The sequence below is a fragment of the Pseudomonas sp. 21 genome (assembly GCF_000955805.1).
GTDB lineage: Bacteria > Pseudomonadota > Gammaproteobacteria > Pseudomonadales > Pseudomonadaceae > Pseudomonas.
In genome coordinates this window covers 518,978-630,344 of the sequence record NZ_JYOA01000004.1, presented here as the reverse complement: position 1 = coordinate 630,344, position 111,367 = coordinate 518,978, and the positions used below count along the sequence as shown (strand labels likewise).

Here is a 111,367-nt window from a genome sequence, read left to right as displayed (position 1 = left end):
GCGAGCAGCTGGCGCATGGCGGCGTCGATGATGGGGAAGCCGGTGCGGCCCTGCTGCCAGTTCTCCAGGTCCTTCTGGTCATGGCGCCACTTCAACTTCTCGGTGTCCTCGCGGAACGCCCGGTGCCGGCTCACGCGCGGGAAGCCGACCAGGATGTGCTTGTAGAACTCGCGCCAGAGCAGTTCGTTGATCCAACTGACCGCGCCGCTGTTGCCGGTCTCGAACTCGCCATGGTTGTTCGCCAGCGCTGCATGCAGGCACTGCCGGGGCGACAGCACCCCGGCGGCCAGGTACGGCGAGAGGCGGCTGGTGCCGTCGCGGGCGGGGAGGTCGCGGGTGTCCTGGTAGGTCTTGAGGATTTCCTCGGTGAACAGCTCCACGCGCTCGTGGGCGGCCTCCTCGCCGGCGGGCCATTCCTCGCTCAGTTCGGCGGGCGGCGGCTCGAAGCCGGCGACCTGCGAGGGCACCTCGTCGCTGGCGATATCCAGCTCCTGCTGCGCGCGGGGCGCCGGCACGAGGCTGGGCACGCCGAGGTTCAGGCGTTCGTAGCAGACCTTGCGAAACTGGCTGTAGACCTGGAAGTAGGTGCCGCCCTTGGTGAGGAGGGTGCCGGGGGTGAAGAACAGCTGGTCGAGGTGGCTGCGCAGGCGAATGCCGTCGTGCTCCAGCGCCTTCTCCACGGCGGCGTCGCGGGCGGCTTCGTTGACGCCGTATTCCTCGTTGACGTGGACTGTCTCGATGTTCAGCTCGCGGCAGAGCTGGGCGATGACTTTCGGCGCTTCGGCCCAGAGATTTGCCGTGCGGATCAGCAGCGGGATGCACAGCTTGTCGAGGCCGGCGCGCAGTTCGCGCAGGTTGCGCAGCCAGAAGTCGACCTTGCACGGCGCGTCGTCGTGGCGCTGCCACTGGCCGGGGCTGAGCAGGTAGACGGCGATCACCGGGCCGCGCTCGGCGGCGGCGTGCAGGGCGCTGTTGTCGCGCAGGCGCAGGTCGGTGCGCAGCCAGACGAGTTGGCGTTTCATGCGGTCTCCCCGTTGAGCAGGTGCAGTTCGCGCAGCAGTTCGAGCGCGGCCACCGGATCGCTGGCCAGGTGCAGCGGTGGTTCGGCGATGGCCAGTTCCTGCAGCGCATCGGGGTGGATGGCGGTGGCAGGGCCGGCCAGCAGGCGCGTGCAGTCGACGCCGGCCAGCAGCCGGGGCAGTTGCAAGAGGTTCAGCGTGCGGCTGGAGTAGAGCAGTACAGCGCGCGGCTGCAGGCGCTCCACCGCCAATGCCAGTTCGCCGGGCGGCAAGGGCCAGTCGAAGATTTCCAGCGGGCAACCCGCGCTGCTGGCCAGCCAGGCGGTGAGCCACAGGCCAGGCTCCAGCGGCAGGCCGGACTGGTTGACCAGCAGCAGCGGGGCGCCGCGTTGCTGGCGGTTGTGGTGATACAGGCGGGTGCCGAACTTGGTGCGCAGCCAGGTATGGAAGAACACCCGTTCCAGCTGCGCGCCGAACTGGCCCTGCCAGCGCCGCTCCAGCTCCTCCAGCAGCGGCAGCATCAACTGCTCGCAGAGGGTTTGTGCCGGATAGATCGCCAGCGAGCCGTTGAACAGTTCGTCCAGCTGGCGCTCGTTGATCCGGCCGATGGCGGCGATGCACTGCTGGCGCAGGTCGTCCCAGGGCGAGGACGTGGTTTCTGGTGGTGGCGGTGCGTCTTCGTCGAGCAGCGCGCGGATCTTGCTCACCGCCACTCCCCGGCCGAGCCAGGTGAGGATGGCCTGGATGCGCGCGATCTGCGTTTCGGAGTAGAGGCGGTGGCCCTTGGGCGTGCGCTGCGGCACGACCAGGCCGTAGCGGCGCTCCCAGGCGCGCAGGGTGACCGGATTGACGCCGGTGCGCCGGGAGACTTCGCGGATCGGCAGCCAGCCTTCGGCCAGGGCTCGACGGTAGTCGTCGTCCGATTCGCGGTGAGGGTGGTCGGGGTTCATGGGCATCCTGTCGGTACGTCAGATGGCATTGCGCAGGCTCAGGTCTTCAGGGTGCGGTTGCAGGTAGGCCTGGGCATCGATGTAGGGGTGCGGGTGCAGGCGGAAGTGGTGCTTGAGCAGCGTCAGCGGCACCACCAGCGGGATCACGCCTTCGCGGTACTGGTCGATCAGGCGCTGCATCTCGGCCTTGTCGGTGGAGGGCAGGTCGTGCTTGAGATAACCGGCCAGGTGTTGCAGTACGTTGCTGTGGGTCCCTCGGGTGGCGCAGGTGCCCAGCGCCTGCATGAAGTCGCGGAAGTAGTCCGGGGCGAAGCCTTCCAGCGGCTGATCGCCGATCTTCGCCAGGCGCTGGCCGAGGGCGCTGTACTGGCGCGGGTTGTGCGCCATCAGCTGGTACTTGTAGCGGGAGTGGAAGCCGATCACCGCGCGGCGCGTCAGGCCTTCCTCGCAAAGTCGCTGCCAGGCGGCGTAGGCGAACACGCGGGTGAGGAAGTTCTCGCGGATCACCGGGTCGTTGAGCCGGCCTTCTTCTTCCACCGGCAGATCAGGGCGGGCGGCGCAGAAGGCTTCCGCGTAGAGCCCGCGCGCACCCGGCGGGCGCAGCTGGCCGTCGAAGCGATAGAGCTTCACCCGCTGCAGGCCGCAGGAAGGCGATTGCTGCATGAAGATGTAGCCGCAGATGTCCTGCAGCAGCCCGGCTTGCTTGCGGCCGAAATCACCCAGGGCTTCGCTGACATCGCGGCCGCCTTCGCGCTGGATCAGGGCCCGCGGGTCATCGCGGTCGCCGACCAGGCGCAGGGTTGGCCGCGGCACGCCGAGGCCGATGGCGACTTCCGGGCACACCGGGATGAAGTCGAAGTGGCGGCTGAGGACGTCCAGGCACAGGCGCGAGGCCTTGTGTCCGCCGTTGTAGCGCACCGGCTCGCCCAGTAGGCAGGCGCTGATGGCGAGCTGGGGGCGTGGGGGGCTGGAGGGCTTGGCGGTGGACATGGCGGCAACCGATTTCTTGTACAGGCTGGTTTCTTTGTACAACTATCGGCAAGGATAGGCGCAGGCTTGTACAAGTGCAAAGACTTGTACAGGGAAGGGGGCGCGGGGATTCGACGACCATCTCCGCAGGGAGATGGCCGTGATCGGTCAGAGGTGTTCGAGCAGGCGGCGGGCGGCTTCCAGGCCGCTCAGCCAGGCGCCCTCGACGCGGCCGGAGAGGCACCAGTCGCCGCAGGCATAGATGCCCAGGTCGGCGTCGGCGAGCGCGCCGAACTGGTGCGCCTCCATGGGCCGGGCATACAGCCAGCGGTGGGCGAGGGCGAAGTCGGGGGCGTGGACGGCGCAGCCGATCAGCTCGGCGAAGGCGCCGCGCAGGTGTTCGATCACGCTTTCCTTGGGCAGGTCGATGTGCTGCTTGCTCCAGCCGCTGGCAGCGTGCAGTACCCAGGTGTCGAGCTGCTCGTCACGGCCCGGCTTGGAGTGGTTGCTGGCCAGCCAGGACAGCGGCCCCTCGTGTACGAAACAGCCTTGCACGGGCGTATCCAGCGGCTCGCGGAAGGCCAGGGCGACGGCCCAGGTCGGCTCCATGGGAATGCTCGCGGCGGCGGCCGCCAGCTTCGGCGCGCTGGCCAGCAATGCCGCGGCCTGTGGCGCCGGAGTGGCGACCAGCACGCGGCTGAAGGGGCCATGGGTCTGGCCCTCGGAGTCCTGCAGCTGCCAGTGCTCCTCGCCGCGGTACACCTCGGTGATGCGGCAGGTGAAGGTGACGACCTGGTCCTGCAGCAGCGCCCGGGTGATCGCGCTCATGCGCGGGGTGCCGACCCAGCGCGGCTGCTCGTCGGGGGAAGGGCTCAGTTCACCGTCGCGGTACTGGTAGAGGGCCGGGTCCCATTCGGCGACCCAGCCGTGCTCGCGCCACTTCTGCACGGCGTCGAGGAAGCGCCGGTCGCGGGCGGTGAAGTACTGCGCACCGAGGTCCAGGGCGCCGGCTTCGCTGCGCTTGCTGGCCATCCGGCCGCCGCTGCCGTGGCCCTTGTCGAACAGCTGGACGACCTGTCCGGCGCCCTGCAAGGCGTGGGCGGCCGAGAGTCCGGCGATACCGGTGCCAATGATGGCAATGGGGGCGCTCATGACATGCCTCGTAGTCTGTGTCTTTCAGCGTAACGAGCGAGATGTGCTTGTACAAATGAAACTATCTGTACAATTGCTTTTCAGCTGTCCACGCTCGTCAACGATAGGAGTCCGATCATCGGAACCTTCGGCGCCGCATCGGTTCATTCAGGAATGAGCCCGGCTTCGGTTCCGGCACTTACAGCGTAGACCTCGCCTTAGAGGGAGTGTCAATGCAATCGCCTCCCTCTCGTCCAGACTGATGGAAGGTGGAACAGCCCAACAAGGAGTTCGCCATGCATATTCTCTTGACCGGCGGCACCGGCCTGATCGGCCGCCGCCTTTGCCGCCGGTGGAGCGCCGAAGGGCACCAGCTCACCGTGCTGAGCCGCCAGCCGCAGCGTGTCGCCTCGCTCTGCGGCGAGACGGTGCGCGGCATCGCCGACTTCGAGGCCTATGGAGACGGGCCGCTGGATGCGGTGGTCAACCTGGCCGGCGAGCCCATCGCCGACAAGCCCTGGAGCGCCCGGCGCAAGGCCTTGCTGTGGGACAGCCGGGTGCGCCTGACCGAGCGCCTGGTGAGCTGGCTGGAGGGGCGCAGCCAGCGCCCGGCGGTACTGATCAACGGCTCGGCGGTCGGTTGGTATGGCGACGCCGGCGAGCGCCCGCTGGAAGAGAACAGCGCGGCGGCTGGCGAGGACTTCGCCAGCGAGCTGTGCCTGGCCTGGGAGCAGATCGCCCGCGAAGCCGAGGCGCTGGGCATCCGCGTGGTCCTGGTACGCACCGGCCTGGTGCTGGCGCCCGAAGGTGGTTTCCTCACGCGCCTGTTGCCGCCGTTCCGCCTGGGGGCCGGTGGGCGGCTGGGCGATGGTCGGCAGTGGATGTCCTGGGTCCATATCGAAGATCAGATCGCCCTGATCGATTTTCTTTTGCGCAAGGCGGACGCGGCCGGTCCTTATAATGCGTGCGCGCCGCAGCCGGTGCGCAACCGCGACTTCACCCAGGAGCTGGGCCACGCGCTGCACCGACCGACGCTGATGCCGGTGCCGGGCTTCGCCCTGCGTCTGCTGCTGGGCGAGATGTCGACCCTGCTGCTGGGTGGCCAGCGCATCGTGCCGCGCCGGCTGCTGGATGCCGGCTTCGAATTCCGCTTCCCGGCGTTCAAGGAGGCGCTGGCCGACGTGCTGCAGGAAAAACGCTGAGCCCCTGCGACATCGGCAACAGCCCTGGAACATCTGGATAGCGCGGGCGGCGTGTAAACTGCGCAGCCCGCACGACGACCTCCTACCGTACCGGTTTAAGGACACTGCATGACCCAAAACGCCCTCCTGCTGGTCAACCTGGGATCACCGGCCTCCACCCAGGTCGAGGACGTGCGCCGCTACCTCGATCAGTTCCTCATGGACCCTTACGTGATCGACCTGCCCTGGCCGATCCGCCGGCTGCTGGTGTCGCTGGTGCTGCGCAAGCGTCCGGAGGAATCCGCCCACGCCTACGCGTCGATCTGGTGGGACGAGGGCTCGCCGCTGATCGTGCTGAGCCGCCGTCTGCAGGAGGCCGTCCGGCCGTTCTGGCCGCACGGCCCGGTGGAACTGGGCATGCGCTATGGCGAGCCGTCGATCGAGAAGGCGCTGCTGCGCCTGAGCCAGCAGGGCATCACCCAGGTCACCTTCGCACCGCTCTACCCGCAGTTCGCCGACAGCACCACCACCACTGCCATCGAGGAAGCCCGCCGGGTGATGCGCGAGCACAACCTCAAGCTGGAGCTGAAGCTGCTGCCGCCGTTCTACGCCGAGCCCGAGTACCGCCAGGCACTGGTGGACAGCGTGAAGCCTTACCTGGAACAACCCTATGATCACCTGCTGCTGAGCTTCCACGGCCTGCCCGAGTCGCACATCCGCAAGCTGGTGAAGGACAAGCGCCACGACCTCACTGCCAGCTCCAGCCGGGGCGTGCACGAGGAGGTCATGGCTGTCTGTTACCGCAGCCAGTGCCTGCGTACGGCGGAGGATTTCGCCGCTGGCGCCGGCCTGCAGGACGGGCGCTGGTCGGTGTCCTTCCAGTCGCGCCTGGGCCGCAACAAGTGGATCGAGCCCTACACCGAAGCGCAACTGGACAAGCTCGGCAAGCAGGGCGTGAAGCGCCTGCTGGTGATGTGCCCGGCCTTCGTCGCCGACTGCATCGAGACCCTGGAAGAAATCGGCCAGCGCGGCCAGGAGCAGTTCCGCGCGGCGGGCGGCGAAGAACTGGTGCTGGTGCCTTGCCTGAACGACCAGGAACTGTGGGCGCGGGCGCTGGCGAAGCTTTGCGAGCGGATGCCGCAGGCGATCTGATCGAATTCGGCGCGCGAGTTTCCCCTCACCCTCCCCCAAAGGGAGAGGGGACCATTCGGTGCAGGATGAAACCTCAGCGACAGCCGGTTCGGACCGCCCCCTCTCCTTTGGGGAGAGGGCTGGGGTGAGGGTATCTCCGGCACTTGCCGGCTCTTCGTAGGAGCGAGNNTGCTCGCGAACCCGCTCAGCGCTGGAGCTGCCGGCAAGTTGCTCGCGAGCAAGCTCGCTCCTGCAGGACGTCCCCGCTGAAACCCGGCGGCCAGCCTCTGACCACCCATTCATCAGCCAACGGCCGACGCGCGCATTCAGAGACCTGATAGTGCGCGCGCGACGCGTTCGCAATGCCTACTCTGCGGGTCTCCCCTTCGCCTTCGCCGCGATTGGCGGCGTACAGGAGCCCGGCATGAACAACAACAATAACGGCTACCCCTCCAGTGCCGTGGCCTGGTCCACGGTTGCGATCCTCATGGTCGCCTACGTGCTGTCCTTCATCGACCGACAGATTCTCAACCTGCTGGTCGGCCCCATCCGTCGCGATCTGGAGATCAGCGACACGCAGATGAGCCTGCTGATGGGCCTGTCCTTCGCCCTGTTCTATACGCTGTGCGGCATCCCCCTCGGGCGCATGGCCGACAGTCGCAGCCGCCGCGGCCTGATCACCGTCGGCGTGCTGATCTGGAGCGCCATGACCGCCGCCTGCGGCCTGGCCCGTCAGTACTGGCACTTTCTGCTGTTCCGCGTCGGTGTCGGTGTGGGGGAGGCGGCACTGTCGCCGGCCGCCTACTCGCTGATTGCCGACAGCTTTCCGGCCAATCGCCGCGCCACCGCCATCAGCGTCTATTCCATGGGCATCTACCTCGGCTCGGGGCTGGCCTTCCTGCTCGGCGGGCTGGTGATCAAGTTCGCTTCCGCCCAGGGCGACGTGCACCTGCCGATCCTCGGTGAAGTGCGCCCCTGGCAGCTGATCTTCCTGATCCTCGGCGCCGCCGGCGTGCTCTTCACCCTGCTGATGCTCGCGGTGAAGGAGCCGACCCGCCGTGGCGTGGGCGCCGGCGTGGTGGTGCCGATGAGCGAGGTGGGCGCCTACCTGCGCGCCAACCGCAAGACGGTGCTCTGCCACAACTTCGGCTTCGCCTGCATCTCCTTCGCCAGCTACGGCAGCGGCGCCTGGGTGCCGACCTTCTTCGTCCGCACCTACGGCTGGGACGCCGGCCACGTAGGCGTGGTGTACGGCAGCATCGTTGCCGTGTTCGGCTGCCTGGGCATCGTCTGCGGCGGCCGCCTGGCCGACTACTGGGCCAAGCGCGGGCGCACCGATGCCAACATGCGCGTGGGCCTGCTGGCCGCCTGCCTGGCGATCCCGCTGAGCCTGGTCTATCCGCTGCTGGACAGCGGCAACGCGGCGGCGGCGATGATGGCACCCATCGTGTTCTTCCTCAGCATGCCCTTCGGCGTCGCCCCGGCGGCGATCCAGGAAATCATGCCCAACTCCATGCGCGGCCAGGCCTCGGCCATCTACCTGTTCGTGGTCACCCTGCTGGGCCTGGGCATCGGCCCGACTGCCATCGCCCTGGTGACCGACTATGTGTTCGCCGATGACATGGCGCTGCGCTACTCGCTGCTGATCGTCAGCGTCGTGGCCCTGGTCGCCGGTGCTTTGCTGCTGGCCAGCGGCCTGAAGCCGTACCGCGCGAGCCTGGAGCACCTGAAGAGCTGGAGCCTGAAAGGCGAGAGCGGGAGCGGTGCGCTGCAACGCCAACCGGCCTGACAGTTCTTTCGCAAGATCGAGCCCCCGCGCAGTGATGCGCGGGGGCTTTTCTTTGCCCGTGGCACAATGCGGCGGACGCGGATTCGAGGAGGGGTTTCCAGCATGGAAGGAAAGGGCATTGGTGCATGGCTGGCAGCCTTCGGAGCGCTGGCGCTGAGTGCTTCGGCGGCGGCGGACGAGCCCTGGGTGGCCTTCACGCAGAACGACCTCATCGGCTTCAAGGATGCACAGGGCGACGTGAAGGTCCCGCCGACGCTCAGCCCGATGTTCACCCTGGCCCGGCGCTTCGAGCACATCATCGCCACCGGTGAGGAAACCGCCGACGGTTACCGCCGCTATTACCTGCTGCGTGATGGCCGCCAGGTCGCACCGGACTCGGTGTATTTCTTCGACAATGCGCCGATCTGCGAGAGCGAGAACAGCATCCGCTTTCGCGACCGCGTGCGGGACAAGGTCGGCTTCCTCGATGGCAACGGCCAGGTGCTGATCCCGGCCGAGCTGAGCGATGCCACAGCCATGCGCAATGGTATGGTGGTGGCGCTGAAGGACGCTGTGCGCAGTTGCGCCGAACCGGGCGTGAGCCTGGAGCAGTGCGAGCACAAGGGCTGGAGCGGCGGCACGGAAGTGCTGCTCGACCGCCAGGGCAGGACGCTGGTGGCGAACTTCGACAGTTCCCGTGCCGGCGCGCTGGACTGGTTTTCGCGGCAGGTGAGCGAGCAACCTTCCAGCGATCCGCGCCGTGTTTCGTTCAAGGGCGTCGACGGTCGCTACATCAGCTTCGTCGACATCGAGAAGGACTTCGCCATCTGGTTCCGGGACGAGTTCCTCGCGCACCTCGATGACGCTTCGCTGAAGGCCCACAGCTATTCCCGGATCTGGAGCGGGCAGGGCGGCGAGCCGTTGGATGACTGGAAGTCCGTTTCGCTGGACGAAGCGCTGCGCCAATATGGTCCGGCACTGCGCAAACGGCTGGAAACGCTGCGAAGCTCAGCGGGCTACGGCGTGCGTCAGGACGACATGGGTTGGCCCTTTGACCCCGAGCGCGACCCGCAGTACTTCGACGGCTGCGGCGAGTTTGCCCAGTGGCGGACGCCCAAGGTCTCGGCCATGGAGCATTGGCAACAGGGCTCGTTCGAGCCGGCCAGGCACGCCAGCTTCGACTTCATCCGCACGGCCGAGGGCTATCGGCTGGTGGCGTTTTCCATCCCCACGCCGTAATCGCTTTTTGTAGGAGCGAGCTTGCTCGCGAACAGAGGTTTGCTTGGCACTACGGTGTCAGGCAGTTCGCGAGCAAGCTCGCTCCTACAGGGGGGCTGGCAGCGGAGTGAAACTCTGGGAGCGCCCGGCCGGGATTCAGCGCCAGCAATCACTCACGCTGCCCGTCCCGTTGCTGCCCTTCTGGCCCTGGGCGGTCAGGGTCAGCTGCGTGCACTTGCTGTCGGTGAAGGTCGGGTTGGCCGTCAGCGTATAGCCGCCGTCGCTGCTGCCGCCTCCTACCTTCAGGGTATACAGGCCGGTGGGGGAGGTGACGGTGCTGCCACTGGTACCGGCCAGCTTCAGGTTGGCCACCGAAGACTGCTCGGTGACGTAGCCGGACACCGAGTTGAGCGCATACCAGCGCTCTTCCTGCGACGCGGCCTGGTTGAGCAGGGCCTGGCCTTCCGCGCGTTTGCCGCGCAGCACGTATTCCTGGTAGCTGGGGTAGACGACGGCGGCGAGGATCGCCACGATCGCCACCACCACCATGAGCTCCATCAGGGTGAAGCCATCCTGCCGGTAGTGCCTGTTCATTCCTGTTCCTTGATGTTCAGCCAGTTCTGCCGTCCGGAGCTGGCGCCGCTGGTTGCCACGCTCACGCAGCCGTCGCTGCCGCAGGCGTTGACGTTGCTGCTGCTGGCGCTGGTGCTGCCGACGGTGAAACCGCCCTTCAGGCCTGACATCTGCAAGGCAGAGACGACGCTGCCGTTGTACAGATCGTTGTCGTCCACCACGCCGTCGTTGTTCAGGTCCAGGGTGGCGAAGTCGGTGGCGCCGCCGGTGTACGGGTCGAGCGACATCAGCCAGGTGGTGACGCCGTCGGCGCAGGGGTCTTCGTTGGGCGTCAGGGTGCTGGCGAGCAGCACGCCGGAAGTGGCGTAGGGGTTGTTGACCACCATTTCGCCGGTGGCGGGGAGGTCCAGGTACCAGCCGTACTGCGAGACGTTGCCGCTGCTGTCGTACCAGGTGACGGCGTTGTCGCTGACGGTGCGGATGGTCTGGCTCACCGCCGTGCCGCTGTTGTCGAACGAGGTGGTCACCTCGCTCTGGGTGATGGTCTGCTGCTGCAGTTTGCTGCGGCCGAGCGTGGGCGTGGTGCTGGCGGCCTCGCCCGCGGTCTGCCGGTCCCAGATGCCGTAGAGGCCCATCACCTGGGTGGTGTTCGGATCGGCATCGTCGGACTCGATGTACTTGCCGGTGCCGAAGATCACCAGGTAGCCGGTGCCGGAGCTGTGCTTGACCAGGTAGGGCGCGCTGGTGATGGGCTGCACTTGCCCGGCCGTCGTGGTCGCGCTGTACAGCGGCGAGCCGCCGAAGCCGACGCGGAAGCTGCTGGCGGTGGTGCTGGAGGTCAGGCTGCCGGAGCTGGTCAGGTCGAAGCGCCAGAGGTTGCCGTGCAGGTCGCCGGCGTAGACGTAGTCGGTGATCAGGTCGCCGTTGATATCGGCGGCGCGCGGGGTGGCCAGGCCATTGGCGGTGGTCTTGCCGTCGCTGACGGTCAAGGCCTTGATCAGGCTGCCGTCCTTCACGTCCATCAGGTAGAGCACGGCCTTGTCGCTGGCGCCGTTGTAGCCATTGCCCAGGATCACTGCCCAGGTGCCGTTGTGCAGCAGGCTGATGGTCGGCCGCGAGTAGGTGAAGCCCAGTTCGCTGTAGTCGCTGTCGCTGTAGCTCTTCTCCCAGAGCAGCTTGATGTTGGCCGGGTCGGTGATGTCCAGGGCGAACAGCGCGCGGCCGCCGCCGCGCAGGGTGCCGACCAGCACGGTGTGCCAGGCGCCGCCGTAGTAGACGTCGGCGGTGACCGGCGAGCCGTCCACGTAGTACTGGTGGGTGGCGCTGGTGTAGTCGCTGTCGCTCAGCTTGTAGAGGTTGCTGATCACGGCACTGGGGACGTAGGCGAAGACTTCCTTACCGTCGGCATCGAAGGCATGCAGCATGCCGTCGTTGGCGCCGACGTAGAGGCGCGTGGGGCGCGCGCTCCAGGTGCTCTTGAAGGTGGTGTAGGAGGTGTCGGTGCTGCTGACGGTGGCGTTCATCAGCGAGGCCAGGCGGTTGGGCGGACCGACCAGCACCGGCGAGGAGTCGATGATGTCGCCCAGCACGGTGCTGCGGGTACGCAGCAGCGTGCCTTCGTTGCTGCGGTCGCCGCGCAGGTAGGCCACGCGCTTCTCGCCATTGCTGTCGGTGACGTTGGCGAGGGTCTTGTTGAGGGTGCTCTGCTGGGCGCTGCTGAGGTTGCTCCAGGTGAAGTCCTTCAGCGTACCGGCGGTACTGCCGGCCATCTTCACCGTGCGCGTGGACCAGGCGCTGTTGCCGCTGCCGTAGGTGCTGTCCATCACGTCCTGGGCGCTCCACACCGAGGTCTGGCTGCCGTTGGCGGTGTTCTGCAGGTACTTGATCAGGTCACCGCTCCAGTCGGTGCTGGCGAACTTCGGGGTGTAGCTGTACAGCTCGCTGTCGGCAGTGCTGCTGTCGGCATTGAGCAGCGGCGAGCTGACCAGTGCCGGCGCGGCGCCGGAGTCCTCGCGCTGGGAGATGCGGTTGACCACGTTCTGCAGGGCGGAGACCAGGTCATCGGGCGAGTCGACGCTGAAGAATTCGCCACGGGAGTCGATTGCCGCGTGCCACAGGTCGTAGACGTTGTTGGCGCTGCCCGACGAAGCCGCGGGCCAGCTCAGGGTGCCGGCGGCCAGCTTGCTGTAGTCGCCGGAGTAGGTGTCGCCACCCCAGGCCGGGTTGGTCAGGCTGGTGGTCAGGCCCAGGCCGACGAAGTAGCTGACCATGTGCTGCCAGGTAGCCGGGTCGTTCTTCGGGTTCCAGTACTGGGTGGTGGCGTTGCTGTTGCTCTCGGCGATGTAGGTGCTGACGTTGTTGGCGATGTTCGGCTGGGCGTCGGTGGCCCAGTACTTGAACGCCAGGTCGGCGAGGGTGTTGGAGGCGCTGTCCTTGTAGGGCGCCCGTGCGCTGTAGGCCTGGCCGTCGGGCAGGGTGCGGCTGGTACTGTCCCAGTCGCCATGGCTGCCGGCGGTGTTCCAGATGCCGTCGGTGAGGGTGATGCTGTAGCTGGCCCGGCAGCTGTACAGCGGCGTTTCGCTGCTGCCGATGGAGTAGGCGTAGGGACTGTACTTGCCGGTGACGCTGAGCAGCGAGCCGACGCGGTCGACGGCGTCCAGCAGCGGGGTGCCCTGGTTGAAATAGATGTCCCCCAGCCATTCGAAGAACTTGGCCCGGTGCGCGCCGGAGAAGGTGCCGAGGCGGTTGTCGTAGTAGCTGGTGCTGGTGTTGCTCAGCCCGCGGCAGTTGTAGCTCGACAGGTACGAGCTGCTGGTGATGCAGGTATCGCTGGTGCCCAGGGCCTGCCAGCTGAGACGGGTGTTCTCCGGCAGCGTGACGAAGGCGAGGTTGGCGCCTGATTGTGTCGCCAGTTCGCGGTTGCGGTAGAAGCTGTACCAGTTGGCGAAGTTCTGTCGCTCGTCGCTGCCGTTGGTGCCGGAGGTGGAGGATACGGTCACCAGCTTGTAGCAGTTGTCATCGTTGACGCTGCTGGTGCAGCCGCTGAGCGCGGTGCTGTAGACGTAGTAGTACGCCGGCACTGCGGCCTTGGTGCGGTCCGGGTAGGTGGTGGTCGTTGTCAGGGTGGTGGTCGCGGTGGACGTCACCGTGTAGGTGGTGGTCTTGCCGCTGGTGGTGTAGGAGCAACTGGCGGTGGAGTAGCTGACGGCGGTGGTGGTGCTGGAGGTGCTGCCGTCGCTGTTGGTGGTGGTCGAGCCGGTGCTGGACTTCGGGTTGGTGATGGTCGCGGTGCAGCTGTTGCTCTTGGCGGTGACGGTGTAGGTGCCGCCGCCGGTGAGCGAGGCCGACTTGCCAGTGGACGTGGTGGAACCGCTCACACTGGCGGAGCTGCTGGTACTGGACGAGGTACTGCTCGAACTGAAGTCCGATGACGGGTTCGCCGCCAGGTAGTAGACCTTGTCGGGACTGCTGTAGGAGCTGTAGCCGGTGTAGGTCCAGTAGGTGCTGTCGGTGGTCGCCCGCGCGGTGTCGTATTCCCAGGAAACCTTGTACGCCGAGCTCAGGTCCAGGCTGCCCTTGGCGCTCTTGAAGCCGTTCACATAGGCCGCGGTGAAGCTGGTGGTCAGCGGCGTGTAGGTGGTGACGGCGTTGCTGTAGAGGACGTTGTAGGGCGCCTGGTAGGTGACGTTGGGGTTGTAGTACAGCGGGTTGAAGGTGGACGACTTGGCGCGCCGGCTGGTACGCACCTGGTCGGCGCTGTAGCCGTTGTAGGTGCTGCCGGTGGTGGGGTTCATGCCATCGGGGGCGAAGCTCCAGCGCATGCTGTTGGAGTTGTCGATGGTCACCATGATGTTCGGCGCCACGCCCTCGGTGAGGAACAGCGGCTGCTGGCTCAGGGTCAGCGTCGCGGCATCGGTGGGCAGCGCGGTGGCCAGCAGCAGGCCGCCGAACAGGAACAGCAGGAAGGGCTGGGCGGGACGTCGGCTCACGTCAGGCTCCTCAGTAGTAACGGCGGATGGTGACGGTCTGCAGCACGCTCATCAGGCGCTGCCCGTCGGCGCGGGCGGCAGCGCTCACCCGGTAGTAGTGCGGCCCGCGCCCCTGGGAGCGTTCGTCGGGGTCGGTGATCTGCACGTTGCCGTTGGAGTCGGCCGGGTCGAAGGCGATGTAGGCGGTGTTCCAGCGCGGCACCGGGTCGAAGGTGGAGCTGCCGTCCATGCCCAGGTAGGCGATGGAGGTGGCGTCGCTGCTCCACCAGTCGGCGCTGGCCTTGCCGTTGGAGGAGTATTTGTCGCTGACCAGAATGCACAGGTTGGCGTGCTGCGCGACGCTGGTGGTGCAGTTCGCCGAGCCCTGGTCCAGGCTGGTCTGCGCCGCCAGCCGGCGCTCGCCTTCGCGCAGCGCCGACTCGGCGGCGGCCCGCGAATGCTGCTGTTCGCTGAGGTTGCCGATGATCCGGGTCTCGGTGGTGGTGCTGCGCATGCTGCTCAGGGCAATCAGGGTGCCGAGCAGCAGCATCACCAGGGCAATGACCAGGGTGGCGCCGCGTTGCGCGCGCAGGTTGTGTCGTGGGCTCATGGCATCAGGTTCCGCAGCATCACGCTGCCTTGGGCGATCTGGTAGACGTAGGCGGTGTTCTCGCTGAGGGTTGCGCCGCTGAGGGTTTTCCAGCGGCTGGCGATGTCGCTGCCCATGCCGCCGCGGGTCGACGCGCCCGTGGCAAGCAAGGCCGCGTAGCTGATCGCCTGGCTGTCATCGGTGCTGGTGGGCAGGGCGAACAGCGCAAAGCCCGCCACGCCCTTGATCAGTGCCTGCTCGCTGGCCCCCTGGGCCGTGCAGGTGAGGGTGCCGTCGGCCGGCGTGCTGCCCGCAACGTAGCTGATGCGCGTGAGCACGCGCGTACCGCGCGGGACGAAGGCGCCCAGGCAGTCGTACTGGTTGCCATTGGAACCGGCGACTTCCGTGGTGCTGTCGCTGGCGCCCTGGTAGCGCAGGCAGATGCCCTTGCCGTCGCTGCTCGCCTGGTAGGTCTGGCCAGCCTTGAACGATGGGCAACCGTTGCTGCTGGCCAGCGCCGGGAAGGCCACTTCCTGGCTGTCCTGGGGCAGGTAGCGATAGCCGGTGCGGGCCAGTTGCTGGTCCAGCAGCAGGAGCGTGTAGCGGGCGTTTTCCTGGTTGCCCAGTTGCCCCTGCTGGAACTGGAAGTGCGCCTTGTTGTTGATGTACAGCTCGGTGGCGCCGAGGATCAGCAGGCTGCCGATGGCCAGGGCGACCATCAGCTCGACCAGGGACAGGCCGGCCTGGCGTGCGGGCTGTCTTTGCAGGGGACGTGTATGAGCAGGCATGCCGGACCTCAGAGTTCGCCGCGCAGGCGGTAGGTGCACAGGTTGTTGTCGCACTGGCCGCTGGGGTCGTTCCAGGCCAACTGGATCAGCACGGCGGAGCTGGCGTCGTTGCTGCACGCGCCATCGGACTGGCTGGGGCAGATGGTGAAGTTGGCGCTGAGGATCGAGCTGGTCACCGGCAGCGTCGCCTGCACCGCCTGCAGCCAGCAGGCGAGGTCGGCTTTCGCCACGTCGGAGCCGCCGTTGCCGCGCCCGCGGGTGGCGCAATCGCTGCGCGAAGAGGTACCGAAGGCGGTGCCGGCGACCTTGTAGTAGGCCGAGCTGCTACTGAATTTGTGGGTGGCGCTCAAGGCATCCTTGGGGTTGCTGCGCATCTGCTCCAGCAACTGCTGGGCGAGCATGATCGCCTCGTTGCGCTGCACCGCATCCTGGGTGTAGCGCAGGCTCTTGCCCTGCAGTGCCGCCATGCCTAGCGCGCCGACGCTGACCAGCAGCAGGCTGATCAGCACTTCCAGCAGGCTGAAACCTCGGTGGGCGCGTCTCATGATGAGCACTCCGTGGTGGTGCTGGTGATTTGCCCGCTGCTGGAGATGCTCAGCAGTCGGCCACTGCTGCCGCTGCTGGGGCACAGGCGGATGCTCTGTGCCGCGCCACTGAGCGTGCCGGCGGCGCGGAAGGTCAGGCTGCTGGCGCTGCCGGTCGCGGTCACCGCGCTGCCACCGTTGATTCCCTCGCTGCCGTACTGGCGCAGGGTTTCGCTGCTGGTGGCGACACTCAGCGCGCCGACCCAGTTGCCGCTCCCGGCGGTGACCGTCACCGCGCTGGCGCGGGTGATGGCTTCGCTGCGGGCGTACTGCAGCAGGTGGGTCAGTTCGCCGCTGGCGGCATCGACCTTGTTGCGCTGGATCAGGTCGCCGAACATCGGCGCGGCCAGTGTCGAGAGGATGGCCAGCACGGCCAGGGTGACCATCAGTTCGACCAGGGTGAAGCCTGGGCTTGGGGCGTTTGCCGGCATGGCGGGTTCCGACGTTGGGCCGGAGATTCCCGGCGAGTGGCGCGCAGGGATACGCGATGCGTGTATGGGGAATTTAGAGGTTGTGTATCAACGCTGAGATAAAGGAGCAGGCGGTCGAAAAGTGCGTATGAATGGTCTGTCAGATGACGGCAGGTGCTCCCCCCGCAATGGCGTCCGGCAACGGCCGTTTTTGTAGGAGCGAGCTTGCTCGCGAACACGGGTTTGCCTGATGCATGGGCATCAGGCGGTTCGCGAGCAAGCTCGCTCCTACAGGGATGCTCCGAGTTCAGAACTATCCGACACGCCAGAAAAAAGCCCCGCTGATGCGGGGCTTTTTGCTTCAGTGCGCCGTGGCTGGCACGGGGTCTTCAACCGGCTTCTTGTCCGGCTTGGCCAGCAGCGTGTACACGCAGGGCAGCACGAACAGGGTGAACAGCGTACCGACGCTCATGCCGGTGGCGATCACCACGCCGATGTCGAAGCGGCTCACCGCGCCGGCACCGCTGGCGAACAGCAGTGGCGTCACGCCCAGCACCATCGCTGCTGTGGTCATCAGCACCGGGCGCAGGCGGATCGCCGCAGCTTCCTCCACCGCCTCGCGCACCGACAGTCCGCGCTCGTGGCGCAGCTGATTGGCGAACTCGACGATGAGGATGCCGTGCTTGCTGATCAGCCCGATCAGCGTCACCAGCCCCACCTGGGTGTAGATGTTCAGGCTCGACAGGCCGAGGAACAGCGGGATCAGCGCACCGCAGATCGACAGCGGCACCGTGACCATGATCACCAGCGGATCGCGGAAGCTCTCGAATTGCGCCGCCAGCACCAGGAAGATCACCGCCAGTGCCAGGGCGAAGGTGATCATCAGCGCGCTGCCTTCCTGCACGAATTGCCGCGAGGCGCCGGCGTAGTCGAAGGAGAAGCCGCGCGGTGACTCCTGCTCGGCGATGCCGCGCACCGTGTCGATGGCTTCGCCCATGCTGACCATCGGCACGCCGGAGATGATCGCCGAGTTGAGTTGCTGGAACTGGTTGAGCTGGCGCGGGCGCGCGCGCTCGTGGAAGTTCACCAGCGTGGACAGCGAGATCAGCTGGCCGCTCTGGCTCTTCACGTAGTAGTTGTTCAGCCAGCCCGGGTTGTCGCGGTAGGCGCGCTCGACCTGGGCGATCACCTTGTAGCTGCGCCCGTCGATGGTGAAGCGGTTGATCTCGCCTTCACCGAGCAGCGCCCCCAGAGCGACGCCCAGGTCCTGCATGGTCACGCCCATCTGCGCGGCCTTTGCGCGGTCGATATCGACCACCAGCTCCGGCTTGTCGAAGGCCAGGTCGAGGTCGAGGAAGGCGAACTTGCCCGACTCTTCCGCGCGCTTCTTCACCCGCTCGGCCACCTGCAGCAGGGACTGGTAGTCGCTGGCGGTGTTGATCACGAACTGGAACGGCAGGCCCTCGCCGGTGCCCGGCAGCGATGGCAGGTTGAAGCCGAAGATCTGCAGGCCGGGGATCTTGTCCAGCTCGCCCTGCACCGCGTGCAGCAGTTCCATCTGGCTGCGCTGGCGCTCGTCCCAGGGCTTGAGCAGCATGCCGCCGATACCGGTCTGCACGCCGTTGTAGCCGTTGATCTGGAACGCCGAATAGTACTCGGGGAACTTGCGGAAGATGCCTTCGAACTCGGCGGTGTACTTCGACAGGTAATCCAGGTTCGCCGTCTGCGGTGCGTTGGCCATGATGAAGACGATGCCCTGGTCTTCCTCCGGCGCCAGTTCCTTGTGGGTGAACATCATCAGCAGCGGGATGATCGCCAGCACCAGCAGGGCGAAGACGATCACCACCGGGCGGCTGTTCAGGGTGCCGTGCAGGGCGCACTGGTAGCGCCGCTTGAGGCCTTCGAAGATCAGGTCCAGGCGATGGGCCAGGCCGCTGGGGTTCTCGTCGTGGCGCAGCAGGCGCGAGCACATCATCGGCGACAGGGTCAGGGCGACGATGCCGGAGATGATCACCGCGCCGGCCAGGGTGAAGGCGAACTCCTTGAACAGCGCGCCGGTGAGGCCGCTGAGGAAGCCGATGGGCGCGTACACGGCGGCCAGGGTGATGGTCATGGTCACCACCGGCACGGCGATTTCCCGCGCGCCCTCGATGGCACCCTGGAACGGCGACTTGCCCTCCTCGATGTGGCGGTGGATGTTCTCCACCACCACGATGGCGTCGTCCACCACCAGGCCGATGGCCAGCACCATCGCCAGCAGGGTCAGCAGGTTGATCGAGTAGCCCATCACCTGCATGAAGAACAGCACGCCGATCATCGACAGCGGGATGGTCACCACCGGGATGATCACCGAGCGGAAAGCGCCGAGGAACAGGAAGACCACCACGATGACGATCAGGATCGCCTCGCCCAGGGTCTTCACCACCTCGTCGATGGAGGCCTGGATGAAGCGCGTGGCGTCGTAGGCGATGGATACCTGCAGGCCCGGCGGCAGTTGCTCTTCCAGCTCCGGCATCTTGGCGCGGACTTCCTTGATCACGTCCAGCGGGTTGGAGCTGGGCGTGCCCTTGATACCGATGTACACCGACGGGATGCCGTTGAACGAGCTGACCGCGTCGTAGCTCGCCGCGCCCAGTTCGATGCGCGCCACGTCGCCCATCAGTACGCGGCGATCGCCCGCGGTCTTCAGCGGGATGGCGGCGAAGGCTTCCGGGGACTTCAGGTCGGTGGAGGCGTTCACCGAGGTGACCACCAGCTCGCCCTTCACCTCGCCGGCGGCGGAGAGGAAGTTGTACTCGCGCACCGCGCTGGCCACGTCGCCGGCGGTGATGCCGTAGGCGGCCATCTTCACCGGGTCCAGCCACAGGCGCATGGCGAAGACCTGGTTACCGAGGATCTCGGCTTCGGAGATACCCGGCAGGGTGGCGAGCTTGGGCTGGATCACCCGCGACAGGTAGTCGGTGATCTGCGGATTGTTCATCTGCTCGCTGAAGAAGCTGATGTACATCAGCGCCGAGGCGTCGGCCGCCTCCTTGTCCAGTACCGGGTCTTCCGCGTCGGGCGGCAGCTGGGTCTTCACCTCGCCGATCTTCGACAGCAGCTCGGTCACCAGGCGATCGGAGTTGGCGCCGATGTGCGCGTAGATCGAGATCACCGAGTAGTTCTGCCGGCTCACCGAGGTCATGTAGTCGATGCCTTCGGCGCTGGCGAGACTCTGCTGCAGCGGCTGGGTGATGTAGCCCTGGATGGTCTCGGCGTTGGCGCCGGCATAGAAGGTGGTGACGGTGATCAGCGCGTTTTCCATCTGCGGGTATTCGCGGATCACCAGCTTGCTGAAGGCCTGCATGCCGAGCAGGACGATCAGCAGGCTGACCACGGTCGCCAGCACGGGGCGACGGATAAAGGGATCGGTGAACATAGCTCAATCCTTTAATGCGGACCCTGCCGGATGACGGCGGGGGCTGTTGGCGCGCAGCATCGAGCGACGCGCCGGCTATGCGATTACTGCGGGTCCTTGACGATGGCGACGGCGGTGCCGTTGTCCAGCTTGAGCTGGCCGGAGGTCACCACTTCCTCGCCGGCCTTCAGGCCTTCGAGGATCACCACGCTGCCTTCGCGGCGCTCGCCGGTCTTCACGAAGCGGCGCTCGACGTCCAGCTTCGGCGTCTTGTCGTCGGCCTTGGCGTCCTCCGCGTTTTCGCCGTCCTTGGGCTTGTGCGGCACCACCACGTACACCGAGTTGCCGTACAGGGTGAAGGCGACGGCGGTCTCGGGGACCACGACGCGCGGGGCGCTGTCCGGCAACTGCACTTCCAGGTTGGCGAACATGCCCGGCAGCAGCTTGCCCTCGGGGTTGGCCATGCTGGCGCGGACCAGCAGGTTGCGCGTCTGGTTGTCCACGCGCGGGCTGATGGCGTCGATCTGCGCGTCGAAGCTCTGGCCCGGATAGGCGGCCACGCGCACCACGACTTTCTGCCCGCGCTTGAGCAGCGGGAAGTCCTGCTCGGGCAGGAAGAAGTCCACCTGCAGGGTCGAAAGATCCTGCAGGGTGACGATCTCGGTGCCGGGGGACACGTAGTCGCCGACGTCCACCTGGCGGATGCCGATGGTCCCGGAGAAGGGGGCGAGGATGCGCTTCTTCGCCAGCGCGGCGCGCAGTTGCGCGACGGTAGCGGTGGAACGGTTCAGCTGGGCAGCGAGGCGGTCGTATTCGCTCTTGGAAATGGCCTGGCGGCCCACCAGGCTCTTGCCGCGCTCGTACTCGACCTGGGCGAGCCCGAGGTCCGCCTCGGCGGTGCGCAGGGTGGCCTGCTCGACGTCGGATTCCAACTGCACGACCGGCTGGCCGACCTTGACCTTGTCGCCGGAGACGAACTGCACCGCGCTGACCGTGCCGGAAACCTCGGCGGTCAGGGTCACACCCTGGATGGCGCGCAGGGTACCGATGGCCTGCAGGCGGCTCTGCCAGTCGCGCTGTTCGGCTTGGGTGGCGTTCACGCTCACCGGCGGACGCGGTGCCGAGAACATGGCGATCTGTTTCTTGATGGAGAGGTATTTCGAGCCGGCGAGCACCGCAACGATGACGGCAACTACGCCCAGCATGATCAGCATGCGGCGCAACATCTTCCTGTTCCTTGGTACGTGCCTGGCAGCTATCGGGCGCGATCGCTCGCCCACTATTGGCCGGGCGGCCTTCCGTTCGCGCAGATGTCGATCAGGCTCTGAAGCCGATACGTGGGACGCCCCATTGCGGGGCGGAATTGCGCACCTTATGCCTGAATGCGCGGCGAGTCAAAGGGCTGCGATTACAAGAGGTTTCGCACGAAAAGTAAGGTTGTTTGCGGCAGATACGCGCTGAATCGGTGCAGCAGCGGAAGCAGGGAAGGGAGCCACATCCATGTGGCGCAAGCGGATCAGGCGCTGAGCTTGCGGGTGACGTCGGCGATCTCGCCGGAGAGGCCGTGCAGGTGGCGGCTGGCGCCCTGGGTGCGCACCACGTTTTCCTCGTTGGTGGCGCCGATGGCGGTGATCTCGGTGAGGTTGCGCGAGATGTCCTCGGCGACCGAGGTCTGTTCCTCGGCGGCGGTGGCGATCTGGCGGTTCATGTCGCGGATCGCCTCCACTGCGTGGGTGATGCTGCGCAGCACTTCGCCGGCCTGGGTGACGCGCTCCACACCCTGCTCGCTGCGGGTCTGGCCGTTCTCGATGGCGCGCAGGGCGTTCACCGAGCCGGTCTGCACGGTGTCGATGATCTGGTGGATCTCGGCGGTGGATTCGGCGGTGCGCTGGGCCAGGGTGCGCACCTCGTCGGCGACCACGGCGAAACCACGGCCGGCTTCACCGGCGCGCGCGGCCTCGATGGCGGCGTTGAGGGCCAGCAGGTTGGTCTGGTCGGCGATGCCGCGGATCACTTCCAGCACCTTGCCGATGCGCCCGCTGTCGCTTTCCAGGCGGCGGATGACTTCGGCGGTGTTGGCGATCTCGTTGCTCATCTCGGTGATGGTGACGATGGTGGTCTTCATCACCTCGCCGCCTTGCTGGGCGTGCTGGTCGGCGTCATCGGCAGCGCGCGCGGCGTCGGAGGCGTGGCGCGCGACTTCCTGCGCGGTGGCGGACATCTCGTGCATCGCCGTGGCCACCTGGTCGGTGCGCGAGAACTGCTCGCGGGTGCCTTCGGCCATCAGGGTGGCGATGGCGTTCAGTTCGCCGCTGGCGGTGTCCAGTTCGGTGGTGCTGTGCTTCAAGCGGGTGAAGGTCTCGGCCAGGAAGTCGCGCAGGGTGTTGGCGGCGCGGGCCAGGCGGCCCAGTTCGTCGCGACGGCTGGCATCGACGCGCTCGCCGAAGTTGCCCTCGCTGAGCTGGGCGATGTGCTCGATCAGGCGGGCGATCGGGCCGATCAGGTTGCGATTGACCAGCCACAGGCTGAGCAGGCCCAGGGCGAGGCCGGAGATCAGCAGGATCAGGCTGCCGCCGATGGCGGTGCTGTGGGCGCTGGCGGAGATGCTCCTGGCTTCTTCCTGGGCGTCGCGGTGCAGGCTGTCCACCAGGGCGGCCATCTGCTCGCTGGCGGCGCGGTCGATGCCTTTCACCGCGGCGTCACCGGCGCGCGGGTCGCTGCCGGCGGCGAGGTAGGCATCGCGGCCCTTGCGGTAGGCCTGGCCGAGCTGGCGGTGCTCGTCGCGCAGGCGGGTTACCTGGGCCTTGAGCGGCGGCTCGTCACTGGCGTTCTGTTCCAGGCGGCCGAGCACGTCCTGCACGGCGCGCTCCTGGTCCTCGAACTGGCCCCAGTACTTGTTCAGGTCGGCCGGTTGCTGGCCGCGCAGGAGGACGTTCTTCCATTCCTGCACCTGGACCTTGAAGGCCAGGTTGGCCTGGTCGACCAGTTGTGAGGATTGCAGCGGGCCGTCCAGCAGGCGCTGGTAGGCGCCCACGCTGCCGGAGAGGAAGTGGAAGCAGGCGAGGGCGATCAGCAGCACGAGCAGCAGGCTGCCGCCCAGCAGCGAAAGGATCTGGGTACGCAAGGAAGTGTTGGGGGACATCGTGGGTACGCCTCTAAGACGCAAGGTGGGAATCGGTCAGTCTTTGCATCGGCCGGGAGCGCGCGTTTGTGAGGCCGGGCAGATGAATGGTAGGGCTGCGGAGCGCTCTGGGACGGGCGTTCCGCTTGATGCCGCGGCCCCTTGTCGCGTGGGAGCGGACTTTGTCCGCGATCGGTTTCCGGCCACTCCGAGCAAGCCGGCTGTCCATCGCGGACGGAGTCCGCTCCTACGCTCGTCGGTTCTTTCGCAGACGCAGCTTCAGGCCAGGTGCAGGTGGTTGTCCCAGAAGGCCGGGGGCAGGTCCAGCGGGGTGCCGGCGATGCGCTCGATGCGGCAGTCATAGACGCGGCAGCGGCCCTGTCCGGAGGTGACGACGAAGCCGTCCTTCACCGCGCCGACGCCGGCGCAATCGGGCAGTGGCGCGTCCAGGCGCACGGCGCCGGTGTCCAGGTCCCAGATGAAGAAGCGGTTGCCGCGCGGCGCGGTCAGGGCGACCAGGCGCAGCTCGTCGTGGATGGCGACGCTGGCGGTGTACTGGGTCATCGCCAGGCGCTGCTCGTCCGCCAGCGGGAAGGCTTCGAAGGGCTGGCCGGGGCGCTTGATGGCGAGCAGGTCGGCGCGGTCGTGGGCATCGCCCATGTACTGCTGGCCGGCGACAATGGTGCCGTCCTTGGCGATGGCCAGGTGGCGCACGCTGTTCATCTGCTGCGGCAGGGTTTCCTTGGAGATCAGCGAGCCGTCGCGGCGCATCAGCACCAGGCTCGGCTCCATGGCGTCGAGGTTCATTTCCACGCGGCTTTCGGCTTCGGTGCGGATGCCGCCGTTGGCGACCACCAGGGTCTCGCCGTCGGGCATCCAGGACACCTGATGCGGGCCAAGGCCGTGGGTAGAAATCTCGCCGGTGTGGCTCAGGCGCTCGCCATCGAAGCGGTACACGCCGAGCATCCCGCGGCCCGGATCGGTGGTGTCGTTTTCGGTGGCGTAGAGCCACTCGCCGTCCTTGTGCCACACGCCGTGGCCGTAGAAGTGACGGTCGGCCTGCGAGTCGAGGGTCTGCAGCAGGCGGCCGTCGTTCAGGTCGATCAGGTAGCTCTGCCGCCCCGGCCGCCGGGCGACGAACAGCGCCAATGGCCGCTCGGGGTGCTGCACCACGTCGTGGCAGCGCAGGCCGACTTCGGTGGCGAAGGCACAGCTGCCATCCAGGCGATAGCCCACGGCGTAGTGCTTGCCATCCGCGTCGTCACGGGCGGACAGCACCAGGGGCTCCTTGCCCTTGCGTGACAGCGTCCAGCCGCCGAAGGTCAGGGCGCCGAGCAGCAGGCTGCCCAGGCCGATCACGTGACGTCGCAACATGGCGTTCACCTCGTTCGCTTTCGATCAGTCGCCGTCGTTGGCGTTGAAGCCGAGTTGTACTCCCAACGCCTTCGCCAGGTCGCCTTCGTGCAGGCGATGGACGACGTTGAGGCTGTCGTACAGGTCGTTCAGCTGCTTGAGGCCCGCTTCGTCCTTGAGCAGTTCGCTGAGCGGCTGGTTGATGGCTTTCAGCTTGCCGTGGACATCGGCGTAGGCCGCGTCGATCTTGCCGGCCAGCTCTTTCTGCTCGGCCGGCAGCAGGGCGCGCAGGCCCTTCTTGTCGGTGCCGTCCCACAGCGCCTGGGCGCCGGTCAGGCTGGAGTCCAGGCTCGCCAGCGACATGTCGCTGCGCCAGCCTTCGGCCTGGAACGGCTGCGGGATGCCCTTGCTCTGGCGGCCCAGCGGGGTGCCGAGTTTTTTCTTCAGCATGTCCAGCGCCGTGACCTGCACGCGCAGCAGCTCGGCGATGGCCTCGTGGGCATCGGCGTAGCGCTCGTTGGGGAACTTGGAGAGCTGGGCGAGCATGCCGCCGTCCTGCTTCCACTGCGCCAGGATGTTCTCTGCCAGCGCCTGCTGGTGGCTGCCGATGGCTTCCAGCAGCGGGCAGTAGCGCGCCTTGGTCTCGGCGTTGGCGAGGTCGATCTTGGCGTCGTAGAGGATGTATTCGTAGGCGGTCAGTCCCTGGACCACGACGCTGGACTTATCCAGGGTCGCCGGGGAAATCGCGTTGCCGCTGCCCAGCAGTTGCTCGACCTGGCGCGCCACGAGGTTCTTCTTGTCCGGCCAGAACTGCACCTGCCAGGAGCGGTTGCCTTCGGCCAGCGGGCCGACCAGCAGCGGCTGCAGTTCGGCCCAGGCCTTCTGTGCGGCCATGAAGTCGGCGCGCGCCTTGGTCAGGTCTTCCTTGCCCTGGCAGTAGGCCAGGGCGCTGGCGGCCAGCGCGCGGTCGGCGTCGACCCAGCGGCTGTAGGTCGGCAGGATCACCTGCTGGGCCAGCGTGGCGCTGGTGGTCGCCTGCGGGTCGGTGGGCGAGCAGGCGCCCAGGGCGATGGCGAGGCTGGTGATCAGAAGTCGGGGGCGGAACATGGTGGGCTCGGCTCCTTAGAGTGAGTTCAGGAACGCCAGCAGGGCATCGCGCTGCCCGGCGTCGAAATTCAGTACGCGCTGTTTGGCCGCTTCGGCTTCGCCGCCATGCCAGAGCACGGCTTCGAGCAGGTTGCGGGCGCGGCCGTCATGCAGGAACTGGGTGTGACCGTTGACCGTCTCGGTCAGGCCGATGCCCCACAGCGGCGCCGTGCGCCAATCGCGGCCGCTGGCGAGAAATTCCGGGCGATTGTCCGCTAGTCCCTCGCCCATGTCATGCAGCAGCAGGTCGCTGTAGGGGCGGATGAGCTGGTTGGCCAGCTCCGGTTCGGCGGCGTTGGCGCCGGTGGTGAATTTGGGCGTGTGGCAGCTGGCGCAACCGGAGTCGAAGAACAGCCCCTTGCCGGTCAGCACCTGCGGGTCGTCGACCTTGCGCCGCGCCGGCACCGCGAGGTTGCGGGCGTAGAAGGCGACCTGGTTGAAAATGTGCTGGCTGACTTCCGGCTTGCCGCCGTCGATGGCGTTCTTGCAGTCGGTCTGCGCTGCCGTGCAGTCGTCGCTGGGCAGCAGATCACTGGTCAGGCCCATGTCACCGGAGAAGGCGTGGGCATTCTGCTGGGCGACGTTGGGTTGCCCGGCCTTCCAGCCGAAGCGACCGAGGACGGTCTGTTGCGTGGCATCGTCCCAGACCCGGTTCGGTCGGCCGTGGATGCCGTCGCTGCCTTTGGCCTGCTGCTCGGCGTTGGCGAGGATGTCCGCCTCGCTGATGGACTCCAGCAGGCCCAGGCCGATCATCGGCGGGGCGATGCGCGCGGAGAACATCGTGTCCGCGTGCATCGGGCCGTAGCCCAGGTCGCTGATGCGCAGTTTCGGCTTGCGCAACTCGACCACGGTGCCGTCCTTGAAGGTCACAGGCATCGCGTCGTATTCCACGCGGACCTTGCCTTCGGGCGCCACGCCGGGGATCGCCGAGTCCTGGAACTGGCCGCCATACACCGGCTCGGGCACCACGCCCAGGCGCTTGATGGTCTCGACGTCGGCGGAGCCGGCGGGGATCGACAGGCGCACCAGCATCGACACGGCGTTGACGTCGTTCAACTCCGGCGGATGGCCGCGGCCGTCCTTGATGTGGCAGTTCTGGCAGGCGTTGGTGTTGAACAGCGGGCCGAGGCCGTCGCGCGCAGTGGTGGTGGTCGGCGCGATCACCCAGGGATTGCGGAAGAAGCTGTTGCCCACGGCGAAGTCCAGGCGGCGGCTCGGCGTGAGGTTGGCCGAGGGCATGGAATAGGCGTTGCGGTCGCTCTGCCTGACCGTGGTGGCGCCGCCGGAAAGCGCTTCGCCGGGCTCGGCCACGGCGTGCTGGGAGGTCTCCGGCTTGCACGCGGCAAGGGCGAGGGCAGACAGCAGCGGCACGAGGTGCAGGGCGGTACGGCGGTGGAGCATCGACGGGTTCCAGAGCGGTGACATGGCAGCGGGCCATGTTATCAGGGGCGTCAAATGCAAATATGAAAAATTTGTATTTGAGAACGACATCGTTTGCCGCCCGGAAACGACAAAGCCCCGCCGTGCGGGGCTTTGCCTTTGCCACGTCAGTAGCTGCGGCCTGGAGCCGCAGTCACTTCAGGACGCGCGGATCAGAACTGGTGATCGGCGTTGTCCGGCTTCAGGTCCTGCACGCCGACCGCAGTAGCGGCCTTCTCGATGGCGCCGGTCTGCTTGACCAGCGAGGCGATGGCGTCGCGGATCTTCTGCTGATCGTCCTTGTCTTCCGGAGCGATCATCTGGTCGAAGTGCACACCGTCCTTCTCGGCACGGTCGACGATGACCTGCATCTTGGCTTCGGTGTTGGCCAGGTCGTTCTTCAGGTCGGTGTCGGCGGCGGCGTCAGCCTTGGCGACCAGGTCGGACAGGCTCGGGCCCTTCACGACGCTGCCGTCGGTGCGCTTGTACTCACCCAGGTAGATGTTGCGGATGGACTTGGCGTTGAAGAACAGGGTGTTGTGGGTGTTGTCGCTGAAGCAGTCGTGCTCGTCTTCGGTGGAGTTGGCTTCCAGCGCGACCTTCATGCGCTCGCCGGCCAGCTCGCCGAGGGACAGGGAGCCCATGCCGAAGAACATCTTGCGCAGGTTGTTCTCGGCGGTGTCGGCCTCGACCTTGGCGCGGTAGTTGTCGGCGACGCCGGACTTGAAGTTGCCGACCATTTCTTCCAGGTCAGCCACCAGCAGGTCGGTGGCGGCTTTCAGGTAGGCGGCGCGACGGTCGCAGTGACCGTTGGTGCAGTCCTTGCCCTGGGCGTAGTCGGTGTATTTGCGATCGCCGGCGCCCGGCTTGGTGCCGTTCAGGTCCTGGCCCCACAGCAGGAATTCGATGGCGTGGTAGCCGGTGGCGACGTTGGCTTCGGAACCGCCCAGCTCGTTCAGGCCCTTGAGCTTCTCGCCGGTGATTTCCTTGACGTCGATCTTGTCTTCGCCGACCTGGATCTCGGTGTTGGCGATGATGTTGGCGGTGGCGCCGGCGTTGCCTTCGGCGTGCTGGTAGTCCTTGGCGACGTAGTCGATCAGGCCTTCGTCCAGCGGCCAGGCGTTAACCGCGCCTTCCCAGTCGTCGATGATCGAGTTGCCGAAGCGGAAGGCTTCGCTCTGCGAGTAGGACGGGCGGGAAGCGATCCAGGCTTCGCGGGCGGCCTTCAGGGTTTCTTCGCTGGGCTTGGCGATCAGTGCGTCGACGGCGGTCTGCAGCGCCTTGGCAGTGGTCAGGGCGTCGCCGTAGGTGGCTTCGGCGATGTCCAGGTAGTTCTTCACCACGGCCTTGACCGCGGCCTCGTCGACCTTGGCAGCCGCTGCCGGGGCAGTGCTCTGGGTGCTGGCTGCCGGAGCGGCGGGGGCTTCGGCTTTCTTGTCATCGCCGCAGCCGGCGAGGGAAATGGCGATGGCGAGCAGGCTGGCAGTGGCCCAGGGCATACGAGTCATGACGGGTTCCTTTGCATGGAGAAGAGGCGCACGAAAAAGGACTGCGCAAGAAAATCCGCAACATAATGCGAAAGATTTGCATTTTTGAAAAGAGAGATCGGTGGCGCTGTTCGATCACGGAGCCAGCAGGTGGCCAGTAGACGTAGGACGAGAGGCTTTTTGTGGGAGCGAGCTTGCTCGCGAACAGTCCGAGCACCAGTGCCATGCGGTTCGCGAGCAAGCTCGCTCCTGCAGGCAGATCTGGCGTTGGGGGAGGGCGCTATCCGCCCTGTGAGATCAATGCCGTTCGACGGACCCGCCCGGATTGCCGCCGGCCGCTTCGGCCAGGCGCCGCGCCTGCTTGAGGTAGAGCGTCAGCTCGCGCGCCGGCAGCGGCTTGCTGTAGAGGTAGCCCTGACCTTCGTGGCAGCCCTGGGCGATGATGTAGGCCTCCTGCTCGACGGTCTCCACGCCCTCGGCGATCACCTGCATGCCCAGGCTCTTGCCCAGCTGGATGATGGCGCGAACGATGGTGGCGTCGTCGTCGTCCAGCAGCAGGTCCTGGACGAAGCTCTTGTCGATCTTGATCTTGTCCAGCGGCAGGCTCTTCAGGTAGCTCAGCGACGAGTAGCCGGTGCCGAAGTCGTCGATGGCGATCAGCGCGCCGGCACGGCGCAGGCTGAGCAGGTGCTGGGCGGCGGTGGAGATGTCTTCCATCAGGCCGGTCTCGGTGACCTCCAGCTCCAGCGAGCGCGGCGGCAGGCGGTGCATCTGCAGCAGGTTGCTGACCACGCGCGGCAGGGCGTTGTGGCGCAACTGCACGGTGGAGAGGTTGACCGCCAGGCGCAGGTCGTCGAAGCCCTGGTCGTGCCATTCGCGCAGTTGGCGGCAGGACTGGTCGAGCACCCACTCGCCGATGCTGAAGATGCTGCCGTTCTGCTCCGCCAGCGGGATGAACAGGTCCGGCGCGACCCAGCCCTGGGTCGGGTGCTGCCAGCGCAGCAGCGCCTCGACGCCGACCACCCGGTGATCGCGGTAATCCACCTGCGGCTGGTACACGAGGTGCAGTTCGTTGCGTGCCAGGGCTTCGCGCAGGTCCTTCTCCAGCTCGCGGCGGCGACGCATCTCGCTGTCGACGCTGGCGATGTAGAACTGGTAGCGGTTGCGCGAGCGGCTCTTGGCCAGGGTCATGGTCTGTTCGGCTTTCTGCAGCAGCTTCTCGGTGGTCTCGCCGTCCTCGGGGAACAGGGTGATGCCGATGGTGGCGCGCAGGTGCACCAGGTGCTGGTCGAGCTCGAAGGGCGCTTCGAGGTCGTCGAGGATCTGCTGGGCCAGCTCCGCTGCTTCGTAAGGCTGCTCGATGTCGGCCTGGACCAGGGCGAACTGGTCGCCACCCAGCCGTGCCAGGGCGCCGAGGTGCGCGCTGCGGGTGCGCAGGCGGTCGGCGAGGGCGATCAGCAACTGGTCGCCGAACTGGTAGCTGTATTGCTCGTTGATGCCCTTGAAGTCATCCAGGCCCAGGCAGAGGACGGCGACGCGTCGCTGCAGGCGCGAGGCGCCTTCGAGGATCTGGTCCAGGCGCTGCTGCAGCAGCTTGCGGTTGGGCAGGCCGGTGAGGAAGTCGTACTGGGAGATGCGCAGCAGGCTGTCTTCGGCTTCCCGGCGCAAATGGCCGTTGCGCTCGATGGAGGCCAGCAACTGGTTGGCGGTATTCACCCACAGGCCCAGTTCGTCCTTCTCGTGGCCGTCGGGCATCGGCAGCTTGTGCTGGCTGGGGCGGTCCGGGTTGATCGAGGCCAGGTGCTCGATGATCTTCGACAGCGGCTTGGTCAGCAGCCAGTGGTAGACCATGAACAGCACCAGGCTCAGGGCCATGGCGCGGAGGATGCCGGAAATGAAGATGATCACCGAGGTGGCGACGAAGTCGTCGCCGTAGGGCGCGGTGTCGAGGGTGATCTTCAGGTCGCCGTAGTATTCGTTGGAGCCGCCACGGCCGGCGAGGCGGATGGAGTAGTTCTGCTCGGCACCGAGGATCGGGTCGGTCAGCCAGCGGGTGTTGGAGTCCAGCAGCGGGCGGGATTTCTCCGCCAGCATGGGTTCGTCGGGGTGGCCGATGGCGGCATAGCGCACGGCTTCGTGCTGGAACAGGCCTTCGAGGACCTGCATCGCCATGTCGCGGTCCAGGCTGTAGACGGCCTGGGTGGAAGGGTCGCGGACCATCGCCAGGATGCGCTGGGCGTCGTTGTGTACGTTCTGGCGCGCCTTGTGGGCGTCATAGACGATCTGGGCACAGCTGAGTACCACCCCGACCACGAGGGCCGCGAGCAATACCATTCGCAGCAGCTTGAGGGAGAGGCTGTGCCGGGGATCCAGTTTCAAGGTCTTTCCTTGTTTCTCGCCAGGGGCGAACGACTGGGGCTGAGTATTGGCAATTGGCGCAATGACGTCAAAGGGCCATCGTTGTGTTTCGTGACTGTACCGGCCTTTCAGGTTAGCCGACACGAAGGTGTTACGCGCCCCTTACGAAAAAACCCGGCACGGGGCCGGGTTTTTTCAGATCAAGCGGGGTGCGATCAAGCAGCGAACTGCTCGGCCACGAAGTCCCAGTTGACCAGGTTCCAGAACGCCTCGACGTACTTCGGACGCAGGTTGCGGTAGTCGATGTAGTAGGCGTGTTCCCAGACGTCGCAGGTCAGCAGCGGGGTGTCGCCGCTGGTCAGCGGGCAGCCGGCGCCGATGGTGCTGGCCAGGGCCAGGGAACCGTCGGCTTTCTTCACCAGCCAGCCCCAGCCGGAGCCGAAGGTGCCGATGGAGGTCTTGCTGAACTCTTCCTTGAACTTGTCGAAGGAACCGAAGGCAGCGTTGATGGCGTCAGCCAGGGCGCCGGTGGGCTGGCCACCGCCGTTGGGGCTCAGGCAGTTCCAGTAGAAGGTGTGGTTCCACACCTGGGCCGCGTTGTTGAAGATGCCGCCGGAAGAGGTCTTGACGATGTCTTCCAGGCTTTTGCCTTCGAACTCGGTACCCGGAACCAGGTTGTTCAGGTTCACGACGTAGGTGTTGTGGTGCTTGTCGTGGTGGAATTCCAGAGTCTCCGCGGAAATGTGCGGCTCAAGGGCATTCTTCGCGTAGGGCAGCGGAGGCAATTCGAAAGCCATGGTGTCTCTCCTATCTCACTCAGTCTGGGCTAGCGCGGCGAACGCGCGACCGGTACACGGGGCCGGTATCGTAGGTGTCGCGGCATCCGGGCGTAGCTGCAGGACGTCCCGCAAGGGGACAGGCAGCGCGCCAGTTGCGTCTGGCAGCCTTGGCCGCCAGCGCCGCGAAGGTCGGATCATAGCACCCGACCTGTGGCATATCCACGCAGCAACTGTAGGGGCAAAGGCCCTGGAAGGCGGGCTGCGCTGGTATCCGGCCCTCACCCTACACAGACCGTGATGACGGAACGTCGTTCGGACTGTTTCCGCGCCGCTGGCGGATCAGGCGGCGAACACCAGTTGCGCGGCCATGCCCAGCATCATCACCGCGACCATCAGGTCCACCAGGCGCCAGGTGGCCGGCCGCGCCAGCCAGGGGGCGAGCCAGGCGGCGCCGAAGGCCAGGGTGAAGAACCAGATCAGCGAGGCACTGGCCGCGCCCATGGCGTAGGCGCCGGGGGCGGCCTGCTGGGCGCCGAGGGAGCCGATCAGCAGCACGGTGTCGAGGTAGACGTGGGGGTTGAGCAGGGTGACCGCCAGCGCCGCCATCAGCACGGTGCGGCGCGAGCGCGGGCCGGTTTCCCCGGCGTTGGCCATGGCCTCGGGTGCGACTGCGCGCCGCAGCGCCTTGAGGCCGTACCAGACCAGGAAGGTCACGCCGCCCCAGCGGGCGATGGCCAGCAGCGTCGGGTTCTCGGCGAGGATTTTCGCCAGGCCGAACACCCCGGCGCTGACCAGGATGGCGTCACAGGCCACGCACAGCGCGGCGACCGACAGGTGATGTTCGCGGCGCAGGCTCTGGGCGAGGACGAAGGCGTTCTGCGCGCCGATTGCGATGATCAGCCCGGCGGCCACCAGGATACCGTTGAGATAGCTCTGCCACATGGTTCAGACCCCTTCCGGGCTGCGGGCGAGGGTGCGCAGCACGTCCAGCGCGCGCGGGCCGTCGGCGTGGGCGACGAACAGGTGGTCGTGGTACCAGGCGGCGACCACGTTGCAGCTGATCCCGGCCCTGGCCAGCGCCGTCGCCACGGCGGCGGTGAGGCCCACCGCCTGCAATGCCGAGTGCACTTCGAGGGTCAGCCAGGCGGCGACGTAGTCGAAGGCCAGCCCGGCCTGTTCGGCCTCGGCGCGGGGCAGGATCAGCGTCAGCCCTTCGCTTTCCCGGAAGCTGCCCAGTGGCTGCAGGCCGGCGGGCATTTGCCCGTCGGGCAAGGTGCAGTAGACGTATTCGCCGTCATTGAGCACCGGGGTCATGTCGCGCAACAGCGCGGCCAGGGAGGTTTCGCCAGCCATGGTGGGCAATCCATTTGATCGAGTGGGAATGCTGGCGATTGTCCGGCTTTGGCCTGTATAAGAAAAACCAATACTGCTGATATCTCATTAGGGAAACTGATCATGTTCGACTACAAGCTGCTTGCCGCCCTGGCCGCCGTGGTGGAGCAGGGCGGTTTCGAGCGTGGCGCCCAGGTGCTGGGGCTGTCGCAATCGGCGATTTCCCAGCGGATCAAGCTGCTCGAGGCGAGAGTCGGCCAGCCGGTGCTGGTGCGCGCGGCGCGACCGCAGCCGACCGATCTGGGGCAGCGCCTGCTCAACCATGTGCAGCAGGTGCGCCTGCTGGAGGGCGACCTGCAGCAATGGGTGCCCGCGCTGGACGATGGCGCCGCACCCGAGCGCCTGCGCCTGGCGCTGAACGCCGACAGCCTGGCGACCTGGTGGGCGCAGGCGGTCGGGGACTTCTGTGGCGAGCGCCATGTGTTGCTGGACCTTGTCGTCGAGGACCAGGAAGTCGGCCTCAAGCGCATGCGTGCCGGCGAGGTGGCCGGTTGCGTCTGCGCCAGCCCGCGCCCGGTGGCCGGCGGGCGCTGCGAGCCATTGGGCGCCATGCGCTATCGCGGGCTGGCGAGCCCGGAGTTCATTGCCCGGCATTTTCCCAAGGGAGTGAAGCCGGAAGGGCTGGTGCGCGCCCCGGCCATTGTCTACGGCCCCGACGATCAACTGCAGCACCGCTACCTGAAGGACCTGGGCGTCGACGGTCACTTCAGCTACCACCTGTGCCCGTCGTCCGAGGGCTTCGTGCGCATGACCAGCGGCGGCCTGGGTTGGGGCCTGGTGCCCGAGCAGCAGGTGCGCGGCGAGCTGGAGCGCGGTGAGTTGGTGGACATGCTGCCGGGACGGGTGATCGACGTGCCGCTCTACTGGCATCACTGGCGCAATGGCGGCGAATTGCTCGCCGCGCTGACCCGGCACCTGCTGGCGAAGGCGCCGGGGCTGATGGTGCCGATCAGCCGCGAATGACGATGCTGCCGCTGCCCGGCAACTGCTCGATGCAGCGTGCGCCGAAGAGTTTCGACGGGGTGAAGTAGCCGACACTGGCCGGATTGGCCAGCAGATGGCGCACCGCGAAGAGCACGCCGTGGAGGGTGACGTCGTAGCCGTTGGCGGTTTCCAGGCGCGCCGTGCGGCGTTCGCCACGGGCATTGCGCACTTCGCCCCAGACCCAGGTGCGCAGCTTGCCGCGCGCCACTTCGTCCGGGCCGTGGACGCGCTTGTCCACCTGCTGCTTGAGCCAGTCCTGTACGCGGTCGCGGCCCAGCAGGGGGCGGAAGCTGTCCATCACCCGCATGCCGATGGCGGCGGCGGGCGGCACCGGCAGGTACACCTCGATGTCGCCGATGCCGGTGGAGTAATAGGCGGTGGCCACGTCGCCCCAGGGAATGGTGACGGCATGCTTGAGGCCGCGGCCGAAGTCGATGTCGCGGCGCTTGTAGCCCAGCGGCACGTCGCGCAGGCGCCCGGCTTCGCGGACCTTGCCGCCCAGCTTGAGGCCTTCCACGGTGGTCTTGGCGGTACCCGGCGACAGGCCGCTGCCGCTGTCGAAGCCCAGCGCCAGGGTCGTGGCGTCGGGCATGGCTTCCTTCAGGCAGGCGGCGACGCAGTCGGTGGGAATCACGTCGAAGCCGACGCCGGGGCAGATCGCCACGCCTGCCGTGCGCGCCACTTCGTCGAGGCCGTGGGCGTATTCGAAGACGGATATCTCCCCGGTGATGTCGACGTAATGGGCGCCGCTGGCGATGCACGCCTCGATCATCGGCGCGGCGGTGGCGGAGAAGGGCCCCGCGCAGTTGGCGACCACGGCGATATCTTCCAGCGCGGCCAGGGCGGCGGCGCTGTCGTTCAGGTCGAACACCCGGCACTCCAGTCCCAGCGAACTGCCCAGCGCATGCAGGCTGGCCGGGTTGCGGCCGCCGAGGATCGGCGTCAGGCCTTCGCGTTGCGCCTGCTCGGCCACCAGCCGGCCGGTGTAGCCGTTGGCGCCGTAGATCATCCAGTGCGTCTTGCTCATGATGTGGCCTCGTGGGTACGCGTCAGTGCCTCAAGGGTAGTCGCAACCACCCCCGGCATGTCGCCGATCTCAAGTCGTGCAACCCTGCCGGCGCGCTGCGGTCTGCAAGGATTCGTTTCTGGCGTGCAAGGCCAGAGTGGTAGCGTGCGGCGGCTGATAGAGTCGCCGGAAATAAAAACAGGAGTGGCGTGCATGAAGATTCTGGTCACCGGAGCCAGCGGGTTCATTGGCGGGCGTTTCGCTCGCTTTGCCCTGGAGCAGGGCCTGGCGGTACGGGTGAACGGACGCCGCGAGGAAGCGCTGCAGCCGCTGGTGGCGCGTGGCGCGGAGTTCATGGCCGGCGACCTGTCGGACCCGGCCTTGGTCCGCGCGCTGTGCAGCGATGTCGACGCCGTGGTGCATTGCGCTGGCGCGGTCGGCGTGTGGGGCAGCCACGAGTACTTCCACCAGGCCAACGTGGTGATGACCGAGGCCATTGTCGAGGCGTGCCTGAAGCAGAAGGTTCGCCGGCTGGTGCACCTGTCGTCGCCGTCGATCTACTTCGATGGCCAGTCCCACGTCGGCATCACCGAGCAGCAGGTGCCCAAGCGCTTCGCCAACCACTACGGCTCGACCAAGTACCAGTCCGAGCTGGTCGCCCTCGGCGCCCAGGAGTTCGGCCTGGAAGTGCTGGCGCTGCGCCCGCGCTTCGTCACCGGCGCCGGCGACACCAGCATCTTCCCGCGGATGATCGCCGCGCACCGCAAGGGCCGCCTGCGCATCATCGGCCAGGGCCTGAACAAGGTGGACTTCACCAGTATCCAGAACCTCAACGACGCGTTGTTCGCCAGCCTGATGGCGGGCGACGCGGCGCTCGGCCAGGCCTACAACATCAGCAACGGCCAGCCGCTGCCGTTGTGGGACGTGGTGAACTACGTGCTGCGCCGCCTGGACATGCAGCCGGTAGAGCGGCACATGCCGTACGGGTTGGCGTACAACCTGGCGCTGATCAACGAGGGCGTGTGCAAGGTCCTGCCCGGCCGCCCGGAGCCGACCCTGCATCGCCTGGGCATGGCGGTGATGGCCAAGGACTTCTCCCTGGATATCTCCCGCGCCCGCCAGTACCTCGACTACGACCCGCAGGCGAGCCTGTGGGATGCGCTGGACGAGTTCTGTGACTGGTGGCGGTTGCACGGCGCCTAGCGGTTGGCTCCACCTGTAGGAGCGGGCCACGCCCGCGATCGCGCGCATGGCGCGCTCCTACAGGATTGGCTCCGCAGCGTAACCGGTTCGCGAGCCTGCTCGCTCCTGCAAGAGCAGCATCAGCGAGAGGGGCGGGCACCGCCCCGCAGCGGGCCGGAGTACTGCTGGTCAGCGCCACCCTGCATCGGCAGGAAGCTCGGCTCCTGCACCACGCGGGGCAGTTTCACGCCGCTCAGCTCGCTCAGGCGTTCGCCCAGCTGGCGGGTCTCCTCGCAAGTGGAAGCAGCGCAGGCGCGCAGCATCCGTTCGATGGCGTCGCTCTGCTGGTACTGGATCTCCAGTGCCTGTTCTTCACGCAGACGGCGGCGCAGTTCGCGCATGCAATCCAGGATGGCCTTGTTGAGTTCGATCACCCGACTTCCTCCCCGCGAAGGGCGCCAAAGCGGCGCCAAGTATCAGGAGCGAGAGCAAGGGGCGTGCCACGATGTCGCAAAGCCACTATCGGCGGGTCGCCTGGGGAACTGCTACCTCCGTCACGGGTCTTCTGTGCGCCGACGAGGTGCGTGACGCCCTGTGATGGCACGCTGCTCTCAGAGCCATGCGAACGGATATACTGCGCCCTGCGCAGGCAACACGCCGCTTTATCCCCACAGGTTCATTCCATGCGTAATGACACGTTCGACGAATTCGATGATGTGCCCCACCTTTCCACCGACGCCGCCGACCGCGACGAATTCGGCCATCACCCGCGCCGCGTGGTCGAGCCCAACGGCCGCCCGCTGCCCCAGCCGGTGAAGCGCAGTGGCGGTACCGGAGCGCTGTGGGCGCTGGTCGCGGCCATGGCCATCGCCCTGGCCGGCGTGGGCTGGTGGAGCCACCAGCAGCTGCTGCTGATGGAACAGCAACTGATCGCCACCCAGGAAAGCTTCGCCAAGATCAGCGAGGAAGCCGCCGGTCGCCTGGACGACATTCGCGGCAAGTTCGTCGCCAACGAGTCCAACGGCATGAGCGACCGCGAAGCGCTGAAGCTGCAGGTCAAGCAGCTGCAGGGTCGCCTGGCCGAGCAGGCCAAGGCGCAGCAGACTTCCCTGTCGGAGTTCGACGGCGCCCAGGGCAAGCGCCTGGCGCAGGTCAGCGCCGACCTCAAGGCCCAGCAGGAAAGCGCCGCGCTGCTGATGTCGCAGCTCGACGTCAAGCTCAAGTCCATCACCGACGAACAGGCCAAGTACAAGAACCTGCAGGCCGACCTGGCCGCCGCCAACCAGCAGATCCAGGCGCTCAACACGGAAATCGCCAGCCTGAAGAAGGACGGCAGCCAGGCCAAGGCGATCAAGAGCATCCAGGACGATCTGTTCGTGCTGCGCTCCGAGGTCGACGGCCGCCAGGGCCAGGCCAACAGCGATACCAAGGAGTTCGATGTGTTCCGCATCCAGGTGATGCGCAACATCAACACCCTGCAGCAGCAGATGCAGAACCTCCAGCAGCAGATCAGCACCCGCTGATTGTCCTGCCGACGAACAGCCCCCGCGCCGAAAGGTCCGGGGGCTTTTTTCTGGCCATCCCTCTTTGGGGGTAGTGAGAGCAATTCTTGTCTTGAATCAGTTTCAGGGGCGGTTTCGAGGCGAATAATCGTCAACAAATGAGAGTCATTCCGATTCTCCCCTTGTTCGATCATTCGCCCGGAGGCTTCCCATGCACGATCTTCAAGCGCAACGTCGGTACCGCATTGCCGGTTACCGGCCCGGGATCGGTGCCGCCTTCCGCCAGCGGCTGTTCTCCATGGGGCTGTTGCCTGGTGCCGAATTGAAGGTGCGCCGCGTGGCGCCGCTGGGCGATCCGGTGCAGGTGGATACGCGCCAGTGCAGCCTGGTGCTGCGCCGCCGCGACCTGGCCTTTCTCCAGCTCGAAGCGCAGGACTGAGCCGCCATGAGTGAGCTGCGCATCGGCCTGATCGGCAACCCCAACGCGGGCAAGACCACCCTGTTCAACCAGCTCACCGGCTCGCGCCAGCGCGTCGGCAACTGGGCCGGCGTCACCGTCGAGCGCAAGGAAGGCAGCTTCCGCACCGCGCGGCACAGCGTGCGCCTGGTGGACCTGCCCGGCACCTACTCGCTGACCACCTTGTCGACCCAGGCCTCGCTGGACGAGCAGATCGCCCGGCGCTGCATCGTCAATGGCGAGGTGGACGTGCTGGTCAACGTGGTGGACGCCACCAACCTGGAACGCAACCTCTACCTCACCGTGCAGCTGTGCGAGATGGGGCTGCCCTGCGTGGTCGCGCTGAACATGCTCGACATCGCCCGTACCCAGGGGCTGAACATCGATCGCGAGGCGCTGGCGCGGGAGTTGGGTTGCCCGGTGGTGCCGCTGGTCTCGACCCGTGGCGAAGGCATCGACGCGCTGAAGGAGGCCATCGATGGCGTGACGGCACAACCTCCATTGCAGGTGCCGTATCCCGCAGCACTGCGCAACGCCGTTACCCAACTGCTGCCAACGGACGCTCCGCCAACCCAGGCGTGGATGGCCCTGCTGGCGCTGGAAGGCGACCTGCACAGCGCCCGTCAGCTCCAGCTCGACCCGGCGAGCCTGCTGGCCGCGCGCGACGCGATCCGCTGCGCCTGCGGCGAAGACCCGGAACTACTGCTGGTGGACGCCCGCTACCGGCTGATCGGCGAATTCTGCGAGCGCGCCAGCAACCATCGCCAGGCCGCGCCGCATCGCCTGACCCAGGTGCTGGACAGCATCGCGCTGAACCGCTGGTTGGGCATCCCGGTGTTCCTCTTCGTGATGTACCTGATGTTCTTCTTCGCCATCACCCTGGGCGGGGCGCTGCAGCCGATCTTCGACCAGGGCTCCTCGGCGCTGTTCATCGACGGCATCCAGTGGCTGGGCGCGCGCACCGGTGCGCCGGACTGGCTGACCGCGCTGCTGGCCCAGGGGCTGGGCGGTGGCATCAACGCGGTGCTGCCGCTGATCCCGCAGATCGGCCTGATGTACCTGTTCCTCGCGCTGCTGGAGGACTCCGGCTACATGGCCCGCGCGGCCTTCGTCATGGACCGGCTGATGCAGGCCCTCGGCCTGCCGGGCAAATCCTTCGTGCCGCTGATCGTCGGCTTCGGCTGCAACGTGCCGTCGATCATGGGCACCCGTACCCTGGATAACCCGCGCGAGCGCCTGATGACCTCGATGATGGCGCCGTTCATGTCCTGCGGCGCGCGGCTGGCGATCTTCGCCGTGTTCGCCGCGGCCTTCTTCGGCCAGAACGGCGCGCTGGCGATCTTCTCGCTGTACCTGCTGGGCATAGTCGTCGCGGTGCTGACAGGGCTGCTGCTCAAGCACACGCTGATGCGCGGCGAGGCCTCGCCCTTCGTCATGGAGTTGCCGCTGTACCACGTGCCGCACCTGCGCAGCCTGCTGCTGCAGACCTGGATGCGCCTGCGCGCCTTCGTGGTCCGTGCGGGCACCGTGATCATCCTGGTCAGCCTGGTGATCGGCGGACTGAACAGCATCACCCTCGATGGGCGCCCGGTGCAGGGCGACATCGCCGACTCGGCGCTGTCGAGTCTCAGCCACAAGGTCACGCCGCTGCTGGCGCCCATGGGCGTGCACCCGGACAACTGGCAGGCCACCGTTGGCCTGGTGACGGGCGCGCTGGCCAAGGAAGTGGTGGTCGGAACACTCAACACGCTCTACACCGCCGAGCACATCCAGGGCGAAGCTTTCGACGCCGACGGCTATGACCTCTGGGGCCAGCTGAAGCAGGCCGGGGTGGATACCCTCGATGGCCTGCGCGACTCGTTCAGCCTCAGCGTCTTGGCCAACCCGGTCGCCGCGAGCATGGCCGACGGCGAGATGGAGGAGGGCTCCATGGGCACCTTCGCGGCTAAGTTCGGCAGCCCGTTGGCCGCCTACAGCTACCTCGTCTTCGTGCTGCTCTACGTGCCCTGCGTGGCGACCCTTGGGGCGCTGACCCGCGAGAGCGGCCGCGGCTGGATGACCTTCTCGGTGCTCTGGGGCCTGAACGTCGCCTACTCGCTGGCGACCCTCTGCTACCAGGTGTTCAGCTTCGCCGAACATCCGCAGTACAGCGCGGTGGCGATCGGGGTGGTGTTGGCATTCAACCTCGTGCTGTTCCTGATCCTGCGCTGGGTTGGCCGGCGCGGGCTTGAGCTGGATGGCGAGCGCGAGCTGCGCGCGGCCCCGGCGGGGAGCTGCCACTGATGGCCACGGCAATCGCAGTGCGCAACCTGCTGGGCGAGATGGGCGAGGCGGATGTGCCCACCCTGGCCCAGCGCCTCGGCGCCTCCATTGCACTGCTGGAAGCTTTGCTGGAAAGGCTGCTGGCGCTGGGCGTGGTGGAAAAGGTCGCGCCCGAACCGGCGGCCTGCGGGAGTTGCAAGGGCTGCGCGGAAGCGACGCGGTGTTCGACGACGGGGTATCGCCTCTCCCGTCGCAACGATCCCACACCCTTGCGCTGGAGCAGCTCCTGACTCCTGATCGTAGGATGGTGTGGAGCGAAGCGATACCCATCACGCATCGCGCCGACAGCATGGGCATCGCTGCGCTCCCCCCATCCTGCAAAGCGCTCCGACGCAGAACCTGACGCATTTTTGTAGGAGCGAGCTTGCTCGCGAAAAACCCCGGGTGGACCAGTGTAGGAGCGGACTCTGTCCGCGATGTGCTGCAGGCCTACTCGGAGTTGTCGGTAATCGATCGCGGGCGGAGTCCGCTCCTACGCCGGGTTGTTGCCTTGTGCAGAAGTGAAAAGGGCGCCTTCGCAGGAAGGCGCCCTTTTTCGTTGGCGCGGGAACTGACCCTTACAGGCGCGGGTAATCCAGGTAGCCGACCGGACCCTTGCCGTAGAAGGTTTCCGGGTGCGGCTCGTTCCAGGCGGCGCCCTTCTGCAGGCGGGTCACCAGGTCCGGGTTAGCGATGAACGGGATGCCGAAGGCGACCGCATCGGCCTTGCCGCTTTCCAGCCATTCGTTGGCGGTGTCCTGGGTGAAACGCTCGTTGGCGATGTACACGCCGCCGAAGATTTCCTTCAGTTTCGGACCGATGCTGTCATCGCCGGCTTTCTCGCGGGTGCAGATGAACGCCACGCCGCGCTTGCCCAGCTCGCGGGCCACGTAGCCGAAGGTGGCCAGCGGGTCGGCGTCGCCCATGTCGTGGGAGTCCATGCGCGGAGCCAGGTGTACGCCAACACGGCCGGCACCCCACACGCCGATCACGGCGTCGGTGACTTCCAGCAGCAGGCGCGCGCGGTTCTCCACCGAGCCGCCGTACTGGTCGGTGCGCTGGTTGGTGCTGCTCTGCAGGAACTGGTCGAGCAGGTAGCCGTTGGCACCGTGTACTTCCACGCCGTCAAAGCCTGCGGCCTTGGCGTTCTCGGCACCGATGCGGTACGCCTCGACGATGTCGGCGATCTCTTCGGTTTCCAGGGCGCGCGGGGTGACGAACTCCTTGATCGGACGCACCAGGCTGACGTGGCCGGCCGGCTTGAGGGCGCTCGGCGCCACCGGGGTTTCGCCGTTCAGGTACAGCGGGTCGGAGATACGGCCCACGTGCCACAGCTGCAGCATGATGCGACCGCCATTGGCATGCACGGCCTTGGTGATGTTGGTCCAGCCGCGGACCTGGTCGTCGGACCAGATGCCGGGGGTATCCGGATAGCCCACGCCCATCGGGGTCACCGAGGTGGCTTCGCTGAGGATCAGGCCGGCGTCGGCGCGCTGGGTGTAGTACTCGGCCATCAGCGCGTTGGGCACGCGGCCTTCGTCGGCGCGGCAGCGGGTCAGCGGGGCCATGATGATGCGGTTGGGCAGTTCCAGGTCACCGATGACGATGGGATCGAAAAGCGTGGTCATTGCGTTACTCCAATACGGGGTGAGGGTGGAGGATCAATCGAGGACGGTTTGGGTCTGGTTGGGCTTGCCGCTGAAGGCGATCATCACCGCGATCAGCGCGAGAACGGAGAGCACGGCGCCGGCCAGGGGGACGCGGGTCAGGCCCAGGCCGTGGTCGATGACGCTGCCGCCGACCCAGGCGCCGATGGCGTTGCCGACGTTGAAGGCGCCGATGTTCAGGGTGGCGACGAGGTTGGGCGCGGCGCCGCCGACGCGGACCACGTTGACCTGCAGGGCGGGCACCGCGGCGAAGGCGGCAGCGGCCCAGATGAACAGGGTGATTTCGGCCGGGATCAGCGCGGCGCTGGTCCAGCTCAGCACGGTGGAAACCACCGCCATGGTGGCGAACACGCCGGCCAGGGTGGTGCCCAGGCGCCAGTCGGCGAGGCGGCCGCCGATGATGTTGCCCAGGGTCAGGCCGAGGCCGATCAGTACCAGGCTCCAGGTGATACCGCGCGGCGAGACCTGGGTGACTTCGCCGAGCAGCGGCGCGACGTAGGTGAACAGCGCGAAGACCGCGGCGGAGAACAGCACAGTGGTGCCCAGCGCCAGCCACAGTGGGCCGTTGCGCAGCGCGGAGACTTCCTTGCGCATGTCCACCGCTTCTTCATCGTGTTGCTTGGGCAGCACGCGCCACAGGCTGATCAGGGCGAAGACGCCGATCAGGGTCACCGCCCAGAAGGGCGAGCGCCAGCCGGCGACCTGGCCCAGCGCGGTGCCGGCCGGAACGCCAAGCACGTTGGCCAGGGTCAGGCCGGTGAACATCAGCGCCACGGCGGAAGCCCTGCGGTTGGCCGGCACCAGGCTGGCGGCGACCACCGAGCCGATGCCGAAGAAGGCGCCGTGGCACAGCGCGGTGATGATCCGCGCCAGCATCAGCAGGCCGTAGTTGGCGGCCACGGCGCAGAGCAGGTTGCCGAGGATGAAGATGCCCATGAGCATCAGCAGGGCGGTCTTGCGCGGCAGGCGGGCCGTGAGCAGCGCCATGATCGGCGCGCCGATGGCGACGCTGAAGGCATAGCCGCTGACCAGCCAGCCGGCGGCCGGAATGGAGACGGACAGGTCGCCCGCGACCTCGGGCAACAGGCCCATGATCACGAATTCTGTGGTGCCGATGGCAAACGCGGACAAAGCGAGGACGAGAAGCGATGTGGGCATGCGCCTGCTCCTGGAAAGTGGAATTTGTCTTGGCTGGCAGTAGCCGGGTTACAGCGCTTCGCTCAGGTGGCGAACAAAGGCCTGGATGGTTTCTTCATTGCGTTTGAAGAAGTTCCACTGGCCGACTTTTCGACTGGTCACCAGACCCGCGCGCTGGAGGGCGGCCAGATGCGCGGAGACGGTGGATTGCGACAGACCGGTACGCTGGTCGAACTTGCCGGCGCAGACGCCGATCTCGAAGGATTGGTGCTCCTGCTCGACGAAGAACTGCTCCGGGTCCTTGAGCCAGTGCAGCATGTCGCGCCGCACCGGGTGGGCCAGGGCCTTGAAGATTTCGTCGAGGTCGAGAGTGTGTTGTTCAGTCATGGGCGTATCGGTATATCGCGTTGGGACGAACTATATATCGGTCAAAAACGATATGAATTCGTTTGGCGCGATAGTAATGATCGACACTGATGATATTACCCGGCTGACGTAGGAGCGGACTCGGTCCGCGATCGGTATCCGGCGCGATGCGGACCTATCGCGGATGAATCCGCTCCTACGCTTCGATCAGGCATGGCGTTTACAGGTTGGCTATGGTTCCGCGCTAAGCTCAACGACATGAACTACCTCGCGCACCTCCACCTGGGCGGCGACCGGCCCGCCCAACTGCTCGGCAGCCTTTACGGTGATTTCGTCAAAGGCCCGCTGGCCGGGCAGTGGCCCGCCGAAATCGAGGCGGGCATCCGCCTGCACCGGCGCATCGACGCCTTCACCGACAGTCATCCCTTGATACACAGTGCCAAGTCGCGCTTCCCCAGTGAGCGCCGGCGCATGGCCGGCGTGCTGTTGGACGTGTTCTACGACCACTGCCTGGCTCGCGATTGGGAGCGTTTCTCCGGCGAGCCGCTGGAGCACTTCACCCAACGGGTCTACGGTGTACTGGGCCGCACGCCCGGCCTGCCGGAGCGTCTGGCACGCATTGCACCGCGCATGGCCGCGCAGGACTGGCTCGGCAGCTATCGGCAGTTCGAGGTGTTGCAGGACGTGGTCGCCGGCATGTCCCGGCGCCTGTCGCGGCCGTCCCTGCTGGATGGCGCCTGGGAGGAGCTGGATCGTCTTTACGAGCCGTTGAGCGACGACTTCCGTGAGTTCTATCCCGAACTTCAGGAGTTCGTCAGAAATCCGCCGAAATCGATGGACGGTCCGGCCTGACTTGATATGCGTCAACCGCCCGGCGGCCCATAGCGTGTGCAATAGACACATCTGAAGGACGACGAGAGGAGCAGCATGATGAAGTCGCTAATGGTCGCAACGGATCTGTCCGGCCGTTCCGAAAAGGCTTTGCACCGCGCGGCAGCGCTCGCCAAGCGCTACGCCTGCCCCTGGACCGTGCTTTACGTGGTCGATGAGGACCAACCGTCGGCGTTGGTCGAACAGGAAGTCACCCAGGTGCGCATGATGCTCGAAGCGCGTCTGGTCGAACTCACCGAAATGGGCGGTACCTGCCCGAAACTGCTGGTGGAACGCGGCGATCCGAACCAGAAGATTCTCGCCGCAGCGAAGAACCTGAACTGCGAAATGCTGGTGATGGGCGCGCACCGCAAGAGCGTGCTGCGCGACATCTTCGTCGGTACCACCGTCGAGCGAGTGCTGCGCGCCGGCCAACTGCCGGTGCTGGTGGTCAACCAGCCGGCTGGCGGGCAATACCGCGACCTGCTGATCGCTCTGGACACCTCGCCGGCCTCGGCCCACGCGGTGGAAGTGGCCAACGACCTGGGCATGCTCGAAGGTGCCGTGCGCCGCGGTGTTTACGCCTTCAGCCCGCTGGCCAAGGGCATGATGCAGTACTCCGGGGTGAGCGAGGAGCGCATCGACGAATTCGTCAGCAGCGAATCGCGCCAGGCGGTGGATGAGCTGAAGAAGTTCCTCCACGACGAGCATCTGGAGGATCGCATCGATGAACAACTGGTGGCCGTCGGGCTGCCGGGCAACGTGTTGCAGCGGATGGTCGACAAGCATCGGCCGGATCTGCTGGTCATGGGTACTCGGGGTATGGGCGGAGTCAAGCGTGCCCTGATCGGCAGTGTTGCCGACTACGCTCTGCGCGAACTGGATTGTGACATCCTGGTCGTGCCGCCGGAGGCCTGAGCCTGCGGCGTCTGGAGACTGTTTTCAGGCTGCGTCGGGCGACTCGAGGGTGCCGCCCGGCGCAGTTTGAAAGCCGTTTCGTCAGAGTGGGAACCCGCCGGCCGTAGGTTACGGCGGGCTCCAATCCCTTCGCTTGTCAGCGAATCTCAGGCCGCAATGGCCGCCTCTTCCTGCTCTTCACACACCACCGCACGAATTGCCGCGTGCGCTTGCCTGGCCAGCAGGTTGCGGTCCTGGTGGGCGCTGGACAGCGCCGGCAAGAGGTGGATTTCCACGACTCCCCGATCATTGTCGAACAGACGCTTCAAGTGGCTGACCAGATCATCGTCACCGATGAAGGGCGCCAGCTCGCACGCCTGCCCGTTGCGCCGGTAGCGCAGCGCCACCGGCTGCACCGGCACGCCGGCCTCGATGGCGCTGGCCATCAGCCGGCCGTGGAAGGTGCGCAGGCCCTGGCCGTCGGTGGTGGTGCCCTCGGGGAAGACCAGCAGCGAACGGCCGCGCGCCAGGTGCGTGGCCAATTGCGCGTTGATCATTCGCGCATCGCCAGAACCCCGGCGGATGAACAGCGTGCCGGCCTTTTCCGCCAGCCAGCCGGCGACCGGCCACTGGCGCACTTCGGCCTTGGACAGGAAGGTCAGCGGCAGCAGCGCACCGAGCAGCGGGATATCGACCCAGGACACATGGTTGGACACCCACAGCATCGGCTGACCGGGTAGCTCGCCGTGCACCTTCACCGCGAAGGGCAGGGCGCCACCGAGGCGCGCCAGGTACCAGCAGGTCAGGCGCTGGCGCAGGGGCATCCAGTCGCGGCCGGGCAGGCGCTCCAGCAGGCTGACGAAGGCGGCCAGCGCGAGGCCCACCGTCAACACCAGCAGCAGGCGGGCAACGCGCAACCAGGCGCGCAGGCTGCGCATCAGACCGCGGCCTTGAAGTGGCGGGCGTAGCGCGGGCAGAGCTCGTCGCGCTTGAGCAGGATGAACACGTCGGCAACGCCGAAGTCCGGGTCCCAGCAGGGCTCGCCGCAGATCTTCGCGCCCAGGCGCATGTAGGCCTTGAGCAGCGGCGGCAGCTCGGCGGTGAGGTTATCCGGCACGTCCATGGGCGGCAGCGGGGTCTTCGGTTCGGCGCGCAGGTTTTGCTGGCACAGGTAGCGGTCGCGCAGACGCTGCATCACGGCGCGGGCCTGGATGCCGCCGTCGCGCATGGGGATGCTGGCGCAACCCATCAGGTAGCGGTAGCCGCCTTCGTTGAGCACTTCGGCCAGTTCGCTCCAGAGCACCGCGATGGTGCCGCCGTTGCGGTAATCCGGGTCGACGCAGGTACGGCCGATTTCCAGCACCGGGCCTTGCAGGTTGTCCAGGCCGTCGAGGGCGAATTCCTCTTCGCTGTAGAAGCGGCCCAGGCGCTGCGCGGCGCGGTGGTCGAGCAGGCGGGTGGTGGCCACCAGCGCGCCGGTGTTGAGGTCGCGCACGCCGATGTGGGCGCAGTGGCGGTCGTAATCGTCCCTGTCCAGGCCCTGGTCGGCGCCGTTGAGCTGGGCGTCGAACTCGCTGCTGAAGACGCGGTAACGCAGGGCCTGGGCTTCGCGCAGGGCGCGGGCGCCGCGCAGACGCACGGCCTTGAGACGGCGTTCTGCCGGGGTGTCACAGGAGAGGGCGATCTGACTCATGCGAGTGCCTCCGTGAACCGGCCATGCGGGTTGCGGCCGGTCGGCTTTGTTGTGCAAGCTCAGGCTAGGAATGACCGGTGTCACGCCCATGACGGTGCGGTGATGCTTGTATGACAAGAACAACGACCTCGAAGGAAGGAGCGCCGCGATGCCCTGGAAATGCCTGCTCGGCCCGCAGGACCGGTTACCGCCCGGCCTGGCCCTGGACGACTGGTACGCCGAATTGCTCACGCGCGCAGAGTGCGCCGGCAGCTTCGAACTGGCGGTGCTCGGCGGCCGTCTGGCGACGTCACCGGGGCTGGCCTTCCTCGCTGGCTACCAGGCGGCGCTGCGCGCACTCTGGCCGGCTGCCCCGCGCAGCCTCGGGGCGTTGTGCGTGACCGAGAAGAAGAGCGTGCGCCCCGCCGACCTGCAGACCCGCCTCGAGGGGCTGGTGCTGCACGGTCGCAAGGACTTCGCCACCGCCGCCGACAGCGCCGCCTGGTGGCTGGTCGCCGCGCGTGACGAGGACGAGGGACAGCCACCGCGCATCGCCATGACCGTCGTTCAGGCCGGTGCGCCGGGCGCAAAGCTCGAGGCGTTGCCGGCCCTGCCGCTGATGCCGGACATCCCCCACGCCCGCCTGCTGCTCGACGGGGCTCACTGCGAGCGCCTGCCCGGCGATGGCTGGGAGGCCTACAGCAAGCCTTTCCGCACCCTGGAAGATACCCATGTGCTGGCGGCGGTCTGCGCCTGGCTCTACGGGCTGGCGCTGGAACACCAGTGGCCGGCGGAGCTGGCGCTGCGCCTGACCGGTGTGCTGGCCGGCTGCGCGGAAGTCAGCCGGCAGCCGGCTTCGCAGCCGGAAACCCACCTGCTGCTGGCCGGCGTGTTCAGCCAGTTCGAAGGTCTCGCCGCGACACTGGATACTGCCTTCGCCTCGGGCGATCCGCAGCTGGCGGCCGTTTGGAAACGCGACAAGGGCGTGCTCGCCATTGCCGGCGCCGCGCGGGCCAAGCGGCTGGAGAAAGCGAGGGTGGCAATAGGCCTTGACCCACGTCAGTGAGGGCTCGGGGAGGGGACGTTAGCCTTACAGAAGTTTCTGAGATACCTAGAAATTTCCGCAGGGCTACCCACTGTTTTCCCTCCCACTGCTTTAGGAAATCCCCTCATGCGACGCGAACCCATCGTGCTGTTCGACGACGGTAAGCACCAATGCCTGTGTTTCGACGATCTGGTCAGCGGCGACGGTGTGCAATCCAACCAGTTCCTCATCGTCGACCACGACAAGCGCCTGCTGCTCGATCCGGGCGGCGACCTGACCTACACCCCGCTGTCCCTGGAGCTCTCCAAGCTGTTCCCGCTGCAGGACCTGGACTACATCTTCGCCTCGCACCAGGACCCGGACATCATCGCCGCGCTGGACAAGTGGCTGCTGCACACCCGCGCCAAGGTCATCTGCTCCAAGCTCTGGGCGCGCTTCCTGCCGCACCTGACGGCGAGCTACCTGGCCGTCAGCCACGGCATCTCCACCTATGATCGGGTCATCCCGCTGCCGGACCGTGGCGAGTCGGTGCAACTGGGTCGCTGCCAGCTGAAGATGATCCCCGCGCACTTCCTCCACTCGGTGGGCAACTTCCAGGTCTTTGACCCGGTCAGCAAGATCCTCTTCTCCGGCGACATGGGCGCCTCCCTGGTGGACGACGCCAGCCCGGTGCAGGATTTCGCGGCGCACGTACCGCACATGGAAGGTTTCCACCGTCGCTACATGGCCTCGAACAAGGTCGGCCGGTTGTGGGCCAACATGGTTCGCGGCCTGGACATCGAGATGATCGTCCCGCAGCACGGCCGGCCGTTCGTGGGCAAACCAATGATCACGGCTTTCCTCGACTGGATCGCCGACCTGCAGTGCGGCATGGACCTCATGGGGCCGGACGACTATCAGGTGCCGCGCTGACCGATTGCGCCAATCGTCCTTGATTACGGCACGATCGGCGCTTAATTCGTCATCTTCACCGTGCTAGGGTGCGGGCCGACCTGATAACAAGAGGCCCGCCGATGCCCTTTGCCCCCTTCCGCCCAGCGCTGCGCGCGCTGGCGCTGGCTACCTGCCTGCTGAGCAGCCATGCCCACGGTGCCGACACCTGGCCCGAGGCCGACTGGCCACACGGCGCCACGCCCAGTGGCGCTGCTGTCGAAGCCTTCGAAAGCTACGCCTTCCCCAGCCGCGACGATGCGACCCGCAAGGGCGTGCGCACCGATGCGGTGGTGGTGATCCGCGACGGCCAGCTGATCTACGAACGCTACGCCGGCCCGACCAGCGCGCAGACGCCGCACCTGGCCTGGTCGATGAGCAAGAGCGTGATGGCCAGCGTGCTCGGCGTGGCCTTCGGCGAGGGCAAGTTCCAGCTCGACGACCCGGTCGCCAAGCATTACCCGGCCTTCTCCGACCACCCGGAGATCAAGATGCGCGACCTGCTGCACTGGGCCTCGGGCCTGGCCTGGCAGGAAGAGTACGAATACGCGCCGGTGCGCTCCTCGGTGGTGGCGATGCTCTACACCCGTGGCCGCGACGACATGGCGAAGTTCACCGCCGGCTTCCCCGCCGATGCCGAGCCGGGCAAGCGCTTCCGCTACTCCAGCGGCGACAGCAACGTGCTTTCCGCCACGCTCAAGCAGATGGTCGGCAAGGACTACGCGAACTACCCCTGGACCGCGCTGTTCGAGCCGCTGGGCATCCAGTCGGCCGTCTGGGAGCGTGATGCCAGCGGTACCTTCGTCGGTTCTTCCTATGCCTACATGACTGCCCGCGACATGGCGCGCATCGGCTTGCTGATGGAACGCAACGGGCGCTGGAAGGATCGCCAGTTGTTGCCGCAGGACTGGATGAAATTCGTCCTCGCGCCATTCCCCGAGTACCAGCCCGATCCGAAGAAGCCCAATGAGGCGGTGCCCGGCGGCCAGTGGTGGCTCAACCGCCCGGTGGCCGGCGCGCCCACACCCTGGCCGGACGCGCCCGAAGACACCTTCGCCGCCCTCGGCCACTGGGGCCAGGCGCTCTATGTGATCCCCGAACAGAAGCTGGTGATCGTCCGCTACGCCGACGACCGCGACGGCAGCTACCAGCACGACGCCTTCCTCAAACTCGCCCAGGCGGCCTTCGCCCACGGGGAGGTGCAGCCATGATCCGCCGTCACCCGGTCCTTACCGCCCTGGTCCTGCTCCTGCTCGCGCTGGTGACCACGGCCTGGCAGAACCGCGTCCATCTGGCCGCGTTCCCCGGCATCATCGGTGCCTACACCGCCAAGGAGTACTGCTCCTGCCGCTACGTTATGGGGAACTCGGCGGACTATTGCCGGGCCTATACCAAGCAGTACGTGCCGACCAGCGGCTTCCTCGACGATGAAGCGCGCAAGCGGGTGACCGCCCGCGGCCTTGGCAGTACGCAGACAGCCGCCTGGCTCGGTGCGCGCGAGGGATGCCAACTGATGCCCCAGGCGGACGATTTGCCCGAATCGGGCAGCCACTGACGGGCGCGTTCCACGGAGCGGGGCGACCCGCTTCGGAGGATCGATGCATTCTTTTGTAACAGGAGCCGTGTGCGCATTGCTGGTGCTGGCCAGCCCCCTGGCGATGGCCGAATGGCAACTGGACGGCGACACCTCGCGGATCAGCTTCGTCTCGGTCAAGCGCGGCAAGATGGCGGAGGTGCAGCGCTTCGACCGCCTCTCCGGGCAGATCGACGACCAGGGCGCGGTGCGCGTGGTGGTGCCGCTGGAGTCCATCGACAGCGGCCTGGCGCTGCGCGACGAGCGCATGCGCAACTCCTTCTTCGAGATCGAGCGCTTCCCCGAGGCGATCGTCAGCAGCCAACTGGACCTGAGCCGTTACGACGACCTGCAGGTCGGCCAGTCGCGCCAGGAAACCGTGGACTTCAACCTCGACCTGCACGGCCAGCAGCGCCGGCTCAAGTCCCAGGTGCTGGTCAGCCGCCCCAGCGAGAGCCGCATCGAGGTGACGACCCTGGAGCCGCTGGTGCTCAAGCTGATCGACTTCGACCTGGAAGAGAAACTCGAGCCGCTCAAGGCAGTCGCCAACGTGCCTTCGATCACGCCCGAGGTGCCGGTGTTCGCGGTGCTGGGGTTCAGTCAGGTGATCAAGCAGGCGCCGTGATCTTGATGGATCGGCACCTTTGCCGGTGCCGATCTCCTCGGCGATCCGTCGGCAAGGCCGGCGTTGGGCGGTTCGCTAGCAAGCTCGCTCCTGCAGGTCAGCTGCGATGTGCTCTTCGTAGGAGCGAGCNTGCTCGCGAACCGCACGGCACGAAATCAACCACGAGAGATGCCCGCTCTAGGCCCGCGCAGCGATGGCCGGCAGGTCGGCGTGGAAGCGAAACCCGGAGCCCACGCTGCAACTGGAAGCACCGATGACCACGAAGGTGAGCAGCAGGATGGTTTTCATGGCGACTCTCCTAGGATTGGACAGCCTCCAGTCTAGGCCGTCCCGCCCGATGCGCACCGAAGGTCAGGAAACTGCCCGCCGCGAACAGCCAGGCGCTGATCCCGCCGTAGCCGAGTACCCAGCCGAACCCCTGCACCAGTGCCGCGCGGGCGCCCTCCGGATAGTCCGCGCCCAATCGACCGCTGGCGATGCTGGCCGCCAGTTGCAGCTTCTCGCCGCCATCCACGCCCGGTAGCGCGGCGACGACGCCCCAGAGCAGGATCAGCCCCATCACCGCGATATTGATCGCCAGGGAAATCATCCTTGCGCTCATGTCGATGCCCGAAGCCATCCCCGCACGCGCAGCGGGCACGGCGGCGGTGGAGGTGTTGGTCACCGTGGTGTTGGTCATGCCCAGCCCGATGCTGGCCAGCACGCAGCCGGGCAGCAGGGTCAGCCAGCTGGCGTGGTCCACGGCGCTGCCCCAGAGCATCAGGAAGAAGCCGGCGCCGATCACGAACATCCCGCCGGGGATCACCCAGCCGGGGTGGAAGCGGTGCGCCAGGCGCTCGGCGATGGGCGGCACCAGCAGCGTCGGCAGTGTGTACGCCAGCAACGACCAGCCGGCCTTCACGTCGCCGTAGCCGAGCACGCCGTGGTAGTAGACCGGCAGGTAGATCATCAGCGGCCAGAAGCTCGCGTTCATCCCCGACGAGGCGAACATCGCGCCGGAAAACGCGCGGATGCGCAGCACGGAGAAGTCGAACATCGGGTGGGCGACGCGGCGCTCGATCAGGACAAAGGCGGCGAGGCTGGCCAGGCTGAGCAGCAGGATCGCCAGCGCAGCCGGGCTGGTGAAGCCCATGTCGGCGCCCTGGGTGATGTAGAACACCGTGCCGAGCACCGCCAGCGACAGCGTGAGCATGCCGCCGACATCCAGCCGCTCGGCTTGCGGATCGCGCGACTCCACCGCGCCGTACTGCGCCAGTGCCAGGGTGAGCAGGGCGAGCGGGCCGTGTACCAGGAACACCCACTGCCAACTGGCCAGGGCGACGATGGCGCTGCCGATGATCGGCCCGAAGCCCAGGCCGATGCCGAACACCACGCCCCAGGCGGCGAAGGCGCGCACGCGCTGGGCCGGGTCGCTGAACTGGCTGGTCAGCACGGCCACCTGGCAGATCAGCATGACCCCGCCGGCCGCGCCCTGCAGGAAGCGCCCGGCGATCATGGTCGGCATGTCGCCCGCCAGCCCGCAGAGCAGTGAAGTGACGCCGAACAGCGCCAGGCTGATGACGAACAGGCGCTTGCGACCGAAGCGGTCGGCCAGGGTGCCGGCGGCCATCAGCACGCTGGTGACGGCGATGGTGTAGGCGTTCATCACCCATTGCAGGTCCTGGAAGTCGCCGTGCAGCACGCGCTCCAGGGCCGGCAGGCTGGCGGGAACGCTGGAAATTTCCAGGCCGAACATCATCGAGGACAGGCACACCGCCGCCAGGGCGATGAGGTTTCTCGGGTTGTGAAGGGCTGTCATGGGATGGGCTCCGTGGGACGAGCCACCATTGTCGAAAAGAACAAGGTTCCCCATTGGCGCCATTTGGTCCCATCATTGGGTCTCTTGAGGATTCAAAAGGGGCTGTCTGATGGATGACCGACTCGATGGCATCGCCACCTTCGTCCAGGTGGTGGATGCCGGCAGCTTCGCTCTCGCGGCAGAGCGCCTGAACCTCACTCGCTCGGCGGTGGGCAAGGCCATCGCCCGATTGGAGGCGCGCTTGGGTGTGCGCTTGCTGCAGCGGACCACGCGCAGCCAGAACCTCACCGACGACGGCCAGGTGTTCTACGATAGTTGCGTGCGTGCACTGGCCGAACTGGACGCCGCGCACACCGCGCTGGAGGGCGGTCGGATGGAGCCGCGCGGGCGCCTGCGGGTCAGCGTGCCGATCTCCTTCGGCCACCTCTGCGTGGTGCCGCTGATGCTGGCGCTGGCGCGGCAGTACCCGTCGCTGAAGATCGACCTGTCCTTCACCGACCGCCGCGTCGACCTGGTGGAAGAGGGCTTCGACCTCGCCGTGCGCATCGGCCCGCTGGGCGACAGCGCCACGCTCGCCGCGCGCAAGCTGGGCGTGCAGTACACCAGCATCGGCGCGGCGCCCTCGTATATCGCCGAGCACGGCCTGCCCGAAGGCCTGGACGACCTCGCCGGCCACTCGGCCATCAGCTACTCGGTTGCCGGTGTCACCTCGCCCTGGGACCTGCGCGACGACGACGGCCAGGCGAAACGCATCGACATCGACCCACAGCTGAGCATGGACGACCTGCAGGCCATCACCGCCGCCGCCGTGGCCGGCTTCGGCCTGGCACGGCTGCCGTCCTGGCTGCTGGCGCGGCACGTGAAGCTGGGCGAGCTGGTGGTGGTGAAGGGCCGCTGCAACCTGCCGCCGCTGGAGATCCACGCGGTGTGGCCGAAGACCCGCTACATGCCGTCGAAGATCCGCTGCGCCATCGATGCGCTGGTGGCCGGGATTCCGGCGCTGCTGGCCGACTGAACCATTGGCGCCGCTATCTGCCCAAAGGGCTCGCCGCTCGGCCGGTTTGCAAGCCGACGGCGGGCCGCTATCGTTGGCCGTTGATCCATCCGTTTCCATGTAAGGGATTTCATGCGCTCGCTGTTCGCCTTCCTCATCGCGGCCTGCTTCGCCGCTTCCGCCCAGGCTGCCTGGTACCTCGACTACGAGTCCTCGCGGCTGACCTTCGTCACCACCAAGAACGCCGATATCGCCGAGGTGAACCGCTTCCTGGTGATGCACGGCAAGGTGGAGGAACAGGGCCAGGTGGAGCTGCGCATCGAAATGGATTCGGTGAGCAGTGGCATTCCGCTGCGCGATGAGCGTCTGCGCGACAAGCTGTTCGACACCGAGAAATTCCCCGAGGCGCGTATCACCTCGCGCATCGACCTGCGCCCCATCACCGAACTGGCCAGCGGCGTGCAACTGGAGACGCGCCTGCCGCTGCGCCTGGAGCTCAATGGCCAGGCGAAGGACTACCGCACCGACGTGCTGATCACCCGCCTGGACGAGCACCGCTTCCAGGTCGTGACCCTGCAGCCGCTGGTGATCAACGCCGCTGACTTCGGCCTCGCTCCGGGCGTGGCGCAGCTGCGCAAACTGGCCGGGCTCAAAAGCATCGGCCTGTCGGTGCCGGTGGGCGCCGTGCTGATCTTCGCCTCGCGGTGAGCGGCCCGATCTTCCCCTGGCGGACGGGCAACCGTTTCGCCCTGCTCTGCGATGGCGAGCGCTTCTTCCCGCGCATGTTCGCCGCCATCGACAGTGCCGAGCGGCAGATCGAACTGGAGCTTTACCTGGTGGAAAGCGGCAGTTGCGCCGAGGCGCTGCTGGATCGCCTGCTGGCAGCGCGCTCGCGCGGCGTGAAGGTGCGTTGCCTGTTCGACGCCTTCGGCAGCCTGAAGCTTTCCAGCGCCTGGACGCGGCAACTGCTGGAGGCGGGCGGCGAGCTGCGCCACTACAACCCGCTGAACTGGAAGGCCGGCCTGCGCAACCTGTACCGCGACCACCGCAAGCTGCTGCTGGTGGACGAGCGCATCGCCTACGTCGGCGGCACCGGTGCCACCGACGAGTTCTGGTCGGCGCGGGAGAACCGCAGCGACTGGCACGAAGTGATGGTGGAGCTGACCGGTCACATCGTCGCCGACTGGCAGCGCCTGTTCGAGCGGCAGTGGAATGCCTGCCTCGGCGTGCGGGCCTGGAAGCCGCGGGAGGAAGTCCTGCTGACCCGCCTGCCGCCGATCCCCAACTACGGCGAAGGCCTGGCGCGGGTCGCCTATGCCGACGCCGGCCAGCATCGCGACATCCTCCAGGCGCTGGTGCGCTCGCTGCGCGGTGCACACCAGCGGGTGTGGCTGGCGACACCGTATTTCCTGCCGACCTGGAAGGTCCGCCGGGCGCTGCGCAAGGCCGCCCAGCGCGGCGTCGACGTGCGGCTGCTGCTCACTGGCCGGCTGACCGACCACGCGCCGGTGCGTTACGCAGGCCAGCGCTATTACCCCGGCCTGCTGCGTGCCGGGGTGAAGATCTTCGAATACCAGCCGCGCTTTCTTCATCTGAAGATGGTACTGGTCGATGACTGGGTCAGCGTCGGCTCGTGCAACTTCGATCATTGGAACCTTCGGTTCAATCTGGAGGCCAATGTAGAAGCGTTCGATCCGCAGTTCACCGCGGCGGTGGCCGACTGCCTGGCCGCCGACTTCGCCCAGAGCCGCGAGATCGACCTGGGATTCTGGCGCGCGCGCCCCTGGTGGAAACGCTTGCGCGAGCGATTGTGGGGCTCGCTGGACCGACTGGTGGTGAATTTCCTCGACCGCCGCCGCTGACGTCGTTGTTGTCTGTCGAGAAGGAGAGAGGCGTGGACGGAATACAAAAAAAGGAACGCTTCATCGGGCTGGAATGGCTGCGCTTCCTGATGGGCCTGTACGTGGTGATCTACCACACCCTGCACAGCTACCCGGCGGAGCAGAAATTCACCGGCCTCGATGACCTCACCGCCCTCGGTTTCTTCGCCACCAGCACCTTCTTCGTGCTTTCCGGCTTCCTGCTCTGCCACGTCTACGTCACCGATGGACAACTGCGTGAGAGCCCGCGCAGCTTCTTCACCAAGCGCCTGTCCAACCTCTACCCGCTGCACATCTTCTCGATCCTGCTGACCATCGCCGTGCTGCTGGTGGTGAGCGGGCTGGGCATCGGCCCGGACCTGGACCAGGCCACGCCGCGCTTCGTCATCTACGACACCAACGAGGCCATCGGCCGGCTGCAGCCGGAGCTGTTCCACCACTGGATGAGCGACCGCGAGCTGCTGTTCAACAGCATCCTGCAACTGACCATGCTGCAGGCGTGGAACCCGTATTACCTGACCTTCAACGCGCCGCTGTGGTCGCTGTCGACGCTGTTCTTCTTCTACCTCTGCTTCCCCTTCGTCGCGCCGCGCCTGGCGCGTCTGCAGAACAAATGGAAGTGGTTGCTGGCGTTGTGGATCGTCTACCTGATCCCGCCCGTGCTGGTGGTGGCCAGCGAGCAGTACGGCATGCCCTGGACCGGCCTGCTGCATCGCAACCCGCTGTTGCGTTTGCCGGAGTTCCTCAGCGGCATCCTCGCCTACGGGCTGTTCCGCGAGTACAAGGACGCCGGGCGCCTGCCGGGGCGGGGGATGCTGGTGGCGATGGGCACCTTCGTGCTGGCGAATTTCCTCGTTGCCGATTACCTCTACACCCACGGCGCCAAGTTCTGGTACTTCCTGCTGCACAACGGCCTGCTGCTGCCGGCGCAGTTGGTGCTGGTCTACCTGAGCGCCTTGCCGCGCGACCCGCAGAGCAGCTTGATCCGCCACTGGTCGCCACGGCTGGGGGCGGCGTCGCTGTCGCTGTTCGCCCTGCATGTGCCGCTGTTCACCCTGTTCTCGCGCACCGAGAAGCTGGTCCGCGCTCCGGGCGACTGCCTCGCGGACTGGGCCTTCTGCGTCGAGTCGGCTACCCACCAGCAGCTGTCGTTGTGGCTGTACCCGCTGTTCCTGCTGTTCATGGTCACCAGCTGCGTGCTGGTGCAGGAGCGCTGCGTGGTACCAGTGCGCAAATGGCTGGTGCGGCACCTGCTGCCGGTGCCACAGCCAGCGCGGGCATTGGTGCGTCGCTGAGGCACGGATTGTTCCGCTGGCCGGGCTGTTCGCGCGCAAGGAGCAGGTGTCCCTGCGATCCTGCAGGAAGGTACGTAGCTCTTCGTAGGAGCGAGCTTGCTCGCGAACCGACGCCGCAGCGGGGCTTGTTCGCGCGCAAGCTCGCTCCTACAGGGATACACCGTACCGTCGCAGGGGCAATTGTCTGCTTGCTGTCCCCTTCATCCCCACCCTTTCCACTGGTAGAGCGGCAGGGGCCCTGGCGTGCATGGATATGCTCCTGTCGCGGACGGGACTCGGGAGTTGTTCGCCGCTCATGATAGGTTGTCGTCACCGCCGCCCCTTTGCCGATCGCGGCATCTCGCGGATGAAACGACCATGCCTACGGAAATCCGCCTGCTCAGCGGCGAAGCCATCCGCCCGTTCATCGATGATCTGGCGCGCCTGCGGATTACGGTGTTCAAGGAGTACCCGTACCTCTACGACGGTAGTCCGGAGTACGAAGCCGGTTACCTCGACAGCCACGTGCGCTCGGCGTGGAGCTTGTGCGTCCTGTTGCTCGACGAAGGCCGGGTGGTGGGTGCTTCGACCGGCCTGCCGCTGCTGGACGAGACGGAGGCTTTCCAGCAACCGTTCCTGGCGCAGGGCTGGAACCCGGAGCGAGTCTTCTATTTTGGCGAGTCGGTGGTTCTGCCGGAGTACCGCAGTGCCGCTCTCGACCTGCGTTTCTTCGAGGAGCGCGAGCGCTTTGCGCGTGGCCTGGGACGCTTCGATTGGGCGGCCTTCTGCGCCCTTCGGCGGCGGCCGGAGGATTCCGCCCGACCTGCCAGCTACCGTTCGCCGGACGCCTTCTGGCTGCAGCGGGGCTTCACTCCGCGACCCTCCCTGCAGACCGAATACCACTGGCGCGATATCGGCGAGCAGCAGGAGACTGCCAAGTCGATGATGTTCTGGCTCAAGGAACTGAGCTGACTCGGGTTCAGTAACCGGCTTCGCGCTGGTGGCGGATCGCGAGGATGACCAGTGTTTCCCCATCGATGCGGTAGCGGGCTATGTAGCCGCTGTCACCGAAGTCGATGGGCCATTCGCGGAATTCGATCGGTAGGTCATCGATCAGTCGCCCCATCTGCGGATAGGCCCCCAGCGCCTGGGTGGCCTGGAGAATGATCTGGCCGGCACGGCGGGCGGCGGTGGGATTGGTTTCCCGGAGGAATCGGCGCAGGCGGTCGAGGTCGCGAAGCGCCGCGGGCGCGTAGATCACTCGCATTTCGGTGCGGCTTGCTCGTCCTCATCGCCCCAGCTGTTCAGCCAGCTCTCCACCGCTTCGGCAGTGACGTGCTGGCCGGTCGCCTGGAATTCTTCCCAGGCCTGCTCGGTGTCGCGCTTGAGCTTCTCGCGCTGCTCTTCACGCACGACATACTGGCCGATGGCTTCGCGCATGATCCAGTGCGGCGAGCGCTGGCGCAGCTCGGCCAGCTCGCGGACGCGGGCGAGCATTTCCTCGTCGAGTTTGACTGAAGTGGCCATGGCGGCACCTGCGTAGTTAAAGGTAATACCGGGTAATACTTCGCTCTAGGTGCAGCAGTGTCAAACGGGTTGGGATGAGCGGAGCTCGCCCTGGCGTTTGTGTGAACTCGCCGACCCGGACTTTCGACGGGTGGCAAGGCGTGAAGCGCTGGTTATGCTCCGGGGATAACCATAAGAGGGACTTTCCATGCTCCGAATGGCCCTGTGCGCCTTTCTCCTGATGCTCGCTGGTTGCAGCTCGCCCGGTGCGTTCTTCGGTGCGCTGGACGGGCCGCCGTTCGGCGCGCTGCCTGCCGATGCGCAGCAAGCCACGGTGTACCTCTACCGGCCGCAGAACCAGTGGTCCGACGAGGAACTGGAAGCGCCCGGGCTGTTCATCAACAACGAGCTGATCGGCAGCCTGCCGAGCAACGGCTACTTTGCCCTGAGCTTCGCCCCCGGCAGTTATCCGCTGCAGATGCGCCGCCCGCTGCTGGGCAGCTTCTGGACCTTCTTCGCCGGCGGCAGCCTGGACTTCACCCTGATCGCCGGTTTCACCCTGGAAGCCCGCGCCGGCGAGGTCTATTACCTGCGTTACGACGAAACCCACACGCCACCCAAGTACGAGCACACCGCCGGTCAGGGCGCCGGCCCGCTGCAGCTGGTGGGCAAGGAGCTGGGTTCGCGGGAAATCCCCGCCACGCGCCAGGTGCAGGAGCCGGTGAGCATCGCCGCCAGCGGCAAGGAAGTCGAAGGGCCGGGCTTCTTCGAGCGCATCGGCCTGTGAGTTTTGCGCTTTTCCGGAGCTATGAGCGCAAGTCATAGCTCCTTGAGTTTTTGTGGTTACCGGGCCGCTCGGGCCCGGTGCTAAAAATCGTCGCACCAGCTCATCGACAACAACAAAGAGCGACGCGACATGACTTCCTTCCTGCTTTCCCCGCCCTCGATCCGTCCTCTGCACTCCGGCCTGCCCGGGGCTTTCGCGCACCCGTCCCGCTGGCCCGTCGATAGCTGATCCCCATCCTTTTCCCCGGCGTCCTCCGCCGGTTCTGCCACGGGCCGCCCGAGCGTGCCCGGGCTTTCTTACACCCCACGTTTGCATGAGGTACCCCATGAAAAAGCTCGACCTGTACATCGGCGAAGGTTTCGAAGGCCCCGGCGTCAACGCCGCGCACATCAACATCCTGCTCGGCCCGCGCAGCGGCCCGGCCGGCCAGGCGTTCTCCAACAGCCTCGCATCACCCAGCCAGGGCCACTGCCCGTTCATGGTGATCGCCCAGCCGAACATCCCGGTCAAGCCGATGACCCTCTACGTGAACAAGGCCGAGATCAACGGTGACCTGCACGCCAACGCCACCTGGGGCGCGTCCCAGGCCGGCATCGCCAAGGCGGTCACCGAAGCGCTGCTGGACGGCACCCTGCCGCCCGAAGCCGAGGACGAGTGGGCCATCGTCACCGCCAACTGGGTCAACCCGGGCTGCGATGACCTCGATGCCGTCTACCTGAACAACTACAACGCCTGCCGCACCGCGATCCGCGCGGCGCTGAGCTGCAAGCCCGAGCGCGCGCAGCTGGCCGACGTGGTCAACGCCATCGCCAACCCCTTCTACACCCCCAAGGCCTGAGGTAAGCGCCATGCAATACATCCGTCTCGGCAACTCCGGCCTGCAGGTTTCCAAGCTGTGCCTGGGCACCATGAACATGGGTACCCCGGACTGGAAGCCGTGGATCTTCGATGAGCAGAAGAGCGAGCCGATCGTGAAGCACGCGCTGGATGCCGGCGTGAACTTCATCGACCTCGCCGACTTCTATTCCGCCGGCGTCGGCGAGGAAGTCGTCTGCCGCATCCTCAAGCGCCTGGTGCGCCGCGAGGATGTGGTGATCACCACCAAGGTGGGCTACGGCACCCGTCCGGGCATCAACGCCAGCGGTCATTCGCGCAAGCACATCATGGACGGCATCGACGCCTCCCTGAAGCGCATGGGCATGGATTACGTCGACATCTACATGCTGCACTTCTACGACGTGAACACGCCGGTGGAAGAAGTGATGGGGGCGCTGAACGATATCGTCCGCGCCGGCAAGGCCCGCTACATCGGCGTGTCCACCATGCTCACCGGCCAGCTGGCGAAGATCCTCATGGCCTGTGAGCGCAACGGCTGGGTCAAGCCGATCAACATGCAGCTGCAGCTCAACTGCGCCTACCGCGAGGAAGAGCGCGAGATGATCCCGTTCTGCCGCGACCAGGGCCTCGGTGTTTCGGTGTTCAGCCCGCTGGCGCGCGGCCTGCTGACCGGCGACGTGAGCTCCACGCGCAACCAGACCGACTTCTTCACCCAGCAGATGTATGCCGACGAGGCTTCCTTCGAGATCGCCCGCTCCGTGCAGCGCGTCGCGCAGCGTCGCGGAGTATCCAATGCGCAGATCGCCCAGGCCTGGGTGCTGCAGCATTCCGGCGTGGATTGCATGCTGGTGGGCGCCGACACCACCGCGCAGTTCGACAGCGCCCTGGCCGCGCTGGAGACCCGCCTGGATGACGAGGAAATCCACGAGCTGGAGCGCAACTACACGCCCTGCGACGTGATCAACGACTACACCGCCGGCAAGCGCATCCTGCGTGCCGCCCGCCCCATGCGCGAAGCCTTTGCGCTGACGGAGGCGGTGGCATGAGCGCGCTGCTGAAAGCCGGCCACTACATCGACGGCAAATGGGTAACGGGTGGCGCGACCTACCCGGTGCGCAACCCGGCCACCGGCGCGCTGATCGTCGACGTAGCCCGGGGTGGCGCCGAGGAAACCGACGCCGCCATCGCTGCGGCCGAACGTGCGCTGCCGGCCTGGCGCGCCCTGACCGCCAAGGAGCGCAGCGCGCGCATTCGCCGCTGGGGTGAACTGATGCTGCAGCGCCAGGACGACCTGGCGCGCCTGCTCAGCACCGAGCAGGGCAAGCCGCTGGCCGAGGCCAAGGGCGAAGTCGCCTACGCGGCGAGCTTCCTGGAATGGTTCGCCGAGGAAGCCAAGCGCGTCTATGGCGATGTGATTCCCTCGCACAAGGGCGATGCGCGCATCGTGGTGATCAAGCAGGCCATCGGCGTGGTCGCGGCGATCACGCCGTGGAATTTCCCGCTGGCGATGGTCACCCGCAAGGTCGGCCCGGCGCTGGCGGCCGGCTGCACCATGATCCTCAAGCCTTCGGAAGAAACGCCGCTGTCCGCCTTCGCCCTCGCGGTGCTGGCGGAAGAGGCGGGCATTCCACCGGGCGTGTTCAACATCGTCTCCGGTGACGCGCCTGCCATTGGTGGGGCGATCCAGGCGTCCGGCGCGGTGCGTAAACTGTCCTTCACCGGCTCGACCCGCACCGGCAAGCTGCTGATGCGCCAGGCGGCGGAGACGCTGAAAAAGGTCTCGCTGGAGCTGGGCGGCAACGCACCCTTCATCGTCTTCGACGACGCCGATATCGAGGCCGCCGTTCGTGGCGCCATGGCCTCGAAGTTCCGCAACACCGGGCAGACCTGCGTGTGCGTGAACCGCTTCTATATCCAGGACGGCGTCTACGACGCCTTCGTCTCACGCCTCACCGACGCCGTGCGCGTCATGCGTGTGGGCAACGCGCTGGAAGGCGAGACCGAGCAGGGTCCGCTGATCAACGAAGCAGCGCTGGCCAAGGTCGAGCAGCACGTCGGCGATGCGCTGGAGAATGGCGCCAGATTGATGTGCGGCGGCCGGCGCCATGCGCTGGGCGGCACCTTCTACGAGCCGACGGTGCTGGCCGAGGCGAGTCCGAAAATGCTGATCGCCAGTGAGGAAACCTTCGGTCCTGTCGCTGCCTGTTTCCGCTTCCGCGACGAATCTGAAGTCCTGAGTCTGGCGAACGATACGCCCTACGGACTCTCCGCCTATTTCTACAGCCGCGATATCGGCCGCGTCTGGCGCATGGCCGAAGGGCTGGAGGCCGGCATGGTCGGCATCAACGAAGGCATCATTTCCACCGAAGTCGCGCCCTTTGGCGGCATCAAGGAGTCGGGCCTGGGCCGCGAAGGTTCGAAGTACGGCATCGAGGACTACGTGGAGATCAAGTACCTGCTCATGGGCGGCCTGTCCGCCTGACGACCCACCAAGGAGTTCTGCCACAGCCGCCGCGCCGTTGTTCATGGCGCGGCGGCCCTACCTCGCTGTGTTTCCAATAACAAAAAGTCGGAGACGATCATGTCGGGTCAAACAGTCAAAATCGATGACCTGCCCATCGGCAGGTTCCACATCAAGATCGCCGGCCTCACCTTCGGCGCCCACTTCACCGATGGCTACATCCTCGGTCTCATCGGCATCGCCTTCACCCTGATCAACCCGCAGATGGCGCTGACGCCGTTCTGGCAGGGCCTGATCGGCAGCTCCGCGCTGCTCGGCCTGTTCATGGGCAGCCTGTTCTTCGGCTGGATTTCCGACCACCTCGGCCGGCAGAAGATCTTCCTCATCAGCTTCGTGCTGATCACCATTGCCTCGGTGATGCAGTTCTACGTCGAATCCGCGATGCAGCTGTTCCTCTGCCGGGTGCTGATCGGCATCGGCCTGGGCGGCGACTTCAGCGTCGGCCATGCGATGCTCGCCGAATTCTCCCCGCGCAAGCACCGTGGCGTGCTGCTGGGTTCGTTCAGCGTGATCTGGACCTTCGGCTACGTCGCCGCCACCTTCGTCGGCACCGCCATGCTGCCATTGGGCGACGATGCCTGGCGCTGGATGCTGGCGTCCTCGGCGATCCCCGCCGCGATGATCCTGATCGCCCGCATCGGCACGCCGGAGTCGCCGCGCTGGCTGGTCTACAAGGGCCGGATCGAGGAAGCGCGCGCCATCGTGCACAAGCACCTGGGCGCCAACGTGGAGATCGACGAGGAAGTCATCAACCGCAAGCACAGTGGCTACAAGGCGCTGTTCAGCCGCGAGTACCGCAAGCGCACCGCGTTCAACTGCCTGTTCTTCATCTGCATCGTCATGCCGTACTTCGCCATCTATACCTTCCTGCCGTCGATCCTGCAGAAGATGGGCCTGGCCGAAGGTTTCGGCACCGAGATGATGCTCAACGCGTTGCTGATCGTCGGTGCGCTGCTGGGCATCTGGTGCACCATCAAGTTCAGCCGTCGCGGCTTCCTGATCAACTCCTTCCTGATCCTTGCCGCCTCGCTGTTCCTGCTGGTTCTGCTGCCCGGTAGCCTGGCCTGGCTGATGGTGGCGTGCTTCGGCCTGTTCACCCTGGTGCTATCGGCGGTGAGCAACCTGGTCGGCGTCTACCCGGCGGAGAGCTTCCCCACCGAAGTGCGCGCCGGCGGCATCGGCCTGGCCACGGCAGCCAGCCGCCTGGGCTCGGCACTGAGCACCTTCCTGCTGCCGGTCAGCGTGGCGGGCATCGGCCTCAATCCGACCATGGCGATCCTCGCCGGCATTCTGTTGCTGGGGGCGATCATCTCCATCGCCTGGGCCCCGGAGACCAAGGATCTGACGCTGACTAACGCCTGCCGCGCCGAGTCAGGAGCGGCACCTGGCGAGGCGTCGGAAAAGTCCGCTCAACTGGCCTGATATCTCCCTGCGAGCTGAACGAACGGGCGTACCGGGAGACCGGTACGCCCGTTCGTTTGTAGGCTCTAAATCGGTGCTCTGTCGGGCATTTCCTCAGACATCTGTGTCACTTATGTAGGAATTCGGCGCAACTGGCAGGGGGACCATCCGTATCTATTTCTACCCCGCTTTCAGTGCTCCGGATGGCGACTAAGGTAGTGGTCCCTGCCTCGGATTGCCGTCCCCAATGCTCGTTCAACGGTGCAAAGGTCCCAGGCGATCACTCTTCAGCAAGGAGTCGCCATGCACCTGCGCCTCGCCGTTGCCGCCAGCCTCCCGAATGGCCGGCTGTTGTTTCCCGCCTTCGCCTTGCTGGCCTGTGCAGCCTCCCTGAGCGGCTGCAATACCGACCAGCAGTTCATTGCGCAGAACCAGAACGCTGCAATCAACACCGCCTTGTCCCGTGCGCGCTTCGAACTCGACTGCCCGGACGCCACCGCCACGGTGCTGTCGAGCAAGGTCACCCAGTTCGCCTACGCCAACAACCGAACCGAATACACCATCGGCGCCCGCGGCTGTGGTCGGCAGGCGGTGTACATCGCCTTCTGCCTGACGCCCGACAGCTGCACCGCGGTCAGTGATACCGCGCGCCTGGCTGAGTGATGCAGCCGTTCCGCCTACCTGTTCCGTCCACAGGAAACCGAGCCCAAGGAGAGTTCCCCATGCAAGCACTCGAGACTCTGTTCCTGATCGCTGCGCCGGCCCTGGCGGCCACGGCCACCAACTGATGCCATCGCGGAGTTCCCACCCTGGTGGGAACTCCCTTTTCCCGCTCCCTGGCCTTCGGGCAATCGCTGTGGATGGACTATGCGCCTGACTCCTTTGTGCCCCTATGCAGTGCTACTCGCGACCGTATTCCTGACCGCCTGTGACCGGGCAGAAAAGCCGCCCGCCGGGGTCGCCCCGGTCGCTGTCACGACCACTGTGGCGAAGCTGGCCAACCTGCCGGCGAGCATGACCTTCGTCGGCCAGACCCAGAGCCCGCAGGCGGTGGACATCCATGCACGGGTCGATGGCTTCCTGCTCAAACGCAACTACAACGAAGGCAGTGTGGTGAAGGCCGGCGACCTGCTCTTCGAGATCGACCACGCGCCGTTCCAGGCGCAGCTCGATTCGGCAAGGGCGGAATATGCCGCACGGAAGGCCAGTTACGAACGCGCCAAGGCCAACCTGGACCGCGTGCTGCCGTTGGCCGCAGAAAAGGCGCTGAGTCCGAAGGATCGCGATGATGCCATCGGTACGGCCAAGTCCGCCGAGGCCTCCATGGAGGCGGCGCTGGCCCAGGTCAGGACGCAGGAGCTGAACCTCTCCTACACCTACGTGCGTTCCCCGGTCGATGGCATCAGCGACTACGCCCACGTCAACGACGGGACTTACGTCAACACCAGCAACAGCTTGCTGACCTCGGTGTCCACGCTGGACCCGATGCGCGTGGTGCTGAGCGTGAGCGAGGAGCAGTTCCTCGCTATCCGCGACCTGCGCGAAAGCGGCCGCCTGGTGCTGCCGGCCGATGGCCGTCTCGAGGCGGGCTTGCTAATGTCGGACGGCTCGCGCTACCCGGCAACCGGCGTGGTGAGCTTCGCGTCTTCCACCTTCAACCAGCAGACCGGCACCTTCATGGTCCGCGCCGACTTCGCCAACCCCAAGGGCGACCTGCGCCCCGGGCAGTTCGTGCGCATCACCCTGAAGGGAGCGAATTACGCCAATGCCATTCAACTGCCGCAGCGAGCCGTCATGCACGGGCCCAAGGGCGACTTCGTCTATGTGGTCAACGGCGACAAGGCCGAGGAGCGCCCGGTGCAGATGGCCGAGCCGTCCGGCGAGTTCTGGCGGGTCGAAACGGGGCTCAAGGGCGGCGAGCAGGTGGTGGTCGATGGCGCCGGAAAGCTCATGCCCGGAGCCCCCCTGAAGATCGTCGGCGACGCTCCGGCCGGCAGTTTCGGCCCAGCGGCCCCGAAGGCAGAGTGAGGCGACCGTCATGCTTTCCCGTTTCTGTATCGAACGGCCCATCTTCGCGATGGTGCTGTCGCTGATCATCATCATCGCCGGCGGCGTTTCCATCTTCGCCCTGCCGGTGGCGCAGTACCCGGACATCACTCCCATCCAGATCACCGTGACGGCGACCTATCCGGGTGCCGACTCGCAGACCATCGCTTCCACCGTGGCGGCGCCCATCGAGACCCAGGTCAACGGTGTCGACAGGATGCTCTACATGCAGTCGGTCAGTTCACCCACCGGGCAGATGACCCTGAACGTGTACTTCGACATCGGCACCGACCCGGACATCGCCCAGGTCCAGGTGCAGAACCGCGTCAGCCAGGCGCTGGCGCAGCTTCCGCAGTCCGTGCAGCAGAACGGCGTGAACGTGCAGAAGCGCTCCTCCAGTTTCCTCATGCTGCTGGCGATCTACTCGCCGGACGGAAGCTTCGACCAGCAGTACGTGGGCAACTACGCCAACCTCTATGTACTGGACGCGATCAAGCGCATCCAGGGCGCCAACCAGGCACAGATCATGGGCGACGCTGACCTCGCGTTGCGCATCTGGCTCAAGCCGGACCGCATGGCGGAGCTGGGTATCACCGCGAGCGACGTGCAGAACGCGGTCAGCCAGCAGAACCAGCAGTTCGGTGCCGGCAACATCGGCCAGGCGCCGTCCCGGGGGAAGATGGAACTGACCTATCCGCTGGTCACGCCGGGGCGCATGAAGTCTGCCAAGGAGTTCGAGCAGATCATCCTGCGCGCCGACGCCAATGGCACCGCCATCGTTCGCCTGGGCGACGTGGCCAGTGCCGAGATCGGCCTCAACCAGTACAGCATGCGCTCCTCGCTCAACGGCAAGACGGCGACCATGATCGCGGTCTACCAGCAGGCTGGCTCCAATGCCCTGGAAGTGTCGAAGAACGTCCGCACCGCGCTGGCAGACATGTCCACCACTTTCCCCCGGGGCATCGGCTATGCCGTCTCCCTGGATACCACCGAGTTCGTCCGCTCCTCGATCCATGAGGTGGTGGTCACGCTGCTGATCGCCATCGCCCTGGTGGTGCTGGTGGTATTCATCTTCCTGCAGAGCGTGCGCAGCACCCTGATTCCGGTGGTCGCGGTAGTCGTCGCGGTGATCGGCACCTTTGGCGCACTGCTGGCGCTGGGCTTCTCGATCAACCTGCTGACCCTCTTTGCCCTCGTCCTGGCCATCGGCATCGTGGTGGACGACGCCATCGTGGTGGTGGAGAACGTCGAGCGGAACATGGAGTCGTTCCACCTGAGCGCCCACGACGCCACCGTGAAGGCGATGGAGGAGGTGACCGGCCCGGTGATCGCCATTGTGCTGGTGCTCTGCGCGGTATTCATCCCCGTGGCCTTCGTCAGTGGGACTACCGGCCTGCTGTATCGCCAGTTCGCCCTGACCATCGCCTGCTCGGTGATCATCTCCGGCTTCGTCGCCCTGTCGTTGTCGCCAGCGCTCGCCTCGCTGATCCTCAAGCCGGGCCAGCATGCGCGCTGGAAGGGCTTCGAGTGGTTCAACCGGGCCTTCGACAGGATGACCCACGGCTTCGTCGACCTGATTTCGCTGGTCGTACGGCGCACGGTGGTGGCGCTGGTGCTGTTCGCCGTCATGCTGCTGGGTATCGCCGCGCTGTTCTCGAAGATTCCCACCAGCTTCGTGCCCGAGGAAGACCAGGGTTACCTGCTGGTTGCCGTGATGATGCCTGACTCGGCAAGCCTGGATCGCACCGAGGCGACTACCGAACAGGTCGCGGCGATGTTCCGCGAGCACCCGGCCGTGCAGGACGCGTCGGTGATTTCCGGCTACAGCTTCATCGATGGTCAGAATCAGACCAACATGGGCACGGTGTTCCTCAACCTGAAGCCTTCGGAGCAGCGCAAGGGCGACGCGATGTCGGCCGATGGCATCATCCGGGCCCTGTACCCCAAGCTGGCGACCATTCCCCAGGCCCGCATCATCCCCATCAACCCGCCTTCGATTCCCGGCCTGGGCACCCAGGGCGGCTTCGAATTCTGGGTGGAGAACCGCGGCAATGGCGATGCGAAGGAGCTCCAGGCCGCCACCTGGAAACTCATCGGCGCCGCCGCCAAGCGGCCGGACCTGTCCGGCCTGATCAGCACCTTCCAGGCCTCGACCCGGCAGATGCGCGTCTCGGTGGACAATGCCAAGGCGGAGACGCTGGGCGTGCCGATGGCCGATGTGTATGGCGCGTTGCAAACCCAGTTCGGTTCGGCCTACGTCAGCCAGTACGTGCTGGGCAGCCGGGTGTGGCAGGTGGTCGTGCAGGGGGATGCGCAATACCGCAGTTCGCCGACGGACCTGGGCTATCTCTACGTACGGCAGAAGGACGGCAAGATGATCCCGCTGTCCGCCCTGGTGAAGACCGAGTTCACCTCCGGGCCGAGCCTGGTGACGCGCTTCAACAACTTCCCCGCGGCGAAGATCACCGGCAACGCCGGCCCCGGCTACAGCTCCGGCGACGCCATCAGGGCGATGCAGGAACTGGCCCTGCAGGAGCTGCCGCCGGGCTACAGCTTTGCCTGGAGTGGCGAGGCCTTCGAGGAGAACAAGGCGGGCAATACCACGGTGCTGGTGTTCGCCTTCGGCATCATCATGGTCTTCCTGATCCTGGCGGCCCAGTACGAGTCCTGGTCGCTGCCTCTGACCGTGCTCAGCGCGGTGCCCTTCGGCATCTTCGGGGCGCTGTTGGCGATCTGGCTGCGCGGCATCTCCAACGACGTGTACTTCCAGATCGGCCTGGTCACCCTGGTGGGGCTGGCGGCGAAGAACGCGATCCTGATCGTCGAGTTCGTCATCCTGCAGCGCCAGGCCGGGCTGTCGCCGCTGGACGCCGTGCTCAAGGCGGTCGAGTTGCGCCTGCGGCCGATCATCATGACGTCCCTGGCCTTCATCTTCGGCGCCGTGCCACTGGCCATTGCCAGCGGCGCGGGGGCCAATTCCCGGCACTCCATCGGTACCGGCATCATCGGCGGCATGCTCGCGGCCACCAGCCTGGCGCTGGTATTTGTGCCGCTGTTCTCCTGCATCGTCGAACGCCTCGGCGAACGGCGGCGGCAAAAGTCCCGGGGCTCCGTGACCGCGTCAGCGACGCCCGGTGGCGACACTCGCCAGGAGGCGCACTGATGATTGCCAGAAAACTCATGCTGGGGTTGGCAGTCTCTGCCCTTGCCGGCTGCATGATCGGCCCCGACTATCAACGCCCCGAGGTTGCCATGCCGGCGGCCTACAGGGCGCATCTGAATACCAGCGCATCCCAGGTCGATGGCCCGTGGTGGGGGCAGTTCGGCTCTCCCACCCTGCCGACGCTGGTCAGGGAGGGGCTGGCGAACAATCTCGACCTGCAACGCGCCACCACGCGCATCGAGCAGTTCCGAGGGCAGTTGCGCACGGTACGGGCGGGCTTGTTCCCGCAGCTGGGGTTGGGGGCCGGAGCCCAGCGTGCGCTGAGTGACCAGTTCGTCGATACGCCGCTGGCCGGGTTCGACGGGACGAGCAACCAGTACCAGGCCGGCCTGAGCGCCGCCTGGGAGATCGACCTCTGGGGCAAGCTGCGTCGCCAGAGCGAGGCCGCGAGCGCGCAATTGCTTGGTGCGCAGTATGCCCAGCGCGGCGTGGCGCTGAGCCTCGCCAGCTCGATCAGCGAGGGCTACCTCAACCTGCTGGCGCTGGACGAACAGCTCGCCATCGCCGAGCAGACGGCGCAGGCGCGCAAGGACGCCCTGGACATCTTCCAGAAGCGCTATGACCGAGGCGTGATCCGCCAGATCGAGCTCAGCCAGGCACAGAACGACTACTGGGCGACCCAAGCGGCGATTCCGCCCTTGAGAGCGAAAATCAGCTCGGCGGAAAACTCGCTGTCGGTGCTGCTCGGCCGAAACCCGGGCCCTATCGTGCGCAACGAGCGCCTGTCCGCCCTGCGCGCGCCGAAGGTCCCGGATGTCCTGCCGGCCACCTTGTTGTCGCGCCGCCCTGACCTGCTGCAGGCCGAGCAGGCCGTTGTCGCCAGCAATGCGATGGTCGGCGCGGCGCAGGCACTGTACCTGCCGGACCTGAACCTGTCGGGGATGATCGGATTCAGTCGGGGCGAGAGCGGGCAATTGTTCGAGAGTGCATCGAAGGTCTGGAACCTGGCGCTCGGCTTGAACCAGACGCTGTTCGATGCGGGCGCAGTTTCCGGGCAAGTGCTCCAGGCAAAGTCCGAGTACCAGCAGTCGGTTCTCGCCTACAAGGGCGCGGTGCAGTCGGCGCTGGCCGACGTGAACGACGCGCTGGTGGGCACTCGGGAGACGGCGGCGCAGCTGGCTGCAGTCGAGCAGCAGGTCATCGCTTTGCAAACTTACTCGCTACAGGCGCGTCGCTTGTACGAAGGGGGATATTCGACCTACCTGGATGTCACCACTGCCGAGGAGAAACTCTTCGATGGGCAGTTGCAGGCAGTGAACAGTCGACTGGCCGCGCTGAACGCCTTCAATGTGTTGTATCGGACTGTCGGTGGCGATGTGAGGTCCGACGCATCGCTGTTCTTCACGCCGGTTGTGAAGCGTTGACCGGACTCGGAATACAGGTCAGCAGCATTCTCCAGCCTGGGCCAGGTCCTGACTTCCGTGAGTCAGGGCCCGGCTTCTCAAGCGCGCAAAAGCCCTCTCACGGATTGCGCTCCACATTCAGCCAATGTTGAAAGCGCTCCACCTTCGACAGGCCCAGCTTGTCGGTGGCGATATCCAGCCAGTAGCCGTAGGGACCGATCACCTCGACCGGAGTGATCGGCAACAGGCTGCCGCTGGCCAGCTCCCTTTCGATCATCTGCCGGTCGATCACCGCCAGCCCGCCCCCGGCGAGGGCCGTGTGGATGACCTGGTCCAGGGTGCTGAACTCGATGCCGCTGGCGGCATCGACGTCGCTGCGGCCGACCGCCTCCAGCCAGTTTTCCCAGACCCGCAGGCGCTTGCCTTCGTGCAGGATGTGCAGCAGTGGGTGGTCATGCAGTTCCGGCGGTTGTTCAGCGTCGAACAGCTCCGGGCTCGCCACGGCGATGTGGCGCTCCATCACCAGCAACTCGCTGTGGCAGTGGGTGGCCTGCTCCAGGCCGAAGCGGATGCGGCAATCCAGTTCGCCGGCGCTGTCGTCACCCTGCTGGTTGTGGATGCTCAGGCTGATGTCCGGATAGCGCTTGAGAAAGCTGCGCAGACGCGGTGACAGCCAGCGTGTACCCCAGGTCGGTGGCGCGAGGATGCGCAGGCGCTGGCGCAGGTTGGGCACGCGCACGGCCTGCAGGGCGCGCTCCATCTGATCGAAGGCATCGCTCAGGTGCGGGGCGAGGGCGCTGCCGGCTTCGGTGAGTGTCAGGCCGCGGGGGGTTCGTAGGAAAAGGCTTATTCCGAGGTATTCCTCCAACTGCTTGATCTGCCGGCTGACAGCTCCCTGGGTGACGTTCAATGCATCGGCCGCACGATTGAAACTGCGATGGTGGGCCACTTCTTCGAAGACGCGGAGCATGGTCAGGGGCGGCAGGTTGCGCATGGCGGGGCCATCCGGAAGTACGCTCGGGGCGTGGGCTTTTTTCGCTGATTCTAGCGATGGCGACGCCTTCGGAATATGCGTTTTTCTCGGGTTCTGACTGCGATTTAGTCGTTTGTGGCGCAGCTCCGGCTGCGGCTAGTTTCGCCCCGCGCCTACGGACGGGAGCCCACCGCTGTTGGCGACATTTCATAACGACAAGAAACCTGCCGAGGCTTTCCAACGTGGCCATTTCCCACCTGCGTTTTCGCTCCGCTTTTCTCCTGCTTCCCGCCCTGTTCGCTGCCAGCCCTGCGGCCTTTGCCGTCCCGGTGACCGACCACCTCGATATCGGCGGCGCCGTACGCGCGCGCTGGGATCACGACCCGGACCGCGATATCGAGAAGTTCGGCATCGATACCGCGATGCTGCGCGTCACCTACACCTCCGACACCTGGATCGGCGCCGCACGCTACCGCTGGTATGGCAAGGATTATCCCTACCAGTACACCCAGCACTTCGGTGACGTGAACTTCGCCGAGTACGCCTGGATCGGCTACCGCTTCGATCCGGACCGGCAGATCCAGGTCGGCCTGAACCAGATTCCCTTCGGCCTGCAGCCATTGTTCGGCAGCACCTTCTACGAGACCCTGGGCAACGTCATCGGCCTGGAAGACGTCAACGACGTCGGCGTGAAGTACATCCAGCAACAGGGTGACTGGAACCTGCAGGTCGGCGCCTATAGCCGCCCAGCCTGGGAGGGCAACGGCACCAGCAACGGCACCACCTATTCCACCGTGGTGACTTCGGCGGACGGTTATGTCGGCGACGGCTCGCGCAACAAGGAGCGGCAAATCCTGGTCGGTCGCCTGGCGCGCTCGCTGCAGCTGGGCGATTGGAAATCCGAGGTGGGCTTCTCCGCACTGACCTCACGGCTGGAGAACCAGGACACCGACGACAAGGGTCGCCGCAATGCCTACGCGATCCACTACGCCGGGCAGAACGGCCCCTGGGGCGTGCAGTTGCAAGCCGCCCGCCAGCAGATGTCGCCAAGGAATACTGGCAGCGACGAAGTAGTCACATTCGGTGGGTACGACGGTACATTCAACGTCGCGAGTCGCGGTAACCTATATGTTGGCGACTTGAGCTACAGCATCCCCGGAACTTTCCTGGATGGCTGGGTAAGCGGCGTGAAGGTCTACGGCAACTACAGCGCCTTCGACAAGTCCGCCGATGACTTCAAGACTTCCGAACGATTCATCCTCGGCACCTCCTTCTCGGTGAAGTCGGTGTACATCGCCGTGGAATGGCTCAACGGTCGCAACGATCCGTACATTGGCGGCAGCAACTACACCCAGAGCCTGGCCGAAGGCGGCACCGACCACTGGGAGAACCAGCTGTACGCCAACATCGGCTATTACTTCTGATCAGCGTGCAGACGAAGCCCGCGCGGCGGCGGCCGGCGGGCAGGGAAGGGTGGGTGAAACGCAAGATTCCGGCGCTCAATGCGCTGAAAGCCTTCGAAGTGGCCGGCAGCACGGGCAGTTTTACCCGTGCCGCCGAGTTGCTCAACGTGACCCAGAGCGCGGTCAGCCGACAGGTTCGCCAGCTGGAGGAACAGCTGGGGGAAAGCCTGCTGGTGCGCCGGCATCACCACCTGGAACTGACCGAGGCCGGGCGTGTGCTGCTGCGCGCGTTGCAACTCTCGTTCGACCGCATCGAGCTGACGGTGCGCGGCATCCAGCAGCGCCATCACCTCAACCGACTGCGGGTCAACGCGCCGCCCACCTTTGCCCTGCGCTGGTTGCTGCCGCGCCTGTCGCGCCTGCGCGAGGCGCACCCCGACCTGGAAGTCAGCCTCACCACCAACCTGCAGGACAGCCTGGCGCAGAGCAGTACGCTCGATTGCGCCATTCGTTTTGGCAACGGTGAATGGGAAGGGCTGGACAGCTCGCTGCTGATGCACGAGCGGCACATCGCGGTGTGTTCTCCCGGTCTGCTGGCCCAGCGCGAGGAGCAGGACATCGATCTGCGCAGCATGACCCTGCTGCATGTGCTGGCGCGCGACGACCAGCGCTTCCTCACCTGGCGCCACTGGCTGGACGCCGCGAAGATCCAGGGCGTCGACCTGCACGGCGGCTACGAATTCGACCTGCTGGACATGGCCATCCGCGCGGCCACCGATGGCCTGGGCATTACCATCGCCGACCGGCAGATGGTCGCCCGCGAACTGGCGGCGGGGCAGCTGGTGCAGATGCTCGACGTCGAAGTGCAGGGACACCAGTCCTACTGGTGGGTCAGCCGTCCGGAACAGGACCTGCCGCCCCACGTGCAGCGTTTCCACGAATGGTTGCAGCAGGAGGTCTGGACCGCCGAGCGCAACCTGGCGGGACCGGGTTCCATCGTCAATCTTTCCTGAAGATTCCTGTCGCTATTTCCTACAGGCATGTAGCCGCTTTCCTGCGGTCAGTAACCTGCGTTTTTCGCATGTTAGTGCGATCTATTAATCGCTTGTCGCTCATCCGGTGCCTACCGAAACTTCGGACAACCGATAACGACAAGAGTCACCTTCATGCCTGCGCCGCGCCGCCTTGCCTCGTGCCTGCATGTCCGCCTTTGTGCCTTGTCGTTCCGTGGGGTTTTCGCCCCTCTCGCTTGAATGACAGGAACTGCCCATGCGTACAGATCGTAACTTCATCGACGGCCGCTTCGCCGACGCCTCCTCCGCCCACACCGCCGTGTTCGACCCGGCGACCGAGCAGCAGGTCGCCCAGGTGCCGGCCGCGACCGAAGCCGACGTGCGCAATGCCGTGGAAGCTGCCGCCCGCGCTCAACGCAGCTGGGCCCGCCTGCCGGCCATCGAGCGCGGCGAGCACCTGCGCCGCTTCGCCGAGGCGCTGGAGCGTAACGCCGAGCGCATCGGCGCCGCCCTGGCCGCCGAGTCCGGCAAGAGCCTCGCCGACGCCAGCAGCGAAGCCTTCTACGCCGGCCAGATCACCCGTTACCACGCCGAATGGGCGCGCCGCATCGAAGGCGAAGTGATCCCCAGCGATTCCACCGACGAAACCATCCTGCTGCAGCGCGAGCCGATCGGCGTGGTCGCCGCGCTGATCCCGTTCAACTACCCGGTCTATACCTTCCTGCGCAAGGTCGCGCCGGCGCTGATCACCGGCAACACCGTGGTCGTACGCCCGAGCAACAACACCCCGACCTCGGCCTTCGAGATCGCCCGTTGCGCCGAGGAAGCCGGGCTGCCCGCCGGCGTGCTGAACGTGCTGACCATGAACCACGACGTGGCCGGCGTGCTCTGCCAGCAGCCGCAGATCGGCCTGATCACCCTGACCGGCAGCGTCGGCGCTGGCCGCATCGTGCTCGATTACTGCAAGGCCAACATCGCCAAGCCATCCCTGGAGCTGGGCGGCAAGACCCCGGCGATCATCGAGGCCGATGCCGACCTGGAAAAGGCCGCTTCCGCCATCGTCGCCTCCAAGACCACCCACTGCGGCCAGTTGTGTACCGCCATCGAACGCGTCTATGTGCAGGCCAGCGTGCATGACCGCTTCCTCGCCCTGCTGCGCGAGAAGATGGCCGCCGTGCGCATCGGCAATCGCGCCGGGGACGCCGGCCTGATGGGGCCGATGCAGAACGCCCGCGCGCGCCAGGACGTCCACGCCAAGGTGCAGCGCGCGTTGGCCGACGGTGCCGTGCTGGAGTGCGGTGGTGTGTTGCCCGAAGGCGCCGGCCATTTCTACCCGGCGACCCTGCTCAGCGGCTGCCGCCAGGACATGGAGATCGTCCAGGAGGAAATCTTCGGCCCGGTGCTGCCGGTGCTGTCCTACGAGACCCTCGACGATGCGCTGGCCATGGCCAACGACCACCAGTTCGGCCTGTCCTCGGTGCTGTTCACCGAGCACTACCGCAACGCCATGAAGGTGGCCAACCACATCGAAGCGGGCGAGATCTACATCAACCGCACCCCGGCCGACCCCTACCAGGGCTTCCACGCCGGCTGGAAGCGCTCGGGCCTGGGCGGCGACGACGGCAAGCACGGGATGCTGGAGTTCACCCAGACGCGCCTCGTGGTCCTCAAATTCTGATTCAACCCGCGGAGCCCACTGCCTGGGCTCCGTCATTCCCACTGCTGTTCCGACCAGTTGCCGGCGACCAAGCCGGCTGCGAGATGCATGATGAAAAAAACAATAAGTGCAGAAGCCATGACCATGGCCGTGCCCGCTAATGCCAACCTCACCCGCTACATCCAGCTCGCCCTGCTCGTGCTTGCGGCGGGGGCGATCTATCCCATGCTGTACCTGCGCCAGGTCTACCAGAGCACCATGCTCGAGGCGCTGGCGATCAATAACAGCGAACTGGGTTACCTCTACTCGATCCTCGGTACTGCGTTCCTGCTCAGCTACCTGCCCAGCGGCTGGCTGGCGGATCGCCTGTCGCCGCGTTTCCTGATCAGCTTCTCGCTGATCGCCACCGGTGCGCTGGGCATGTGGTACTCGACGCTGCCGGGCTTCAACACGCTGCTGGTGATCTTCTGCGGCTTCGGTATCACCACCGGCCTGACCTTCTGGGCCGCGCTGATCAAGCGGGTGAAGATGCTCGCCGGCGAGGACGAGCAGGGCCGTTTCTTCGGCGTGCTCGATGGCGGGCGCGGGCTGGTCGAGGCGCTGCTGGCGACCATTGCCATTGCGCTGTTCGCCTACGTCACCGAGACCCGTGGCGAGAAGAACGCCCAGGGCCTGCAACTGGTCATCCATCTGTACGCGATCTTCTGCATCGTGCTCGGCGCCGCGCTGATGCTGGTGCGTGATCCGCAGAAGAACACTCGCAACGGCGACAGCGAGAAAGGCAACCTGCTGGACGACTTCAAGACCCTGCTGCGCATCCCGGAACTGTGGCTGGTCACCGCCATCGTGTTCTGCGGCTACCACTTCTTCTGGGCCACCTACAGCTTCTCGGCCTACCTGCAGGAAGGCGGCTTCGGCCTCTCCGCCACCGCCGCCGGCGTGATCACCACCGTCAAGCTGTGGATGCGCCCGCTGGGCGGCATCGGCGGCGGCTGGCTGGGCGACCGCTTCTCCCGCGCCGGCGTGCTGACCTGGGCGATGCTGCTGGCGGCGCTGGGCATGATCGGCCTGATCGTGCTGCCCAGCCTGCATGTACTGGGCGTGCTGATCTTCCTGGTGATCTTCATCGGCCTGATGACCTACGCCATCCGCGGCCTGTACTGGGCGATCCTCGATGACTGCCACATCCCGCTGCGCGTCACCGGCCTGGCCATCGGCATCATCTCGGTGCTGGGCTACGCGCCTGACGCCTACCTGCCGCTGCTCAACGGCTACATCACCGACCGCTTCCCCGGCTTCGTCGGCTACCAGATCTATTTCTCCTACGTCGTGGTGATGGGCCTGCTGGGCGTGGTCGCCACCCTGATCCTGAACAAGCGCATCCAGAAGCGAGCGAAGAAAGCATGAAAATCGTCTCCCTCGAAACCCACGTGGTCGCCGTCCCGCCGCCCCATATCGGCGGCATGTACTGGCTGTTCGTCAAGCTCAGGACCGACTGCGGCATCGAAGGCGTCGGCGAGATCTACGCCGCCACCTTCCATCCCAAGGTCATGGTCCCGGCGATCGAAGACGTGTTCGGCCGTTACCTGGAGAACCAGGACCCGCACCACATCGAGCGCTTCTTCCGCCGCGCCTATTCGAGCGGCTTCACCCAGCGCCCGGACCTGACCATGATGGGCATCGTCAGCGGCCTGGAAATGGCCTGCTGGGACATCATCGGCAAGGCGGCGAACAAGCCGGTGTACGAGCTGCTCGGCGGCAAGGTGCACGAGCGGCTGCGTTCCTACACCTACCTGTACCCGGTGAACGCCCAGGGCGAGTACGACTACTCCGACCCGGACCTGGCCGCCGAGTGCGCCATCGAGAACATGAAGCTCGGCTTCACCGCCCTGAAGTTCGACCCGGCCGGCCCGTACACCGCCTTCTCCGGCCACCAGGTTTCCCTGGAAGTGCTGGAGCGCTGCGAGACCTTCTGCCGCAAGATCCGCGAAGCGGTGGGCAGCCAGTGCGACCTGCTGTTCGGCACCCATGGGCAGATGGTGCCGTCCTCGGCCATCCGCCTGGCCAGGCGCCTGGAAAAGTACGACCCGCTGTGGTTCGAAGAACCGATCCCGCCGGGCCAGGAAGATGCCATGGGCCAGGTCGCCGCCAAGACCAGCATCCCGATCGCCACCGGCGAGCGCCTGACCACCAAGTACGAGTTCTTCAAGCTGCTGCAGGCCGGCGGCGCGTCGATCCTGCAGATGAACGTCGGTCGCTGCGGCGGCCTGCTCGAAGGCAAGAAGATCGCCTCCATGGCCGAAGCCTTCTATGCGCAGATCGCCCCGCACCTCTACAACGGCCCCATCGGCGCGGCGGCGAGCTTCCAGCTGGCGGCCTGCACGCCGAACTTTCTGATCCAGGAAAGCATAGGCACCTGGGACGGCTTCCACGCCGAGATCCTGAAGAAGCCGCTGCAGTGGGAAGACGGCTATATCATCCCGTCCAGCGAGCCCGGCCTGGGCGTCGAGCTGAACATGGACGTGGTGCGCGCCCACAGCCCGTACACCGGCGAGCGCCTGCACCTGCAGATGGGGCCCGACCCCGTCGATGTGAAAGACAACGCACCGGCCAAAGGCTGATGTCGGACCCGCTCCCCGACAAAAGGGCGAGCGGGGTTTTACCCAAACTCGCGGTACGCATTCCATGAAATACGACTACATCATCGTCGGCGCCGGTTCCGCCGGCTGCATCCTCGCCGCCCGCCTGAGCGAATCGGGCGAGCACAGCGTTCTTCTGCTGGAGGCTGGCGGCAAGGACAGCTCGCACTGGTTCAAGATCCCGGTGGGCTTCGCCAAGCTCTACTACAACCCGACCTTCAACTGGATGTACTACAGCCAGCCGCAGAAGCAGCTCGCCAATCGCCAGCTCTACGCGCCGCGCGGCAAGGTCCAGGGTGGGTCCGGGTCGATCAACGCGATGATCTACGTGCGCGGCCAGGCCCATGACTTCGATGACTGGGCGGCGGGTGGCAACGACGGCTGGTCGTTCAAGGACGTGCTGCCGTACTTCCGCAAGCTGGAATCGCACCCGCTGGGCAACACCGAGTACCACGGCGCCAACGGACCGATCCGCATCACGCCGATGAAGGGCCACACCCACCCGATCTGCGACAGCTTCCTCGAGGGCTGCCAGGAACTGGGCTACCCGCTGAGCGAAGACTTCAACGGCAAGGACTTCGAAGGCGCCGGCCTCTACGACGTCAACACGAAGAATGGCCAGCGTTGCTCCAGCAGCTTCGCCTACCTGCACCCGGCGCAGAACCGCGCCAACCTGGCCATCGAGCGCAAGGCGCTGGTGGAACGCGTGCTGTTCGACGAGAACAAGCGCGCCATCGGCGTGAGCGTGAAGCAGAGCGGCGTGCAGCGTGAGTTCCACGCCAGGCGCGAGGTCATCCTCGCCGCCGGCGCGGTGGACTCGCCCAAGCTGCTGCAACTCTCCGGCGTCGCCGACCGCGAACTGCTGGACGAGCACAAGATTCCGCAGGTCCACGAACTCCCGGCGGTGGGCAAGAACCTGCAGGACCACCTCTGCGTCAGCTACTACTACAAGGCCAATATCCGCACCCTGAACGACGACTTCGGTTCGCTGTTCGGCCAGGCCAGGCTCGGGCTGGAGTACCTGCTGACCCGCAAGGGCCCGCTGTCGATGAGCGTGAACCAGAGCGGCGGCTTCTTCCGCAGCGATGACGCGCTGGAGCACCCGAACCTGCAGCTGTACTTCAACCCGCTGTCGTACCAGATCCCCAAGAGCAACAAGGCCAGCCTGAAACCCGAGCCGTATTCGGGCTTCCTGCTCTGCTTCAACCCGTGCCGGCCGACCAGCCGCGGCGAGATTCGCATCGCCTCGAAGAACCCGGCCGACGCCGCGCTGATCGACCCCAACTACCTGAGCACGCAGAAGGACATCGACGAAGCCATCCAGGGCAGCCACCTGATCCGCAAGATCATGAACGCCCCGGCGCTGAAGAAGATCACCGTCGAAGAAGTGCTGCCGGGCCCGGCTACCCGGTCCGACGAGCAGATGCTGCAGTACTTCCGCGAGAACTGCGGCTCGATCTACCACCTGTGCGGCAGCTGCGCCATGGGCAGCGATCCGCAGACCTCGGTGGTGGACAACCGCCTGCGTGTGCACGGCATCGCCGGCCTGCGCGTTGTCGATGCGTCGATCTTCCCCAACGTCACCTCCGGCAACACCAACGCCGCGGTGATGATGGTGGCCGAGAAGGGCGCCGACCTGATCCTCGAAGATGCCCGCCAAGTTGCGGAGCAGCGCCCAGCCACCCAGCCCGCCCAGCGCGTGGCGGTGTAGTAGCGGCGTATTACCCCGCCACCAGCGTGACTGTCTAAGCTCTCCCGCATGCCCGGCCGCCACGGCCGGGCCCTGCCGGGAGGATGCCCCAGATGGCCGCGAAGAAGATCCTGATGCTGGTCGGCGACTACGCCGAAGACTACGAAACCATGGTGCCGTTCCAGGCACTGCTGATGGTCGGTCACATCGTCCATGCCGTCTGCCCGGACAAGAAGGCCGGCCAGAGCATCCGCACCGCCATCCACGATTTCGAAGGCGACCAGACCTACAGCGAGAAGCCGGGTCACAACTTCGCCCTCAACGCCACCTTCGCCGACGTGCGTGCCGAAGACTACGACGCGCTGCTGATCCCTGGCGGCCGCGCTCCGGAATACCTGCGCCTGAACGCCAAGGTGATCGAGCTGGTGAAAGCCTTCGACGCTGCGAAGAAGCCCATCGCCGCTGTCTGCCATGGCGCCCAGCTGCTGGCCGCCGCCGGTGTGCTCAAGGGCCGGGCGTGCAGCGCCTATCCGGCCTGCGGTCCGGAAGTGACGCTGGCCGGTGGCGAGTACGTGGACATCCCGGTGGATGCCGCCCATGTCGACGGCAACCTGGTCACCGCGCCCGCGTGGCCGGCGCACCCCGCCTGGCTGGCGAAGTTCCTCGAGGTGCTGGGCACCCGGATCAGCCTGTAAACTGGCCCGTCATCGAAGCTGGAGAAGCCGTCCATGTGCGAACTCTATGTAAAGGCCGACCCGATCCTCTATGAGTCGCGCTCCCGCTCGCTGCGCATCCGGGGTGTGGTCACCACGCTGCGCCTGGAGAACCAGTTCTGGGACATCCTGCGCGAAATCGCCGAGGTGGACGGCATGACCACCAACCAGCTGATCGCCAAGCTCTACGACGAGGTGATGGACTACCGCGGGGAGGTGGTGAACTTCGCTTCCTTCCTGCGGGTGAGCTGTACGCGCTTCCTCGCCCAGCGCCGTGACAATGTGGTGGAGCTGAACCGCGTGCCGCGCAGCGCCTGAGCCCGATCCACCCTGCGGGGGCGGGCCATGCCGGCGATCGCGCGCATGGCGCGCTCCTACAGTGAAACTCCTCTACTTCCGGCTGTGGTGGGAGCGGATTCATCCGCGATCGGCTTGCCCCCGCGCCATGTCACCCATATTCCGCCCATGAAAAAGCCCGGCACTTGGCCGGGCTTTTTCATGGGGCGGTCACGCAGTGATCACTGCACTTCCACCGCCAGGTTCTCGGCGATCTTCTTCTGCCAGATGGCCGGGCCGGTGATGTGCACCGACTCGCCATTGGTGTCGACTGCGACGGTCACCGGCATGTCCTTCACTTCGAACTCGTAGATCGCTTCCATGCCCAGTTCGGCGAAGGCCAGGACCTTGGACTTCTTGATCGCCTGGGCGACCAGGTAGGCAGCACCGCCCACGGCCATCAGGTAGACGGCCTTGTTGTCCTTGATCGCCTCGATGGCGATGGGGCCGCGCTCGGACTTGCCGATCATGCCCAGCAGACCGGTCTGCTCGAGGATCTGGCGGGTGAACTTGTCCATGCGGGTCGCGGTGGTCGGGCCAGCCGGGCCAACCACTTCGTCACCGACCGGATCGACCGGGCCGACGTAGTAGATGAAGCGGCCTTTCAGGTCCACCGGCAGCTCTTCGCCCTTGTTCAGCATGTCGACCATGCGCTTGTGCGCGGCGTCGCGGCCGGTGAGCATCTTGCCGTTGAGCAGGATGGTCTCGCCCGGCTTCCAGCTCTGCACTTCTTCCGGGGTGATGCTGTCGAGGTTGACGCGGCGTGCGGACGGGCCGGCTTCCCAGACGATTTCCGGGTAGGCGTCCAGCGACGGCGCTTCCAGTTCGGCCGGGCCGGAACCGTCGAGCACGAAGTGCGCGTGGCGGGTGGCGGCGCAGTTGGGGATCATGCAGACCGGCAGCGAGGCGGCGTGGGTCGGGTAGTCCATGATCTTCACGTCGAGCACGGTGGTCAGGCCGCCCAGGCCCTGGGCACCGATGCCCAGCTGGTTGACCTTCTCGAACAGCTCGAGGCGCATTTCCTCGATCTTGTTCTGCGCACCGCGAGCCTTCAGCTCGTGGATGTCGATCTCGTCCATCAGGACTTCCTTCGCCATCACTGCGGCCTTCTCGGCGGTACCGCCGATGCCGATGCCGAGCATGCCCGGCGGGCACCAGCCGGCGCCCATGGTCGGAACGGTCTTCAACACCCAGTCGACGATGGAGTCGGACGGGTTGAGCATGGCCATTTTCGACTTGTTCTCGGAGCCGCCGCCCTTGGCCGCGACGTCCACTTCCACGGTGTTGCCGGGAACGATGGAGTAGTGGATCACCGCCGGGGTGTTGTCCTTGGTGTTCTTACGCGCACCGGCCGGGTCGGCCAGGATGGAGGCGCGCAGGACGTTCTCCGGCAGGTTGTAGGCGCGACGCACGCCTTCGTTGATCATATCGTCGACGCTCATGGTGGCGCCGGCCCAGCTCACGTCCATGCCGACGCGGACGAACACGGTGACGATACCGGTGTCCTGGCAGATCGGGCGGTGACCGGTGGCGCACATGCGCGAGTTGATCAGGATCTGCGCCATCGAGTCCCGGGCGGCCGGCGATTCTTCGCGCAGGTAGGCCTCATGCATGGCCTGGATGAAATCAACCGGGTGGTAGTAGGAGATGAACTGCAGGGCATCGGCGACGCTCTGGATCAGGTCGTCTTGCTTGATCACGGCCATGGAGCACGGTCCTCTTCAGGCGGGTAGTACAGGCATGGGGCCTGTTACATCGGGAATTCGCCGACACGGCTGCGGCGAAAAAAGGCGCCGTAGTATACCGCCGCGGCTGCTTGCCGCGCACCCGCCAGCGATCCGACCTTGGTCCCAGACGGCCTCTGCTCTTCATAAGGGCCGCCCACATTCCGATCGGCTAGGCACTGGGGCGCTTTGATAGTAGAGTGAAGGCCAGGTGCCATTACGGGACGGAGCCCCATGAGCACGCTGAAACCACCTCTGAAGCAGCACGCCTTACAAAAACTACTCATCAGGCGATTCGGCATGGCCCTCGGGACCTATGCCCTGGCGCTGCTGTTGCTGTGGTTGGCCGTGTTCGGCGAGTTCTACCGCGCCCCCGTCAGCTTCGCCCTGACCTGCACGCTGCTGGTCACCGGCAGCCAGCTGGTGTTCGCCTGGCTGTTCTTCAGCGGACGCAACCAGCGCTTCACCGACCCGAGCATGACCGAGCCGCAGGTGCTGGTGGCGCTGGTCTGGAACACCCTGTTCCTGGCCAGCGTGGATACCGCGCGCGGCACGCTGATGGTGCTCTACGTGCTGATCCTGCTGTTCGGCGTGTTCCAGTTGCAGCCGCGGGTCTTTGCCCGTTGCGCGGCGCTGGCCTTCATTGCCTTCGCCGGCCTGAACCTCCACGAAGCCTTCCAGCAACGGCTGCAACTGCCGGCCCAGGCGGTCCTGCAACTGCTGGTGCTGTTCATCGTGCTCACCTGGCTGAGCCTGTTCGCCGGCTACGTGCAGTCGCTGCGCCAACGCATGCGCCAGCGCCGCTATGCGCTGCAGGCGCACCAGGACACCCTGCGCGGCATGATGCGCCAGCTCGAAGACCTGGTGGCCACCGACGAGCTCACCGGGCTGTTCAACCGCCGTCACTTCATCCGCCTGGCCGGCCGCGCGCTGGAAGAAATGCACCCCGGCCAGCGCCACGGCCTGGCGCTGATCGACCTGGACCACTTCAAGCGCATCAACGATGTCCACGGCCATGCCGCCGGCGACCGCGTGCTGCAGACTTTCGCCGCCGTGGCACGGGCCTGTCTGCGCGAAGGCGACGTGCTGGCGCGATACGGCGGCGAGGAGTTCGTCCTGCTGCTGCCCAACGCCGATGCCGACCGCCTGACCACCTGTTGCGAACGCCTGCGGATGGCCTATTCGGCGGCGGAGCCGGTGGGCGTGAATATCGAAACCCTGAGCCTGTCGGCGGGGATGACCCTGCTCGACGCCAACGATGATCTCGACGAGGCCTTGCAACGGGCCGACCAGGCGCTCTACCGTGCGAAACGCAGCGGACGCAACCGCTGCGATGCCGCATGGGAGTGGACGCGTGCCTGAGATACAGGCCGGATCGCAATGCTTTTCGGTAAGCCCCGGAGTCAACCTGCTCGATGCCCTGCGCGGGGCCGGCGTTGCCGTGCCTTACAGCTGTCGGGCCGGCAGTTGCCACGCCTGCCTGGTGCGTTGCACCCGCGGCGAGGTGCTGGATGCCTTGCCCGAGGCGCTGGATAGCGCGCGACGCGAAGAGGGCTGGCGACTGTCCTGCCAGTGCCGGGTGATCGAGGACCTCTCGGTGGAAGCCTTCGACCCGCAGCGCGATGGCCTGCCCGCCACGGTGACTGAACTGGACTGGCCGGCGCCGGACGTGCTGCGCCTGCGCCTTATCCCGCAACGCCCGCTGCGCTACAGTGCCGGGCAGCACCTGATCCTCTGGAGCGCAGAACGCGTCGCACGGCCCTATTCCCTGGCCAGCGTGCCGGGCCTCGACCCCTGGCTCGAATTCCACATCGACTGCCGCGAACGCGGCGCCTTTGCCGATTTTGCCCGTGGCCTGAACGTCGGCGACGGCCTGCGCCTGGGCGAGCTGCGGGGCGGCGCACTGCACTACGACCCGGAATGGCATGAGCGGCCGCTGCTGCTGATGGCCTCCGGCACCGGCCTGGCGCCGCTCTGGGGCGTCCTTCGCGAGGCGCTGCGCCAGCATCACAGCGGGCCGATCCGCGTCATTCACCAGGCCCATGACCCCGCCGGCCATTATCTGGCTGAGCCCCTGCAATCCCTGGCCGCCAGCCACCCGGAGCTGGACGTGACGCTGATGACCACGGCCGAGTCGGCCGAGGTTTTGGCGCAACTCCGGCTTGTTTCGCGGCGAACCCTCGCCTTACTCTGCGGCCACCCCGCCAGCGTCGATGCCTTCGCCCGTCGCCTTTACCTCTGCGGCGTGCCCCGTGGCCAGACGCTGGCCGACCTGTTCCTGCCCCACGCCTGAACCGGTCCTCACCCTTCAATAAGAACAAGGAATTGCCATGAGCGAACAGATTCTCGTCGAGCGCGAAGAGGGCCTGCTGACCCTGCGCCTGAACCGTCCGGACAAGATGAACGCGCTGACCCGCACCATGTATGCGGGGCTGGCCGACGCCCTGGAAGCGGCACAGGAGGATCGTTCGGTGCGCGTGGTGCTGATCACCGGCAACGCCGAGTGCTTCACCAGCGGCAACGATATCGTCGACTTCCTCCAGGAACCGCCCAGCGGCCCGGACAGCGCCGTGTTCCGCTTCATGCGCGCGCTGATGGAGTTCACCAAGCCGGTGGTCGCTGCCGTCGCTGGCCCGGCCGTGGGTATCGGCACCACGCTGCTGCTGCATTGCGACCAGGTGTTCATCGCCAAGGGCGCCAAGCTGAAGATGCCCTTCGTCAATCTTGGCCTGTGCCCGGAGTTCGGTTCCAGCTTCCTGGTGCCGCGCCTGGTCGGCCCCGTGAAGGCTTCCAGCCTGTTGCTGCGCGGTGAAGGTTTTACCGGCGAGCAGGCCGTGGCCTACGGCATCGCCAATGAGGCACTGGACGACGGCGCTGCTGCGCTGGAGCGTGCCCGTGAGGTCTGCCAGGCCTTCCAGCAACTGCCGCCGGCTGCCGTGGCGTTGAGTAAGCGCCTGCTGAAGGCGCCCTTCATCGAAGAGCTGCGCCGCGTGGTGGCGGAAGAGGGCCAGCATTTCGTCCAGCGCCTGCATTCGCCCGAAGCCCACGAGGCGCTGAGCGCCTTCACCCAGCGCCGCCAGCCGGATTTCTCGAAGTTCCTGTAAGCGCTGCCTGTCGGCGTACGACCGCGAAGGGTTGTACGCCCTGGGGATTGGCATCGGTGCCTTTGGGCAGGATCTTCGCGAGCTCGCTCCTGCAGGGAACACCAACCGGATCACCCCGGTGGCGCAGGAGCGGACTTTGTCCACGCGCCAAGGCCAACAATAGAGCGGCGATAAGACATCGCGGACGCAGTCCGCTCCTACACAAACCTCACGCCCTGCGCAGGAGCGGACTTTGTCCGCGATCGGTCTGCGTCGCCGAGAACGTTTGCCCACACAATCTGTGGAACGCGCTGTGGATAAGCTCTGGGACAACCCCGCCAGCCCACGCCAACTGTGGCCTGCAGGGGATTGAGCGGTATTTGAGCGATGGGCCGCAGGTTGCCCACATAAGGTGTGGAAGGTGCTGTGGATAAGCTCTGATGCAACCGCTGCAAGCCAGGCGCCATAGGCCTTGGCGCGGATTGAGCAGGAATTGAACAGCGCAGAGCTTCTGCTCTTGGTAGGACCGAGGGGCACGCCCAGTGCTTGCTTGCGAACAAGCCCCGCAACGCTCTTGGTTCGCGAGCAAGCTCGCTCCTACAAGGTGCCGGCGACGGAAATGAAAAGGCCGCCCCGAAGGGCGGCCTTTTTTGCTCCGAACGCAGGATCAGGCCAGCAGATCGCCCACGTGCAGCACCTTCATGGTGTTGGTGCCGCCCTGGGTGGTGTAGCTGTCGCCCTTGGTCAGGATCACCCAGTCACCCTTGGTCACCACGCCTCGCTGCAGCAGCGCGTCGACGGCTTCCTGGCTGACACGCTCCGGCGGCAGGGCCGCCGGGTCGAACGGAATGGTCTCCACGCCACGGAACAGCGCCACGCGGGCCTGGGTCTCGCGGTGCGGGGAGTAGGCGAAGATCGGCACCGAGGAACGGATGCGCGACATGATCAGCGGGGTGTAGCCGCTTTCGGTCAGGCAGATGATCGCCTTGATGCCCGGGAAGTGGTTGGCGGTGTACATGGTGGCCAGGGCGATGCTCTCGTCGCAGCGTTCGAAGGTCTGGCCGATACGGTGGCTGGACTTCTTGGTGGTCGGGTGCTTTTCGGCGCCGGCGCAGATGCGCGCCATGGCCTTGACCGCTTCCACCGGGTATTCGCCGGCGGCGGACTCGGCGGAGAGCATCACGGCGTCGGTGTAGTCGAGCACGGCGTTGGCCACGTCGGAGACTTCCGCGCGGGTCGGCATCGGGTTGTGGATCATCGACTCCATCATCTGGGTCGCGGTGATCACGGCCTTGTTGTAGCGGCGCGCGTGCAGAATGATCTTCTTCTGGATGCCCACCAGCTCGGCGTCGCCGATTTCCACGCCGAGGTCGCCACGGGCCACCATCACGGCGTCGCTGGCGCGGATCAGGCCGTCCAGGGCTTCGTCGTCGGCCACGGCTTCGGCGCGCTCGATCTTGGCCACCAGCCAGGCGGTGCCGCCGGCTTCGGTGAGCAGGCTGCGGGCGTATTCCATGTCCTTGGCGTCACGCGGGAAGGACACGGCGACGTAGTCCAGGTCCATGCTCGCGGCCAGCTTGATGTCGGCCTTGTCCTTCTCGGTCAAGGCCGGCGCGGTGAGGCCGCCGCCACGGCGGTTGATGCCCTTGTGGTCGGACAGCGGGCCGCCGATCAGGACTTCGCAGACCAGTTCGTCTGCCTTCACTTCCTTCACCACCATGACCACGCGGCCGTCGTCCAGCAGCAGCTCGTCACCGATGCCGCAGTCCTTGACCAGGTCCGGGTAGTCGATGCCCACGACCTGCTGGTTGCCTTCGGTGCGCGGGTGGCTGGTGGAGAAGCGGAAGGTGTCGCCGACCGCCAGCTCGATGCGCTTGTTGGCGAACTTGGCGATGCGGATCTTCGGACCCTGCAGGTCGCCCAGCAGCGCCACGAAGCGGCCGTGCTTGGCGGCGATATCGCGCACCAGTTGGGCGCGGGCGCGGTGTTCGTCGGGAGTTCCGTGGGAGAAGTTCAGGCGGGCGACGTCGATCCCGGCGAGGATCAGCTGTTCCAGGACTTCGGGGGAATTGCTGGCTGGGCCGAGGGTGGCGACGATCTTGGTGCGGCGAAGGGACATGCGGGGCTCCTAGGGGAAAGCAGCGGTCAGGTTGCCCCGAGAGCGGGTCCGAGGCAGCCAGGACGCCATCTTACTCTCTTTCAGATGACTCTTTCAGGTGGCTCGCTCAGGGGCCGGGTCTGATCACCAGCAGATCGCATTCGACTTCCTCGAAGACCCGCTCGGCGGTCTGGCCGATCAGCGCGTTGTCCAGCTGGCCGCGGGCGACGGCGCCCATCAGCAGCAGGTCGATGGCTTGGTCCTTCACGTAGGTCGGGATCACTTCCTCGGCGAAGCCCTGGCCCAGCAGCGTGCGCTGGCGGTCGATCTGCGGGTAGTGCGCGAGCAGGGTGTCGAAGGCTTCGCGGTGGTGGGCCCCGGTGCGCAGCACGTAGTTATCGTAGTCGGCCAGCAGCTCGGCGTTGAACGCCAGGGTGCGAGGCACGGCCATGTAGGCGTGCAGGTAGTGGGCGTCGAGCTGCAGGCGTTGCTCCAGTTCTCGGGCCACCGTGATCAGCCGATGATCCAGCGTGGCCGGGGTATCGCCGGCGTGCAGCGGGTCGACGGCGGCGCACAGGTTCTTCCCGGACCATTCGCCGTGCTGCACCAGCCAGAGTGGCTGCGGGCAATGGCGGATCAGTTGCCAGTCGTGGTTGGTGAGGAACAGGCGCTTGAGCAGGTTGTGGTGATGCGCGGACTTGAGTACCAGGTCGGGCGTGGTCTGCTCGCAATGGAGGACGACCTGGTGGTGCAGGGACTTGCCCCAGCGCACCTGGCAGTGCACGTCCAGGCCGGTTTCGCGAAGCGGTTCGGCCAGCTGTTGCAGCCAGCCCAGGCGCTCGTCCAGCAGGTTGCGCTGGGCAGCGTCAAGGTCGCCGCGCTCCAGCAGCAGGGCGTTGTCCAGCGCCGCGTTGTACACGCAGGCCAGCAGTTCTAGGCGCGCGCCGCAGCGCTGGGCGATCCAGCGGGCGCGGGTGAGGGCGGGCTGGTCCGCGCGGGTCGGGTCGATGATGACGAGCAGGTGCTGCAGCTTCATGGCGGAGTCCTCGCTTGCTCTGCGCTCATTGCAGAGCAAGCGTAGACATTGCCGCCCGTCGCGCGCCTTGATGTGGCTCAGCGGCGCGCGGGCTTTGCCGTCAACCGCGTGGCGAGGTCTGGTTCAGCGCGCGGTCCAGATGCCGGGCGCCCTTGTCGGCCAGCTCGCCGTTGGGGAATTCGGCGAGCTGGCGGCGCAGGTAGGCGATGGCCTTCTCGCGGTCCGGGTGCGGGTTGTCCGGCGCCATGTACATCAGTCCCAGCTGGTACAGCGCCTTCTCGCGGATGTCCGCCGGGATGGCCGGATCGTTGGCGCCCAGCAGGTAGAGCTGCGCGGCTTCATCGACACGGCCCTTGAGCACGGCACGGCGCGACAGCAGGGTCATGTCCGGATCGAGGGTCGGTTTGTTCAGGTCGAGGTTGTACTGCGGCTGCCAGTCGGCCAGCAGCTGCTTGGCGGTCTTCTGCACCGGGTCCTTGGCGCGCTGGCGGATAATCAGCTCCCGGGCGTCGGCGTGTTCGGCGGCCTTGGTGCCGGGGAATTCGCGGTCGATGCGCTGGAAGTAGTCCATGGCTTTCTGATCGTCGCGCTGGTCGTTGTAGCGGCTCATGTAGATCAGGCCGATCTGGTACAGCGCGATGGCGCGCACCTCGGGACCATAGCGGGTGTTGTCGTAGCCGGTGAGGTAGAGCTGCTCGGCTTCGCTGCTCTTGCCATCGCGGATGGCCTGGGCGCTGTAGGTGAGCAGGTCGCCTTCCTCTTCCACGGCGGCGGTCATGCGCTTGTTCTTGAGTTGTTTGTACTCGGCGACCTCCCCGGTGGTGATCTGCGCGACGAACAGCGGTGTGGTCGGGGCGCAGGCGCCGAGCCAGGGCAGCAGCATGACGAGGGGCAGGGCATGGACGAAACGCATGGCAACTCCTTTGCGCCAGGGCGAAGTCCACGTGAGTCTAGTGGCGGGCTACAGTACGGCCAAGACGGGCCGATACACTTCCCAACGGAGGATATGCCCATGCGAACCCTTTTCCTCGCGCTGCTGGCGCTGAGTGTTACCGGCTGCACCAGCTGGTCGATGAACTATCACCTGAACAATGCCTACCGCGCGTACAAGAGTGGCGACTGCCAGCGCGTGCAGCTGGAGCTCTCGGAAACCGAGCGAAAGGCCCGTGCGCGGCCGTGGATCCAGCCGGAAATCTCCATGCTGCGCGGCCAGTGCCTGGAGCGTGAGAAGTTCTACGTCGACGCGGCGCAGACCTACCAGTTCATCGTCGCCCGATACCCCACCAGTGAGTATGCGTACCGGGCCAAGGCGCGGCTGGAAACGCTGCGCTTGAATGGCCGTCTGCCCAACGACCTGCGCCTCGATACGCCCACCCCCTGAGCGATGCCCTGACCGGCGGTCGCGGGCCGGCTTGAGCGCAGCTCATAGCTGGCTAATCTCTTGAGTGCACCATGCAAGGAGGTAGGAATGCGCGCCCTGTGGCTCTGCGCCTTGTGTTTCCCCCTGCTGGCTTCGGCGGATATCTACCGCTGGACCGACGCTCAGGGAAAGGTACACTTCAGCGAAACCCCACCGCCGGGGGCGCAACGCGTCGAGGTCAAGCCGCAGGTCATCGAACGTGACGCCGCGACCCGCGAGCGGGAGGAACGCACCCGCCGCTTCTACGACGCGCGTCGAGATGAAAGCGCTGCCGCCCAGAACCAGGCGGCGGAGCAGCAGGCCAAGCTGGATCAGCAGTGCGCGAATTGGCGCCGTGACCTGGAGTCGCTCAGTCATGGCGGGCGGTACTTCACGCAGACCAGCAGTGGTGAAAGGACTTACTACAGCGATGCACAGCTCGACGCCGCTCGTCAGGCGCTTAGCGCTCGGCTTGCGGAAGGTTGTCGTTAGGACTGGCCCTGCATGGGCGGCATCGTCATACTGGACGATATTTCATAGCGAAACGCCATTATGCGTCATCAACGACATATCGAGCGCCATCAGCTGCCCTACTACCTGAAGGTGTTCAACAGCATCACCGACAAACCGATGGGCTACCTGGGCAATGTGTCGCTGGATGGTCTGCTCCTGATCAGCCAACTGCCGATGTTGGTGGGTGGCCGCTTCGAAATGCGCCTGAAGATCCCCGGCCACGACGGCAAGCTGCAACTGATCGAGTTTGCTGCCACCTGCCAGTGGTGCCGCGAGGACGTCAATCCGGGCAACTACGATTCCGGATTCAGCCTGGTGTCGCCGCCGACGGAGTACGTCGAGCTGGTTGACGCGCTGCGCCGTTATTTCAGTTTTCGCCGGCAGGTGGAGTCGGTCTGAAGCGCAGGACGCGCTGACCGATCTGCACGGTGTGGGACGCCACGGAGTCGGCGTCCGGTTGTGGCGCACGATTACAGCGCGCCAGCTTTCTTCCAGCCCAGGTAACGGCTGATCAGTTCCGGCCCCAGCTGGCTCGGCCGCGTGTCGAGCACCGGCACGCCATGGGCCGCCAGCTTCTCGTGCAGCCCGGCGCGGGCGTTCAGGTAATCCACCGCGCCGCAGTAGGCCAGGGCTTCTTCGAAACCTTCCACCGGCGCCTGGCGCAGGCGGTCGAGCACTTCCTCGCGCAGGCTCGCGACCAGCACGCGGTGCTGACGCCCGAGGCGTTTCACCGCGGCCACCAGTTCCTCGTCATCCTCGTCGCGCAGGTTGGTCACGATCACCACCAGCGCGCGGCGGCGCTGGCGCGTCAGCACGGCCTGCACGGCGGCGGGGAAGTCCGCCGGGCGCTGGCTGCTGCGCAGGTCGTAGACGCTGTTGAGCAGGGCGGTGAGCTGGGCGCTGCCCTTGGCCGGTGGCAGGTGGCGCGGCTGGTCGCCGGCAAAGGTCATCAGGCCCACGGCGTCGCCCTGGCGCAGCGCGACGTAGGCCAGCAGCAGGCTGGCGTTGAGCGAGTGGTCGAAGTGCGAAAGATCGCCATCGTGGCTGCGCATGCGCCGGCCGCAATCGAGCAGGAAGAGAATCTGCTGGTCGCGTTCATCCTGGTACTCGCGGGCGATGGGCGTGCGTTTGCGTGCGGTGGCCTTCCAGTCGATCTGCCGCAGCGTATCGCCGTCGCGGAACTCGCGCAGCTGGTGGAAATCCAGGCCCAGCCCACGGCGCTGCCCAGACCGCACGCCGATGCGGTTGAGCCAGTGGTCCACGGCCATCAGTTCGGCACCGTAGAGGCGGGCGAAGTCCGGGTAGACGCGGGTTTCGTCGCGCTGTTCCAGGTAGCGCCGGCCCTTCCACAGGCGCAATGGGCTGGACAGCTCGATCTCGCAGCGCTGGAAGACGAAGTGCCCGCGGGACAGCGGACGCACGCGATAACCCAGTTCGGTCTGTTCGCCAGGGTGCAGCTCCACGGTCTGCGGCAGGTATTCGAAGTCCATGCCGGCGGGCAGGTGGTCGAATACCGTGATGCGTTGTGGCTGGGCGTAGCGGTGGTGGAATTGCAGGCGCACCTCGCTCCAGCGGCCCAGCGGCAGGTTGCCGCTCAGTTGGCGGCGCAGCTCGGGCGAGGGTGTGCGGCGCAGCCAGAGGGCATCGGCCAGCACCAGCAGGACCAGCGCGCAGAGCGCACCCCACCAGAGACGACCGAGCAGCGCCGAGCCCGAGTCCAGGGCTTCGGCCGCGCCCAGGGCGATGGCGATCGCCAGCAGGACGCCGAGCAGCGCGAGGAGCGCGCGCGATGGCTTCATACGCGCGGCGCCGGTACCTGGTCGAGCAGCTGTTGCAGCACCTGGTCCACCGACAGGCCTTCGATCTCCAGTTCCGGCGACAGGCGCACGCGATGGCGCAGCACGGCCAGGGCGCTGCCTTTGACGTCGTCCGGAATCACGAAGTCGCCGCTGCGCAACAGGGCGCGAGCGCGAGCGCAACGCACCAGGGCGATGGACGCGCGGGGCCCGGCGCCCAGCGCCAGGCCCGGCCAGTTGCGGGTGGTGCGGGCGATGCGCACGGCGTAGTCGAGCACCTGGTCATCGATGGGCAGGTCCGCGGCGATCTTCTGCAGCGCCAGCACGTCCTTGTCCTTGAGCAGGGCACGTATGGGCGCCACGTCGAGCATGTCGCTGCGCGCGGAACGGGTGACCTGGCGTACCAGGGTCTGCTCCTCGGCCTCCAGCGGATAGTCGATGCGCAGCTTGAGCATGAAGCGGTCGAGCTCGGCTTCGGGCAGCGGGTAGGTGCCTTCCTGCTCGATGGGGTTCTGCGTGGCCAGCACCATGAACGGCTGCGGCACCGGCAGGGCGCGGCCTTCGAGGGTGACCTGGCGTTCCTGCATCACTTCCAGCAGCGCGGCCTGGGTCTTGGCGGGGGCGCGGTTGATTTCGTCGGCCAGCAGCAGGTGGGTGAACACCGGCCCCTTGCGCAGCTTGAACTGCTCGGTGGCGAGGTCGTACACGGCGTGGCCGGTGACGTCGCTGGGCATCAGGTCGGGGGTGAACTGGATGCGCGCGAAGCCGCCGTCGAAGCAGCGGGCGAGGGCGCGCACCAGCAGCGTCTTGCCCAGGCCCGGCACACCTTCGATGAGCACATGGCCGCCGGCGAGCAGGGCAGTGAGCACGTCGTCGATCACGGCCTGCTGGCCGATCAGGGCTTTCTGCAGCTCATGGCGCAGCGCCTGGGCCAGTTGGCTGGCGCGCTGGCGCTGGGCGGCGGCATTGGGAGTCGTGGGGCTGGAGGGTTCAGGCGTCTGTTCGCTCATAGGGCATTCCTGAGGCTTTGCAGGTGCGCGACCTGGCGGGTGAATTCGGCGACGGCCATGCGCTGTTGCGGATAGGGGCGCATGGCCTGGCTGATGGCGCTGGCCGACATGCGCGTCATGCGGCCCAGAGCTTGCCATTGTTCGGCGACCGGCAGGCGGTCGAAGCCGGGCTGGCGTTGCCGCGCCCGGCGCATCACATCTCGTTGCAGGCCTTGCAGCAGGGCGAGCTGGCCGCGCTGGCGGAGGATGAAGTCGGCGCCGGCGCGCAGGTGTTCTTCCAGTTGCCGACGGCTGCGGTCCGGATTGGGCTGCAGCGGGCCCTGGCGCAGGCCATTGCGCCAGAGCACCAGCACCAGCAACAGGGCGGCGGCCAGCAGTGCCTGCGGGAAGTAGCGCATCAGCAGGGTCATGAGGCTGGTGCCGTCGGCGCGGTAGACCAGGGTAACGGCGCTGTCCTGGGCCAGGTACCAGAGCAGCCAGGCGTTGTCGTAGGAGTCGAGTTCGCCGTTCTGCCAGAGCCAGTTGTCGGTGAGCACGGTGATCAAGCCCTGGCCCTGCTGCAGTTGCAGCAGGTGGGTGGCATCGGCGCTGTTGGCCCAGGCGTAGGCAAGGTTCTTCGAGTCGAACAGGTGGTAGTCGGTGTCGAAGTCGAAGTAGGCCGGGGCTTTCTCGTTTTCCAGGTAGAGCTTGGTCAGGTCCGGATAGGGATCGGCCTCTGCTGCGGCGTTGTCGCTGGCGCTGGAGGCCTGGTCCGGATGCTCTTCTTCCACTTCCGGTTTGGCGGCGCTGTCCGGCGTCTGGTCTTCGGACGCCTCTGCGGACTTCTCGTCGGTCGGAGCGGATTTCTCCTCCTCCTTGTCCTTCAGGTCGGAGGTGAGAAATTGCTGCACGCCCAACTGATCCAGCAGTGCGTCGCCGCTCTTGCCTTCGTCTTCGTCCCACAGGCTTTCTGCGGTGACGATGAGGTGGCCGCCGCGATTGGCCCAGTCGAGCAGCCGCGCGTTCTGTGCCGGCGTGACGTTCTCGCGGGTGCCCAGCAGGATCAGGGTCTGGCCCTTGCTCGGCAACTGGTCCAGCACTTCCATGCCGCGGGCGGTGGTGACGCGGATGCCGCGACCGCGCAGGTACATTTCGGCGGCGAGATAGGGGTTGGCGCGAGCTTCCGGGGAGGCGCCGTGTTCGACGGTCTCGGTGTAGGGTTCGAGGTTGCGGTACAGGTAGTAGCCGATGCCGCCGAGCACGAGCAGGACGAGCAGCACCAGCAGGGCGAGGTTGCCGCGCTTCATGCCCGCACCTCGCTGCCGAACAGGTGGCGCCATTCGCCGCACAGTTGCTGCTTGAGTTCAGCCTGTGGCGTGCGGTGGCCATAGGCGAGCGCCTGCCACTGCTGGGTCAGGCTGCGGGCGAAGTTGTCCAGCGGCGGGTCGTTGAGGTCGGCCACGCGTACCAGCACCTCGCCCTCGGTGGTCGATTCGCGCAGTGGCAAGCGGAAGTCGTGCAGCAGGCGGCTGAGCAGGGCGCGGTAGAGCAGGCCGAGGGCGGCGCGCGGTTGCTCGTCCCACAGGCGCTCGGCTTCGCTGGCGACGTCGCTGGGCAGGGTTTCCGGCGCCAGGTCCAGCCCGAACAGCACGCTGGGCGCTTCACGGCGCGGCTTCTGCGGCAGGCCGATGCGTCCGACGAACAGCCGCAGCCATTCGCGGTAGCGCCAGATGACCAGGGCGATGACGGTGAACAGAATGCCCCAGAGCAGCACTTCGATGCCTTGCGCGGCGAACTTGAAGGCCTTCCAGTTTTCCAGTGCCTCGAAGAAGCGCTTCAGGCGTTTGGCGTCATCCGGGTCAGCCGGTTTTTCTTCTTTCTTGTCGTCGCGCAGGCGCCAGCCGGTGACCTTCTCGCTGTTCTTGAAGGGTGGGGCGGCGAGGATATTTTCCGCGGCGCTGCGCGAGTCCTCGCTGTTGAGTTTCTGCTGGGTCAGCCGGGCACCCTGCGGGCCGTCGGGATTCTGGTCGGGCAGCGGGCAGCTCTGGCTGGCCTTGCCGCCGGTTTCCGAGCCAGCCGCCAGCGCGTCATTGGCCGGCAGTAGGGCGAACGCGCCGGCCACCATCAGCAGCAGGGCATAGGCACTGCCGATCAGGCGCTGGCGCAGGCGGCGGAACACCAGTTCGACGTCCCAGGCTTCCAGTTCGGTGCGGCGATTGAGGTAGAGGGTGAAGCCGCAGGCGACGTACACCGGTTCCCAGACGATCAGCAGCAGCGCGTAGATCAGGTTGCTGACGTGCTCCAGCCACGCCCAGTCGCCCTGCGCCACGCTGATCAGCGACTGCCATTTCCAGTCGTCCACCCACTGCTGCGGCAGCATCAGGTACATCAGCGCGGAAAGGCCCAGCCACAACGCCAGTTCGAAATGCATGCCGACGATGGTCAGCCAGGTGGCGCCGCCGGCATTGCGCTGGCCGAGCACCACCAGACGCTGGCTGCGCGCCTGGCCCTTGAGGCCTTCGAGCTGCAGTACCGGCAGGTCGAAGCTGCGCGTCGGGCTCAGCCGGCGCCACAGCAGGCTGGGCAGCAACTGCGTCTTGAGCAGGCCGGGGAAGGCCCGCAGGGCTTCCTTGAGCGTCGGCGTATCGCCGAACAGCGAGCGCGACAAGATGTACAGCGGCAGGCGTTCGAAGGCCGGCTTGAGCCACCAGAAGATCAGCACCGCCCAGCTGGAGTAGTTCCACAGCAGCACGGAGAGCAGCACGAACACCGGCAGGGTGACGATCGCCCAGCTGGCCATCAGCAGGCCGGCGTGACGGCGCGCCAGCAGGATGCCGAGGTCCAGCGCCTCCCAGGCGCTGCGTGGGCGGATGGCGACGCTGGCGTCAGTCAGGCGCATGGCGACCCCGTCCGGCCAGGAGGAAATAGCTGCCCACCAGCAGCCAAAGGCAGGCGCCGACCACGTACTTCACCGTTGCCGAGAAGTGCGTGACGGAGGACCAGTAGCCCTCGACGAAGGCGGCGATCAGCAGCATCAGGATCACCCCGCCGATCAGTTGCACGGCGCGGGCGGCGGCCTGGCGCAGGGCTTCCAGGCGGCTCAGGCGGCCGGGGGCGAGCAGCGCCCAGCCGAGCTTGAGGCCGGCGGCACCGGCGAAGGTGATCGCAGTCAGTTCGAAGGCACCGTGACCGATGACGAAGGACCAGAAGGTCTCGATGTAGCCAACTTGGGTCAGGTGGCCGGCTACCGTGCCGATCACCACGCCGTTGAACAGCAGGAAGAACAGGGTGCCGACGCAGAAGAGCAGACCGCTGGCGAAGGTCTGAAAGGCGATGCCGATGTTGTTCATGATGTAGTGGCCGAACATCTTCCAGTCATCGCCGGCGTCCCGCGTGCTCATCGGCCCCAGTCGCGTGGTGTCCGGCGAGTACATCGATTCCATCTCGGAAACCCGCTCCGGCGCCATGACGCTGTAGACCAGGTCGGGGAAGTGGTAGACCAGCACGCCCATCAGCAGCAGGCTGCCGTAGAACAGCAGGCTGGCAATGGCGATGCAGCGCCATTCCTCGCGCACCAGGCGCGGGAAGCCTGCGACCAGGAAGCCGAGGATACGCGCGCCCAGGTGGCTGCGGTGGCGGTAGAACTGCTGGTGGCCGCGCATGGCGAGCTGTTGCAGTTGGTCGATCAGGTGGCTGCTGTAGCCGCGCTCCTGGGCCAGGGCGAGTTGCTGGCAGATGCGCCGGTAATCGGCGGCAAACTCTTCAGGTTTCTCGCTCGACTCCTGGCGCTTGCCGGCTTCCAGTAGCTCCAGTCGTTTGGCGAAGCGTTTCCAGCTGCCCTGGTGGCGCTGTTCGAAGAAGGCCTGTTTCATGGGTGGCCCGTCCCGCTGCCGAGCAAGCCGCTGGCGATGCGGTTCAGGCGTGCCTCTGCCTGCTCGGGGGCTACGCCCAACGGTTGCGCGAGGATGCCGGCCAGCTCCTCGCGGCGGGCAGCGGACAGCTGCCCGCCGCGCTCGGCGAAGCTCATCAGTGCGCGCTGCTCCTCCAGGCTCAGCGGCCATGGCGCGAGCTCCGGCGTGGCCTCCGATACCTGCGGGCGGCTCGGCGGCGGATCGCGGTAGATCACCAGGGTGCCGGCGGCGAGATCGCCCAGGCGCTTGAACCCGGAGTTGGACAGGCAACTGAGCAGCCCCAGGGTATAGGCGAAGGGCAGGATGTCGGCGAAGCGCAGCAGGTTGCGCAGCAGCGAGGCGGACCAGCCGATCGGCGTGCCGTCGTCGTGCACGACGCGCAGCCCCATCATCTGCTTGCCGGGCGAGCGGCCCTGGTTGAGCACTTCGAAAAGCACCATGTACCACCAGGTCATGATGAAGGTGAGGATCAACCCCAGGCCCGTGCCCAGCTCGCCGAGGAAGGCCAGCAGCATGAACAGCGCCACCATCAGCAGGACGCGGATTCCCAGGTCGATGAGGTAGGCGAGGGCGCGGGGAACGACGCCGGCCGGACGCAGCAGCAGGTCGATCCCTTCCGGGGTTTCCACGTGGTAGCGGGTGTCCAGGACGGGCGCGTGAGAAGAGAATTCTGCTGAGCTCAAGGGATATCGCTGTCGATGACGTAGGGGCCAGATGCTAGCCAGCGCGGTGCGGCGAGGCAACCGCGCTGGCAGTCGATCAGTTGGCGGGTGGCAGCACGCCGAAGATGGTGCGGTACAGCACGCCGACACAGATGATTGCCAGCGGCAGCGTCCACACCACGCCAATACCCAGCGGAATGGCGCTCAGCAGCATGATCAGGCCCAGCAAGAGGAACAGCCCGAAGACCTTGAGCCAATGCTGGGTAATGGCCTTGCGCGACGCTTCCAGTGCCTGCCAGGGGCTCAGCTTGCGCTCTACCACCAAGGGGATAGCCAGCAAATAGGCGATGCTCAGGTAGATGCCCGGCAGGACCAGCAGCAACAGGCCGATGTAGACCAGCACGGTCATGACCAGGCCGGTGATCAGCAGCGGAACGAACTGGCCGAAGTGACTGAACATTTCGTTGAAGGAGATTGGCTGGTCAGCAGCTCGGCGGATTCCGATCATGTTGATGCCGGCGAGGAACGGGTAGCCCACGGCACCGGCGAGGATGCCCACAACGAGTTGCAGGATGGCTGCTCCGATGCTGGCTTCGGCACCAGAGGCTGCGTAGCCCACGCCGAAGATCAGGCCGAGCACGAAGCTGACGGCCTGGACGATGACGCCATAGATGATGACGCTGGCGATGATCAGGCCCTTGCTGCCGCTGACGCGCTGCCAGGCATCCTTGATCAGGCCATCGATGGAAAAATCATAACCACGGGCCAGGGCTTCTTCGATGTTTGGCACCGTGCCGCTGGCGATCGGGTCCTGCAGGGCGCTGGCAGGCGGTGCGAATGGATTGGGAGACGTCTCGGTGCTCATCTGATTGCTCCAATGGCGCGAAATTGGGCGCAGGAGTTTGACGGGGCAGGCTAGTGCTGGTTGTAGGCACGCTTCTCGATTAATCCGTGGAATTTTCTGTGATACCACTGCCGGAAGGCGGCGCGGCACACCGCCTTCCGGCAATCCTCAAGCGTTGACCGGCAGCACGCCGAAGATGGTGCGGTAGAGCACGCCGATGGCGACGATCAGCCACGGCATCACCCAGATCAGCGCGATGCCGAAGGTCAGGGTGCTGAGCATGAACAGCAGGCCGAATACCAGCAGCAGGCCGAAAACCTTGAACCAGTGCTGGCTGATCGCCTTGCGCGAGGCCTCCAGGGCCGCCCAGGGCGACAGGCCGCGCTCGACCACCAGCGGAATCGCGAGCATGTAGGCGACGCTCAGATAAATGCCCGGCAGCACGAAGAGGAAGTAGCCGATGCAGATCAGCACGCTGCTCAGCAGCACGCAGACCACCACCTGGAAGGTGCGGCCGAAATGGCTGAAGACTTCGTTGAAGCGCAGCGGCTGGTCAGCAGCACGGCGGATACCCAGCATGTTCACGCCGGCCAGTAGCGGGTAGCAGAGGGCGGTAGCGGCGAAGCTCAGGACCAGTGACGCGAGGATGAAGGCAATGATGGCGCCTACGGCCATGCCGCCATCCGGCTCTGCGCCGGAGAGCAGGCCCATCCCGGCGATGCCGGCCACGCCGACCACGGTGAGGAACAGGCTGAGCACGTTCACCAGAGCGAAAATCGCCGCATAGAAGACGATGAAGCCCCCAAGAATCAGGCCCTTGGTGCCCTTGGTGCGCCGCCAGGATTCGCCCAGCAGGTCATTGAGGCTGAAGTTGTAGCCGCGATTCAGCGCCTCGCCGATAGACGGTACGGCCCCCTGAGCCACGTGCGGTTCGAGGTTGCTCTGCGGCACGCTGTAGGGATTCTGTGCAGCGGTGTCTTGCATGAGGAAAGTCCTTTCCAGTGGGTGTGTCCTTGCGACGCCCATCATAAAGGTCAGAGCTGGCTAGGTGCCAGCGAGGCGTTTTGGAAGTGTGGCCGGCAGCACTGTTAGACTGCGACGCACTCGCTTGCAGGCAAGGAAAAACGATGAACGCCAGCATCTTCTGGTACGACTACGAAACCACCGGCATCGACCCGCGCCGCGACCGACCGCTGCAGGTGGCCGGCATTCGCACGGACGAGGACCTCAACGAGGTCGGCGAATCGCTGAACCTTTATTGCCGGCCCAGCGATGACATCCTTCCGCACCCGGCTGCCTGCCTGGTCACCGGCATCACCCCGGATCGCCTGGAGGAGCGCGGCCTGGGCGAAGCCGAATTCATGACTCGCCTGCACGCCGAACTGGCCTGGCCGAGCACTTGCGTGGCGGGCTACAACACCTTGCGCTTCGACGACGAAGTGACGCGTTACAGCCTGTACCGCAACTTCTTCGACCCTTACGCGCGGGAATGGCAGGGCGGCAACAGCCGCTGGGACCTGATCGACATGGTGCGCACGGCCTACGCCCTGCGCCCTGAAGGCGTCGCCTGGCCCGAGCAGGACGGCATCGTCAGCCTCAAGCTGGAGCGCCTCACCGCGGCCAACGGTATCGATCACGGGCAGGCACACGACGCGCTGTCCGACGTGCGCGCCACCATTGCCCTGGCGCGGCTGGTACGTGACCGGCAACCCAAGCTCTACGACTATCTCTATCGACTGCGCAGCAAGCAGGGCGTGCTTGACCAGATACGTTTGCTGCAACCGAAGGTGCACATTTCCGGCATGTTCTCCGCGGCGCGGCATTATCTCTCCGTGGTGCTGCCGCTGGGCTGGCACCCGCGCAATCGCAACGCCTTGATCGTCTGCGACCTGGGAGTCGATGTATCGCCGTTGCTGGAGCTGGATGCGGAAACCCTGCGCAAGCGTCTCTACACACGTCGTGACGAGTTGAAGGAAGGCGAGTTGCCGGTGCCGCTGAAATTACTGCACGTCAATCGCTGCCCGGTGGTGGCGCCGCTGTCCGTACTGCGCCCGCAAGATCGCGAGCGCATCGGCCTGGACCTCGATGCCTGCCTGGCGGCGGCGCGGACACTGACCGACGCGAAGGCAATCTGGCAGGACAAACTTGCTCCCCTGTATGCAGAGGAAAGTTTTGCCGGCAGTGAAGATCCCGAGCAGCAGTTGTATGACGGATTTATCGGTGACCGTGATCGCCGATTGTGCGAGCAGGTGCGCCAGGCCGATCCCGCGCGGTTGGTGAAAGAGCAATGGCCGTTTGATGATGCGCGACTTCCCGAACTGCTCTTCCGTTATCGGGCGCGCAATTTCCCCGAAACTTTGAGTGCCACGGAACAGCAACAATGGCAGGACTTCTGCCGTGCACGCCTGAGTCAGGCCGAGTGGGGCGCGCCGAATACTCTGGATAACTTTGCCGCGGCAATGAGCGAGCAACTGGTCAATGCCACGCCGGCCGGCCGTCTGGTGCTGCAAGAGTGGGACAAGTATGCGCAGGTGCTGCGCGCGCGCTATGGCCTGTAGCGCACGCACACTTTTCTGCGGGCAATAAAAAACGCCAGCGCAAGGCTGGCGTTTTCATCTGTGCAAGGCTTAGCCCAGCAGCGTGGCCCAGCCTTCTACGGCCTCGGCGCCCCACTTGGCTTTCCATTCCTTGAGGGTCTTGTGGTTGCCGCCCTTGGTTTCGATCACTTCACCGTTGTGCGGGTTCTTGTACTGCTTGACCTTGCGAGCGCGCTTGCTCACGGTGGCTTTTGCGGCACGCGGCGATTTGCTCAGCTTCGCGTCCGGATCGAGCAGGGCGATGACATCACGCAGGGACTTGCCGTAGCTGGCCATGAGTGCGCGAAGTTTCTCTTCGAACTCAAGCTCTTTCTTCAGCTTGTCGTCCTGCTCCAGGGATTTCAGGCGCTCCTGAAGTTCCTTGATGGCTTCTTCGGTAGCGCGGTACTCGTTGATCAGCGACATGTTGGGTACCTTGTTCTGGGTCCAGCGGTGGCGGAAAGTTTGTAGCAGACATAATAGTCAGCGAAGTTGTTCAAGTAAATGCTTGGGAAAAGTTTTGTCGGTAATTGTCGACTTATTTAACTAGTTCATTCTCTGGTAATTAATCGATGCACTCGCAATGCACCGAACTGGCTCTCGTCGGCGCACCGCGGCAATGGCTGATCTTTTCCCCTCGAGCCGCTAGAATGGCGGCCTTCGCGATGTATCTGGAGTACACCCATGCGCACTTTCCGACTGGTGATCGCCTGCCCCGACGGGGTCGGCATCGTCGCCAAGGTGAGTAATTTCCTGGCCACTTACAACGGCTGGATCACCGAGGCCAGTCACCATTCTGACAACGACAACGGCTGGTTCTTCATGCGGCATGAGATTCGTGCCGATTCCCTGCCGTTCGATATCGACGGTTTCCGCCAGGCCTTCGCACCGATTGCCCGCGAGTTCTCCATGGAGTGGCGCATCACCGACTCCTCGGTGAAGAAGCGCGTCGTGCTGATGGCCAGCCGCGAGTCGCACTGCCTGGCCGACCTGCTGCACCGCTGGCACAGCGGCGAGCTGGACTGCGAGATTCCCTGTGTGATCGCCAACCACGATGACCTGCGCAGCATGGTGGAGTGGCACGGCATTCCGTACTTCCACGTCCCGGTGGACCCGAAGAACAAGCAGCCGGCCTTCGAGCAGGTGTCGCGCCTGATCGACGAACACCAGGCCGACAACGTGGTGCTGGCGCGCTACATGCAGATCCTGCCGCCGGACCTGTGCCAGAAGTACCGCCACCAGGTGATCAACATCCACCACAGCTTCCTGCCGTCCTTCGTCGGCGCCAAGCCGTATCACCAGGCGTCGCTGCGTGGCGTTAAGCTGATCGGTGCGACCTGCCACTACGTCACCGAGGAGCTGGACGCCGGCCCGATCATCGAGCAGGACGTGGTGCGCATCAGTCACCGCGACAACATCGAGGACCTGGTGCGCCTGGGCAAGGACGTGGAGAAGCTGGTGCTGGCCCGCGGCCTGCGCTACCACCTGGAAGACCGCGTGCTGGTGCACGACAACAAGACCGTGGTGTTCGACTGATCCACGCGGTCTCGTTCCAGACTGGGTACTCCGCATGCTCCCGCCGTCCACCGACGGCGGGCGCTGCGCCCTACGGAGACACTGCCATGAGCGACCCGAAGAACCCCGGCACCGCCACCCCGCCGCCCACCCTGGGCGAAGGCTGTACCAGCCGCTACGATCCCGACGCGCTGAGCGAAGAGGACGGCACCGAGTTTCCCGGCGCCGCCGAGCTCTGGGATTCGCTCAAGCCTGAGCAGAAGCAGGACAAGCCCGCCAGCGACTGAGCTTCAGGCGCGTTCGCGCATCCCGATCAGCTTGCGCAGCAGCGGACGCCCCGCCATGAGGGCGAACACCGGCGCACCCATCACCAGGTAGAAGTAGTAGGTCACCACGCGCCAGATCAGGATGGCCGCGGCCGCCGTGGACTTGCCCACCAGCGGGGCGAGCAGCGCGGCGCTGGTCAGTTCCGTACCACCCGCGCCACCCGGCAGCAGCGTGGCGAGGCCTGCGGCCAGCGACAGCAACTGGATCAGGAAGGCCCAGGCCCAGTGCAGGTCCACACCCAGCGCATTGAGGGTGATGTAGAGCACCGAGAAGCGCAGTACCCAGTGGCAGCAGGTGAAGAAGAAAATCAGCAGCAGCCGGCGCTTGGGCTGGCGCAGGCAGCTCACCAGGGTGTCGCGGAAGTGCAGGCATTTGCGCGCCCAGTGCAGGCGCGTGCGCGGTTTCATGCCCAGGCGCCTGAATAGCCGGCCGTTGGCCTTGATCACCCGGCGCTGGAAGCGCGCCAGCAGCACCACGCCGAAGAAGATCCCACCCAGCAGCACGCCACTGGTGATCAGCGACGTCTCCAGGTTCGGGCTGACGCTGTGGGACAGCGCCCACACCAGCACCGCCGCCAGCGCGCAGAGGAAGAACAGCAGGTCGCTCAACTGGTCCACGGCGAAGATCGCGCTGCTGTGCGCCGGGCGCATGCCGTGGCGGGCAAGCAGCGCCATCAGGGTCAGTGGGCCGCCGGTGCCGCCGGGGGTCGCATAGAAAGCGAACTCCGAGGCCATGATGATGCCCACCGAGCGTACCTTGCCGATCTCGCCGGCGCGGCCGTTGAGCAGCACGCGGAGCTTCTGCGCGTTGATCAGCCAGCACAGGCAGATCATGCCGAACATGATCAGCAACTGGTCGAGGGGGAAGGCCAGGACGTGGTCGAGCATCTCCCGGCCGCCGAGGGCCAGGGGGATCAGCGAGGCGCCGATGAGACCGAGCAACAGCCACCAGGCGCGGCTCACGGGCGCGTCTCTGGCAGATGAAGCGGGGAGTGCGAGGTGGAGCGAATAACCAGAGCCTCCTGTGGGGATCGAGCTGTCATCCAGAGTGGACCGTCATCGGCAGGCTGCGTTCGCCGAACTTTTCGTGGGGAAAGGCGCCGCGCTCAGGCGGCGCCCTTGCCTCACTCGGCGGGCTTCTCGGAGGAAGCGTCGCCGGCGCCTTGCTCCAGCGCCTTGTTCTCCCAGCCTTCCTCACCGGGGAGGATCAGGTTCAGCAGGATCGCGACGATGGCACACAGGGCGATGCCCTTCAGGCCGAAGTCGTCCGGGCCGGTGCCGGTGCCGATCAGCACGCCGCCGATGCCGAACACCAGGGTCACCGAGACGATGCACAGGTTGCGCGCCTGGGACAGGTCGACCTTGTGGCGGATCAGGGTGTTCATGCCCACCGAGGCGATGGTGCCGAACAGCAGGCAGAGAATGCCGCCCATCACCGGTACCGGGATGCTCTGCAGGATGGCGCCGAACTTGCCGACGAAGGCCAGGCTGATGGCGAACACGGCCGCCCAGGTCATGATCTTCGGGTTGTAGTTCTTGGTCAGCATCACCGCGCCGGTCACTTCCGCGTAGGTCGTGTTCGGCGGGCCGCCGAACAGGCCGGCTGCGGAGGTGGCGATGCCGTCGCCCAGCAGGGTGCGGTGCAGGCCCGGCGTCTTCAGGTAGTTCTTGCCGGTCACGCCGCCCACGGCGATGACGCCGCCGATGTGTTCGATGGCCGGGGCCAGCGCCACCGGGACGATGAACAGGATGGCCTGCCAGTTGAATTCCGGCGCGGTGAACTTCGGCAGCTCCAGCCAGGGCGCGGCGACGATCTTCGCGACATCGACCACACCGAAGGCGAAGGACAGGCCATAGCCCACCAGTACGCCGGCGATGATCGGCACCAGGCGCAGCATGCCCTTGCCGAACACCGCGACGATCAGCGTGGTCAGCAGCGCCGGCATGGAGATGAACATGGCGGTCTTGTAGGGGATCAGCTCGGTGCCGTCACCCGCCTTGCCCATGGCCATGTTGGCGGCGATCGGCGCCATGGCCAGGCCGATGGAGATGATCACCGGGCCGATCACCACCGGCGGCAGCAGGCGGTCGATGAAGCCGGTGCCCTTGACCTTCACCGCCAGGCCCAGGAAGGTGTAGACGAAGCCTGCCGCCACCACGCCGCCCATGGTCGCCGCCAGGCCGAACTGGCCCTTGGCGAGGATGATCGGGGTGATGAAGGCGAAGCTCGACGCCAGGAACACCGGTACCTGGCGGCCAGTGACGATCTGGAACATCAGGGTGCCGAAGCCGGCGGTGAACAGCGCGACGTTCGGGTCCAGGCCGGTGATCAGCGGCATCAGCACCAGCGCGCCAAAGGCCACGAAGAGCATCTGTGCGCCAGAGATGACCTGGCGCCACAGAGGTTCGTTGAATTCATCGGCCATGAATCAGGTTTCCTTCTGTTTGGTGCCGAAGATCTTGTCACCGGCATCGCCCAGGCCCGGCATGATGTAACCGTGTTCATTCAGGCACTGGTCGATGGAGGCGGTCAGGATGAGCACGTCCGGATGCGCATCGTTGACTGCCTTGATCCCTTCCGGGGCCGCCACCAGCACCATGGCGCGGATGTCCTTGCTGCCGGCTTTCTTGAGCAGGTTAATGGTGGCGACCATGGAGCCGCCGGTGGCCAGCATCGGGTCGATGATCAGCGAGCGGCGCTCGGCGATGTCCGGCGCGAGCTTCTCCAGGTAGGTGTGCGCTTCGAGGGTTTCCTCGTTGCGCGCAACCCCGACGGCGCTGACCTTGGCGCCCGGGATCAGGCTGAGCACGCCGTCGAGCATGCCGATGCCGGCACGCAGGATCGGCACCACGGTGATCTTCTTGCCGGCAATCTTCTCGACCTGCACCGGGCCGGCCCAACCTTCGATCTCGTAGTTTTCCAGCGGCAGGTCTTTGGTCGCCTCGTAGGTCAGCAGGGCGCCCACTTCCTGGGCCAGCTCGCGGAAGTTCTTGGTACTGATATCGTGACGGCGCATCAGTCCGATCTTGTGGCGGATCAGGGGATGGCGGATCTCGAGGACTGGCATGGACGGGTTCTCCGGGCGGGCTGGCAAAAAAATTGCGGTAGCGTAATGCATCCTAGCTACCTTGGGCCACGATTGTCGGCGACATTCGTCCGCTGACCCTTGCTCCGTGGCACGCCGATAGGTACCTTTGCGCACTTTTTCACGGGAGAACCCCCATGTCCGTCGATCTCGCGCACATCCGCCAAGTCATGGCCGAAGCCGACTGCCTGTACACCAACGCCGAGGTAGAGGCCGCCATCGCCCGTGTGGCCGAGGCCATCAATGGCTCGCTGGCCGACACCAACCCGGTGGTGTTCTGCGTGATGAACGGCGGCCTGATCTTCTCCGGCAAGCTGCTCCCGCTGCTGAATTTCCCGCTGGAAGCCTCCTACCTGCATGCGACCCGTTACCGCAACGAGACCACCGGTGGCGAGCTGTTCTGGAAGGCCAAGCCGGAAATCTCCTTCATCGACCGCGAAGTGCTGATCATCGACGACATCCTCGACGAAGGGCACACCCTCTCGGCGATCATGGACTTCTGCAAGCATGCTGGCGCCAAGCGCGTGCACACCGCCGTGCTGATCGACAAGGATCACGACCGCAAGGCCCGTCCGGACCTGAAGGCCGACTATGTGGGCCTGTCCTGCATCGACCGCTACATCTTCGGCTATGGCATGGACTACAAGGGCTACTGGCGCAACGCCGCCGGCATCTTCGCCGTAAAAGGCCTCTGACGATGAGCGGGCCGCGTTTTCTCGACAGTGCGCTGTTCGACGAGGTCGCGGCCCGTGCCGCCGCCAGCCCCCGGCGCCGGCAGAACCACAATTTCCATGAGCAGACCGAGCCCTGCCATCGCCTGCTCAATGCGCTGCAGCCCGACAGCTACATCCCGCCGCATTGCCACCGCCACCCGGACAAGGCCGAAAGCCTGCTGGTGGTGAAGGGCGCGCTGGGCCTGCTGATTTTTTCCGACAGCGGTGAACTGCTGACGACCCGCGTCCTGCGCGCGGGCGGCGAGTGCGTCGGCGCGGACCTGCCGCCGGGCACCTTCCACGCCATCGTGGCGCTGGAGCCGGACAGCATCATGTTCGAAGCCAAGGCCGGCCCCTTCGTGCCGCTGGGCGAGGACGAGCGCGGGCAATGGGCGCCGCGCGAAGGCGAGCCGGGCGCCGCCGAGTACCTGGCCTGGATGCGCTCCCAATTCCCGCTCTGAACCCGGCACGCGCGTAGGAGCGGACTCTGTCCGCGATGGCTTCGCCCAACTCCCTGGTCGAGCGGAGTGGTGGTGAGTCGATCGCGGACGGAGTCCGCTCCTACGTTCGATCATGCATCGAGATTGCTCGATGCATGCATGGGCTAACGTGCATTTTTGCCAATGCATGCCCCATCTATCCTGCGACCCTCACAAGACAACCGCCCGAGGTTCGCATGTCCCGTCTCCTTTATATCGATGGCCAATGGCAAGCCGCCGACAGCGGCGCCGTCCTGCGCCCGATCGCTCCCGCCACCCGTGAAGCGCTGCCGGAAGTCGCCTGCGCCGGTGCGTCCGACGTGGAGCGCGCCGTCGCTGCCGCCAGGCGCGCCTTCGCCGACTGGAAACTGACCAGCGCCGCCCAGCGTGCCGGTTACCTGCGAGCTTTCGCCGAGCAGCTCGAAGCCCGCAGCGAAGCGCTGATCGCCCTGCAGATGCAGGCCAGCGGCAAGCCGCGCCTGGAAGCGGAAATCGATATCGGCGATGCCATCGCCACCTTCGCCTACTACGCCGAGCTGGCCGAGCAACTGGACGCCCGGCAGAACGCCGAAGTGGCCCTGCCGGACGCCGGCTACCGCTCGCAGACCCGCTTCGAGCCCATCGGCGTGGTCGGCCTGATCGTGCCGTGGAACTTCCCGCTGGTGACCAGCGCCTGGAAGGTCGCACCGGCCCTGGCCGCCGGCTGCACCGTGGTGCTCAAGCCCTCGGAGATCACCCCGCTGATCGAACTGGTGCTGGGCGAGATCGCCGACGCCATCGGCCTGCCGGCCGGCGTGCTGAACCTGGTGCCGGGCCTGGCCGATGCCGGCGCTGCGCTGTGCAGCCATCCGGGCATCGCCAAGCTGTCCTTCACCGGCAGCAACGTCGTTGGCCGCAAGGTCATGGAAGCCGCTGCCGCGCGCACCCTGCCGGTGGGCCTGGAGCTGGGCGGCAAGTCGCCGATCCTGGTGTTCGAGGACTGCGACCTGGACGAGGCTGTGCAGTGGATCATCGCCGGCGTCTACTGGAACGCCGGGCAGATGTGCTCTGCCACCTCGCGCCTGCTGGTGCAGGAATCCATCGCCGAGCCATTGCTGGCGAAGCTGAAGGTGGCGGTGGAGGGTCTGCGCGTCGGCGACTCACTGCAGGGCGAGACCGACATGGGCCCGATGACCAGCGAAGCGCAGTACCGCAAGGTGCTCGACTACTTCGCCGTGGCCCGCGACGAAGGCCTGGCCTGCCTGACCGGCGGCGAAGCGGCCGAGGGCTGGTTCATCCAGCCGACCGTGTACACCGACGTGCCGGCGGACAGCCGCCTGTGGCGCGAGGAAATCTTCGGCCCAGTGCTGTGCGTGCGTACCTTCAGCGATGAAGCCGATGCCCTGCGTCAGGCCAACGACAGCGACTTCGCCCTGGCCGCCACCGTGTGCAGCGCCGATCTGCACCGCGCCCAGCGTGTCGCCGAGAACCTGGAGGCCGGCAACGTCTGGCTGAATTCGCCGCAAGTGGTGTTCCCGCAGACCTCCTGGGGCGGCGGCAAGCGCAGCGGCATCGGCCGCGAGCTGGGCCCGTGGGGGCTGTCGGCATTCTTCGACATCAAGCACATCACCGCGCCGCGCTGATCGGCGTCACCCCGTGCTCCAGGCGCAGGTCCTCGACCAGCGCCTGGAGCGCTTCGTTATGCCCCGGCTCGTCGCGCACCACCAGGCTGTGGGTTATGCCGTAGCCGAGGCTGTCCGGCAGCAGAGCGCGCATCTCGCCCTGTTCCACCCAGCGTTCGGCGTAGTGCGTCGGCAGGTAGCCCAGGTGGGTACCGGCGCGCACCGCGTGCAGGACCGCTTCCATGTGCTGGGCGAAGGCCGTGCTGCGCTGCGGGTCGGCTGGCAGTTGCACGTCGGCGACGGCGTAACCGTGTTGAATCCAGTTGCAGGTCTCCAGTTCAGCGGCGTCGCTCACGTCCTTGTCGAACAGCGGATGCTCGCGCCCGCAGAACACCGCCACGCGCTCGTGGTAGAGCGGCTCATAGCGCAGGTTCGGCAGGCGCCGGCTGAAGCAGGCGATGGCCAGGTGCAGGCGGCCGCTGAGCACCAGGCGCTCCAGTTCGCTGGAGGATTCGATGAGGAAATGCAGGCGCACGTCCTGGTCGCGCCGGTTGAAGCGCGCCAGGGTGTGGTGGATGCGTGCGTCGGGCAGGGTGGCAATGTTGTCGGCCAGGCCCAGGTGCAGCTCGCCGACCAGGCGCCCGGCGAGGGATTGCACCTGATCGCGGAAGTCCCCCAGCGCAGCGAACAGGTTCTGCGCGTAGTCCAGCACCCGCTCGCCTTTCTCGGTCAGGCGGAAGCCGCTCTTGCCGCGCTCGCACAGGCGGTAGCCCAGGCGTGTCTCCAGGCTGGCGATGTGCGTGCTGATGGTCGACTGGCCCATGCCCAGTTCGCCCTGGGCGGCAGAGAATCCGCCGCAGCGCACCACACAGGCGAAGATGCGCAGCAGGCGCAGGTCGAGGTCGGAGACGTTGTGCAGCATGTCGGTTTCGATCTGTGGCCGGCGATGTATTGGGTTGATGACTTCGAAGGCTATCAATGTATCGGCGGGCTTGCCATGCGTGCCTGTCGTCGTGCTCGGCGTGCGTGCTAGAGTGCCCGGCCCTGTCCCGCGGAGGTGATGATGTCCGTTCGCATGCCGGGCGCCGTGCTGGCGCTGCTGTTCTGCATTCCCCTCGGTTTTGCCGTTGGGGCCGTTGCCGCGCCGATGCACAGCCAGTTCCTGCCGCCGGACGACGCCGGCCTGCGTCAGGGCGAGCCGGAGCAGCAGCAACTGTTGCAGGTCACCGAATACAGCGTGGTGCTGGGCAACCAGCGCCAGTCCAACCAGCAGCCGATCCCGATCACCACGCCGTCGCTGCTGCGCCTCAAGGGCAAGCCGCTGAACAAGGGCGCGCAGATCAGCCAGGTGGTCATCAGCTTCGATGCCGAGGGCAAGAGCCTGAAGAAGCCGGCCTACGACGAGAAGACCCGCGTGCTCAGCCTGTATTACCCGCAGGCGGCTTATCCACAACTGCTGGACCTGCTGCGCAACGGTACCGTCTACGTGCAGTTCCTCGCCTACGGCAACGGTCATATCTGGGCCGACCTGCATACCGGCGCGGTGCGTGCGCGTTGAGCCGCGCCCGGCGCAGGGGTAAACTGCCCGACCCGTGGTGCCCGGCCAGCCGTTGCCGGCCGCGATCCCCGAGACAGCCGTAGAGAGAAGCGAGCGATGCGTAAAGACAAGAAGCAGGTGATTGGCGAAGAGATCAACGACGCCGAGATCAAGCTGTTCCTCGACGTGGAACCGGCCGACGACACTCCGGCGTCCCTGCACAAGCTGGTCAAGGCCTACCGCGGCCTGCGCATCGACGACTTCGAGCGCTTCGTCGGCTTCTTCGTCGAAGCTGGCTACGACCTGTCCGCCAAGGATGCCCAGGGCCAGGACTTCATCGCCCTGATCCAGGACCAGCGCCAGGCCGAGCCCTACATCGAAGTGATCAAGGCTGCCCGCGGCTGATCGCTGCGAGTCGCTGAAAGCCCGCCTTGTGCGGGCTTTTTTGTTTCTGTTGCGTGGGTAATCACCTGACTCTCCCTGCAGGAGCGGGCCATGCC

At 66.2% G+C, this 111,367-nt stretch carries 102 protein-coding genes and 1 pseudogene (1 of these 103 only partly in view); 53 read left to right on the top strand and 50 right to left on the bottom strand.

Going from position 1 to position 111,367, the window contains the following annotated elements:
- From phrB to UB43_RS12540, 4 genes are all read right to left on the bottom strand, one after another.
- Positions 1–1,022, bottom strand: the 5' portion of a protein-coding gene (gene phrB, locus UB43_RS12555) for a deoxyribodipyrimidine photo-lyase (protein WP_045211188.1). 406 nt of this gene lie to the left of the window's left edge; 1,022 of the gene's 1,428 nt are visible here — the first part of the coding sequence; it begins with the start codon at positions 1,020–1,022; its stop codon lies off the left edge, out of view.
- On the bottom strand, positions 1,019–1,969 hold the full coding sequence (locus UB43_RS12550; protein ID WP_082085826.1) for a MerR family transcriptional regulator: 951 nt from the start codon (positions 1,967–1,969) through the stop codon (positions 1,019–1,021). Before UB43_RS12550 ends, phrB begins: the two co-directional genes overlap by 4 nt.
- Positions 1,970–1,987: 18 nt before the next feature.
- Positions 1,988–2,959, bottom strand: a complete 972-nt coding sequence (locus tag UB43_RS12545) for a DUF523 and DUF1722 domain-containing protein (protein ID WP_045211349.1) — start codon at positions 2,957–2,959, stop codon at positions 1,988–1,990.
- A gap of 147 nt (positions 2,960–3,106) precedes the next feature.
- Entirely contained in the window at positions 3,107–4,090 is a 984-nt protein-coding gene (locus UB43_RS12540) for an NAD(P)/FAD-dependent oxidoreductase (RefSeq protein ID WP_045211183.1), read from the bottom strand.
- A gap of 275 nt (positions 4,091–4,365) precedes the next feature.
- Between UB43_RS12540 and UB43_RS12535 the strand changes: the two genes are divergently transcribed.
- From UB43_RS12535 to UB43_RS28825, 4 genes are all read left to right on the top strand, one after another.
- Entirely contained in the window at positions 4,366–5,271 is a 906-nt protein-coding gene (locus UB43_RS12535; protein ID WP_045211347.1) for a TIGR01777 family oxidoreductase, read from the top strand.
- A gap of 108 nt (positions 5,272–5,379) precedes the next feature.
- Complete coding sequence (hemH, locus tag UB43_RS12530) at positions 5,380–6,402, top strand: ferrochelatase (protein WP_045211180.1); 1,023 nt, start codon at positions 5,380–5,382, stop codon at positions 6,400–6,402.
- Between the two features lie 403 nt (positions 6,403–6,805).
- Entirely contained in the window at positions 6,806–8,170 is a 1,365-nt protein-coding gene (locus UB43_RS12525) for an MFS transporter (RefSeq protein ID WP_045211178.1), read from the top strand.
- A gap of 102 nt (positions 8,171–8,272) precedes the next feature.
- Positions 8,273–9,388 carry a hypothetical protein gene (locus tag UB43_RS28825; protein ID WP_052969538.1) on the top strand — a complete coding sequence of 372 codons (1,116 nt, stop codon included), beginning with the start codon at positions 8,273–8,275 and terminating at the stop codon, positions 9,386–9,388.
- A gap of 135 nt (positions 9,389–9,523) precedes the next feature.
- Here the strand turns inward: UB43_RS28825 and UB43_RS12515 are convergent, their stop codons facing one another.
- From UB43_RS12515 to UB43_RS12435, 18 genes and pseudogenes are all read right to left on the bottom strand, one after another.
- Positions 9,524–9,961 carry a type IV pilin protein gene (locus UB43_RS12515; RefSeq protein WP_045211175.1) on the bottom strand — a complete coding sequence of 146 codons (438 nt, stop codon included), beginning with the start codon at positions 9,959–9,961 and terminating at the stop codon, positions 9,524–9,526.
- Positions 9,958–13,929 carry a pilus assembly protein gene (locus UB43_RS12510; RefSeq protein WP_045211173.1) on the bottom strand — a complete coding sequence of 1,324 codons (3,972 nt, stop codon included), beginning with the start codon at positions 13,927–13,929 and terminating at the stop codon, positions 9,958–9,960. Before UB43_RS12510 ends, UB43_RS12515 begins: the two co-directional genes overlap by 4 nt.
- 10 nt (positions 13,930–13,939) lie before the next feature.
- Positions 13,940–14,518 carry a PilX N-terminal domain-containing pilus assembly protein gene (locus UB43_RS28820; RefSeq protein WP_052969537.1) on the bottom strand — a complete coding sequence of 193 codons (579 nt, stop codon included), beginning with the start codon at positions 14,516–14,518 and terminating at the stop codon, positions 13,940–13,942.
- Positions 14,515–15,285 (bottom strand): PilW family protein, encoded by a 771-nt coding sequence (locus UB43_RS12500; RefSeq protein WP_045211170.1) that lies wholly within the window; start codon positions 15,283–15,285, stop codon positions 14,515–14,517. Before UB43_RS12500 ends, UB43_RS28820 begins: the two co-directional genes overlap by 4 nt.
- Positions 15,286–15,293: 8 nt before the next feature.
- Positions 15,294–15,830 carry a type IV pilus modification protein PilV gene (gene pilV, locus UB43_RS12495; RefSeq protein WP_045211168.1) on the bottom strand — a complete coding sequence of 179 codons (537 nt, stop codon included), beginning with the start codon at positions 15,828–15,830 and terminating at the stop codon, positions 15,294–15,296.
- Complete coding sequence (locus tag UB43_RS12490; RefSeq protein WP_052969535.1) at positions 15,827–16,300, bottom strand: GspH/FimT family pseudopilin; 474 nt, start codon at positions 16,298–16,300, stop codon at positions 15,827–15,829. The genes pilV and UB43_RS12490 overlap by 4 nt, the downstream gene beginning before the upstream one ends.
- Positions 16,301–16,640: 340 nt before the next feature.
- Complete coding sequence (locus tag UB43_RS12485) at positions 16,641–19,697, bottom strand: multidrug efflux RND transporter permease subunit (RefSeq protein ID WP_045211166.1); 3,057 nt, start codon at positions 19,695–19,697, stop codon at positions 16,641–16,643.
- Between the two features lie 83 nt (positions 19,698–19,780).
- On the bottom strand, positions 19,781–20,902 hold the full coding sequence (locus UB43_RS12480) for an efflux RND transporter periplasmic adaptor subunit (RefSeq protein ID WP_045211163.1): 1,122 nt from the start codon (positions 20,900–20,902) through the stop codon (positions 19,781–19,783).
- 290 nt (positions 20,903–21,192) lie between these two features.
- Positions 21,193–21,897: a methyl-accepting chemotaxis protein gene (locus tag UB43_RS30325; RefSeq protein ID WP_371318957.1), complete on the bottom strand. Its 705-nt coding sequence runs from the start codon at positions 21,895–21,897 to the stop codon at positions 21,193–21,195.
- A gap of 228 nt (positions 21,898–22,125) precedes the next feature.
- Positions 22,126–22,335, bottom strand: a pseudogene (locus UB43_RS30320) (methyl-accepting chemotaxis protein); the annotation flags it as partial.
- A 741-nt stretch (positions 22,336–23,076) separates the two neighbouring features.
- Positions 23,077–24,171 carry a DUF1513 domain-containing protein gene (locus UB43_RS12470; RefSeq protein WP_045211159.1) on the bottom strand — a complete coding sequence of 365 codons (1,095 nt, stop codon included), beginning with the start codon at positions 24,169–24,171 and terminating at the stop codon, positions 23,077–23,079.
- Positions 24,172–24,195: 24 nt separating this feature from the next.
- Complete coding sequence (locus UB43_RS12465) at positions 24,196–25,257, bottom strand: imelysin family protein (protein ID WP_045211157.1); 1,062 nt, start codon at positions 25,255–25,257, stop codon at positions 24,196–24,198.
- A gap of 15 nt (positions 25,258–25,272) precedes the next feature.
- On the bottom strand, positions 25,273–26,697 hold the full coding sequence (locus UB43_RS12460; RefSeq protein WP_045211154.1) for a di-heme oxidoredictase family protein: 1,425 nt from the start codon (positions 26,695–26,697) through the stop codon (positions 25,273–25,275).
- 191 nt (positions 26,698–26,888) lie between these two features.
- Positions 26,889–28,223 (bottom strand): imelysin family protein, encoded by a 1,335-nt coding sequence (locus tag UB43_RS12455; protein WP_045211152.1) that lies wholly within the window; start codon positions 28,221–28,223, stop codon positions 26,889–26,891.
- A 276-nt stretch (positions 28,224–28,499) separates the two neighbouring features.
- Positions 28,500–30,581 (bottom strand): bifunctional diguanylate cyclase/phosphodiesterase, encoded by a 2,082-nt coding sequence (locus tag UB43_RS12450; protein WP_045211149.1) that lies wholly within the window; start codon positions 30,579–30,581, stop codon positions 28,500–28,502.
- 194 nt (positions 30,582–30,775) lie between these two features.
- Positions 30,776–31,357, bottom strand: a complete 582-nt coding sequence (locus UB43_RS12445) for a superoxide dismutase (RefSeq protein ID WP_045211147.1) — start codon at positions 31,355–31,357, stop codon at positions 30,776–30,778.
- A gap of 321 nt (positions 31,358–31,678) precedes the next feature.
- Complete coding sequence (locus tag UB43_RS12440) at positions 31,679–32,281, bottom strand: LysE/ArgO family amino acid transporter (RefSeq protein WP_045211145.1); 603 nt, start codon at positions 32,279–32,281, stop codon at positions 31,679–31,681.
- Positions 32,282–32,284: 3 nt separating this feature from the next.
- On the bottom strand, positions 32,285–32,692 hold the full coding sequence (locus UB43_RS12435; RefSeq protein ID WP_045211143.1) for an ACT domain-containing protein: 408 nt from the start codon (positions 32,690–32,692) through the stop codon (positions 32,285–32,287).
- Positions 32,693–32,788: 96 nt separating this feature from the next.
- Between UB43_RS12435 and UB43_RS12430 the strand changes: the two genes are divergently transcribed.
- Complete coding sequence (locus tag UB43_RS12430; protein WP_156160408.1) at positions 32,789–33,694, top strand: LysR family transcriptional regulator ArgP; 906 nt, start codon at positions 32,789–32,791, stop codon at positions 33,692–33,694.
- On the opposite strand, the gene UB43_RS12425 is transcribed toward UB43_RS12430, so the two are convergent.
- Positions 33,681–34,742, bottom strand: coding sequence for a trans-acting enoyl reductase family protein (locus UB43_RS12425; RefSeq protein WP_045211138.1), 1,062 nt, complete (start codon positions 34,740–34,742; stop codon positions 33,681–33,683). The genes UB43_RS12430 and UB43_RS12425 overlap by 14 nt on opposite strands.
- A 192-nt stretch (positions 34,743–34,934) precedes the next feature.
- On the opposite strand from UB43_RS12425, the gene UB43_RS12420 reads away from it, so the two are divergent.
- A complete protein-coding gene (locus UB43_RS12420; protein ID WP_045211136.1) occupies positions 34,935–35,924 on the top strand; it encodes an NAD(P)-dependent oxidoreductase in 990 nt (329 codons plus the stop codon).
- 119 nt (positions 35,925–36,043) lie between these two features.
- On the opposite strand, the gene UB43_RS12415 is transcribed toward UB43_RS12420, so the two are convergent.
- Complete coding sequence (locus tag UB43_RS12415) at positions 36,044–36,334, bottom strand: hypothetical protein (protein WP_045211338.1); 291 nt, start codon at positions 36,332–36,334, stop codon at positions 36,044–36,046.
- Between the two features lie 252 nt (positions 36,335–36,586).
- Between UB43_RS12415 and UB43_RS12410 the strand changes: the two genes are divergently transcribed.
- From UB43_RS12410 to UB43_RS12395, 4 genes are all read left to right on the top strand, one after another.
- Entirely contained in the window at positions 36,587–37,426 is an 840-nt protein-coding gene (locus tag UB43_RS12410) for a hypothetical protein (RefSeq protein WP_045211134.1), read from the top strand.
- Positions 37,427–37,616: 190 nt separating this feature from the next.
- Positions 37,617–37,844, top strand: a complete 228-nt coding sequence (feoA, locus tag UB43_RS12405) for a ferrous iron transporter A (RefSeq protein ID WP_024762599.1) — start codon at positions 37,617–37,619, stop codon at positions 37,842–37,844.
- 6 nt (positions 37,845–37,850) lie between these two features.
- Positions 37,851–40,145: a Fe(2+) transporter permease subunit FeoB gene (gene feoB / locus UB43_RS12400; protein WP_045211131.1), complete on the top strand. Its 2,295-nt coding sequence runs from the start codon at positions 37,851–37,853 to the stop codon at positions 40,143–40,145.
- Positions 40,145–40,414 (top strand): FeoC-like transcriptional regulator, encoded by a 270-nt coding sequence (locus UB43_RS12395; protein ID WP_045211129.1) that lies wholly within the window; start codon positions 40,145–40,147, stop codon positions 40,412–40,414. Before feoB ends, UB43_RS12395 begins: the two co-directional genes overlap by 1 nt.
- A 327-nt stretch (positions 40,415–40,741) precedes the next feature.
- Here the strand turns inward: UB43_RS12395 and UB43_RS12390 are convergent, their stop codons facing one another.
- The 3 genes from UB43_RS12390 to UB43_RS12380 are packed head-to-tail and all read right to left on the bottom strand — an operon-like array spanning position 40,742 to position 43,354.
- Positions 40,742–41,791 carry an alkene reductase gene (locus UB43_RS12390; protein ID WP_045211127.1) on the bottom strand — a complete coding sequence of 350 codons (1,050 nt, stop codon included), beginning with the start codon at positions 41,789–41,791 and terminating at the stop codon, positions 40,742–40,744.
- A gap of 33 nt (positions 41,792–41,824) precedes the next feature.
- Complete coding sequence (locus UB43_RS12385) at positions 41,825–42,988, bottom strand: MFS transporter (RefSeq protein WP_045211125.1); 1,164 nt, start codon at positions 42,986–42,988, stop codon at positions 41,825–41,827.
- A 48-nt stretch (positions 42,989–43,036) separates the two neighbouring features.
- The gene (locus UB43_RS12380; protein ID WP_045211123.1) at positions 43,037–43,354 is read right to left on the bottom strand and encodes a helix-turn-helix transcriptional regulator; all 318 of its coding nucleotides are present in this window, start codon (positions 43,352–43,354) and stop codon (positions 43,037–43,039) included.
- A 237-nt stretch (positions 43,355–43,591) separates the two neighbouring features.
- Here UB43_RS12380 and UB43_RS12375 point away from each other — a divergent pair, with 237 nt between their 5' ends.
- Complete coding sequence (locus tag UB43_RS12375; protein ID WP_045211120.1) at positions 43,592–44,185, top strand: ACP phosphodiesterase; 594 nt, start codon at positions 43,592–43,594, stop codon at positions 44,183–44,185.
- Between the two features lie 75 nt (positions 44,186–44,260).
- Positions 44,261–45,121, top strand: a complete 861-nt coding sequence (locus tag UB43_RS12370) for a universal stress protein (protein WP_256205152.1) — start codon at positions 44,261–44,263, stop codon at positions 45,119–45,121.
- Between the two features lie 146 nt (positions 45,122–45,267).
- Here the strand turns inward: UB43_RS12370 and UB43_RS12365 are convergent, their stop codons facing one another.
- Positions 45,268–46,038 (bottom strand): lysophospholipid acyltransferase family protein, encoded by a 771-nt coding sequence (locus UB43_RS12365; protein WP_045211116.1) that lies wholly within the window; start codon positions 46,036–46,038, stop codon positions 45,268–45,270.
- Positions 46,038–46,793, bottom strand: a complete 756-nt coding sequence (olsB, locus tag UB43_RS12360) for an L-ornithine N(alpha)-acyltransferase (RefSeq protein WP_045211113.1) — start codon at positions 46,791–46,793, stop codon at positions 46,038–46,040. The genes UB43_RS12365 and olsB overlap by 1 nt, the downstream gene beginning before the upstream one ends.
- Positions 46,794–46,941: 148 nt before the next feature.
- Here olsB and UB43_RS12355 point away from each other — a divergent pair, with 148 nt between their 5' ends.
- From UB43_RS12355 to UB43_RS12335, 5 genes are all read left to right on the top strand, one after another.
- A complete protein-coding gene (locus UB43_RS12355; protein ID WP_045211110.1) occupies positions 46,942–47,838 on the top strand; it encodes an acyl-CoA/acyl-ACP dehydrogenase in 897 nt (298 codons plus the stop codon).
- 105 nt (positions 47,839–47,943) lie between these two features.
- Complete coding sequence (locus UB43_RS12350) at positions 47,944–48,729, top strand: MBL fold metallo-hydrolase (protein ID WP_045211107.1); 786 nt, start codon at positions 47,944–47,946, stop codon at positions 48,727–48,729.
- 101 nt (positions 48,730–48,830) lie between these two features.
- Positions 48,831–49,958: a serine hydrolase gene (locus UB43_RS12345; protein WP_045211105.1), complete on the top strand. Its 1,128-nt coding sequence runs from the start codon at positions 48,831–48,833 to the stop codon at positions 49,956–49,958.
- Positions 49,955–50,302 carry a hypothetical protein gene (locus tag UB43_RS12340; RefSeq protein ID WP_045211103.1) on the top strand — a complete coding sequence of 116 codons (348 nt, stop codon included), beginning with the start codon at positions 49,955–49,957 and terminating at the stop codon, positions 50,300–50,302. Before UB43_RS12345 ends, UB43_RS12340 begins: the two co-directional genes overlap by 4 nt.
- Before the next feature lie 43 nt (positions 50,303–50,345).
- A complete protein-coding gene (locus UB43_RS12335) occupies positions 50,346–50,945 on the top strand; it encodes a YceI family protein (RefSeq protein WP_045211101.1) in 600 nt (199 codons plus the stop codon).
- Positions 50,946–51,243: 298 nt separating this feature from the next.
- Here the strand turns inward: UB43_RS12335 and UB43_RS12330 are convergent, their stop codons facing one another.
- Positions 51,244–52,743 (bottom strand): MFS transporter, encoded by a 1,500-nt coding sequence (locus UB43_RS12330; protein WP_045211099.1) that lies wholly within the window; start codon positions 52,741–52,743, stop codon positions 51,244–51,246.
- A gap of 109 nt (positions 52,744–52,852) precedes the next feature.
- Between UB43_RS12330 and UB43_RS12325 the strand changes: the two genes are divergently transcribed.
- The 5 genes from UB43_RS12325 (at position 52,853) to UB43_RS12305 (ending at position 57,863) form a co-directional block, all read left to right on the top strand.
- Positions 52,853–53,758, top strand: a complete 906-nt coding sequence (locus tag UB43_RS12325; RefSeq protein ID WP_045211097.1) for a LysR family transcriptional regulator — start codon at positions 52,853–52,855, stop codon at positions 53,756–53,758.
- Between the two features lie 111 nt (positions 53,759–53,869).
- Positions 53,870–54,445: a YceI family protein gene (locus UB43_RS12320; RefSeq protein ID WP_045211094.1), complete on the top strand. Its 576-nt coding sequence runs from the start codon at positions 53,870–53,872 to the stop codon at positions 54,443–54,445.
- Positions 54,442–55,599 carry a phosphatidylserine/phosphatidylglycerophosphate/cardiolipin synthase family protein gene (locus tag UB43_RS12315; protein ID WP_045211091.1) on the top strand — a complete coding sequence of 386 codons (1,158 nt, stop codon included), beginning with the start codon at positions 54,442–54,444 and terminating at the stop codon, positions 55,597–55,599. The genes UB43_RS12320 and UB43_RS12315 overlap by 4 nt, the downstream gene beginning before the upstream one ends.
- A gap of 32 nt (positions 55,600–55,631) precedes the next feature.
- Positions 55,632–56,912 (top strand): acyltransferase, encoded by a 1,281-nt coding sequence (locus UB43_RS12310; RefSeq protein WP_082085824.1) that lies wholly within the window; start codon positions 55,632–55,634, stop codon positions 56,910–56,912.
- A 357-nt stretch (positions 56,913–57,269) separates the two neighbouring features.
- Positions 57,270–57,863, top strand: a complete 594-nt coding sequence (locus UB43_RS12305; protein ID WP_045211089.1) for a hypothetical protein — start codon at positions 57,270–57,272, stop codon at positions 57,861–57,863.
- A gap of 7 nt (positions 57,864–57,870) precedes the next feature.
- Here the strand turns inward: UB43_RS12305 and UB43_RS12300 are convergent, their stop codons facing one another.
- Together UB43_RS12300 and UB43_RS12295 are read right to left on the bottom strand one after the other, a co-directional pair.
- Positions 57,871–58,158: a type II toxin-antitoxin system RelE/ParE family toxin gene (locus UB43_RS12300; protein ID WP_045211087.1), complete on the bottom strand. Its 288-nt coding sequence runs from the start codon at positions 58,156–58,158 to the stop codon at positions 57,871–57,873.
- Positions 58,149–58,418: a CopG family ribbon-helix-helix protein gene (locus tag UB43_RS12295; RefSeq protein ID WP_024762620.1), complete on the bottom strand. Its 270-nt coding sequence runs from the start codon at positions 58,416–58,418 to the stop codon at positions 58,149–58,151. The genes UB43_RS12300 and UB43_RS12295 overlap by 10 nt, the downstream gene beginning before the upstream one ends.
- A 187-nt stretch (positions 58,419–58,605) precedes the next feature.
- On the opposite strand from UB43_RS12295, the gene UB43_RS12290 reads away from it, so the two are divergent.
- The 9 genes from UB43_RS12290 (at position 58,606) to UB43_RS12250 (ending at position 70,576) form a co-directional block, all read left to right on the top strand.
- The gene (locus tag UB43_RS12290) at positions 58,606–59,184 is read left to right on the top strand and encodes a DUF2846 domain-containing protein (RefSeq protein ID WP_045211084.1); all 579 of its coding nucleotides are present in this window, start codon (positions 58,606–58,608) and stop codon (positions 59,182–59,184) included.
- Positions 59,185–59,509: 325 nt separating this feature from the next.
- Complete coding sequence (fae, locus tag UB43_RS12285; protein ID WP_045211082.1) at positions 59,510–60,022, top strand: formaldehyde-activating enzyme; 513 nt, start codon at positions 59,510–59,512, stop codon at positions 60,020–60,022.
- A 10-nt stretch (positions 60,023–60,032) separates the two neighbouring features.
- Positions 60,033–61,067 carry an aldo/keto reductase gene (locus UB43_RS12280; protein WP_045211080.1) on the top strand — a complete coding sequence of 345 codons (1,035 nt, stop codon included), beginning with the start codon at positions 60,033–60,035 and terminating at the stop codon, positions 61,065–61,067.
- Positions 61,064–62,503 carry an NAD-dependent succinate-semialdehyde dehydrogenase gene (locus UB43_RS12275; protein ID WP_045211077.1) on the top strand — a complete coding sequence of 480 codons (1,440 nt, stop codon included), beginning with the start codon at positions 61,064–61,066 and terminating at the stop codon, positions 62,501–62,503. The genes UB43_RS12280 and UB43_RS12275 overlap by 4 nt, the downstream gene beginning before the upstream one ends.
- A gap of 99 nt (positions 62,504–62,602) precedes the next feature.
- Positions 62,603–63,964, top strand: coding sequence for an MFS transporter (locus UB43_RS12270; RefSeq protein WP_045211075.1), 1,362 nt, complete (start codon positions 62,603–62,605; stop codon positions 63,962–63,964).
- Positions 63,965–64,246: 282 nt separating this feature from the next.
- Positions 64,247–64,606, top strand: coding sequence for a hypothetical protein (locus UB43_RS28815; protein WP_052969533.1), 360 nt, complete (start codon positions 64,247–64,249; stop codon positions 64,604–64,606).
- A 204-nt stretch (positions 64,607–64,810) separates the two neighbouring features.
- Positions 64,811–65,971 carry an efflux RND transporter periplasmic adaptor subunit gene (locus UB43_RS12260; RefSeq protein WP_045211072.1) on the top strand — a complete coding sequence of 387 codons (1,161 nt, stop codon included), beginning with the start codon at positions 64,811–64,813 and terminating at the stop codon, positions 65,969–65,971.
- A 10-nt stretch (positions 65,972–65,981) separates the two neighbouring features.
- The gene (locus UB43_RS12255) at positions 65,982–69,152 is read left to right on the top strand and encodes an efflux RND transporter permease subunit (protein ID WP_045211069.1); all 3,171 of its coding nucleotides are present in this window, start codon (positions 65,982–65,984) and stop codon (positions 69,150–69,152) included.
- Positions 69,152–70,576 carry an efflux transporter outer membrane subunit gene (locus UB43_RS12250; RefSeq protein WP_045211066.1) on the top strand — a complete coding sequence of 475 codons (1,425 nt, stop codon included), beginning with the start codon at positions 69,152–69,154 and terminating at the stop codon, positions 70,574–70,576. The genes UB43_RS12255 and UB43_RS12250 overlap by 1 nt, the downstream gene beginning before the upstream one ends.
- A 97-nt stretch (positions 70,577–70,673) precedes the next feature.
- On the opposite strand, the gene UB43_RS12245 is transcribed toward UB43_RS12250, so the two are convergent.
- Positions 70,674–71,549 carry a LysR substrate-binding domain-containing protein gene (locus UB43_RS12245; RefSeq protein ID WP_045211063.1) on the bottom strand — a complete coding sequence of 292 codons (876 nt, stop codon included), beginning with the start codon at positions 71,547–71,549 and terminating at the stop codon, positions 70,674–70,676.
- A gap of 236 nt (positions 71,550–71,785) precedes the next feature.
- On the opposite strand from UB43_RS12245, the gene UB43_RS12240 reads away from it, so the two are divergent.
- The 8 genes from UB43_RS12240 (at position 71,786) to UB43_RS12205 (ending at position 80,961) form a co-directional block, all read left to right on the top strand.
- On the top strand, positions 71,786–72,952 hold the full coding sequence (locus tag UB43_RS12240; protein WP_156160407.1) for a hypothetical protein: 1,167 nt from the start codon (positions 71,786–71,788) through the stop codon (positions 72,950–72,952).
- A 53-nt stretch (positions 72,953–73,005) separates the two neighbouring features.
- Positions 73,006–73,944 carry a LysR substrate-binding domain-containing protein gene (locus UB43_RS12235; RefSeq protein ID WP_045211058.1) on the top strand — a complete coding sequence of 313 codons (939 nt, stop codon included), beginning with the start codon at positions 73,006–73,008 and terminating at the stop codon, positions 73,942–73,944.
- A 256-nt stretch (positions 73,945–74,200) separates the two neighbouring features.
- Entirely contained in the window at positions 74,201–75,622 is a 1,422-nt protein-coding gene (gene aldA / locus UB43_RS12230; protein ID WP_045211056.1) for an aldehyde dehydrogenase, read from the top strand.
- A gap of 90 nt (positions 75,623–75,712) precedes the next feature.
- Positions 75,713–77,008 (top strand): nitrate/nitrite transporter, encoded by a 1,296-nt coding sequence (locus UB43_RS12225; RefSeq protein ID WP_045211054.1) that lies wholly within the window; start codon positions 75,713–75,715, stop codon positions 77,006–77,008.
- The gene (locus UB43_RS12220) at positions 77,005–78,222 is read left to right on the top strand and encodes a mandelate racemase/muconate lactonizing enzyme family protein (protein ID WP_045211052.1); all 1,218 of its coding nucleotides are present in this window, start codon (positions 77,005–77,007) and stop codon (positions 78,220–78,222) included. The genes UB43_RS12225 and UB43_RS12220 overlap by 4 nt, the downstream gene beginning before the upstream one ends.
- Before the next feature lie 64 nt (positions 78,223–78,286).
- The gene (locus UB43_RS12215; RefSeq protein ID WP_045211049.1) at positions 78,287–79,951 is read left to right on the top strand and encodes a GMC family oxidoreductase; all 1,665 of its coding nucleotides are present in this window, start codon (positions 78,287–78,289) and stop codon (positions 79,949–79,951) included.
- Between the two features lie 92 nt (positions 79,952–80,043).
- Complete coding sequence (locus UB43_RS12210) at positions 80,044–80,625, top strand: DJ-1/PfpI family protein (RefSeq protein WP_045211047.1); 582 nt, start codon at positions 80,044–80,046, stop codon at positions 80,623–80,625.
- Between the two features lie 33 nt (positions 80,626–80,658).
- The gene (locus tag UB43_RS12205) at positions 80,659–80,961 is read left to right on the top strand and encodes a ribbon-helix-helix domain-containing protein (protein ID WP_017519692.1); all 303 of its coding nucleotides are present in this window, start codon (positions 80,659–80,661) and stop codon (positions 80,959–80,961) included.
- 200 nt (positions 80,962–81,161) lie between these two features.
- Here UB43_RS12205 and UB43_RS12200 read toward each other — a convergent pair whose 3' ends face one another.
- Positions 81,162–82,685, bottom strand: coding sequence for a fumarate hydratase (locus UB43_RS12200; protein WP_045211043.1), 1,524 nt, complete (start codon positions 82,683–82,685; stop codon positions 81,162–81,164).
- A gap of 252 nt (positions 82,686–82,937) precedes the next feature.
- Between UB43_RS12200 and UB43_RS12195 the strand changes: the two genes are divergently transcribed.
- The 3 genes from UB43_RS12195 to UB43_RS12185 are packed head-to-tail and all read left to right on the top strand — an operon-like array spanning position 82,938 to position 85,807.
- Positions 82,938–84,065, top strand: a complete 1,128-nt coding sequence (locus UB43_RS12195) for a diguanylate cyclase (protein ID WP_045211041.1) — start codon at positions 82,938–82,940, stop codon at positions 84,063–84,065.
- Positions 84,058–84,996, top strand: coding sequence for an iron-sulfur-binding ferredoxin reductase (locus UB43_RS12190; RefSeq protein ID WP_045211040.1), 939 nt, complete (start codon positions 84,058–84,060; stop codon positions 84,994–84,996). The genes UB43_RS12195 and UB43_RS12190 overlap by 8 nt, the downstream gene beginning before the upstream one ends.
- Before the next feature lie 37 nt (positions 84,997–85,033).
- Positions 85,034–85,807, top strand: a complete 774-nt coding sequence (locus UB43_RS12185; RefSeq protein ID WP_045211038.1) for an enoyl-CoA hydratase-related protein — start codon at positions 85,034–85,036, stop codon at positions 85,805–85,807.
- Positions 85,808–86,453: 646 nt separating this feature from the next.
- Here the strand turns inward: UB43_RS12185 and pyk are convergent.
- The 3 genes from pyk to UB43_RS12170 all read right to left on the bottom strand — a co-directional run bounded on the left by pyk (position 86,454) and on the right by UB43_RS12170 (position 89,833).
- The gene (pyk, locus tag UB43_RS12180; protein ID WP_045211036.1) at positions 86,454–87,905 is read right to left on the bottom strand and encodes a pyruvate kinase; all 1,452 of its coding nucleotides are present in this window, start codon (positions 87,903–87,905) and stop codon (positions 86,454–86,456) included.
- A gap of 106 nt (positions 87,906–88,011) precedes the next feature.
- On the bottom strand, positions 88,012–88,920 hold the full coding sequence (locus UB43_RS12175) for a universal stress protein (RefSeq protein WP_045211035.1): 909 nt from the start codon (positions 88,918–88,920) through the stop codon (positions 88,012–88,014).
- 100 nt (positions 88,921–89,020) lie between these two features.
- Entirely contained in the window at positions 89,021–89,833 is an 813-nt protein-coding gene (locus tag UB43_RS12170) for a tetratricopeptide repeat protein (RefSeq protein WP_045211034.1), read from the bottom strand.
- A gap of 99 nt (positions 89,834–89,932) precedes the next feature.
- Here UB43_RS12170 and UB43_RS12165 point away from each other — a divergent pair, with 99 nt between their 5' ends.
- The 3 genes from UB43_RS12165 to UB43_RS12155 all read left to right on the top strand — a co-directional run bounded on the left by UB43_RS12165 (position 89,933) and on the right by UB43_RS12155 (position 91,231).
- A complete protein-coding gene (locus UB43_RS12165; protein WP_045211033.1) occupies positions 89,933–90,301 on the top strand; it encodes a lipoprotein in 369 nt (122 codons plus the stop codon).
- 87 nt (positions 90,302–90,388) lie between these two features.
- The gene (locus tag UB43_RS12160; protein WP_045211031.1) at positions 90,389–90,811 is read left to right on the top strand and encodes a DUF4124 domain-containing protein; all 423 of its coding nucleotides are present in this window, start codon (positions 90,389–90,391) and stop codon (positions 90,809–90,811) included.
- Between the two features lie 60 nt (positions 90,812–90,871).
- Positions 90,872–91,231 carry a PilZ domain-containing protein gene (locus tag UB43_RS12155; protein ID WP_045211028.1) on the top strand — a complete coding sequence of 120 codons (360 nt, stop codon included), beginning with the start codon at positions 90,872–90,874 and terminating at the stop codon, positions 91,229–91,231.
- 71 nt (positions 91,232–91,302) lie between these two features.
- Here UB43_RS12155 and UB43_RS12150 read toward each other — a convergent pair whose 3' ends face one another.
- The 8 genes from UB43_RS12150 to UB43_RS12115 all read right to left on the bottom strand — a co-directional run bounded on the left by UB43_RS12150 (position 91,303) and on the right by UB43_RS12115 (position 100,018).
- Positions 91,303–92,631: a DUF58 domain-containing protein gene (locus UB43_RS12150; RefSeq protein ID WP_045211026.1), complete on the bottom strand. Its 1,329-nt coding sequence runs from the start codon at positions 92,629–92,631 to the stop codon at positions 91,303–91,305.
- A complete protein-coding gene (locus tag UB43_RS12145) occupies positions 92,628–93,638 on the bottom strand; it encodes a MoxR family ATPase (protein WP_045211024.1) in 1,011 nt (336 codons plus the stop codon). The genes UB43_RS12150 and UB43_RS12145 overlap by 4 nt, the downstream gene beginning before the upstream one ends.
- Complete coding sequence (locus tag UB43_RS12140) at positions 93,635–94,924, bottom strand: DUF4350 domain-containing protein (protein WP_045211022.1); 1,290 nt, start codon at positions 94,922–94,924, stop codon at positions 93,635–93,637. Before UB43_RS12140 ends, UB43_RS12145 begins: the two co-directional genes overlap by 4 nt.
- Positions 94,921–96,516 carry a DUF4129 domain-containing protein gene (locus tag UB43_RS12135; protein WP_045211020.1) on the bottom strand — a complete coding sequence of 532 codons (1,596 nt, stop codon included), beginning with the start codon at positions 96,514–96,516 and terminating at the stop codon, positions 94,921–94,923. The genes UB43_RS12140 and UB43_RS12135 overlap by 4 nt, the downstream gene beginning before the upstream one ends.
- Positions 96,503–97,489 carry a stage II sporulation protein M gene (locus UB43_RS12130; RefSeq protein WP_045211018.1) on the bottom strand — a complete coding sequence of 329 codons (987 nt, stop codon included), beginning with the start codon at positions 97,487–97,489 and terminating at the stop codon, positions 96,503–96,505. The genes UB43_RS12135 and UB43_RS12130 overlap by 14 nt, the downstream gene beginning before the upstream one ends.
- Positions 97,486–98,244, bottom strand: coding sequence for an RDD family protein (locus UB43_RS12125; RefSeq protein WP_045211332.1), 759 nt, complete (start codon positions 98,242–98,244; stop codon positions 97,486–97,488). Before UB43_RS12125 ends, UB43_RS12130 begins: the two co-directional genes overlap by 4 nt.
- A gap of 43 nt (positions 98,245–98,287) precedes the next feature.
- Positions 98,288–99,055, bottom strand: a complete 768-nt coding sequence (locus UB43_RS12120; RefSeq protein ID WP_045211016.1) for an integral membrane protein — start codon at positions 99,053–99,055, stop codon at positions 98,288–98,290.
- 147 nt (positions 99,056–99,202) lie between these two features.
- Positions 99,203–100,018, bottom strand: a complete 816-nt coding sequence (locus UB43_RS12115) for an integral membrane protein (protein ID WP_045211013.1) — start codon at positions 100,016–100,018, stop codon at positions 99,203–99,205.
- Between the two features lie 143 nt (positions 100,019–100,161).
- On the opposite strand from UB43_RS12115, the gene sbcB reads away from it, so the two are divergent.
- Positions 100,162–101,592 (top strand): exodeoxyribonuclease I, encoded by a 1,431-nt coding sequence (gene sbcB, locus UB43_RS12110; RefSeq protein WP_045211010.1) that lies wholly within the window; start codon positions 100,162–100,164, stop codon positions 101,590–101,592.
- Between the two features lie 69 nt (positions 101,593–101,661).
- Here sbcB and mvaT read toward each other — a convergent pair whose 3' ends face one another.
- A complete protein-coding gene (gene mvaT, locus UB43_RS12105) occupies positions 101,662–102,036 on the bottom strand; it encodes a histone-like nucleoid-structuring protein MvaT (RefSeq protein WP_045211008.1) in 375 nt (124 codons plus the stop codon).
- Between the two features lie 258 nt (positions 102,037–102,294).
- Here mvaT and purU point away from each other — a divergent pair, with 258 nt between their 5' ends.
- A complete protein-coding gene (gene purU, locus UB43_RS12100) occupies positions 102,295–103,146 on the top strand; it encodes a formyltetrahydrofolate deformylase (protein WP_017519713.1) in 852 nt (283 codons plus the stop codon).
- 86 nt (positions 103,147–103,232) lie between these two features.
- The gene (locus tag UB43_RS12095) at positions 103,233–103,412 is read left to right on the top strand and encodes a hypothetical protein (RefSeq protein ID WP_045211005.1); all 180 of its coding nucleotides are present in this window, start codon (positions 103,233–103,235) and stop codon (positions 103,410–103,412) included.
- A gap of 3 nt (positions 103,413–103,415) precedes the next feature.
- On the opposite strand, the gene UB43_RS12090 is transcribed toward UB43_RS12095, so the two are convergent.
- The 3 genes from UB43_RS12090 to upp form a co-directional block, all read right to left on the bottom strand.
- A complete protein-coding gene (locus tag UB43_RS12090) occupies positions 103,416–104,414 on the bottom strand; it encodes a lysylphosphatidylglycerol synthase transmembrane domain-containing protein (RefSeq protein ID WP_045211003.1) in 999 nt (332 codons plus the stop codon).
- Between the two features lie 161 nt (positions 104,415–104,575).
- Entirely contained in the window at positions 104,576–105,877 is a 1,302-nt protein-coding gene (locus UB43_RS12085) for a uracil-xanthine permease family protein (protein ID WP_045211000.1), read from the bottom strand.
- 3 nt (positions 105,878–105,880) lie between these two features.
- Positions 105,881–106,519: a uracil phosphoribosyltransferase gene (upp, locus tag UB43_RS12080; protein ID WP_045210998.1), complete on the bottom strand. Its 639-nt coding sequence runs from the start codon at positions 106,517–106,519 to the stop codon at positions 105,881–105,883.
- 155 nt (positions 106,520–106,674) lie between these two features.
- On the opposite strand from upp, the gene UB43_RS12075 reads away from it, so the two are divergent.
- The 3 genes from UB43_RS12075 to UB43_RS12065 all read left to right on the top strand — a co-directional run bounded on the left by UB43_RS12075 (position 106,675) and on the right by UB43_RS12065 (position 109,351).
- Entirely contained in the window at positions 106,675–107,232 is a 558-nt protein-coding gene (locus tag UB43_RS12075; protein ID WP_017519718.1) for a hypoxanthine-guanine phosphoribosyltransferase, read from the top strand.
- Positions 107,233–107,234: 2 nt separating this feature from the next.
- Entirely contained in the window at positions 107,235–107,711 is a 477-nt protein-coding gene (locus UB43_RS12070; protein ID WP_045210997.1) for a WbuC family cupin fold metalloprotein, read from the top strand.
- A 215-nt stretch (positions 107,712–107,926) separates the two neighbouring features.
- On the top strand, positions 107,927–109,351 hold the full coding sequence (locus UB43_RS12065; protein ID WP_045210996.1) for an aldehyde dehydrogenase family protein: 1,425 nt from the start codon (positions 107,927–107,929) through the stop codon (positions 109,349–109,351).
- Here the strand turns inward: UB43_RS12065 and UB43_RS12060 are convergent.
- Positions 109,335–110,252: a LysR family transcriptional regulator gene (locus UB43_RS12060; protein ID WP_045210995.1), complete on the bottom strand. Its 918-nt coding sequence runs from the start codon at positions 110,250–110,252 to the stop codon at positions 109,335–109,337. The genes UB43_RS12065 and UB43_RS12060 overlap by 17 nt on opposite strands.
- A 225-nt stretch (positions 110,253–110,477) precedes the next feature.
- Here UB43_RS12060 and UB43_RS12055 point away from each other — a divergent pair, with 225 nt between their 5' ends.
- Entirely contained in the window at positions 110,478–110,888 is a 411-nt protein-coding gene (locus tag UB43_RS12055; RefSeq protein ID WP_371318955.1) for a hypothetical protein, read from the top strand.
- A gap of 96 nt (positions 110,889–110,984) precedes the next feature.
- Complete coding sequence (locus tag UB43_RS12050) at positions 110,985–111,272, top strand: PA4642 family protein (protein ID WP_045210990.1); 288 nt, start codon at positions 110,985–110,987, stop codon at positions 111,270–111,272.
- The last annotated feature ends 95 nt before the right edge of the window (positions 111,273–111,367 follow it).

What these genes read in the sequence shown, in the direction of transcription:
- UB43_RS12550 (WP_082085826.1), bottom strand. Translation starts at nt 1,969, where the DNA reads ATGAACCCCGACCACCCTCACCGCGAATCGGACGACGACTACCGTCGA.
- UB43_RS12545 (WP_045211349.1), bottom strand. Translation starts at nt 2,959, where the DNA reads ATGTCCACCGCCAAGCCCTCCAGCCCCCCACGCCCCCAGCTCGCCATC.
- UB43_RS12540 (WP_045211183.1), bottom strand. Translation starts at nt 4,090, where the DNA reads ATGAGCGCCCCCATTGCCATCATTGGCACCGGTATCGCCGGACTCTCG.
- UB43_RS12535 (WP_045211347.1), top strand. Translation starts at nt 4,366, where the DNA reads ATGCATATTCTCTTGACCGGCGGCACCGGCCTGATCGGCCGCCGCCTT.
- hemH (WP_045211180.1), top strand. Translation starts at nt 5,380, where the DNA reads ATGACCCAAAACGCCCTCCTGCTGGTCAACCTGGGATCACCGGCCTCC.
- UB43_RS12525 (WP_045211178.1), top strand. Translation starts at nt 6,806, where the DNA reads ATGAACAACAACAATAACGGCTACCCCTCCAGTGCCGTGGCCTGGTCC.
- UB43_RS28825 (WP_052969538.1), top strand. Translation starts at nt 8,273, where the DNA reads ATGGAAGGAAAGGGCATTGGTGCATGGCTGGCAGCCTTCGGAGCGCTG.
- UB43_RS12515 (WP_045211175.1), bottom strand. Translation starts at nt 9,961, where the DNA reads ATGAACAGGCACTACCGGCAGGATGGCTTCACCCTGATGGAGCTCATG.
- UB43_RS28820 (WP_052969537.1), bottom strand. Translation starts at nt 14,518, where the DNA reads ATGAGCCCACGACACAACCTGCGCGCGCAACGCGGCGCCACCCTGGTC.
- UB43_RS12500 (WP_045211170.1), bottom strand. Translation starts at nt 15,285, where the DNA reads ATGCCTGCTCATACACGTCCCCTGCAAAGACAGCCCGCACGCCAGGCC.
- pilV (WP_045211168.1), bottom strand. Translation starts at nt 15,830, where the DNA reads ATGAGACGCGCCCACCGAGGTTTCAGCCTGCTGGAAGTGCTGATCAGC.
- UB43_RS12490 (WP_052969535.1), bottom strand. Translation starts at nt 16,300, where the DNA reads ATGCCGGCAAACGCCCCAAGCCCAGGCTTCACCCTGGTCGAACTGATG.
- UB43_RS12485 (WP_045211166.1), bottom strand. Translation starts at nt 19,697, where the DNA reads ATGTTCACCGATCCCTTTATCCGTCGCCCCGTGCTGGCGACCGTGGTC.
- UB43_RS12480 (WP_045211163.1), bottom strand. Translation starts at nt 20,902, where the DNA reads ATGTTGCGCCGCATGCTGATCATGCTGGGCGTAGTTGCCGTCATCGTT.
- UB43_RS30325 (WP_371318957.1), bottom strand. Translation starts at nt 21,897, where the DNA reads ATGTCCGCCACCGCGCAGGAAGTCGCGCGCCACGCCTCCGACGCCGCG.
- UB43_RS12470 (WP_045211159.1), bottom strand. Translation starts at nt 24,171, where the DNA reads ATGTTGCGACGTCACGTGATCGGCCTGGGCAGCCTGCTGCTCGGCGCC.
- UB43_RS12465 (WP_045211157.1), bottom strand. Translation starts at nt 25,257, where the DNA reads ATGTTCCGCCCCCGACTTCTGATCACCAGCCTCGCCATCGCCCTGGGC.
- UB43_RS12460 (WP_045211154.1), bottom strand. Translation starts at nt 26,697, where the DNA reads ATGCTCCACCGCCGTACCGCCCTGCACCTCGTGCCGCTGCTGTCTGCC.
- UB43_RS12455 (WP_045211152.1), bottom strand. Translation starts at nt 28,223, where the DNA reads ATGACTCGTATGCCCTGGGCCACTGCCAGCCTGCTCGCCATCGCCATT.
- UB43_RS12445 (WP_045211147.1), bottom strand. Translation starts at nt 31,357, where the DNA reads ATGGCTTTCGAATTGCCTCCGCTGCCCTACGCGAAGAATGCCCTTGAG.
- UB43_RS12440 (WP_045211145.1), bottom strand. Translation starts at nt 32,281, where the DNA reads ATGTGGCAGAGCTATCTCAACGGTATCCTGGTGGCCGCCGGGCTGATC.
- UB43_RS12435 (WP_045211143.1), bottom strand. Translation starts at nt 32,692, where the DNA reads ATGGCTGGCGAAACCTCCCTGGCCGCGCTGTTGCGCGACATGACCCCG.
- UB43_RS12425 (WP_045211138.1), bottom strand. Translation starts at nt 34,742, where the DNA reads ATGAGCAAGACGCACTGGATGATCTACGGCGCCAACGGCTACACCGGC.
- UB43_RS12420 (WP_045211136.1), top strand. Translation starts at nt 34,935, where the DNA reads ATGAAGATTCTGGTCACCGGAGCCAGCGGGTTCATTGGCGGGCGTTTC.
- UB43_RS12410 (WP_045211134.1), top strand. Translation starts at nt 36,587, where the DNA reads ATGCGTAATGACACGTTCGACGAATTCGATGATGTGCCCCACCTTTCC.
- feoA (WP_024762599.1), top strand. Translation starts at nt 37,617, where the DNA reads ATGCACGATCTTCAAGCGCAACGTCGGTACCGCATTGCCGGTTACCGG.
- feoB (WP_045211131.1), top strand. Translation starts at nt 37,851, where the DNA reads ATGAGTGAGCTGCGCATCGGCCTGATCGGCAACCCCAACGCGGGCAAG.
- UB43_RS12395 (WP_045211129.1), top strand. Translation starts at nt 40,145, where the DNA reads ATGGCCACGGCAATCGCAGTGCGCAACCTGCTGGGCGAGATGGGCGAG.
- UB43_RS12390 (WP_045211127.1), bottom strand. Translation starts at nt 41,791, where the DNA reads ATGACCACGCTTTTCGATCCCATCGTCATCGGTGACCTGGAACTGCCC.
- UB43_RS12385 (WP_045211125.1), bottom strand. Translation starts at nt 42,988, where the DNA reads ATGCCCACATCGCTTCTCGTCCTCGCTTTGTCCGCGTTTGCCATCGGC.
- UB43_RS12380 (WP_045211123.1), bottom strand. Translation starts at nt 43,354, where the DNA reads ATGACTGAACAACACACTCTCGACCTCGACGAAATCTTCAAGGCCCTG.
- UB43_RS12375 (WP_045211120.1), top strand. Translation starts at nt 43,592, where the DNA reads ATGAACTACCTCGCGCACCTCCACCTGGGCGGCGACCGGCCCGCCCAA.
- UB43_RS12370 (WP_256205152.1), top strand. Translation starts at nt 44,261, where the DNA reads ATGATGAAGTCGCTAATGGTCGCAACGGATCTGTCCGGCCGTTCCGAA.
- UB43_RS12365 (WP_045211116.1), bottom strand. Translation starts at nt 46,038, where the DNA reads ATGCGCAGCCTGCGCGCCTGGTTGCGCGTTGCCCGCCTGCTGCTGGTG.
- olsB (WP_045211113.1), bottom strand. Translation starts at nt 46,793, where the DNA reads ATGAGTCAGATCGCCCTCTCCTGTGACACCCCGGCAGAACGCCGTCTC.
- UB43_RS12355 (WP_045211110.1), top strand. Translation starts at nt 46,942, where the DNA reads ATGCCCTGGAAATGCCTGCTCGGCCCGCAGGACCGGTTACCGCCCGGC.
- UB43_RS12350 (WP_045211107.1), top strand. Translation starts at nt 47,944, where the DNA reads ATGCGACGCGAACCCATCGTGCTGTTCGACGACGGTAAGCACCAATGC.
- UB43_RS12345 (WP_045211105.1), top strand. Translation starts at nt 48,831, where the DNA reads ATGCCCTTTGCCCCCTTCCGCCCAGCGCTGCGCGCGCTGGCGCTGGCT.
- UB43_RS12340 (WP_045211103.1), top strand. Translation starts at nt 49,955, where the DNA reads ATGATCCGCCGTCACCCGGTCCTTACCGCCCTGGTCCTGCTCCTGCTC.
- UB43_RS12335 (WP_045211101.1), top strand. Translation starts at nt 50,346, where the DNA reads ATGCATTCTTTTGTAACAGGAGCCGTGTGCGCATTGCTGGTGCTGGCC.
- UB43_RS12330 (WP_045211099.1), bottom strand. Translation starts at nt 52,743, where the DNA reads ATGACAGCCCTTCACAACCCGAGAAACCTCATCGCCCTGGCGGCGGTG.
- UB43_RS12325 (WP_045211097.1), top strand. Translation starts at nt 52,853, where the DNA reads ATGGATGACCGACTCGATGGCATCGCCACCTTCGTCCAGGTGGTGGAT.
- UB43_RS12320 (WP_045211094.1), top strand. Translation starts at nt 53,870, where the DNA reads ATGCGCTCGCTGTTCGCCTTCCTCATCGCGGCCTGCTTCGCCGCTTCC.
- UB43_RS12305 (WP_045211089.1), top strand. Translation starts at nt 57,270, where the DNA reads ATGCCTACGGAAATCCGCCTGCTCAGCGGCGAAGCCATCCGCCCGTTC.
- UB43_RS12300 (WP_045211087.1), bottom strand. Translation starts at nt 58,158, where the DNA reads ATGCGAGTGATCTACGCGCCCGCGGCGCTTCGCGACCTCGACCGCCTG.
- UB43_RS12295 (WP_024762620.1), bottom strand. Translation starts at nt 58,418, where the DNA reads ATGGCCACTTCAGTCAAACTCGACGAGGAAATGCTCGCCCGCGTCCGC.
- UB43_RS12290 (WP_045211084.1), top strand. Translation starts at nt 58,606, where the DNA reads ATGCTCCGAATGGCCCTGTGCGCCTTTCTCCTGATGCTCGCTGGTTGC.
- fae (WP_045211082.1), top strand. Translation starts at nt 59,510, where the DNA reads ATGAAAAAGCTCGACCTGTACATCGGCGAAGGTTTCGAAGGCCCCGGC.
- UB43_RS12280 (WP_045211080.1), top strand. Translation starts at nt 60,033, where the DNA reads ATGCAATACATCCGTCTCGGCAACTCCGGCCTGCAGGTTTCCAAGCTG.
- UB43_RS12275 (WP_045211077.1), top strand. Translation starts at nt 61,064, where the DNA reads ATGAGCGCGCTGCTGAAAGCCGGCCACTACATCGACGGCAAATGGGTA.
- UB43_RS12270 (WP_045211075.1), top strand. Translation starts at nt 62,603, where the DNA reads ATGTCGGGTCAAACAGTCAAAATCGATGACCTGCCCATCGGCAGGTTC.
- UB43_RS28815 (WP_052969533.1), top strand. Translation starts at nt 64,247, where the DNA reads ATGCACCTGCGCCTCGCCGTTGCCGCCAGCCTCCCGAATGGCCGGCTG.
- UB43_RS12260 (WP_045211072.1), top strand. Translation starts at nt 64,811, where the DNA reads ATGCGCCTGACTCCTTTGTGCCCCTATGCAGTGCTACTCGCGACCGTA.
- UB43_RS12255 (WP_045211069.1), top strand. Translation starts at nt 65,982, where the DNA reads ATGCTTTCCCGTTTCTGTATCGAACGGCCCATCTTCGCGATGGTGCTG.
- UB43_RS12250 (WP_045211066.1), top strand. Translation starts at nt 69,152, where the DNA reads ATGATTGCCAGAAAACTCATGCTGGGGTTGGCAGTCTCTGCCCTTGCC.
- UB43_RS12245 (WP_045211063.1), bottom strand. Translation starts at nt 71,549, where the DNA reads ATGCGCAACCTGCCGCCCCTGACCATGCTCCGCGTCTTCGAAGAAGTG.
- aldA (WP_045211056.1), top strand. Translation starts at nt 74,201, where the DNA reads ATGCGTACAGATCGTAACTTCATCGACGGCCGCTTCGCCGACGCCTCC.
- UB43_RS12225 (WP_045211054.1), top strand. Translation starts at nt 75,713, where the DNA reads ATGAAAAAAACAATAAGTGCAGAAGCCATGACCATGGCCGTGCCCGCT.
- UB43_RS12220 (WP_045211052.1), top strand. Translation starts at nt 77,005, where the DNA reads ATGAAAATCGTCTCCCTCGAAACCCACGTGGTCGCCGTCCCGCCGCCC.
- UB43_RS12215 (WP_045211049.1), top strand. Translation starts at nt 78,287, where the DNA reads ATGAAATACGACTACATCATCGTCGGCGCCGGTTCCGCCGGCTGCATC.
- UB43_RS12210 (WP_045211047.1), top strand. Translation starts at nt 80,044, where the DNA reads ATGGCCGCGAAGAAGATCCTGATGCTGGTCGGCGACTACGCCGAAGAC.
- UB43_RS12205 (WP_017519692.1), top strand. Translation starts at nt 80,659, where the DNA reads ATGTGCGAACTCTATGTAAAGGCCGACCCGATCCTCTATGAGTCGCGC.
- UB43_RS12200 (WP_045211043.1), bottom strand. Translation starts at nt 82,685, where the DNA reads ATGGCCGTGATCAAGCAAGACGACCTGATCCAGAGCGTCGCCGATGCC.
- UB43_RS12195 (WP_045211041.1), top strand. Translation starts at nt 82,938, where the DNA reads ATGAGCACGCTGAAACCACCTCTGAAGCAGCACGCCTTACAAAAACTA.
- UB43_RS12185 (WP_045211038.1), top strand. Translation starts at nt 85,034, where the DNA reads ATGAGCGAACAGATTCTCGTCGAGCGCGAAGAGGGCCTGCTGACCCTG.
- pyk (WP_045211036.1), bottom strand. Translation starts at nt 87,905, where the DNA reads ATGTCCCTTCGCCGCACCAAGATCGTCGCCACCCTCGGCCCAGCCAGC.
- UB43_RS12175 (WP_045211035.1), bottom strand. Translation starts at nt 88,920, where the DNA reads ATGAAGCTGCAGCACCTGCTCGTCATCATCGACCCGACCCGCGCGGAC.
- UB43_RS12170 (WP_045211034.1), bottom strand. Translation starts at nt 89,833, where the DNA reads ATGCGTTTCGTCCATGCCCTGCCCCTCGTCATGCTGCTGCCCTGGCTC.
- UB43_RS12165 (WP_045211033.1), top strand. Translation starts at nt 89,933, where the DNA reads ATGCGAACCCTTTTCCTCGCGCTGCTGGCGCTGAGTGTTACCGGCTGC.
- UB43_RS12160 (WP_045211031.1), top strand. Translation starts at nt 90,389, where the DNA reads ATGCGCGCCCTGTGGCTCTGCGCCTTGTGTTTCCCCCTGCTGGCTTCG.
- UB43_RS12155 (WP_045211028.1), top strand. Translation starts at nt 90,872, where the DNA reads ATGCGTCATCAACGACATATCGAGCGCCATCAGCTGCCCTACTACCTG.
- UB43_RS12150 (WP_045211026.1), bottom strand. Translation starts at nt 92,631, where the DNA reads ATGAAGCCATCGCGCGCGCTCCTCGCGCTGCTCGGCGTCCTGCTGGCG.
- UB43_RS12145 (WP_045211024.1), bottom strand. Translation starts at nt 93,638, where the DNA reads ATGAGCGAACAGACGCCTGAACCCTCCAGCCCCACGACTCCCAATGCC.
- UB43_RS12140 (WP_045211022.1), bottom strand. Translation starts at nt 94,924, where the DNA reads ATGAAGCGCGGCAACCTCGCCCTGCTGGTGCTGCTCGTCCTGCTCGTG.
- UB43_RS12135 (WP_045211020.1), bottom strand. Translation starts at nt 96,516, where the DNA reads ATGCGCCTGACTGACGCCAGCGTCGCCATCCGCCCACGCAGCGCCTGG.
- UB43_RS12130 (WP_045211018.1), bottom strand. Translation starts at nt 97,489, where the DNA reads ATGAAACAGGCCTTCTTCGAACAGCGCCACCAGGGCAGCTGGAAACGC.
- UB43_RS12120 (WP_045211016.1), bottom strand. Translation starts at nt 99,055, where the DNA reads ATGAGCACCGAGACGTCTCCCAATCCATTCGCACCGCCTGCCAGCGCC.
- UB43_RS12115 (WP_045211013.1), bottom strand. Translation starts at nt 100,018, where the DNA reads ATGCAAGACACCGCTGCACAGAATCCCTACAGCGTGCCGCAGAGCAAC.
- sbcB (WP_045211010.1), top strand. Translation starts at nt 100,162, where the DNA reads ATGAACGCCAGCATCTTCTGGTACGACTACGAAACCACCGGCATCGAC.
- mvaT (WP_045211008.1), bottom strand. Translation starts at nt 102,036, where the DNA reads ATGTCGCTGATCAACGAGTACCGCGCTACCGAAGAAGCCATCAAGGAA.
- purU (WP_017519713.1), top strand. Translation starts at nt 102,295, where the DNA reads ATGCGCACTTTCCGACTGGTGATCGCCTGCCCCGACGGGGTCGGCATC.
- UB43_RS12095 (WP_045211005.1), top strand. Translation starts at nt 103,233, where the DNA reads ATGAGCGACCCGAAGAACCCCGGCACCGCCACCCCGCCGCCCACCCTG.
- UB43_RS12085 (WP_045211000.1), bottom strand. Translation starts at nt 105,877, where the DNA reads ATGGCCGATGAATTCAACGAACCTCTGTGGCGCCAGGTCATCTCTGGC.
- upp (WP_045210998.1), bottom strand. Translation starts at nt 106,519, where the DNA reads ATGCCAGTCCTCGAGATCCGCCATCCCCTGATCCGCCACAAGATCGGA.
- UB43_RS12075 (WP_017519718.1), top strand. Translation starts at nt 106,675, where the DNA reads ATGTCCGTCGATCTCGCGCACATCCGCCAAGTCATGGCCGAAGCCGAC.
- UB43_RS12070 (WP_045210997.1), top strand. Translation starts at nt 107,235, where the DNA reads ATGAGCGGGCCGCGTTTTCTCGACAGTGCGCTGTTCGACGAGGTCGCG.
- UB43_RS12065 (WP_045210996.1), top strand. Translation starts at nt 107,927, where the DNA reads ATGTCCCGTCTCCTTTATATCGATGGCCAATGGCAAGCCGCCGACAGC.
- UB43_RS12060 (WP_045210995.1), bottom strand. Translation starts at nt 110,252, where the DNA reads ATGCTGCACAACGTCTCCGACCTCGACCTGCGCCTGCTGCGCATCTTC.
- UB43_RS12055 (WP_371318955.1), top strand. Translation starts at nt 110,478, where the DNA reads ATGCACAGCCAGTTCCTGCCGCCGGACGACGCCGGCCTGCGTCAGGGC.
- UB43_RS12050 (WP_045210990.1), top strand. Translation starts at nt 110,985, where the DNA reads ATGCGTAAAGACAAGAAGCAGGTGATTGGCGAAGAGATCAACGACGCC.